This is a genomic window from Clostridium sp. AWRP (genome assembly GCF_004006395.2).
GTDB lineage: Bacteria > Bacillota > Clostridia > Clostridiales > Clostridiaceae > Clostridium_B.
In genome coordinates this window covers 3,402,617-3,517,959 of sequence record NZ_CP029758.2, presented here as the reverse complement: position 1 = coordinate 3,517,959, position 115,343 = coordinate 3,402,617, and the positions used below count along the sequence as shown (strand labels likewise).

Here is a 115,343-nt window from a genome sequence, read left to right as displayed (position 1 = left end):
AAAGAATAGTGATAGCCGATGATGAACCTATTACTAGGATGGACATTAAAGAAATACTCGAATCGTCCGGTTACAATGTTGTAGGTGAGGCGGTAGATGGATTTGATGCAATAGAACTATGCAGAAAAAATTTACCTGACTTAGTAATTATGGATATCAAAATGCCTTTAGTTGATGGACTAGCTGCTGCAAAAATAATTAATGATGAAAATATTGCAGGTGCAGTATTAATTTTAAGTGCATACAGCGGCAGTGAATTTATTGAGAGGGCTAAAGAGGCACAGGTAATAAGTTATGTAGTGAAGCCTGTGGATGAAAAAAATTTAATACCGGCAGTAGAAATAGCTATATCGAAATCAGAAGAAATGATGGATATGAAAAATAATGTAAAAAATGCTGAAGATAAGCTTGAAGCTAGAAAGAGAATTGAAAAGGCAAAGGGATTATTAATGGACAAGTATAAGATCAGTGAAGGTGAGGCTTTTACACGACTTAGAACATTAAGTATGAATAAAAGGTGCTCTATGAAAGATATTGCTTCAACTATAATAGTATCTTTTGATATATGATTGGGTATACATTAATATGAATACGATTTTAAATTTATGCAAAATGTACACAAATCTTTCTGAAACCGATATCAAAAAAATAAGAGAAGTATCAAAGATACTTCCAACAATATCTGATCTTGTCCAAGCAGATGTATTTATAGATTGCCCTACAAAAGATTTGAATAAAGCTATAGTTGTATCTGAAGCAAAACCTGTAAATTGTCAGTCTATGTATAAAAATAGTGTAATTGGTAAACTGGCACTACGTGAGAACGAGCCGGCAGCACTAAGGACACTTGAACTTGGAATTTCAACAAAAGATATGAAGGCTGTTACTCAGGAGAATGAAAATGTAAGCCAAACAGTTGCCCCAATAAGAAATAGAAATAATAATGTCATAGGGGTCATAATAGTGGAGAAAGACATAACAGAAGATATTAATAAAAACAAATATATGGAAATGTTAGCTGAAACTACAGAGGAACTTACCAATAATCTTCTTTCATTAACAGGAAATGAGGGAACTATTACGAATTATTTGGATGATGCTATTATAATCTTTGATGAGTATGGAGTTGTGGAGTTCACTAATTCGGTTGCAGATCGGTTATATAAAGCCCTTGGATATAAAGATAATATAGTGGGTATGCATTTTAATAACGTATGTCTTGATGACAATTCATTTAAAAATGTTATGTCAAAAAAGCAGTTTAGTGTTTCAGAAGTAAACATAAGTAATTACACCTTACAAGTGAAATATGTATTTGAAAATTTAAGGTCAGTTGGGATAGTTATGATGATAAAAGATATAACAAAATTTAAACAGCAGGAAAAAGAATTGATGCTAAAGTCTGTTGCCTTTAAAGAAATACATCATAGAGTTAAGAATAATTTACAGATGATTGCAAGTCTTATTAACTTGCAGGCAAGAAGAATAGAAAATGAACAGACTAAAATTGCACTTAAGCAAAGTATGAATCGCATATTAAGCATAGCTGCAACGCATGAAATCCTATCGCAAAATGGAATGGATGATGTTGATATAAAAGAAGTTATAGGAAAAGTTGTTGAAAAAATAAAAATGTATAGCTGCAGTCCATCAAAAAAAATATATATTGACGTTTCTGGTAATAATTTTAAAGTTAACTCAGATGAGGCAACATCTATATCACTTGTAGTAAATGAACTTATTGAAAATTCTATTGAACATGCTTTTGAGGAAAAAGAGGAGGGAAGCATACATATTAAAATAGACAATGGTAAGATGTATTCAAGTATATCTGTTATTGATGACGGAATAGGATTTGATATAGATAATGTTGACAGGAAAAGTCTTGGACTTAATATAGTAAAAAGCATTGTTAAGGAAAAGCTTTTAGGAGATCTTAATATGAGTTCAAACAATAAAGGTACTAAAGTTGTTTTTGATTTTAAAAATAGCGAAAATTAGATTTTAACACAATGAAGTGTTATGTAAGGCAATGGAGCCCAAAGTTAAAAAACTTTGGACTTTTGTTTTTTGAAAAATTTCATCTAAATATTATATAGAAGGGAAGTGATAAATTGAAGCAGGAAATATTGAGTGTGGGAATTGATATTGGAACATCTACGACGCAGCTTGTTTTCAGCAGGATTACTATTGAAAATATGGCATCTAGTTTTTCAATACCAAAAATAAATATAGTAGATAAAAAGGTTATATACAAAAGTAATATTTATTTTACACCTTTGATATCACAAAATGAAATAGACGGTTTATCAGTAAGAAAAATCGTAGAATCTGAATATAGGAAAGCAGGTATAAAACCTAAAGAAGTTGAAACTGGAGCAATAATAATTACTGGTGAAACTGCAAGAAAAGAAAATGCAAGAGAGATTTTAAGTGAAATGAGTGGATTGGCTGGAGATTTTGTAGTTGCTACGGCAGGACCTGATTTGGAATCTATTATTGCAGGCAAAGGAGCAGGCACAAACATCATATCAAAACAAGAAAATTGTACTGCAGCTAACATGGATATTGGAGGAGGAACTACAAATCTTGCAGTTTTTAAAGAAGGCGAAGTAATTGATACCGGTTGTCTTGATATAGGAGGACGGCTTATAAAAATAGATAAAAACACACATGAGATAACATATATTGCTTCTAAAATTAAAAAACTAGCAGATAAATATGGAATAAAGATAAGAGTTGGTGAAATACCTGATATTTCTGATGTTGAAAATATTGTTAAAAAGATGGTGGAGCTTCTTGAACAATCTGTTGGAATGAGAAACCAAACACATGAATATGAAGAAATAATCACCAATAAAGGTCTTAAATTAAATTACAACATTGATTGTATTACTTTTTCTGGAGGAGTAGCAAATTATATATATGCGGGAGGCGATGAAGAAGATGTTTATAAATATGGAGATATTGGTATACTGCTTGGAAGATGTATAAAGAATTCCATACTTACGCAAAAATTTAATTTGGAAAAATCCAGAGAAACTATAAGAGCTACAGTTGTAGGTGCAGGATCTCATACCACTGACATAAGTGGAAGCACAATAACCTATACAAAGGATGTGTTTCCTATAAAAAATGTTCCTGTAGTTAGAGTTCATCAAAGAAATAATAGTATTGATAGCAGTTATATATCAGAAACTTTAAAGGAAAGGCTTCATTGGTTTAAGGTGGAAAATGAATTTCAGCAAGTTGCAATTGCAATAGATGGTACTAAAAGTCCAAGCTTTAAGGAGGTGCAGCAAATGGCATCTTCTGTAATAAGTGGAGTTTCAGATATCTTAGATGAGGAATATCCTCTATTTGTAATAGTTGAAAATGATATGGGCAAGGTACTTGGACAAACAATATATAAGATGCTTGATTATAAAAAAGATGTAATTTGCATTGACAGTATAAAAGTAGAAGCAGGTGATTACGTAGATGTAGGCAAACCGCTTATGCATGGACGTGTTGTTCCTGTAGTTATTAAAACGTTAGCTTTTAGTTCATAAAAGGGGTGAAGATAAATGATTTTAAAAACCAAATTATTTGGTCAAACGTATGAATTTAAATCAGTTAAAGAGGTGCTTGCAAAAGCCAATGAGGAAAAATCAGGAGATAAACTTGCTGGTATAGCTGCATCTACAGTTTCTGAGAGAATTGCTGCAAAAGTGGTTTTAAGCCATTTAACATTAGCAGATCTTAGAAATAATCCTGTGGTTGACTATGATGAAGATGAAGTAACAAGAATAATACAAGATTCTGTAAATGAAAAAATTTATAATGAAATTAGAAATTGGTCGGTTAGTGAACTTAGAGAATGGATATTAGATATTAAAACAACTGGTGAGCAAATAAAGAGGATAAGCAGAGGACTTACAAGTGAGATGGTTGCTGCAGTTGCAAAACTTATGTCAAACATGGATCTTATCGTTGGAGCAAGAAAAATTAGAAGAACAGCTCACTGCAATACTACTATAGGACTAGAAGGAACTCTTTCATCAAGATTACAGCCAAATCATACCACAGATGATATTGATGGCATAGTAGCATCTCTCATGGAAGGTTTATCCTATGGAATTGGTGATGCTGTAATAGGATTAAATCCTGTTGAAGATACAGTAGATAATGTAACTAAAATTTTAAATAAATTTGATGAAATAAAGAACAAGTGGGAAATACCTACGCAGGCTTGTGTGCTTGCACATGTAACAACACAGATGGAAGCTATTAAAAAGGGTGCTCCTTCAGACTTGATTTTCCAGAGTATTGCTGGTACTCAAAAGGGTAATGAAGCTTTTGGAATAACTGCAAGTATGCTGGATGAAGCAAAGGAAATTGTTACAAAGCTTGGAACATCAACAGGACCTAATGTAATGTATTTTGAAACAGGTCAGGGTTCTGAACTTTCGTCAAATGCACATAATGGTGCAGATCAAGTAACATTGGAAGCTAGGTGTTATGGGCTGGCAAAAAGATATAGCCCATTTCTTGTAAATACAGTTGTTGGATTTATAGGACCTGAATTTTTATATGATAGTAAACAGGTTACAAGAGCTGGACTTGAGGATCATTTTATGGGAAAACTTACTGGAATACCTATGGGATGTGATGCTTGTTATACAAATCATATGAAAGCAGATCAGAATGATATTGAAAATTTGGCTGTACTTCTTGCTACGGCTGGTTGTAATTACTTTATGGGTGTACCTTTTGGGGATGATGTAATGCTTAATTACCAATGTACAAGTTATCACGACACTCCAACACTTAGACAATTACTTGGATTGAAGCCTATAAAGGAATTTGATCAGTGGCTTGAAAAAATGGGAATAACTGAAGATGGCAAATTCACTGAAATTGCTGGAGATGCATCTATATTTCTTAAATAATAAGGGGTGAAAATAATGGTATCAGAAAATGAATTAAAAAAGATGATTGAGCAGGTTCTGTGTGAGGTGGTTTCTGCTGATAAAAAGAATACTGATAAAGTAGATATAAGTAACAGCAGTGTGCAAAATGATATATCTGGCGACATTTTACCTGATATAACAGAAAAAAATTTGAGAGACCTTTTTTATGTGCCCAATCCAGAGAATAGAGAAGCATATATGAAAGCAAAACAAATGACATCTGCAAGGCTTGGTATGTGGAGAACAGGAACAAGGTATAACACAGAATCGCTTTTGAGATTTAGAGCAGATCATGCTGCGGCAATGGATGCCGTATTTACAAGTGTTCCTGAAGAATTTATAAAAAAGATGGATTTGTTTTCAATAAAAACAAAGTGTAAAGATAAAGATGAATATCTTACAAGACCTGATCTTGGAAGACAATTTGAAAAAGAAGAGTTAGACAAAGTAAGAGAAAAATGCATAATGAAACCACAAGTTCAGATTTACGTATCAGATGGACTTAGTTCAACTTCGATTGAATCAAATGTAAGTGATGTTTTGCCTGCAATGATTCAAGGACTTGAAGGCTATGGGATAAAGGTAGGTACACCGTTTTTTGTAAAATATGGTAGAGTACCTGCTATGGATGTTATATCAGAAACACTTGATGCTGAAGTTACGTGTGTACTTATTGGAGAAAGACCGGGACTTGTAACAGCTGAAAGTATGAGTGCCTATATGGCTTATAGAGCAACTGTTAATATGCCTGAAGCTAGAAGAACCGTTGTTTCTAATATTCATAGAGGAGGAACACCTCCGGTAGAAGCAGGAGCTCATATTGCGGATATTATAAAAACTATTTTAGAAGAGAAAAAAAGCGGAGTTGATTTAAAACTTTAATTAGGAGGAAAAGCATATGAAAAATGATCCAATAAAAGCCCGTGTGTTGAGCGTAAAAATAATTCCTAGTGTTGACCCTGATTTGGCACAAGCGTTAAATTTGCAGTCAAATCAAAGAAGTCTTGGACTTATAACTTCCGATATAGATGATGTTTCATATACGGCAATTGATGAAGCTACAAAAAAAGCTGATGTTGAAGTAGTATATGCAAAATCTATGTATGCAGGTTCAGGAAATGCAAGCACAAAACTTGCAGGAGAATTTATAGGAATTCTTGCAGCTCCTAATCCTGCTGAAATTAGAAGTGGATTAGATGCAGCAGTAGAGTTCATAAATAATAAAGCTTGTTTTTATAGTGCAAATGATGATGATGATATTATTTATTATGCACAGTGTATTTCAAGAACAGGTACATATCTTTCAAAAGTAGCTGGTATACCAGAGGGTGAAGCAATAGCTTATCTTATAGCACCACCCCTTGAGGCAATATATGGGCTAGATGCAGCTTTAAAGGCAGCAGATGTAAAGGTTGCAACATTTTATGGACCTCCATCTGAAACTAATTTTGGAGGAGGGCTTTTGACAGGAAGCCAATCTGCTTGTAAAGCCGCTTGTGATGCATTTGCCAATTCAGTAAAATTTGTAGCCGATAATCCGACTCAGTTTTAAAAATGTATAGTCAAGCATTAGGTATGGTTGAAACATTAGGATATATAGCAGCTGTAGAAGCACTGGATGTCTCTCTAAAATCTGCAAATGTTAAATTTGTTGGTTGTGAACTTATAAGGGGGGGACTTGTTACTATCAAGGTTACGGGTGATGTTGGTGCTGTAAATGCATCTATTGAAGCTGCTAAAACAGCAGTAAATAAAGTGGGAAAATTAATTTCGGCATTTGTTATACCACGGCCTGCTGATGATGTATTTAAATTTTTCTGTGAAACAGAAAAGAAAGATATGGTGCTTAAAGAAATACCGGAAAAATCAGAAGAGTTGAAAAAGCTTGAATGTGTAGGAAAACTACAAAAATTGGAAGAACTAGAGAAATCAGAAGAACAAGAAAAATTAGATGATATAGAAGAGAGAGAAGATCAAGAAGAAACGGATATAAAGGAACCAGATCAGGAAGAATCAGAAACAGAAGGTTCAGAAAACCTGGAAAAACTAGATCCAGATGAATCAAATAAGGAACAACCAGAGAGAGTAAAAGTAGATGAGGAAAGAAAGTCAGGGTCACTTCTCGAGATAAAACAAAAACTTGAAAGAATGAAAGTTATTGAACTCAGAAATATGGCTAGAAGAATGAATTTAAGTTCATTGACTAAGAAGGACATTAAATTTGGCAAGAAAAAGCAGCTGATTAAAGCAATTTTAGAATACTATACAAGGAGGCTAAAGTAAATGGAGAATATGGATAGGGATTTGCAATCTATACAAGATGTAAGACGGCTTGTTCAAAAGGCAAGACAAGCTCAACAGGAATATTGTAAATTCAGTCAGGAAAAGATGAATAAAATTATTGAGCATGTAGCAGAATCCGCTGGCTTACAAGCTGAAAGACTGGCAAAACTTGCTGTAGAAGAAACAACTTTTGGAAATTTACCTGATAAGATAATTAAAAACAAATTTGCTAGTGAAATAGTGTATGAAAATATAAAGGACATTAAGTTAGTAGGTATTTTAAAAGATGATAAGGATAGAAAAATATTAGAAATAGGTTCACCTGTAGGTGTTATTGCAGGACTTGTACCTTCAACTAATCCTACTTCTACCGTTATATACAAAAGTCTTATAGCTTTAAAATCAGGAAATGCCATTGTATTCAGTCCTCATCCAAAGGCAAGACATTGTATTGCAGAAGCTATAAAAGTTGTAAGTGATGCAGCTGTTAAGGCAGGAGCACCTTTAGGAATGGTTTCGGGGATGAGCATACTTACTATGGAAGGAACTCATGAACTTATGAAAAACGTTGATCTTATACTAGCAACAGGTGGATCAGCTATGGTAAAGGCGGCATACAGTTCAGGAACTCCTGCTATAGGAGTTGGACCTGGAAATGGACCTGCTTTTATTGAAAAAACAGCAGATATAAAGCTTGCAGTAAAAAGAATAATGGATAGTAAAACTTTTGACAATGGGGTAATATGTGCTTCAGAACAGTCCATAGTAGTTGAAAAATGTATAAAAGATAAAGTTGTAGATGAGCTTAAACGTCAAGGAGCATACTTCTTATCTAAAGAACAATCCGAAAAAGTAGCAAAGTTTATATTGAGAGCAAATGGTACTATGAATCCTCAAATTGTGGGAAAATCAGCTCAGAAAATAGCTGAAATGGCAGGTATAACTGTAGATTTAAATGCAAGGATATTGATTTCAGAGCAGACAACAGTTGGAAAAGATAACCCATTTTCAAGGGAAAAACTTACAACAATTTTAGCATTCTACTGTGAAGAAAATTGGGAAAAAGCTTGCGAGAGATGTATTGAACTTTTAAATAATGAAGGTATAGGACATACTCTCATAATACATTCAAACAATGAAGAAATAGTAAAAGAATTTGGACTTAAAAAACCTGTATCCAGAATACTTGTAAACACGCCGGGATCACTTGGAGGAATAGGAGCTACTACAAATCTAGTGCCTGCACTTACACTTGGATGTGGAGCAGTTGGAGGAAGTGCAACTTCTGATAATGTAGGACCAAGAAATCTTATAAACATAAGAAGAGTTGCCTATGGAGTAAGGGAAATAGAAGATATAAAAAAACTTGTAAATAATTGTAATGACAGAGAAACCTCACATACTGTTTTAGATATTTCTGACCAGTACGTTGAACTTATAACTAAAAAAATAGCTGAAAAGCTTAGTTTGTAAAATATAGGGAGGAATTAATATGACAAATACAAATGCTCTAGGAATGATTGAAACAAAGGGATTGGTAGCAGCAATAGAAGCTTCTGATGCTATGGTAAAAGCAGCCAATGTAACACTTATAGGTAAGGTACATGTAGGTGGAGGGCTTGTAACTGTAATGGTAAGAGGAGATGTTGGAGCTGTAAAAGCTGCAACAGATGCAGGTGCTGCAGCTGCCGAAAGAGTTGGAGAACTTCTTTCAGTACATGTAATACCAAGACCTCATAATGAAGTAGAATACATTTTACCTAAAATAGAGAGAGTAGAAGACTAAAAAAGATAAAAGCCCGGGATAAAAAATACCCGGGTGATATACATTCTTAAAAGGATGTGATGATATGAGTGTATTAACGGAATATGAGCTTAGAACAAGTTTAAGAAATAAAAATATTTCTGAATATGCTATAGCAAAAAATGTTATAGTTACTCCTTCTGCAAGGCAGTACTTAAATGACAAGAATATAAAACTTGTTATTAAAGAAGAAGATAATGAAAAAAAATCTGCTCTGCCCAATAATGTGGCTCCTATAGATAAAACTATAAAACCTGTGTATGTAACACTTCAGGGAGGGTATTATGAAAAAAAACCTGAGTTTATGACCCAGCTTTATGGAAACAAACTTGTTTATAAAGATCACCCAAGAATAATACTTCGAGGTGAACTTGATAACCTTGAATCCAATATACTTGAAGCTGAGGTCAAGGCTGAAAAAAATAAATGTTCGAGCCTTGTAAAAGATCTTGGGGAAGTTCTTAAATTTGTAAGAAATATTTTAAGAGCAGAAGTACTTGAAGAAAAACTTGGAGATTTGGTTTTACTTGGAATGAATGACAGTGAACTTAGGGAAATGTCACATCATCCTAAAAAGTATTTTAATGTGGATCATTTTATAACACAAGCGGATATGGGTGAAATGGTAGTAATGCTCAATTCTTTGAGGAGCTATTCACGAAAAGTTGAAATATGTGCGTTTAAGGCTTTTAAAAATATGGAGGGCGCTCTGACAAGAGAGGATATTGTCATGTATTTGAACAGGCTCAGCAGCTGCTTTTATATAATGATGTGCAAGTATAAAGCAGGAATGTATAAGTAAAGAGGTGAAGTAGTTGAACAATTATGATATTGAAACTGTTGCAAATAAGATAATAGAGATGATTTTAAACCATAGACCCATTCCTATAGAAGTATCGGGAAGGCATGTTCATTTATCACAGGAAGATATGGAAAATCTTTTTGGTAAGGGATATAGTCTTACAAAGAAAAAGGATCTTTCTCAACCTGGACAGTTTCAAAGTAATGAAAAGGTAATGCTTATTGGACCTAAAGGTGTTATAAAAAATGTGTCAGTACTCGGACCTGTTAGAAATGAGACGCAGGTTGAAGTTTCTAAAACAGATGCTGCTGCTCTTGGTATTAATCCTCCAGTTAGAGAATCTGGAAATTTGAAAAAAAGTGAATCACTTATTATTGCTGCAGGAAAATCTGTTATAAAGGCTGAGGAAAAAGTGATTGTGGCCAAAAGACATATCCATATGACTCCATTTGATGCAAGATTATATGGAGTACAAAATGGGGATAACGTAAAAATTCAGACCTTAGGAGAAAGATCTCTTACATTTGGTGATGTAGTTATAAGGGTGAGCAATAAATATAAAACGGCTATGCACATTGACTTTGACGAAGCCAATGCATGTTGTTATCTAAAGGGAATGAATGCAAAGATAGTTAAATAGGAGGTGCCTGTTGTGAACCTTGAAGAGATAAATAACTTTGTAAGTTCAGTAGAAAAAAGTATAAAGTATCCTGCAAAAGTAGATAAAAATGAAAAATATTTGGTGGGAGTTGATCTTGGCACTTCCTATATAGTAATCGTTGTGCTTGATAGTAATAAAAATCCTGTAGCTTGTGAAATGGAATATGCTGAAGTGGTTAAAGATGGATTGGTAGTAGATTTTACTGGAGCAAGTGATATAGTAAGAAGATTAAAAAAGAAAATTCAAGAAAAAACAGGAATAGAACTTGTTAAAGCAGCTATTGCCGTTCCTCCTGGTACGGGAAAAAGGGATGCTGATACTCATAGATATATAGTGGAGGGAGCAGGAATGGATGTTACTGCAATACTTGATGAACCTACTGCAGCAAATTCAGTACTCAATATAAAAGATGGAGTTGTAGTAGATATAGGTGGCGGAACCACAGGACTTTCCATATTTGAAAATGGAAAAACTATATACACAGCTGATGAACCTACAGGTGGTACACATTTATCTCTTGTAATAGCTGGACAGTATGGGATAAGTTTTACTGAAGCAGAAAAAATGAAAAAAACAAGTGAAAAGCAGAATGAAATTTTTAATATTGTAAGGCCTGTGATACAGAAAGTTGCTTCCATAATAAAAAGTCATATAAGGGAATTTAAAGTAAATAATATCTATCTTGTAGGTGGTACATGCTGTTTAAAAGGATTTGAGAGTGTTATTGAGAAAGAAACTGGTATAAAAACGGTTAAGCCGTCAAATCCATTATTAGTAACTCCAATAGGAATTGCTTTAAACTGTTGTAATAAAGAAGGTGATTAAATGGATATTAATGCTATTGTTGATATGGTTACACGGGAGATAATGAAAAGATTGAAAGATGAAAATGGATATCCTCAAAAATCCTTAAAAAGAATTTTAGTGCTTGATAAAAGTAGTGATGAAAGTTTTAAAATTATAGAGCAAAAGTTAAATTTTCTTGGATATGAAATAGACTATATGAAAGATAAAAAGGATACTCTCACATATGAAAAAATTATAATTACATCCTTGAGCAATAAAGAAATTGTAAATATGGCGATAGGATTGGAAAGTGGTATAAAAGAACAAACAGTTCTTGAAGCACTTTTGTTAGGCAAAGAAGTATTTTTACTAGATGATGGCATAGAGTATAGAAAATATGCAGCTACTTCTAACAAGGTTTTGTATAAGCTTTATGAGGAGTATGAAAAAAAGCTTTGTGAGTATGGGATACGTGTAGTGGATAGAGAAAACTTTGTAAATGAATTTAGTGAATCTAAACAGAATAACAGGGATGAGGAGAATATTAAGAACAATGAAATTGATCGTAAAAATGAAGGCGTAGAGAAAAAAAATGCGCTTGAATTTACAGGAAAAAAGTTGATAACTGAATCGGAAATTAGAAAAGCTTGTGAAAAAGGATATGTAGAAATAAGTGTTCCCAAAAAGACCATTATAACTTCTCTTGCTGTTGATTACATAAAGATAAATGGGTTAAAAGTTAATAGAATAGGATAACTTCAAAGGAAAGGATTGCTATATGGAAATAGGTAAAATTGTTGGAAATGTATGGGCTACAAAGAAAGATGATGACCTTAATGGACTTAAGTTCCTTATTGTGAAGCCAATAGATTGTTATTCTCATTACGAAGGCCATACTTTTATAGCGGTAGACAGCATAGGATCTGGTATAGGAGAGATAGTTCTCGTAGTAAAGGGAAGTTCTGCTAGAGTATGTCTTGGTAAAAAATATATACCTGTGGACGCAACTATTGTTGGTATAGTAGATAATGTGGAGGTAGAGAAAGGTGAAAAAGAATAATTTTTAATGTAGTTTAAAGGAGGTTTAATATGGGAATAAATCAGATAATTGTTTATATAATGGTAATATTTATGGTATTTGGAGCTTTGGACAAGTGTATAGGAAATAAATTTGGACTTGGTGAAAAATTTGAAGAAGGTTTCAATGCGATGGGTTCTCTTACAATTTCTATGGTTGGAGTTGTTTCTTTAGCTCCAGTGCTAGCTAAAGTATTGAAACCAGTTGTTGTACCTATTTATACTGCACTTGGTGCAGATCCTTCAATGTTTGCAACGACATTTCTTGCATGTGATATGGGCGGGTATCCTCTTGCACTTAAACTGGCACTTTCACATGATGCAGGGCAATTTGCAGGCTTAATATTAGGTTCAATGATGGGAGCTACTATTGTATTTACTATTCCTGTAGCGCTTGGAATTATAAAAAAAGAAGATAGAAAATTCCTTGCAAAAGGTGTACTTGCAGGTATAATGACAATTCCGGTAGGATGTTTCTTTGGTGGTATTGCAGCTGGATTCAATATAGTTATGATATTAAAAAATCTTGTACCTATAATAATATTTGCAGCATTAATAGCAATAGGCTTGTGGAGAGTACCTAATGGTATGATCAAGGGATTCAACATATTTGGAAATGCTGTTACAGTAATGATAACAGTGGGACTTGCTGCTATAATAATTCAAACTCTTACAGGTATTGTAGTAATACCTGGAATGGCTCCACTTTCAGATGGCATACTAATTGTGGGAAATATTGCAATTATGCTTGCAGGTGCTTTTCCACTTGTATATGTTATTACAAAAGTTTTTAAAAAGCCGCTTATGAAATTAGGTGGACTTCTTGGTATGGGTGATGTTGCAGCAGCTGGAATGGTTGCAACTCTTGCAAATGATATACCTATGATCCAAATGATGAAGGACATGGATGATAGGGGAAAAGTGTTGAATGTCGCATTTGCAGTAAGTGCAGCTTTTGTGTTTGGTGATCATCTTGGATTTGCAGCAGGTGTAAATAAGCAGATGATATTCCCAATGATTGTAGGAAAGCTCATAGGTGGAATAAGTGCTGTGGCAGTTGCTTCACTTATAGCACCAAAAAGTACTATTAAGAAAAATGCTATTGAAGAAAGTGATGTTAAAAATGCTTAAAGAGAGGTGTGTTTGAAATGGCTGAAATTAGTGAAAAGTTTATTGAAGAAATAGTAAGAAAAATTATAGCTGAAAAATTGTCAAATAATAATGACTTTGAAAAAGAAGTTGGTCCTGGAGGAGTTATTCATGTAAAAACTGATACAGTAAAATGTCAAAAGTTTGATACAGGAAAAGAAGGGGACAATGTACTGCTTACAGATGTATTAACTCTTGATGAAAGTCCATATATGGGATGTGGCATTATGGAAATGACTGAAACTACATTTGATTGGACACTTAAGTATGAAGAAATAGATTATATTATAGAAGGCAGGCTTGAGATTGTAATAGGTGATAAAAGGATTGGCGGAAATAAAGGTGATATTTTAATGATACCAAGAAATTCAAAAATTAAATTTTCTGCACCTAAATATGCAAAATTTATGTACTGCACCTATCCTGCTGACTGGGCTGAAGAAAATAAATAAATTAGAATACTAATTAATTATGGAGCTCTTCAGTTATAAATTGAGGTGAAAATTGTTTAGCAAAATCCACTTTAGACCAAAGTATTTTTTGCAATTTATTTAATATGGGCTCGCTGCTGTTCATAACCTTTTCTACAAACATACAGTAATTATCAACGATTTGCTTGATGAGCTCATTTTTTTAGTTGTCTTTGCTGCCAAAATAATTGTATATGGTTTCAAGTGAAACAGGAGTTTGTTTTGAAATCTGTGCAATTGTAACATTTTTATATCCATATTTATTGAAGAGAGAAAGTGATGTATCTAAAATCGCTTTTCTCTTTTTTAATGTTCTTTTTTCAAAGCCATCCAATAGCAGCCGAGTTATACAAACGGCAAGTGCAGGATAAAAGTCCTCATATGAGCGGCGGTACCCCTGATCCTGATTTTTGGGTACCCCAGGGATATGTTGTGATTAGAATAGATGAAATTAAGGTTATATGTTTCTTCCACTATTGATATTGAGATTGCAGACAGTGCAATGATGGTTGAAAAGGGACATACATTATTGCTGGAAATCGGCAGTCAGGAGCAAAGTGGATGCGGAATGTTTTTACATCCTGATGATAAAATCTGGAATGCTGATGTTACAGTTTATATTGGAGGTCAATATAAATCATATTTACTACTACCTTTAATTCTATAATAGTAGTTCCCTTAATTTTTTCCATTTTGATGTGGTAAGGGGTGTTGCACTAAGAAATTAGCACAATACCTCTTTTTATAGATCAATATTTTGAATCCAGTATTTTGGATAATTGGGACTAGGCGATAGATTATTTGTAAAAAGACTCGGGCTAGGAGACAAATAATTGAATTTCAAATTATCAGTTGAGTTGAATAAAATACTATTGTTAACAATTATAAAAAAATGGTTGACAATACTTTTCTGTTCATATATACTTCAATATATAACAAGCATTGTTTTTAATAATTTGTAATTACTATGCAGCGTTCATATAGTTTTAATTAATTTTAAGATGTTTTGTTTACATTTAAGCATTTATATGGAGGAATTTAATATGAAAGGTTTAGCAAAGGAAATTATTGCAGGCAGACGTTTAAAAAGAGGAGAAGATTTTAAATTCTTTTTGACTTCAGATGCTGATAAACTATTTGAAGGTGCCAGTATGATTCGTGAGGCTCTATGTGGCAACAAAGTTGACCTTTGTACCATCATCAACGGTCGCAGCGGTAGCTGTAGTGAAAACTGTAAATTCTGTGCTCAGTCTGCTCATAATCATACTGGAATTAAAGAATATGAATTTTTAGATCCTGATGTAATTCTAGAAGATTGTAAAAAGAATGAAGTAAATGGTGTACACCGCTATTCTATTGTTACCGCTGGAAGAACCTTAACAGGCAAGGATTTTGATAAAGCTATTGAAGCATACAAAAAAATGCATAAAGAATGCAACATTAAACTTTGTGCCTCTCATGGTCTTTTAACTGAAGAAGAATTTATTCGTTTAAAAGAGGCTGGTGTTTCAATGTATCATACAAACATAGAGACATCCAAACGCAATTTCCCTAATGTTTGTACTACTCATACATATGAAGATAAACTTCGTGAAATTAGTTTGGCAAAAAAAGCAGGTCTTAGAGTTTGTTCTGGTGGTATCATTGGTATGGGAGAAACCTGGAATGATCGTATTGATATGGCTGTAAGTCTGTCAGAATTACAAGTAGACTCTATTCCCATCAATGCGCTTAAGCCTATTAAAGGAACACCTTATGAAAATTTGGAGCCTCTTTCTGAAAGTGATATTTTAAGAACAATTGCTACCTTTCGTTATATTAATCCTACCGCATATATTCGTATGGCAGCAGGCAGAAACTACTTTAAAGATGGTGGTACAAGGTTATTTTTATCTGGTGCCAATGCTGCAATTACTGGGGATATGTTAACCACTGTAGGTAATAATACTGTACAGGATAAAAAAATGTTAACCAAATTGGGCTTTGATATCTCAAAATAATATTATAGTATTTAGCTATTAACAAGTTTAGAATGGAGGAGAAATCTATGGAAAAAAAGTCTAACATTCATCAAATGGCAATTATCGGAGTTATGGCTGCAGTTATCTGTGTTCTTGGACCTTTATCAATTCCCATTGGTGTAGTACCAATTTCCTTTACAAATTTAGCAATCTATTTTGCACTTTACACACTTGGCATGAAAAAAGGTACTATCAGCTACATAATATATTTATTAATTGGCTTTGTCGGTATTCCAGTATTCTCTAGTTTTACCGGAGGTCCATCTAAACTCTTAGGGCCAACAGGTGGATATCTTATTGGATTTATATTTATGGCATTAATTGCAGGATTTTTCATTGATGCTTTTTTAGATAAATGGTATTTATGCTTTATAGGTATGGTACTAGGAACCGCTGTATGTTACGTTTTTGGTACTATCTGGTTATCATATCAGGCTCATATAGCAATGGGTGCATCACTTGCTGCAGGTGTAATTCCTTTTATACCTGGAGACCTTATTAAAATTTTAATTGCCACTTTTGTGGGTCCTCAAATTCGTAAGCGACTAATTAAAGCTAATTTATTTCTAGCTTAATTAACTTGAAATAAGAGAATCATATAGAAATGTAGTTTTAGGCATGTTAAGAATATCTTTAAAAAGGATATTTTTAACATGCTATTTTTTTATGTATTATAGGAGATAGCCTATAGTTGGTTTTGAAAAAATGAAAAATAAAAATGAAATTAATAGGTGAATATATACATAGTTTTTAATGAACTTCAAAACTGATTTTTAAACCATATGTTCTTTTAATGGGTCAGTAGCATTTGAACCTAGTTTTTTACAGATCTTTTCATAAACTAATAAACCATTTAAAAGAAGTAGTGCGCTGGTAATAAAAAATACATACTTCATACCAAAATATGAAGCTATTTGTCCACCAAGTAAAGAACCGGAAAAGGTACCTAAATAAAATGCGCTCATATTAAAACCAAACATTCTTCCAGTAAGGTTTTCTGGTGTTATTTTCTTTACCAGTGTATTAATTGATGGTGCTAGTCCTGCTGTTACAAAACCTAATGAAAATCTTAATATGATAAGCTGCCAAGAATTTTTTACAAAAGCTTGAGGTATAAATATTAAACTAGCAATAATAAGTGCTGCAAGCATAACCTTTTGAGGCCCAATTTTATCTGATAGTTTTCCAAGCCTTGGAGCGGCAATAATGCTAGCAAGACCAGAAGCAGAAAATGCCATCCCAGAAATTAAGGCAATATGGGTTGAGCTGCGAGACAATTGAGAGATATATACTGTTATTATGGGTTCTATAGAAAAAAAAGCAAGCTGCAAAATAAAAGAAGTGGCAAATAAAACAATAATTAAGTTACAATCAGGCAGCTGCTTCCAAACTTCTTTTGTACTTAGTACTTTTTTATTAGATTTTATAAAGTCTTCTTTTACAAATATTAAGGTTAGAATAAAAACAATTATCATAAGGATACCAGTAAAGAAAAAAGTAAATTGCAATCCAAAAATTTCATCAAGATATCCTCCAATAAGTGGTCCAAGTAGTGAACCAGAAATAGAAGCTGTGGACAGTACACCTAATGCCCAACCAGAATGTTCTTTTTCAGTTTGAGTTGCAATTAATGTCATACAAGCTGTACTATAACCTGCTACAACTCCTTGGAGCATTCTTAAACCAATAAGTTGATATATATTTTGTGCAAGTCCCATAGTTGAAATTACAATAGACATTCCAATACTTGCACGTAATAGCATTGGTTTTCTACCAATTTTATCAGCTGCATATCCCCAAATTGGTGAAAATATTGCTAAAACTACAAAAGTAACTCCAAAAGCAACCCCAGATATTTGTTCAATAGTAGAGATGTCATGAATACCAAGTTGCTTGATGTAAAGGGGCATTATTGGGGCTATTTGGCTTAGTCCCAAGGCAGTTACAAATGCTCCTAACCAACATACAATTAGGTTTTTTTTCCAAATTTTCAATGATGTCAAGCCTTCTTTCACAATTAACAATTATGCATTAAAGACAATATAATCAAAAGCCTAGTAAAAGATTTACTATAATAACCTTCCTAACTTTTCTGCTTTCTCAAGAGCATCTGTTCCCTCAATATCACCTTTTTCTTTAACATTTGGTACTGCAAGTAAACCTTTGTCTTCCCATTTCATATAGTCCGCAATTTCTCTATAGGTTGTTATTATTCCATCGAATATTTTTATTCCTTCGTCTGCGCCACATACAAGCAATACACTCTCTTTGATTTTTAAATGGCGTTTGCAACTTTCTTTCAAATAAGCATTCATCTTATCGATAGCAGCTTTGATATGTGAGGAAAAGCTAAACCAATATAATGGTGTGGAAATTACTATTACATCTGCTGCTTCTAATAAAGGTGAAAGTTCATCAAAGTCATCTTGAAAAGAACAAGGTTTCCCCTTGATCCAGCAAGTCCCACAGGCTTTGCAGCCACTAATTTTTTTACGTGCTGTTTCAAATTTTACAACCTCATGTCCTATTGATAGAGCTCCCTTTATAAAAGCAGCTGCCATTCTGTCACTATTTCCATTCTTTCTTGGGCTTCCAGTTAATACTAATATATTTTTCTTTTTCAATGTGATTACCTCCTCAAAAACAATCAAAATTTGCTATTTGCTCATATTTTACTTTTTACTATTCTCTTTTTCAATAGTGTTATAAGACTTGTAAAAATCATTACCATTATTAATATCATCAATTAACTGTAATAGACCTTTTTGACCTACAATAGATAACCATCTATGTACTTCATGCTTTGCCAAAGTGTAATTTAACACTCTTGTATCTAAATCAGACGCATAAAATTGTGTAGGCGAATTTAAAGTTTTCATATCAGGTATCTTTGTACCATTTTGAGTTTTCTTTATCCATTGTCCTTCACAGTATTTAGGTCTATTATCTACTTGCATTGCCATTCCCTCATCAAACCACACAGGTATTTTTGTACTTTTACTTTTATTAATCCTGTAGGCTAACTCACTGTGAGTGAGTTCGTGAGAAATTACATAAGTATTTAACCCCTCTGGTCCCAGAACTATATAACTACCTAGTATAGTTTTTTGTGTAGCTCCTGTTTTATTTTCAACACCAAATTTTTTTAAGGCTGTTGAATCTTTGCTAATTATAAAGACAGGTTTAGCATTGAAACTTCCATATAAATTGGCCACGATGTTTTTAGATTTGGAAATGGTACTCAATATATTATTTACATCTTTATCAGAAGTATTTGGCTGTACATAAATGTTTTTGGATACCTCTTTAAAATTTGACAAACTTACTGTATAGCAATTTAATGCATGAACAGTTGATTTACTTGATGCTATAAAAAATAAAGCAAAAATCACTATAAATGCTATGGAACTCTTAATAATAGTTTTTTTCATAAAATCCCCTCCAAAGTGATATATTTATAACTTATCTTGTAAATATATCACTTACATTTCTTACTGTCAATAACAATACTCAGTTCATTATTAACTTCAATTGTGATTAAAGAAGTTATAATTGTGCAATCATAAGATAAAAAATATTTTGTATAAGTAATTGAGTTTTCTCCCAAAATATATATAAACGATATATCTAATCAGGAGGTATAGAATGAAAAATTCAAAAATAACTAAAGTAAGAAAAGATAAAAATGGAAAAATTACAGATGTATTGCTTGAAAATGGAGAAGTGATTCCTTTAAATCACGCTATAATGATGGCAAGGGAACACATAATTGAAGGAGTTGGCGTATTTAAAGGTAAAGATGGAGGAGAATATTTAGTAGCTGACCCTGATGTTATGGATGTTGAAAATTTAAAGGATTTACCAAGATTTTAACTTGATTTTCCTTTAAGGATAGTTGATAAATTTTGTATATTCTATAAATAAGATAAACAAACATTAAAATCAGTGCGCTCTCCTTTTATGAAAAAAAGAAGAGTGCATAAGAACTTTTGTTTATTCAATTTGCCATGGATTTTCTTTGCCTTCCATGAATAAAACACAACTTAAAATAGAATGTTCTACCATGTCACTTACAGCTTGGTCTGTATAAAAGGCTGTGTGAGGTGTAACAATTACATTTGGAAAAGACTTTAAAATTGCCATTTCTCTTTTATTTAGTATCTCACATTTTAAATCGTTATAGCAGAGACCGAATTCATTTTCAATAACATCTATAGCTGCACCGCCAATTTTTTTATTTTCAATGGCATCTATAAGATCTTCAGTATTGATAAGCGATCCTCGAGCTATATTAATAATAAAAGTACCATCTTTCATAAGTGCTATGGAATCCTTATTTATCATGTGATAATTGTCATCTGTTGCAGGTGCATGCATCGTAATGATATCACTGTTTTTAAGAAGATTTTCTAGTGTAACATATGTAACATACTTCTTTATTTCTTCATTCTCATATAAATCATAAGCTAATATTTTGCAACCAAATCCACTTAAGCGATTTATAACTGCACGGCCAATTCTTCCTGTACCAATAACACCTACAGTCAAATTGTGCAGCTCTTTACCCTGTACACCCTTTAAAGAATAGTCCTGTACATTACTTCGTTCCATAATAGCTTTCATTTTTCTTATAGCCATAAGAATCATCATGATTGTATAATCTGCTACACTATTTGGTGAATAGTTTACATTGCCTATATGGACACCTAGTTCCTTCGCCTTTTTTATGTCTATATGGTCATACCCTATCGTTCTTGTAGATATAAATTTTACTCCAATTTCATGAAATTTTTCTACTAATTTATCTGAAATTTTAGTTGTGATAATGCTGATGCAGTCAAATCCCTTGGCCAAATCTGCATTTCTCATAGTTGGTGGATCATCACACAATACAACCTCCACGTCGTATTTTTTACTGAATTTTTTGAAATATTCAGTTTCATCTTGTCTATGACTGTATGCTAAAACTTTCATTGTATTCTAGCTCCCCCTTTTTATGAATAATATTTACTATATATAATTTTATAGTAACGTGAGATATAATTCAATGTTACCTTTGTATTTACTATATTTGATTGATATTCAATTTGTTTAGAGATATGATAATTGTAATAATATTAAGTTATTAGTTTGGAGGGACGAACATGATAAAGGAACTAGTTTTAAAAAATAGATCCTGTAGAAGATTTTATCAGGATGAAAAAATAACTGTGGAAACTTTAAAATATTTGGTGAACCTTGCAAGATTATCAGCATCAGGTTCAAATTTGCAGCCACTAAAATACGTTATATCAAATACAGAAGATAATAATGAAAAAATATTTAAGACTTTAGGTTGGGCAGGATACTTAAGGGATTGGAATGGACCTGAAGAAGGAGAAAAACCAAGTGGTTACGTTGTTATACTTGATGACACGTCTATTAGTAAAAGTCCATCATTTGATCCTGGAATAGCAGCTCAAACTATTTTACTTGGAGCTGTAGAAAAAGGATTTGGGGGATGCATGCTGGGAAATGTGAATAAAAAAGAGTTAAAATCAAATCTTAATTTAGATGAAAAGTATGAAATTATATTGGTAGTAGCTCTTGGAAAGCCAAAGGAACAAGTGGTTATAGAACCTATGGATTCAAATAATGATGTGAAGTACTGGAGAGATGAGAATAAAGTTCATCATGTACCAAAAAGAAGTTTAGAAGATATAATCTTAGATATTTAAAGAAGTTTCTAAGCAAAAACTCAACTTATACTCCGGATATCTTTTACAACCTTCAGTTCATTAAATATTTTGATAAGTCTAAGTAAAAATTCTAAAAAAGCTAAGAACTTTTGAAAACTCGTACCTCAGACAATTCAAAAGTTCTAAGTTTTTACGAATTTTTTTCTAAGACTTATATGCAAAATATTTAAAAAAACTTCATTATTGTAAAGATATTCCTGCATATAAGTTGAGTTTTAAGTTAGAAAATATACATTTATTTTTAGAAGTAAAATCGTACGAAACTTTCTAGTAAAAATTTATCATTATGTGTTAAATTTCTATTTACAATGTTTAAAATGGAATATAGGATAAAAAACGATGAAAGTTAGTATAAATTATGTATGCAAAAATTGGCATAAAGACTGAAGGAAGCAAATTTGCTATTTTTATTTTAGTTATGTTAAGCATATTTAGGGCAAGTCCAATAATTAGAAGGCTGCCTATTCCAGTCATATCAGCAATAACTGAGCTCGTCAAAACACTTTTTAAAAATACTGCTCCAAGGGTTATAGCACCCTGGTATATGAGTACACTTACAGATGAAATCATTACACCAATGCCTAGAGAAGAAGAAAAAATAATTGCGGAAACTCCATCTATTACGGATTTTGCAAAAAGTGTTTTGTAATTTCCATCAAGACCTGCTTCTAGAGATCCGACTATTGCCATGGCTCCAACACAAAATAAAAGGCTTGAAGTTACGAACCCTTCTGATATCTTTCCACCTTTAGTTTTAAATTTACTTTCTATTAAGTTTCCTAGATTTGTTATATGTCTATCTATATCTATTAGTTCTCCTAAAATTGTACCTATTACTATGGATATTATAAGAGTAAGTACGTTATTTGTCTTTAAGGAACCTGAAATTCCAATGTATAGAACACATAAAGCAAGTCCACTAAAAACGCTTTCTTTAACTTTTTTTGGTATACCATTTTTTAAAAATATTCCGATTATACTTCCTATTATTATGGAAACAAAGTTTACTATAACTGCTATCATGTTTATCAAACCACCTATTTTTCTTATTTACATAGGGATATTATATACTTTTATGATAGGCATTGTAAACAAAATCTTATAACCATATTTTCATAAAGTGCATTTTAGATGCCCAATCTTTTACGTAAGTTATGTTTAAGGCATTAAAAGTATGCTGGGATATGAGTGGGCGTCCGTTACGAAAAGAAGTAATAATGGCAGAGTGAGCTATTGCACCTTTACCATTTCGATAAAATATTAAGTCACCTATCTGAAGAGAAGAAATAGAAGGCATTTCTCTTCCTTTTATACTGTAGGAATTTTTTTCAGCGTTAACTTTTAAATACCAGTAAAGAGAACCTGCTACAGCCCAGGAAACTGACCATTTATTAGTTCGAATGTTATACCACCAGGTGTTTTTACCTGAAAAGACCATAGGCGCTCCTCCTGCATGCAAGCACTGTGAAGTGAAATTTGTGCAGTCACCACCGATAGTTTGGTATATGGAAAAATATTTATAGCTTGGATTGGGGGTGAGAGCGTACTTTACTGCATAGTTTACAGCTGAAGTTCTAGAGTAGGATGAAGTATCTCTATAACTCATGATTTCTCCTATAAAATTAATCACAGTATATTTTATGTATAAATCTTAAGTAAGTACATAAAATAGCAAATCTAATTTTTACTTTGTAGTTCTATAGGATATAATAATTATAGAGTTATAGAGGCTAAAAAAAGAGAGGTGATAGACGAACATGAACATTTCATTTTTAGGAGGAGCTAGAGAAGTAGGGGGAAGTTGTATCCTTTTGCACATATATAATAAAAATATACTTCTTGATTGCGGCATAAGACAAAGTTCCTCTAAAGACACCCTGCCGGATTTTAAATCAATTCAAGATCAGGGAGGAGTAGATGTTATAATTGTAAGTCATGCCCATATGGATCACATAGGTTCTCTGCCTATAATAAGTAAGGAATATCCAGGGGCTAGAATATATACAACTAGAATGACAAAGGATTTAATGAAAGTACTTTTGTATGATAGTTTAAAAATAATGAAGAATAGGGAAGGAGAAATTCCGCTTTACGCGGAAGGCGATGTTATAAGCATGCTAAATCGTGTGTTCCCAATAAACTATATGGTGGAATTTTCTATATTTGAAAATATAAAACTCACTTTTTATACAGCAGGTCATATAGCGGGAGCTGCTTGTATTTATATTACAACTCCAGAGGGATCATTATTTTATTCTGGAGATTTTTCAATATTTTCACAAAAAACTGTGGAAGGGTTGAAAGTTCCAAAATTAAGGCCAGATGCAGCAATCTTTGAATCCACTTATGGAGATAGACTTCATTCAAATAGAGAAGTGGAAGAGGAAAAACTCATTAATATAATAAATGACTGCATAGAAAAAAAGGGAAAAATGCTTATTCCTGCTTTCGCCCTTGGAAGGGCTCAAGAAGTGCTCCTTATTATAAAAAAAGCAGTAAATAAAAAGATATTAAAAGATACTAAAGTTTATGTAGACGGTATGATAAAGGATATAAACAGAACCTACAAATTAAATCCGCTGTATCTTAAAAATTCTTTAGGAAAAAAGATACTTAGGGGAATTGAACCTTTTTATGATGACAATATAATTGCAGTAGATAATAATAAACTTAGAGAAGATATACTAAAAGACGACAAGCCTTGTGTAATAGTGTCAAGTTCGGGAATGCTTACTGGAGGGTACAGCCAATATTATGCAGAAAAAATAGCTCCTATGGAAAATGGGTACATAGTTATAACAGGATATCAGGATGAGGAATCCCCTGGAAGAAAGCTGCTAAATCTTTTAGATGAAGAAGAGGACAAAAAACTTTACATAAATGAAAAAACTGTTCCTGTAAATTGCAAGGTAGAAAAAGTAGGACTTTCCGCCCACAGTGATAAATATGAAATAAAATCTCTTATAGATTTTTTAACACCTAAAAACATATTTTTAGTTCACGGGAATGAAGAGGTAGTGGAAAACTTGTCAAAAGAGCTTTCAAAAGATGTAAGAGGAAGGGTATATGCACCTAAGTGCAGTGAAATCTATGAGATAAATATAAAAAATCCAAGAAAACAGTGGAAAAAAAGTATTGATAAAGTTATGAACTGTTGTGAAGAAATGGATGAAAATAATGTAAAAAGGTTATGGGAGTTTGTGCTTTATAATTACGGTGAAAGACTTTTTACATTAGAAGAACTTATATTTATATGGAAGGGAAATAACAAGGTAAAAAATGCTTTAGAAGATTTTCAAAGAATTATAGTAGAATGTCCTTATTTTGAAAGTGATACAAGAAGATTGTTTTTATTTAAAACCAATCCTGAGGATAAGGTCTCTCAGAGTTTAAAAAATAGTGGGATTAAATTAAATGAATTAAAAGAGACTGCAGACAAATACTTTAATAAATTTAATACAAAAAAAATTAGCTTTATATGTGACGAGAAAAAGGTGATTCTAAATTTTGATTTTCCAGCTGTAGTAGATAAGGATATATATGAAGAGATAAAAAAATTTGAAGAAGAGGTTAAGTGGAAGGTAGAAATAAATAATGCTGTAAATATAAATGCAGTTTCCGAAGTTGTAAGGATAAATTTACAGGATGCATCTATTAAAAAAATCTCTTATAGGTTAGCAGAAAATCAGGTTGTAGTTATGTTAAATTCTAAATGTAAGGTGGAAAAAGAAAAATTAGATAAAATTGAAAACATTACAGGACTTCAGGTATTAGTACAATCTCCAGGAATAGCTCTAAAAGATAGTACGATTATTAAAGCTGAAGATGAGTGTAAAATGATGGAACAAAATAAAGCTTTAAATACAATAGATGAAACTTTTGAAAGAGAACAGTTTAGGCCTTACAAAAAAAGTATAAAGTCAAATTCTAAGGGAAGATATATAGAACTTACATTTATAAGTCCTGTAATTGGTAAGAAATATGAAAAAAATATAGAGGAATTAGTTCATCTTACAGGGTGGAATATGAAAGTAGCAAATAGTGCAAATCAAAATGAGATATTGCAAATTGCATCTATACTTTGTAAAAGTAAAGGCATAGATTTGAAGAAAAATCCGTCTTTTAATAGCAGCGATTTAAGTGTGGAATTAAAATTGGAAGATGGGAATGTAGAAAATATGGAGAATGTAAAGAAAGAATTTGAGTATAAAACTGGATGCACGTTAAGATGGTAGAGACTAGGCCCCATAAGGGGCTTGTTTTTTATATACTATTTACAATAAAAGTATGATGTATTATAATTAAAATAACCCCTATAGGGGGATAAGGAGATGTTTATATGGAAAAAAATAACCATCCAAATAATAAAGCAGTTGTAAATAGGCTGTCTAGGATAATTGGACATCTGGAGGCCGTAAAGCGTATGGTGGAAGAAGGAAGAGACTGTAGTGAAGTTATTATTCAAATATCTGCGGTGAGATCTGCACTTAATAACACAGGAAAAATAATACTGAAAGATCATATCAATCATTGTGTGAAAGATGCAGTTGAAAAAAATGATACACAGGTCTTAGATAATTTGAATAATGCCATTGATAAATTTTGGGAATAATTTTTAAATTAGGGGTGTTATAAATGAGGAATACTAAATTATATCCAATATTTCAAGCTCTTTTTTCTGCACTACTTTTTGGAGCCAGTGCACCTATTTCAAAAATCCTTCTTGGACAAATAGATCCAGTTCTTCTGGCTGCTCTCTTATATATTGGAAGCGGTGCAGGGCTTTTAACATTTCAAACATTAGAAAAAATTTTATACAAAAAAAATATAGACGAAGCAGGGTTAACTAGAAGAGACTTTCCATGGCTTTTAGGAGCTGTTATTTTTGGAGGAATTTTAGGACCTATAATTCAAATGATAAGTTTAAAAGTAACTCCAGCATCTACTGCATCGTTGCTTTTGAATTTTGAAGGTGCAGCTACCACAATTATTGCAGCACTATTTTTTAAAGAGAACATTGGCAAGAAAATTGGTACCGCTATAGTATGTATACTCTCTGCCAGTATAATTTTATCCTGGAATTTTGCCGGTCAGTGGGGAATATCTTTAGGGGCCTTGGGAATAATACTTGCCTGCGTATGTTGGGGGATAGATAATAATTTTACAAGAAACATATCTGCTAAAAATCCATATACAATAGTTATAGTAAAAGGATTGGGAGCAGGGACATTTTCATTAATTTTGTCAATGATTTTAGGAAATTATTTGCCGGATTTTAAAATAGTTCTTATGGCACTGCTGCTTGGATTTTTAAGCTATGGATTTAGTACAGTTTTGTTTGTATTTGCAATGAGAAATTTAGGTAGTGCTAGAACTAGTGCTTTTTTTAGTGCAGCACCTTTTATAAGTACTATTTTGTCTTTTATTTTGTTAGGAGAAGTTCCAGGTGTTACCTTTGCATTTGCACTTCCTCTTATGATTGCAGGAACGGTTCTTATTATAAGGGAAAATCACAGTCACATGCATGTCCATTTGTATATGGCTCATGAACACAGGCATTGTCATACAGATGGACATCACAATCATCATCATCCTGGTATACCTGATAGTGTGTATCACACTCACTATCACGTTCATGAGAGAATGGAACATTGTCATCCACATACTCCAGACTTGCATCATAGACATGCCCACTAAAGAATAGAGTTTCTAGACGAAAAATCAATGTATACTCCGAATATTTTTACAACCTTCAGCTCGTTAAATGTTTTGATAAGGCTAAGAAAAAAATTTAAAAGAGCTTCATTGTTGTAAAAATATGCCTGCGTATAAGTTAATTTTTAAGTTAGAAACTCTATATTTATTTCAGGTAATTTCTAATTTTGATTATTTTTCCGTCTTTTATATATACCCTTGGAACTCTTCTGCTTATGGAACAGAGTATTTCATAACTTATAGTTCCAATTATTTTAGCTATATCTTCTGCATCAAATTTCAATCCATTTTTTTCACCCATGAGTATTACCTCATCGCCTACATTTACTTCACCTACATCTGTAACATCTATCATGCATTGATCCATACAGATGCTACCAACTATTGGTGCAAATTTACCATTGACTATTACTTTTGCTTTACCTGAAAGCATTCTAGTATAGCCATCTGCATATCCTATTGGAAGTGTAGCTATTATACTTTTTCTTTCAGATTTGAACTTTCTTCCATAGCCAACGTATTTTCCGGCTTCTAATGTCTTTACGTAAGCTACTTTAGCTTTCAAACTCATTACGGGTTTTATACTTAGGTCATTTCTATCTACGTCATCTGAAGGGTAGTATCCATAAATTATTATTCCTGGCCTAACTGAATCACAATAGGTATCAGGCAATTCCATTATAGCTGCACTATTTGCGATATTTCTTAGGTCTATTTTTATTTTTTTATTTATGAGCTCATTGTAAAATGTTTTGTATTTTTCAAATTGTTCATGTGAATATGTTTTGTCTTTTTCATCTGAAGTGGAAAAATGAGAAAATAAGCTTTGTATTTCTATATTTGGAAGCTTACTTATGTTGCATATTTCTTTTATACTATTTTCATTTGGCTGAAATCCTATTCTTCCCATTCCAGTGTCTACTGCAATGTGTATTTTTGCAGTTTTCCATTTACTTTTAGCTACCTTTGATAATTTACTTGCATATTCATAAGAAGGCACTACTGGCTCTACGTCATAATCTATTATGTCATTCAAAAAAGTATCTGGGACTATGCCAAGTATCATTATGGGAGCTTTAATTCCATTTTCTCTAAGTTCTATTGCTTCATCTAATTCAGATACGGCCAATCTATTTACTCCATTTTCTAATAAAACCTGTGATACTTCCAAAGCTCCATGACCATAGGCATTAGCTTTAACAACACCTATCAGTCCTTTATTGTTACCAACTTTCAGTTTTATTTGACGTATATTATATACAAGATTGTCTAAATTAATTTCTTCCCATACAGGTCTGTAATCTTTAAACAAAACACATTCTCCTTTCGATATTGATAGATATTATCCAATCAATAATAATCTTAACCTTCGCACATATAAAATTTTGACTTAATATAAAAATATTGCGGCCTAAATGAATTCACAATTCACAGTTCACAATGCACAATTTCGGTAGATTTTTCTCCGCTGTGCTGCGAAAAATTTTAAATTTAAAGCTTATTGAAGCTTTGCTTCAATGGTGCTATATTTTAGATTTTCTGAAGTTTTAACGGAAGAAAATCATCCTTAATTGTGAACTGTGCATCGTGCATTGTGAATTAATTGCGTCGCAATATTTTTAAATTGCGAAAGTTGAGTAATAATCTATTGATGTCTATGAATGTAATTCAAATTAGAGTGAATATTGAATTATTTTATCTAGTAGTTGGGAAAAGGATATATCAACTCCACCTGCACTCTTAGGAAATAGACTATTTTTTGTAAGGCCTGGTAAAGTGTTTAGTTCAAGCACATAAGGAACACCATTTTCAACTATCATATCTACCCTTGCATAGCTTTTACATTTGAGAACTTTCCAGCATTGAACACATATTTTTTCAACTTTTTCTTGAAGAGATTTTTCAAGTTCTACAACTATTTCATCAGAACCACCGTCTGCATATTTTGCAGTGTAGTCAAAGAATTCTGCATTGGGCTTTATTGCAATTACAGGAAGAGTTTTACCTTTTAACATACAGCATGTTATCTCATCTCCCTGTATATATTTTTCAATGACAATTTCAGTATCGTAATCTAGGGCTAACTTTACATTGCTTTCAATATCTTCTTTCCTTTTAACTATATTAGTAGCAACACTTGAACCACCACAGTTAGGTTTTACAACTACAGGATAGCCTATCTCATCCAATTTATCGTAATCAATTTCTTCTATAGATTTAATACAAATCCATTTGGCGGTATTTATGTCTGCGGATTTTAAGACTTTTTTACTCATGTCTTTGTCCATGCAAATGGCACTTGTCAAAGGTCCGCAGCCTGAATAAGGTATATCCATGGTTTCAAGTACTGATTGTATAGTACCATCTTCACCAAATTTACCATGAAGTGCAATAAATGCAAAATCTATATCTTTTACTTTTTCAAGTACATCTCTCTTTTTATCTATAACAATAGGTACAACTTCATATTTGTTTTTATCTAAGCAGTTTACTATTTCTTTACCTGAATTTAATGAAACTTCTCTTTCAGAAGATATTCCACCCATTATAACTCCTATTTTCATATTAATTCCTCCACTGAACTTGCTATTTAATATTTTTCAATTACTATGTCTAATATTTATTTTATACATTTCCCATATAAAATAAAGAACCACAGGATAACTAGTTTATCCTAAATGTGGCTTTAATGAATTATAATTTTTTATGGATTTGTTCTGTGAAAATAGTGTAAAAATATAGACATAAAAAATTCGACAATATAAAATAAAGGTGGAAAATAATTATAAAATGTAAAAAATTGATATTAATCTTAATATGATAAGATATTTAAAATATAAAAAAGGATGATATTATGAAAAAGATAAAGACTGTTTTTATTATTGCTGCATGCATTGCTCTTAGTTCACAGGTGTATTTCAATTTATTTGCACCTGGTTTTACAATAACATTATCTGTAATTATGCTGCCTATTCTTTTCTATTTTAATAGGGAAATTAATCCTCTTTATTTAACAGCTGTAGTTGGAATAGCTTCACCACTTTATAGAGGACTTATTATGTACATAAGCAATACTAGTTTACATCAAATAGTAAGTCCAGTTTTTACTGATATCTTATTTTATTTTACATATGGAATGGTATATTATTTTCTATATTGGAAGAAAATAGAGGCAAATTTGACTAATTTTTTTGTTTCAACTGTTTTAAGTGATTTTATTGGTAATGTTTTAGAACTAAGTTCACTTATGGCTTTCAAAGGGTATAAGTATAGTATGTTTCAAGACTTGGTAATTATAGCTTTTATAAGATCTACAATAGCAGTAGGTGTAATACTGTTGTTTAGATATTATAATTTTTTACTTGTAAGGGAGGAACACGAGAAGAGATATAGAAAGTTGATACTTATTACTTCAAAAATTAAAAGTGAAGTATATTTTATGAATAAAAATAAAACAGATATTGAGAGGGTTATGAAAAAGGCTTACTATCTTTATAAGACATTATCTGAAAATAATTATCCAATTGAATTTCAAAATGCATCTCTGGATGTGGCAAAGGATGTCCATGAAATAAAAAAAGATTATGCAAGTGTCATAAAAGGGTTAGAAGAAATATTTGATAAAAAATATGATAATGTTAAGATGAACATTAAGGACATTATGAATATTGTTGAAGCCGATGTAAAAGAACATATAAGAAGAAATAAGTTAAATGTATACTTGGATTTTAAGATATATGATAATTTTAGTGTAGAGAAACATTATTACTTGGTTTCAATTATAAGAAACTTAATTTACAATAGCATTGAATCTATGGAAAAGAGAAAAAATGGCTATATAAGAATTGTTATTAGTAAAAGACAAGGCGAATGTATTTTTGTAGTGTCAGATAATGGATCAGGAATAAAAAATAAGAATTTAGATTATGTTTTTAATCCTGGATTTTCAACAAAATTTAATAAAGAAACAGGAGATATATGCAGAGGAATAGGTCTTACTCATGTAAAGGGCATTGTAAATGATGTTTTTCAAGGTTCAATATCAGTTGTTTCAGAAGAAAAAAAAGGCACAGAGTTTACTATAAAAATAAAAGAAGATAAGATAGAGGGTGATCAGAATTAGATTTTATGTTATAGATGATGATATAAGCATAGTTAGAATATTAATTATGATAATAGAAGAAGATGTTAATTTTGAAGTAGTAGGAAGTTCATGCAATAGTGAAGATACTTTTAGTGACATACTTTTACTTAAACCTGATATTGTACTTGTAGATCTTCTTATGCCTGAAATAGATTATATAAATCATAAAAGAAAAATAGGAGGAAAAGTTTCTGTAAATAAATTTTTTGAAGGGCTCGTACTTAAATGCTAGGATGAATAAAAAATAGCATAGTATTAAATTAAAAGTTCTTAAAATTTTATTTTGAGAACTTTTTTGAATTATCTTGATTTATTTTGAAGCTTACATTTTATAATAAAATATGATTAATTGTGAAATTTGAGGAAATGATTTATTTTTGATGTTTTATAAATTAAATCAGGGAGGAAATAATATGGATGCAAATGAAAACGATATAGAAGAGAGATACTTGATAAATCAAAAGGACTTGAAAGAAGTATGGTGAGTAGACATATTCAGATGTATACAGTTGGTGCAATAATAGGAACGGGTATTTTTTTAGCTTTTGGAAACGTTATCAATAAAGCCGGCCCGGGGGGTGCTGTAGCGGCATATATAATTGGAGCATTCATAATGTATTTAATGATGTCTTGTCTTGGAGAGCTTGCAGTAGCAATGCCTGTTTCAGGAAATGTACAAGCATATGAAGCAGAATTTATTAGTCCTGCAATGGGATTTACGGCTGGTTTTATGAAATTTGAGAGGGCAAGTTAATTTATATTAATTGTTTCAAAAGAAAAAGGACACAGAGTTTACTATAAAAATAAAAGAACATGGGATAGAAGGTGATCAGGATGAGATTTTATGTTGTAGATGATGATATAAGCATAGTTAGAATATTAACTATGATAATAGAAGAAGATGTTAATTTTGAAGTTATAGGAAGTTCATGCAATAGTGAAGATGCTTTTAATGACATACTTTTACTTAAACCTGATATTGTACTTGCAGATCTTCTTATGCCTGAAATGGATGGAAATGTTCTTGTAAGAAAACTTAAAAGCTTGGATTCAAGCATTTGTTTTATTATGATATCTCAAGTATTAGATAGTGATTTAAGAGCAGAGTCTTATGAAGCAGGAATAGAATTTTTTATAAATAAGCCAATAAATAAGATTGAGGTTAAAAAAGTAATTTCAAAAGTAGCAGAAAGGGTAGAAATGGAGAATATGCTGTCTAATATAAAGAAAATGCTTAAAACTTCAAATAAAAGTAAAAATGTTGACAAAACTGAAAATGAGAATCTGGTCAAAGTAAAGCATATTCTAGGTATGCTTGGTATGCTCGGAGAAAAAGGTACAAATGATATAGTCAAGATAAGTTTATATCTTATGAAGAATAATAGAAATTTTGTAGAATGCAATTTAGATGATTTGAAAAACTATTTGGGAGATAATGCCCAGGTTGTAAAGCAAAGGATAAGAAGGGCAATAAAAGTAGGACTTACTAATACAGCCAATATGGGTATAGAAGATTATGCTGATGATACTTTTCATACATATGCAAATGCACTTTTTGATTTTACCAATGTAAAAGCTGAAATGGATTATATAAATCATAAAAGGAAAATAGGAGGAAAGGTTTCTATAAATAAGTTTTTTGAAGGCCTTATATTTAAATGTCAGGATAAATAAATTATTCTTATAAATAAATCTTGCTTGTTGGAAGAATCACCACTAGAAAAATAAAATAGATTCTTTAATCTATATGGAAATATAAAAAATAAATAAGTCTATAATAGTTCTTTAATTAGTTATAAACTTATTATACGAGGAGTGCAATTTATGAGAAGTATCAAACACAATATAATATTAGTTATTTTATTTCTTATGATTTAATAATGAAGGAATCCAAAACCAAAATTATCGCAGAATCAGATAAAATTCTGAAATAACTAACGAATGGATTGGCGAGCAGGGAAAAGTAATCAAAGAAATTGGAGATTGTATTGTATTAGATGAAGTAATTAAAGCAAGTGATTGTGCTAATAAATTGAAAGCTCAAATTTCTAAGGTTAAAATTTAGGGAACATCTATAGGTTTGTGTAAAATAGAATAGATGGGATAAAATTTATTTGGAAATTACTATAGGATTAAGTTCCTATAGTAATTTCTATTTTTCTATGCGTAAATCATTCTGTGCAAGTACTGTATTGAAGATAGTAAATTTAAAAAAATTATTTTAAGAACTTTTTGAATTATCTTGATTTATTTTGAAACTTACATTCTAGAATAAATCATAATCAATATAGGAGGTAGTTAAATGTACAATTTAAGAAACAGAAATTTTTTAACACTAATGGATTTTACAACAAAGGAAATAAATTTTATGCTTGATCTTGCAGCAGATCTCAAGAGGGCAAAGTATGCTGGAACGGAGCAAAAAAAACTTAAAGGAAAGAATATAGTTCTATTGTTTGAAAAGGATTCAACTAGGACAAGATGTGCATTTGAAGTTGGAGCAAAGGATCAAGGAGCAAATGTAACATATTTAGGACCAACTGGAAGCCAAATGGGCAAGAAAGAGTCAGCAGCAGATACTGCAAGAGTACTTGGAAGAATGTTTGATGGCATAGAATATAGAGGATTTGCACAGGAAACAGTTGAAGATTTGGCTAAATATTCAGGAGTCCCAGTATGGAATGGCCTTACAGATGCTGACCATCCTACTCAAGTATTGGCAGATTTCCTTACTGCAAAAGAACATTTGAATAAACCATATAACAAGATGGTGTTTGTATATTCTGGAGATGGAAGAAACAATGTAGCAAATGCACTTATGATTGGTGCATCAAAAATGGGTATGGATTTTAGAATAGTTAGTCCTAAAGAATTATTTCCATCAGAAGAATTGTTAACTAAATGCAAAAATGTAGCAAAGGAAACAGGAGCAAAGATCACAATAACTGATAATATTGATGAAGGTGTAAAAGATGCAGATGTTCTTTATACGGATGTATGGGTATCTATGGGAGAACCTGATGAAGTATGGGAAAAGAGAATAAAGCTTTTGAAACCATATCAGATAAATAAAGAAATGATAGAGAAGACAGGAAATGAAAAGGTAATATTTGAACATTGTCTCCCTTCTTTCCATGATTTAAAAACTAAAGTGGGGAAACAGATACATGATAAATTTGGCTTAAATGAAATGGAAGTTACAGATGAAGTATTTGAAGGAAAGCATTCAGTAGTATTTGATGAAGCAGAAAACAGAATGCATACTATAAAAGCAGTTATGGTTGCTACACTTGGAGATTAGTTAGAAAGGAGAAGTAAAATATGTCAAAAATAGTAGTAGCATTAGGTGGAAATGCACTGCAGGCTAATCCTAATGACAAATCAGCTGAAACACAACTAAAAACATGTATAGAAACGGCAAAACCAATTGTTGACCTTATTGAAGAAGGTCATGAAGTAGTAATAGCACACGGAAATGGACCTCAGGTTGGGCAGTTAGTTGCTGCATATGAAACAGCTGCAGCAGTAAATGAAAAAAATCCAATTATGCCTTTCCCAGAATGCGGCGCAATGAGTCAGGGATATATAGGATATCAACTTCAGCAGGCAATAAAAGAAGAAATGAAAAAAAGAGGATTAAGTAAGGAAATTGCTACAGTAATTACTCAAGTTGTAGTAGATGAAAACGATCCAGCTTTCAGAAATCCAACTAAACCTGTAGGGTCATTTTTTACAGAAGAACAAGCGAAAAAACTTATGGATGAAAAAGGATATGTTATGAAAGAAGATGCAAACAGAGGATGGAGGAGAGTAGTTCCTTCACCACTTCCTAAAACTGTGATCGAAGAACCTGTAATTAAAACTCTAGTTAATGCTGGACATGTTGTTATCACGGTAGGCGGTGGCGGCATTCCTGTAGTTGATAAGGGAAATGGAAACCTTGAAGGAGTTCCTGCAGTAATTGATAAAGATTTTGCTTCAGAAAAAATCGCAGAATTGCTCAATGCAGATAAATTAGTTATTTTAACTGCAGTAGAACAAGTATCAATTAATTTTGGTAAACCAAATCAGAAAAATATTTTAAAAATGACAGTAGATGAAGCTGAAAAATACATTGAGGAAGGACATTTTGCACCAGGTTCCATGCTTCCAAAAGTTAAAGCTGCATTATCTTTTGTACAATCAAAACTAGGGAGAATAGCAGTCATTACTTCACTTGAAAAAGCTAAAGAATCCATAATGGGTTTGACTGGTACAACCATAACAGTATAATTTTAACGAACAAATGCAATCTAATTAAAAATATATTATATGCTGTAGTGTTTGTATAGCATAATGAATATTTAACAAAAGTATATTTATTATCTTACTTAGTAAATATCTATATAGCATAGGGAATTTACTAATAAAGTAAAGTTGAGATAAGGAAATGTTAGATTATAAAATTACTGCCATATATAATTTATCTGGCAGTAATTTTATAAATAAAAATGATTTCTAGACATAAAGTTACCGCATATTTTATTCAAAAATAAGTATCAAATTTAGAAATTTTTATATGAAAGTCACAAAGTTAACGCTTACTTAGTTTTACAAAAGATTATTGATGTTTATAAGGAGGAGTGTTAGTATGCAAAGTAGTATAGAAGGTAGTGTACAAAACCAAGGAGAAGGAAAATTGGGACTTGTACCTTTAATTGGATTAGTAATTGGTTCTATAATTGGTGGTGGGGCTTTTTCTTTTCCAGCAGATATGGCAAAGGTAGCAAGTCCAGGTGCAATTATTATAGCATGGATTATTACTGGAGTTGGAATGTTTACACTTGGTTATGTATTTCAAAATTTATCTCAGCGGAAACCAGATTTGGACTGCGGTATATATAGCTATGCTAAAGAAGGTTTCGGAGAATATACAGGATTTAATTGTGCTTGGGGACACTGGGTTAGCTCGATGTTAGGCGATGTTTCATATTTGGTTATGCTTTTTTGTACAATAGGATATTTCTTTCCTGTATTTGGAAATGGAAACAATTTATCTGCGCTAATAGGTGAATCTATATTAATATGGGGTGTTAATGCACTTATATTAAAAGGTGTAAAAACAGCTGCATGGGTAAACGTTTTAACTACTATTGGAAAACTTATACCTATATTTGTATTTATAATAGTATCAATAATTATGTTTAAAGTTAATATATTCAACTTGGATTTTTGGGGAAATATGAGCACTAATCTTGGAAGCGTATTGACACAGGTAAAGGGTACAATGCTTATAACCTTGTGGGCATTTATTGGTATAGAAAGTGCAGTTGTATTTTCAAAGCAAGCAAAAGTAAGAAAGGATATCAGTAAAGCCACTATAGTAGGATTACTAGGAGTACTTATTATTTATGTTTTAGTATCATTATTGGCACTTGGTACAATGGAACAAGCTCAATTGGCTGGATTAAAGAGCCCTTCTATGGCATATGCACTAGAATATATGGTTGGTAAATCGGGTGCTGTAGTAGTAAATGTAGGTTTAATAATATCATTATTAGGTGCATTTCTTGGATGGACTTTGATATGTTCAGAATTGTCATATTCTGCAGGCAAAGGTAAAGCATTTCCAAAGTTTTTTACAGAAGAAAATGCAAATGGAGCACCTAAAAATGCGCTTTTGGTTACAAATATAGTAACTCAAGTTTTCTTAATATGGGCTTTCTTTTCTAAAAGTTCGTATCAGATACTATACGCTATTGCAAGTTCTGCCGTATTAGTACCATATTTTTTTAGTGCATTGTATGCTCTAAAATTAACTATTACTAAGGAGACATATATTGCAGGTGATAATACAAGAATTAGAGATATGGCTATATCGGGATTGTCAGTTATATATGCAGTTTGGCTTATATATGCAGCAGGCTTAAGTTATATGCTTCTTCTTACTATATTATTTTCAGGTGGAATTTTAGTTTTTTATAAAGCTAGAAAAGAGGGAAATACAACTGCTTTTACAAATATAGAAAAAGGTGTAGTAACAATTTTAGTAATTCTTGCAGTTATAAGTATATATATGATAGTTGCAGGGAAAATTGCGATAAAATAGCAATAATGTTGTTGACATCTTTAAATTTCGCTGTTATAATGTAAATCACAAGTTAACAAAATTTAATATTAACTTATCAAGAGAGGTGGAGGGACTGGCCCTATGAAGCCCGGCAACCAATACTATTTTTAATAGTATAGTGGTGCTAATTCCTGCAGCATAAGCTGGAAGATGAGAGGATCATTGAGATTTTTAGCTCGAGGTTGTTCCTCGAGCTTTATTTGGTTTTAAATTGAAAATATGATATGAAAATTTTATATTTCAGCTTAATGCTTAGAAATTGTCTATTATTTTATAATTGGAGGGAAGCAAAATGAAAAAATTAATTACAGTTATTTTATCACTAACATTGATCTTGGCATTAGCTGGATGTGGTGCTCAAAACAGTACAAGTTCTTCAAGCAGTAGTAAAGGTGACGACAAAAAAGTAATAAAAGTAGGAGCATCTCCACAGCCTCATGCTGAAATATTAGAAAAGGTAAAACCTATACTGAAGAAACAAGGGTACGATTTACAAATAGTTCAGTTTACAGATTATGTAACTCCTAATAAGGCTTTGGATTCAGGAGATATAGATGCAAACTTCTTTCAGCATATTCCATATTTAAATGAATTCAATAAAAAGAACAATACAAATTTAGATTATGTAGCAAAAGTACATCTTGAACCTATGGGAGTTTATTCTAATAAAATCAAGAGTTTAAAAGATTTGAAAAATGGTGCTGAAATTGCAATACCAAATGATCCTACAAATGGTGCAAGAGCATTAAAGTTATTGGCTCATGAAGGAATTATAAAAGTAAAGAGCGGAGATCTTATTTCAAAATTGGATATAACTGAAAATAAGAAAAACTTAAAATTCCAGGAACTTGATGCACCACAACTTCCAAGAACTTTAACAGAAGTAGATGCAGCAGTTATAAATACAAACTATGCACTTCAAGCAAAGTTAAATCCACTTAAAGATGCTATTGCCATAGAATCTAAGGATTCACCTTATGCCAATATAATTGCTGTTAAAAAAGAAAATAAAGACAAACCTTATATTAAGGCATTAGCAAAGGCTGTTAACGATCCATCAATTAAGAAGTTTATACAGGAAAAATATAATGGAAGCATAATTCCAGCATTTTAGAAAATAGAGTTGTAAGTAAAAAGTTTACATATACAGCGGAGTATGCTGCCAAATTTCACTACTATAAAAAAATTTTAAATGTGGCTTCAATTTTGGCAGCATATTCACCTTGTATAAGTTCAAATTTTACTTAAAAGTACTATATATAGTAATCTAACTTGAAATAAGCTTATACGTATAGATATTTTTACAATAAATAGGCGCATTTAAATATTTTCTACTAAGACTTGTCAAAATATTTAATCGTGCTTGTGGTTGTAAAAATGTCAGAAGTATAAGTTTATTTTTTAGTTATAAATAATACATATTTTAAATTTTTATATAATAATTAATATTTGATTAATAAATATGTCTTTATACCCAGTAATAGAAAACATTAATTCCATAATAAAATTATAAAATTGGTAGAAATAATTAAGAACAATATGAGTTAATATCATACAATATAATGTGAAGAACTTTTATGGAGAATTATATATGGAACAAAATAAGATAATTTGAAATAACTCCACAAATTACAATTTAGTTGTGGATAGTTTTAAACATAACCGTTATGGCTGGTATGCTTATTTGTATAAATATTTGTATCTTTGTTGTTATTTACATTGTTGCCCATATAAAGTACCTGCTTATTGGCATCCATTTTTTTATAAATATGGCTTGCATATGAATGATGGAATGATACAAGAACGCTATTACGAACCCTCAAATAATGATATGCACCTTGTTATAAATTCTAATAATATAAAAAAGTTATCTAAACACTTTCGCAAAACTACTGAGCATCTTATTAAACAAACCACTATATATTGGCAATAAAATATTAACACCGAAGAAGGTTGAAGATGAAATTGGATTGCCTGCTGATGATAGACAAAATAAGAATATTGTGAAATATTATTGTCACTTTTGTGTTAGTTAAATTTATACTTCTGTACCTTTAATCCACACTTCAGGATGATTCATTGTCCATTGTAATTCATCTAAAAGCATCTTTATATGATAACCATCTACTGCAGCATGATTAACTGTAATAGATAAAGGCATCATAATTATACCATTTGTTTCAGTAAATCCACCAGATTCAAAAATTGGTGCATAATAATTTTTTGCATTTTGCAATTGCATTGATAAACTATTAAAACTAAACCACGGAATACAAGATATGATATAGTTGTTAGAAGGTGGTGCTTCCTTTGATAACATAATACCATGACTCTTCCCATACTGTTTCATGTCTGAAATATAATTTTTATAAAACACCTCAAAATCCTCATCATATTCCGTCCAAAGAAATGTTATTGTTTTATCATCTTTGTGAAATATTGGATAAAAAGGAGTTCGACAATCCCAATATCCTAACATATCATCTTGAATTGCCATAAGAAATTCCTGGTGTTTTCCAATAGCTCTGGTTACCAAATAAAGATATGTAGGAAAGAATTTTAAGCCTTTACTTTTTAATGTATCTTTAAGGATTGTAACATCAACCTTTACGTTAATAGAATAAATAAGTGTTGATACCGTTTTTGTAAAATAATTATATGTGTGTGCTCTTGGCCATGTCTCCATGTCAATAGTATGAAAACTTGTATTCATATGATTATACCTCTATTTGATTTCAATTAATTTATAATCAAATTATAACCTCATCTCTCATAATTTATCTAGCTCATAAATAATTCTGTAATAAAGTTGTCCATATTACATTTTTATCTTTTGCCATATATGAAGCTTTCTTATAAAAATCTCCATTAAAAGCTTCCAATTTAACTGCATTATCATATAAACATATTATACTATAATTATTTGTTATCAAGTTAATTATATAATTGTTGGTATTACTATAAGCCTGATTCTTTGAATTCACCCTCTGCTTTATCAGTTAATTTGTGAAGAGGCTTTTTTAAGACAGCAATAATCAAAAATGCACCTGCAAAAGCCATTAAAGTGAGAAAATCCTTATACACATTACTCCAAATAGGTCCTGCTATAGCTTCCCTGAATCCATTTATAGCATATGTAAAAGGCCAAAGTGGTTCTAGTACTCCAAATATCTGAGGTAAGGTTTTTACAGGATAAAGTCCTCCTGCCCCTGCAATTTGAAAGACCATTATTACAACTGCAGCGGCTTTCCCAATGTTACCCATAATAGATACCAATGTAACTACAATAATAGTGAAAGTAAAGCTGCAGGTAAATGCAAATCCCATCATAAGCCATGAATTTTCAGGCTTTATTCCTACTATATATATGTCTCCTAAAGTTATAATGGTAGTTTGTATAATTGATATTATTAAAAACAGAAGCAATTTCGAAAAATATTTATGTGACAATTTAACTTTTTCTCCACTTTCGAGATCTTTACATTTTAGTGTTAGTATGGAGCATAGTAGCAAAACTCCCACCCATATTGCAAGAGTAGTGTAAAAAGGCGTTATTCCATATCCAAAAAGACCTGAATTGTATAGTTCGATACTTTTTACCTCAATAGGTGATGATATAAAATCTGATATTTTATTAGGATCCTTTTCCATTATATTTATTATTGAAGTTAAGTTTTCATCGTTTAAATCCTTCAGTTTATTGCTTAATTTGTTCAAGTTATTTTGGATGTCTATTAATTTCTTATTTAACCTGTTCCTTTGATTGACTAAATTTTTACTGCTTGATATTCCTGAGTTTGCCACAAGATTTAATTCAGGTAGCAATTGTCCAGTTGCACTAAGTACTGAATCAATACTATCTAAATTGGCTGTCAATGCGTCTGATAATAAATTCATGGATTCATATGTTCCTGAATAAAACATATCTGATATATTGCTTATATCTTCCGATAATTCACTACTTAATGATGAAGATTCATATATAACTTGATTAATACTATCTTGTGAAGAATTGCTATTTATTAAATCTTTTAACTCCACTAAATAATGGTTTTCAGTATTTAATGAATTTCTTAGTGATTTCAATGAATTTGTAAGATTATTTGTTATATTAGTATTTGTAATTTCATTTATCTCATTTAGAATTTTAATATCCATATCTACTTTGTCCATTAAAGAATTATTTAAATTAGTCATATTTCCTATAATGCTTGTGGATGAACTTTTACCAGCATCGGTATTATTTATATTTTGTAGGTTGTTAAACAAAAGTTGAACTTGATTTTCTTTTGATTCAATTTCATTTATATCTTTATTCAAATCATTTTGCATAGAATTTAAAGATTGTTTGGTAGATAAAGTTAGTGTTCTGCTCTGTGCTACAATATTATGGAGATTGGTTATCTCTTTGGACAACTTTGGCAAATCTGTTTGAACTCCACTTAGATATTGCTGAAGACTTTTCGAGTTAGAGTTTTCTTGTGATATATGATTTTTTATATCATTTACAGTGGATACGGCTTCAGGTAATGTATCCTTTAACTGTAAAATTTCAGGCTTGTCCGTTTCAAGCTTTTTACCTGTAGAGTTTAGTAGTTTGAGAGCTTCTTTGTTTACTGATTTTGCAAGAGAGCTTTTTATATTATCTGATAGAGAAGTTTTAGCTGAATCCGTAATTTTAGTGGCTATTCCATTTAGCTTTTCATTGGATTTATATATTATATTAGGCTTTTCAGGAGATGCTGTAATTAAAGTGGAAAGTTTACTGGAAAAGTCAGCAGGTATCTCTATAAGTGAATAATATTTACCTGAATTAAGGTTATAATTTCCCTGCCAGTCATCTACAAAAATCCAATTTATGGAATTGTTTTTCTTTAAGCTCTTAACTATTTCATTTCCAACATTTATATTTTTCCCATTAAAAGTTGTACCACCGTCATTATTTACTACGCCTATAGGCATTCTATTTGTATTGGCATAAGGATTCCATGAGGCTTTAATGCTAATCCAGGCATAGGGAGATGGCAGGATACACAATAATAAAATTAAGGCAAGTACTGATGGAGTTTTTATTATATTTTTAAAATCCCTTTTTAATAATTTGAATACTACCTTCAATATATTCCCTCCTTGTATAAAATTAATATTGTTTAATCTCCCATACCAGATTGTGTAAGCTTGGCTCTAAATTTATAGATTTTATCTTGCAAATGTTTCTTTAAAAATATACCAAATAGTATAAAGCACATTGAAATTAAAAGCATAAATGTAAAATCCATAGCTACAGTACTTATAAGAGGCCCTGCTATGGCTTCTCTGAATCCGTTTACTGAATAGGTAAATGGAAACAAAGGCTGTATTATTCTAAAAATAAGTGGATCAAGTTGTATAGGATAAGTAGCCCCACTTCCTGATATTTGAGTTATAAGCAAAACAATGGATATAGCCTTCCCTAAGTTTCCAAACATGGAAACAAGAGTGTAAGTTATTACAGTAAAAGTAAAAGATGAAACTAGTGCTACCATTATCATTAAAAATACATTTACCATTTGGACATTTAGCAAAAGTTTGTCCCCAACAGCAACTATAAATCCCTGTACTAATGCAAAAGCTATAAAAGTACTCATTTTACCAAGATATCTTTCTTTTGTGCTAAAACCTTCATCGCCTTTAAATCTGTCTGCATCTGTTTTAAAAATGGATACAAGAATAATAGAACCAATCCAGATTGAAAGTGTAGTATAAGCTGGAGCCATGGAGGAGCCAAAGTTTGAAATAGTGTATATATTCTGTTCCTTGATATTAAAGGGACTTGACGCTGCGTTTCCCATAAAGTCAGGATTATTTTGCAATATGGTTATTATCTGTATTATGTCATTATTAGTTACCAGTTTGAGTTTATCTGCCAACTTGTTAACAATACCCTTGAATTCCAGTAATCTATTGTTTAGTTTACTGGATGAATTTGCTGTCAGATTACTTCCGTTTATTAACATATCTATAGAACTATCTCCATAGGAAGTAAGATTCTGTACGGATTTTAAAACAGAAGAAGCTTTATTTGTGGATTCAATAAGTTCAGCTGCTGTAGAATTCAAGTTTTTTCTTACCTGTCCGTTGTATTCATTGCTTTCATCTATTAATTGCTGATTTAAATTTGCAGTGTCATTTGTTACTGAATTAATCAAATCTTTATTTATTTCATTTGAACTTTCAAACTGGCTTTCAATATTGCTTATTTTGCTTTTCTCTGTATTTAGTGAATTTCTAGTATTTTTTAATAAATTTATAAGGCTTGATATATTGTCATCGTTCTTAAAATTATTAAATTTTTCAAGAATGTTAATGGTGGAGTTGATTTTATTGTATAAGATATTTATCTCATAATTAATTTTAGTTACAGTGGTATTTATATTTGAGTACTTCGAATTTGAGGCTGCTGAATTAAGATTTAATATCAAATTTTGAATTCTATACATATCAGTTTTTGAGGTATTTAAATTAATTTCAATGTCATCAAAGGTATTATTCATAGAAGACTGAAGGAATAGTACAGATGAGCTGTTGGTTTCATTACTATTTTCTAAAGTAGATATTCTTGAATTTATCATAGGAATACCTGATTTAATCTCAGAAAGCGTCGAATTCAAATCATTTGAATCATCGCTTATGCCTTCAAGGACATCTGTTATAATATTCATATTGTCACTTAATTTTATTATTTCATCCTTCAAATTTATAATGTTTTGTTCATCATTTTCTGCATTTTTACCAAGAACGTTCAAAGAAGAAAATATAGTTTGATTTACTGTATATATAAAGCTTGATTTTATCTGTTCTGCCAGTGTGTTTCTAGCTGCATCAGTTATTTTAAGAGCTACAGGACTATTCTTTGTATTCACTTTATAAATGATTTGAGTTTTTTTAGGAGCATCTGATGTTATGCTTGTAATATTTTTTGAAAAATCTTCTGGAATTTTTATCATGGCATAGTATGTACCATCTATAATACCCATATCCGCATTTTTAGCATTTACAAACTTCCACCCTATTTTATGGTTATTTTTTAATTTTTCTACAATCTTATTTCCTGCATTTAAATTTTTCCATTTCAAGTTCGTACCCTTGTCCTCGTTAACTATGGCAACAGGAATGCTGCTTGTATTTCCATAAGGATCCCAACATGCTTTTATATTGACCCATGCATAGAGAGAGGGAAGAATACATACACCTGCAACAATCAACATTGTCATTTTATTTTTAAAAATACTTCTCATATCTGTTTTAAAAATTTTTATAATAGTTCTTATCATATATGAATCCTCCTATTGTAAATATATATACTAAACACATGGAAAAATTATTTTAAGTAATGAAATTACATAGTAGTTAAATATTAACTGACCAGTCAGCATTATTGAAACATTTTTTTTAATATATGTCAATAACTTATTTATATGTTATTCTTTATTTATTAGTAAAATTGTGCAAGAATATATTTGAGGTGAAACGTGTCATGTTTTCGGAACTGAAGATAAATAAAGAGAGGCTTGTATATATACAGCTAAAAGATTATATTAAAGATATGATACTGAAAGGTATGCTTAGAAGTGGAGAAAAACTTCCTTCCACAAGAGAGATGGCTTCAATGTTAAAAATAAGTAGAAATAGTGTAATGTATGCTTATGAATTTTTGCAAGATGAAGGATTTGTATACATGAAAAAAGGAAGGGGTACCTTTGTATCGGATGTAAAAGTAGATTTTCAGGAAAAGTGGAGTATAGATTGGGAAGACAAAGTAAATCAATATGGCAAACTTTCTGAAAGATTAGATATAGTAAAACATGAAGCAAAATGGGAAAAAGGAATGATATCCTTTAAAAGTATAGCCCCTGATGAAAAACTTTTTAATGTAGATGAATTTAAAAAAGCTTTTTTAAATCGTATGTCTATAGAAGGAGAAAAAGTGTTGAATTATGGATATGCTAAAGGTTATAGACCCCTTATTCAATATTTGCTTAAATATATGGAAAGTAAAGGAGTTTGTACAAAGGAAAAGGATATACTCATAACAAATGGATTTACAGAAGGATTTGATTTAATATTATCTTGCCTTACAGACAGGGGAGACAAGATACTGTGTGAAAATCCAACTCATAATACTGCAATTAAAATTATGAAACTACATGGACTCAATATAACTGGAGTAAAAGTTGAAAAAGATGGAGTATGTTTAAAAGATCTTAGTAAAGAGCTGAAAAAAAATAAATTTAGAATATCATATTTTATTCCATCCTATCAAAATCCTACAGGTATTGTCATGCCTCCTGAAAATAGGGTGAAATTATATAATATACTTAAAAGTTATAATGTTCCTATAATTGAAGATGGATTTAATGAAGAACTTAGGTATTCAGGAACACATGTAGCACCTATAGCTGCGTTTAGCGGCAGTGGAAATAGTATCCTATATATAGGAAGCTTTTCAAAGGTGTTGTTTCCTGGAATAAGGATAGGATGGATACTTGCGGATAAAGTGCTTATAAACTATTTAGAGAGTTGTAAAAGAGCTAGAAATATTCACACTTCTTCTTTAGATCAGGCAATTTTTTATGATTACTTAAATCAGGGAAATTTTGAAAAGTACATAAAGAAAGCTCGAAGAGTATATAAGGAAAAATATGAATTCACCTTAAAATGTGCAAGAGAGTATATTCCTTGTGAAGATATATTTGGTGAGGGTGGAATGCATATATTTATAAAGCTAAAGAATATAAGTTCCAGAAAGCTTTTAGAAAGATGCTGTAAGAGAGGAGTAATATTTACTCCTGGTGATGTATTTTATGTAAATGATGAGGGATATGATACCTTTAGGCTTGGATTTTCAAGAGTAAGTGAAGAAGATATTAAAAAGGGAATTATGATAATAGGTCAGGAGACCAAAAAAATAGGAGGATGGGATTGATGAAAAAAATATCGGAAAAAACACTGTATAAAGGAAAGTGGATTCAATTACAGGAAATAACTTATAAGGGAAAAAATAATGAGGACTTAAAGTGGGAAAGAATAAAAAGAACCAATACTACAAATACAGTAGTAATAATTAGCAAGCTTGTACCATCTAATAAGTATATATTTATCAAACAATATAGACCTGCTATAGATAAATACGTTATTGGATTTCCAGCAGGCCTTGTTGAAGGGGATAATATAGTCGAAAATGCACTACGAGAGTTGGAGGAGGAAACTGGATATAAGGGAGAAGTAAAATCAATGAGTCCTTTGCTTTATTCAAATCCTGCACTTTTAACAGATAAAGTTACATTAGCAAGGGTTGATATATATGAAGATTTAATTGAAAATCAAATTCCTATACAGAAATTGGAGCCAGAGGAAGATATACAGGTAATTGCACTTCACAGAGAACAACTTAAAGATTTTTTAATTAAGGAACAGAAAAGTGGAACTGCCATAGGAATGGGTGTATGGTATGTTTTTTATGGATTAAGCTAACAAGAATATTTTTTATTTAATTGAATAATAATCGTTAGTATGATATATTTTTAACAAGGAAGTGAGAAAATTAAAAAATTAGAATTGAAGGTGTAATTTATGGAGGATTGGCTTTTTAAAAAAGATGAATACGTTCCCGAAGAGGATAAAGATAAATTTATAGATAAAAGTATATTTTCTATATTACATCTATTATCCCTTATTAAAAGAAACAATAAAGTAAATAATAGCTTTATGTACAATTTAAATCCTATGTTAAAACTTTCCTTTACTATTTTAAATATATTATTTTTATCATTGTCTAAAAATTTTACTTATGTAATGCTTGTAGATGTTTATTTTCTACTAATTTTAAGTTTTTTGGATGTTCAAGATATAAAAAAAATACTCCTTTTAAGCATTTCTATTCCATTTTTTACATTTATAATGCTCATACCTTCTATATTTATGGGGAACATTAGAAATAGTGAAATGCTTTTACTAAAAGTAGTTGGTACTATAATTTCAATAAATGTTTTATCTTATACAACTAAATGGCATGACATAACTAAGGCGCTAAAGATGTTTTTTATACCGGACATATTTATTTTGGTATTTGACATAACTTTAAAATACATTTATATATTAGGTGAATTTTCTTTGGACATGTTTTATGCACTAAAGCTTAGATCTATAGGAAAAAATAGTAAAAAATATTCTTCTATTTCAAAGATAATTGGAAGTTTATTTTTAAAATCAAAAGAAATGGGAGATGAAATGTATTGTGCTATGGAATGCAGGGGATTTACAGGAGAGTATGTGTCTCACAAAAAATTTAAATTTAAGTTTTTTGATCTAATATATTTAATAGTTAATGTACTTATCATAACTATGTATTTTTACATATCTAGGGTGGGATTAAGATGATAAAAATTGAGGACGCTTTTTTTAAATATAAAGATAATGAAGTATTAAAAGATATAAATGTAACTATAGAACGAGGAGAATCCATAGCACTTATAGGTGCAAATGGAAGCGGTAAGTCTACCTTCTTAAAATTATTAAATGGAGTGGTATTTCCCACAAAGGGAAATTACTATTTTGATGATGTGAAAATATGCAAAAATGAATTGGAAAAAGGTAATTTCTCAAAGAAGTTTCATAAAAAAGTTGGATTTGTATTCCAAAACTCCGATGCACAACTTTTTTGCTCTAGCGTATACGAGGAAATTGCTTTTGGACCAAGGCAAATGGGAATGGATGAAGATGAAGTAAATAAAAGGGTAAATGACTGTCTAGAACTTTTAAATGTGAAAGATTTAGAAAACAGGGAGCCCTATAACATAAGTGGCGGAGAAAAGAAGAGAGTGGCTATAGCTGCTGTACTTGCTCTCAATCCTGAAGTCCTGGTTTTAGATGAACCTATGAGTGGGATAGACCCTAAGGGAAAGAAATTCTTAAATGATCTTTTTATCAAATTAAATAAAGCAGGGAAAACCATAATATGTTCAACACATGATTTTGAATATGTTAATGGACTTTTTAAACGAGTTCTCGTATTTTCTGAAGATCATAATATAATAAGGGACGACTCTTACAACAACGTAATGGAAGATAGTGAGTTTTTAGTAAAATATAATATCAAATAATGTTATTAACTGTAATACTTTAGAATTACATGAAATTTTTATTTATTTTATGTAATATATTGGATATTTAAAGTTGACATAAAACTATAATTATAATAAACTTAGAGTATAAATTGAATAGAAGACTCAGGTGCCTTTATAGGTGAAAAGGGAATGCGGTTAAACTCCGCAGCAGCCCCCGCTACTGTATTTGATGATGAACTTTAGTTACCACTCTTAAAAGAGGAAGGTTAAAGTAAATATGAATCATAAGCCAGGAGACCTGCCTGATTGTCATTATGCTTTCGGAGGGAGAGAAACTTTTAGTGTGGTTAACCTCAGCTTAAGTTGAGGTTTTTATGTTAAAGGCAGTTAGCTTTCTAAGGCTTACTGCCTTTTGGCTTTGATATAGATATGTGTGTATTAATTAAAAGTAAACTTTTTATTATATTTAGGAAGTTTTGGAAGGAGTATTTGTTATGGCAAAAATTATGATTCAGGGAACAGGTTCTTCTGTAGGAAAAAGTATAATTGTTTCAGCCCTTTGTAGAATATTTAAACAAGATGGTTATTCAGTATGTCCTTTTAAATCTCAAAATATGTCATTAAATTCTTATATAACATTAGATGGCAAAGAAATGGGACGGGCTCAGGTACTTCAGGCTTATGCAGCTGGATTGCAGCCGGAAGCATATATGAACCCTATATTGTTAAAACCAACTTCAGATAAAAAATGTCAAATTATAGTTAACGGAAAAGTGTATGGCAACAGCACTGCTATGCAGTATCATAATTTGAAGCTGGAATTTAGGGATATGCTTAAAGAACACTTTGAAAAGATGGAGAAGAAATTTGACATAATAGTAATGGAAGGTGCAGGAAGTCCTGCAGAAATAAATTTAAGAGATAGAGACATTGTGAATATGGGTATGGCAGAATCAGTAGATGCACCAGTACTTTTAGCAGGAGACATAGACAAAGGAGGAGTATTTGCATCCATTGCAGGAACAATGCTGCTTTTTACAGAAGATGAGAAAAAAAGAGTAAAGGGTACTATAATAAATAAATTTAGAGGAGACAAAGATATACTGGAGCCCGGACTTAAGATGCTTGAGGATATAGTAAAGGTACCTTGCCTTGGTGTTATACCTCATTTTAGATTGGCTCTTGAGGATGAAGATGGAGCTGTAGAATTTAATAAAAAAGTTACAGCACCTATTGACATAGCTGTAATAAAGCTGCCTCATATATCTAATTTTACAGATTTAGATGCACTTAAAAGTGAAGAAGACGTTTCCGTAAGATTTATAACATCTGTAGAAGAGTTTGGAAATCCGGACTTAGTAATTATTCCAGGAAGTAAAAATACTATAGAAGATTTACTTAAAATTAGACAGTGCGGCCTTGAAAAACGTATAAAAGAATATAGTAAAACTGGACTTGTCATAGGACTGTGCGGTGGATATCAAATGCTTGGTAAAGTTATAGAAGATCCTTATGGAGTGGAGACAGATGTAGGAAAAGTAGAAGGCATAGGGCTTTTAGACATAGAAACTATATTTGAAAAAGAAAAAGTTACAACCAGAGTAAATGCAAAAAGCGAAATTGACTTCCCAATGAAAAGGGATAGTGAATCATTAACTAATAGAAGATTGGATGTATATGGATATGAAATACATATGGGAATATGTAAGTATGGAAAAGATGCAAGACCATTATTTAATATAACTGATAAAAATGGTGAAAAGGTTGACACAGAAGATGGTGCCATAAATATGTCAGGGAATGTAATTGGATCTTATATACATGGAGTTTTTGATGGAATTGACTTTAGGGAATTCATTGTAAATAAGATAAGAGAAAATAAAGGATTAGGATATAAAAAATCAAAAGCATATGAAAATCTCAGAGAAGGGGAATTGGATAAGTTAGCAAGCATAGTGAGAAAGAATTTAGATATAGACAAGATATATAGTATTATGGGCATTAAAAGATAATAATTAATATTAGAAAAGAGGGGTTAAATTTGTCCAGTTCTTTTGTATTTATGAATTTAATAGATATTGTGATAGCAGTTGTAATTGATTGGATAATTGGAGATCCCTATTGGTTTCCCCATCCCGTTATATATATAGGAAAACTTATATCTTATTTAGATAAAAAGGGAAGAAAACTTTGTAAAAAGAATGAGAGCTTAAGGGCCTTTGGTGGTTTGATAGTTTTTCTAGTAGCAATGGTTAGTTTTATTGTGCCTTTTGCAGTGCTAATGCTTTTTAGAAAAAATTTTATTTTATACAACATATTAAATATACTTATTATTTGGACGACTATTTCTGCTAAATGCCTTGCTATAGAGGCAAAGAAAGTATACTATGCCCTTAAAAAAGGCGATATTGCAGATGCAAGGACAAAGCTTTCCTATATAGTTGGAAGAGATACGTCTGCTTTAACCAGTCAGGAAATAATAAGGGCAGATGTGGAAACTGTGGCGGAAAATACCTCCGATGGAGTAATAGCACCACTTATATATGCAGCTATTTTTGGAGCACCACTTGCTATGCTCTATAAGGGGATAAATACCATGGACTCCATGCTTGGGTATATGAATGAAAAGTATAGGTACATAGGATTTTTTCCTGCAAAGGTAGATGACGTATTTAATTTTATACCTTCTAGAATTACAGGGGGACTTATGTGTATATCAGCTTTTGTAGTAAAGGGAAATCCTTTTAAGTGTTTTAAAATAATGATAAGGGACAGGAAAAACCACAAGAGTCCAAATTGTGCTTATCCTGAGGCAGCAGCAGCTGGGGCTATGAGAATACAGCTTGGTGGTACAAATGTTTATTTTGGCCAAGTAGTTTATAAGCCTACTATAGGGGATAAACTTATGGAACTAAGTTTCAAACATATAGGACAGTGCATAATAATTATGTATTTTACGGAAATACTTTTTATGATTTTATGTGGAATAGTTATAATTGGATTACCCAGAGCGTAATTTAGAAAATCAATTATATAGGGATGTGTTATTATGGAACATGGTGGAGATATATATACAGAGGGACTTTTAAAGGGAAGAAAGCTTTTGGATTTCAGTTCAAATATAAATCCACTAGGAGTACCTTTAAGTTTCAAAGAAAATATAGATAAAGCATTAAAAGATGTAGAAAAGTATCCTGATGTGGAGTATAGACAACTTAAAAATTCAATAAAAGAGTATATAAATTTCTCTTTAAATTACTTCTATATTGAAGAAGAAAAAATATCAAGCAGCATTGAAGATACAAACATTGTATTAGGTAATGGAGCTGCAGAAATAATAGATCTTGTAATCAGTTCTTTTAAAAGCATTTGCATTGTAGTACCTTCTTTTATAGAATATGAAAAAAATGCAGCAAAATGGAACTGCCAAATAATACATTCACATTTAAAAGAAAATATGGAGTATGATTATAAAGATATCAGACAAAAAATAACAAAGTCAGAAGCATTAATTATTGGTAATCCAAATAATCCAAATGGCGGCGTAATAGATAAAGAGAAGTTTAAAGAAATACTTGATTACTGTGAGGAAAATCATAAAACTATAATTATAGATGAAGCTTTTGTGGAGTTTACAGGAAAAAGAGGATGTTCTTTTTTAAGGGAAGCCCACAAATATAAATGTATATTTTTAATCAGAGCTCTTACGAAATTTTTTGCACTGCCGGGAATAAGAATGGGATATGGACTTTGTAAAAATCAAAATTTAATAAAAAGTATAAAATCAAAACAAAATCCATGGAACATAAACTCTTTTGCAGAAACAGCAGCTGAGAATGTTTTTAAAGATAAGAAATACATAGAAGAGTCCATTTGTTGGATAGAAAAAGAGAGAAGATTTATGTTAGATGAGTTAAAAGAAATACCTTTGTTTGAAAAAGTGTATGATAGTTACAGTAATTTTGTATTATGTAAAATGAAATATGAAGATTGTCAGAAGCTATATGATAGGTGTTTAAAAGAAGATGTTCTCATAAGAAGATGCAGTAATTTTAAGGAACTTGATAGTAAATTTATAAGATTAGCGGTAAAAGATAGGTGCAGAAATGAAAGAATACTACAAGTGTTAAAAAAAATAAGTAAAGATGTAACTACTTAAGCTTTAAGGGGAGAAGGAGAGATGAAGGTAAACAATTTAGAAAATAATAATATGCTTGTGTCGCTGCTATCTCCTAAAATAAAAGTAATTATATTAGGTGGAGGACATGCAGCTTACATTAAATCAAAAACCTTTTCAAAAAAAGGATGTCAGGTTTATATATTGTCTAAAAAGTTTATGGATGATTTTGAAAATATAGTTGGCCTCTCTAATGTAAATATAATTAATGCAGAGTATGAAAAGAAGTATATAGAAGACAAGCACCTTGTAGTAATAGCTACAGATGATGTGAAAGTAAACTACAGTATAGCAGAGGATTGCAGAAAGTTATGTAAGATATATATAGATGCAACTAAGCCTGAAAATGGAAATTGCATTACACCCTGCCAGAGAAATACTAAAAATATTTCAATTGGGATAAATACAAAAGGAGTATCACCTGTAACTTCTGTATTTATTGCAAATAAGCTGGTAGATTATATAAAGGACTATGATGAATTTGTAGAATTTACTTCTCATATAAGAAACAGCATTTGCAGTATAGATGATAAGAAAAAAATTATGAAGTTTATATGTACAGATGATTTTTACTTCTTTTATAAAAAGGGAAAGGCCCTAGATGTAATAAATATGTTTTTTACAATAGCAAATTTAAGGATAACACAGGATGGTGATAACATTTGAATTTTAAAATTGCAACTAGAAAGAGCAAATTAGCCCAGACTCAAACTGAAATAGTAATGGATATACTGGAAAAAGATTATAATGCAAAGTGTGAAAAAGTGCTTATAGAGACAATGGGAGATAAGAGACTTGACATAGCCTTAAATAAAATAGGTGGAAAAGGTCTTTTTTTAAAGGAAATTGAACTGGCACTTCTCAAAGATGAAGCAGATGCAGCAGTTCATAGTATGAAAGATGTACCTTTTGATGTTCCGGAAGATTTTGAAATAGCTGCTATTATGCAGAGAGAAGATGTAAGAGATGCCTTTGTATCTAAAGATAAAGTACCTTTTAATGAACTTCCTAAAGGAGCTAAAATTGGGACAAGCAGCAACAGAAGAGCAGAGCAGTTAAAGATATTAAGGCCGGATATAGAGATAGCTCCTATAAGGGGAAATATACAGACTAGAATAAGTAAAATAGAAAGTCAAAACTTAGATGGCATAGTTTTGGCAGCTGCAGGAATTAAAAGATCCCACTTAGATGAACTAGTTACTGAGTATTTTAAAGTGGAAGATATGGTACCTGCAATTGGACAAGGAGCCCTTGGCATAGAAACAAAAAGAGACAGTAAAAATAGGAGCTTTTTCAGTAAATTAGACGATGAAAATACAAGAATTTGTGTAGAAGCTGAAAGAAGCTTTATGAGGACATTAAATGGAGATTGCCATTCAACTATAGGTGCCTATGCAAAAATAGATAAAGATACTATAAATATTATGGGAATGTTTATGGTAGGAAATAAACTTATAAAAAAGGATGTAACAGGGAACAAGGAAGATTATATGGTTTTAGGTGAAAAACTTGCAAAAATGATATTGAAAGCTTAAGGAGGATACTATGGGTAAAGTTTATCTTATTGGTGCAGGACCTGGAGATGAGGAACTTATAACTTTAAAGGCAGTGAGAAAACTAAGTGAATGTACTGCAGTTATGTATGACAGATTGGCAGGACCTGGAATTCTAAAATATGTAAATGAAGACTGTGAAATATATTACTGTGGTAAGGAACCAGGATGCCATTATAAAAATCAAGATGAAATAAATAACATGTTAGTTGAACTTGCTAAAAAGGGACATGTAGTAGGAAGAATTAAAGGCGGAGATCCCTATGTATTTGGAAGAGGAGGGGAAGAAGCTCTTGCTCTTTTAAAAGAAAATATAGAGTTTGAGGTTATACCTGGAATCACTTCTCCAATTTCAGCCTTAAATTATGCAGGAATACCTGTAACTCATAGAAAGGTAGCTCGAAGCTTTCATATCTTTACAGGAAAGACTGCTGAAAAGCTGGATATAAATTGGAAAGCTGCAGCTAAAATAGGAGGAACACTGATTTTCTTAATGGGATTTAGAAACTTGGAGGTAATATGCAGCAAGCTTAAGGAAAATGGTATGGATGAAAATACTCCTTGTGCAGTAGTTATGAGAGGAACTACTTCAAAGCAGAAAAAAGTTGTAGGAAAAATAAAAGACATAAAAGAAAAAGCTGAAAAAGCAGGACTGACTTCTCCCTGTATAATAGTTATAGGAGATGTTATAAAATTCAATGAGCAGCTTGATTGGTATGAGAAAAAGCCTCTCTTTGGAAAAAATGTATGTATCACAAGGTCAAAGGCCCAGTCTCGTGAAATGAGAGAAAAACTTCTTGATTTAGGAGCTCAGGTTACTGAGATACATTCTATAGAAATAAAATATACTTCAGAAAATATCAAAGAGTATTTAGATAAATTGCCGGAGTATGATTATATTATTTTCACCAGTGTAAATGGGGTGAACAGCTTTTTTGAAAGGCTTCTAACCGAAAATTATGATATTAGAAATATAAAAGGAAAATTTGCAGCTATAGGTCCTGCTACAGAAAGAGCCATAAAAAATAAGGGAATTATACCTGAAATAGTAGCAGAAAAGTTTGTAGCTGAAAGTCTCCATGATAAAATGAAAGGTTTTATAAAAAAAGGAGACAAGGTATTTATTCCAAGATCTAAAAATGCAAGGCCTTATTTGGCAGAAGCCTTGAGAGAAGAAGGTTGCATGGTAGATGAATGCTATACTTATGAGACAATAGCTGGCAGCCTAACTGATAAAAATTGTTTCAATGATGTAGATACAGTTATTTTTACAAGTCCAACTACAGTTAGAAACATGATAGAACTGGTAGGACTTTCTGCTATAAAGGAAAAACAGGTAATTTCTATAGGACCTATAACAGGTAAAGAACTGAAAAAGCATGATATAGATTATGAAATGTCTGAAGAATATACTACAGACGGAGTTATAAAACGACTATTAGAAGGGAAGTAAAAAAACATGTTTAGAAGACACAGAAGACTTAGAAAGAATCCAATTATACGGGATATGGTTAGGGAAACTGTACTCAATCCAAGCGATTTTATTTACCCATTATTTGTGGTAGAAGGAGAAAATATTAAAGAAGAAATATCTTCACTGGATAATAATTACCACTATTCTATTGACAGGCTTCCTGAAGCTGTAAAAGAAATTAAGGATGCGGGAGTAAAGAGTGTAATTTTATTTGGAATTCCAGATCATAAGGATGAGGTGGCAACTTCAGCTTTTGAGGAAAACGGAATAATTCAAAAGGCAGTTAGAAAACTGAGGGAATTAGATCCAGAACTTTATATAATTACAGATGTATGTATGTGTGAGTATACAAGTCACGGCCACTGTGGAATACTCAATGGACATGAAGTAGACAATGATGAAACACTTAAATATATAGCTAAAATAGCACTTTCTCATGCACAAGCTGGAGCAGATATGGTAGCACCGTCTGATATGATGGATGGAAGAGTTGAGGCTATTAGAAACATATTAGATGAAAATGGATTTAAAAATGTAGCTATAATGGCTTACAGTGCCAAATACTGTTCTGCATTTTATGGACCTTTTAGAGATGCAGCGGATTCAGCACCTAAATTTGGTGACAGAAAGGGTTATCAGATGGATCCATCCAATGTAAGAGAAGCTATGCTGGAAATAGAAGATGATATAAAAGAAGGGGCAGACATAATAATGGTAAAACCAGCTCTTCCTTATCTGGATGTAGTGAGACTTGCCAGGGACAAATTTGACTTGCCAGTAGCTGCTTATAATGTAAGTGGAGAATTTGCCATGGTTAAAGCAGCAGCTAAAGCTGGTCTTATAGATGAAAAAGCTATAGTAAAGGAAATGCTAACTTGCATAAAGAGGGCAGGAGCAGGAATGATAATTACTTATTATGCTCTTGACATATGCAGGTGGATTAAAGAAGAGTTCAAGTAAAAAATGAAATAGGGTGATGGGTATTGAAAAGTATTATTGTATCATCAAACAGCAGTGGAGGCGGAAAAACTACAGTAACTATTGGACTTATGAAAGCTCTTATGAAAAAAGGCTATAAAGTTCAAGGCTACAAAGTAGGACCGGATTATATAGATCCTGCATTTCATAGAAGTATAACTGGAACTAGTTCTAGAAATTTGGATTTATACCTTATGGGAGAAGAGGGAGTAAAGGCCTCTTTCAGTAGGGGAAAAGGAGACCTGGGAATAATTGAAGGTGTTATGGGATTATATGATGGCAAGGGAATAGACAGCAGGTATTCTACAGCTAATATATCTGAGGTACTGGACTTGCCTGTGGTACTTGTCATGAGTCCTAAGTCTCAAAGTACTACCTTATGTGCTGAAATAAATGGAATAGTGAACTTTGAAAATTTAAATATAGCAGGAGTGATATTTAATAATATAGGAGATAGCTACTATAAACTTTTGAAAGCTGCTGTAGAAAAAAATTGCAATATAAAGGTATTTGGCTACATTCCAAAGGATGAAAGGCTTTCCCTTAAGAGCAGACATTTAGGACTTGTCCAAAGCAGTGAAGTAGGTGACTTAAATGAAAAGATAGACCTATGCAGTGAACTTATTTTGAAAAATGTGGATGTTGAAATGCTGCTTAGATGTTTTAAGGAAAACAATAACTTTAAGGATGACTACCATATTGAAAATAGGAAGATAAGAACGGCAGTAGCTTACGATAAAGCCTTCAGCTTTTATTACAAGGAAAATATAGAACTTTTAGAGGAACTAGGTGAAACTATATTTTTTAGTCCCCTTGAAGATAAAAAATTACCTTCTAATATAGACTTTTTGTACATAGGAGGCGGATATCCTGAAGTTTTTATAGAGGAGCTTAGCAGCAATAGATCTATGATGGAAAGTATAAAAACAGAATTAAAATCAGGACTTAGATGCTATGCTGAATGCGGAGGACTTATGTATTTGACAGAAGGTATGGAAAATGTAGACAAAAGTGCTGCTTTTGACACAGTTGGATTTTTTAAAGGAAAGGCTCACATGACTTCAAGATTACAAAACTTTGGATATGCCGAGATAGAAGTGGCTAAAGAAAATAACATTTTACCTTTAGGGCTTAAAGTAAATTGTCATGAATTTCATAAATCCTATATTGATTCAGAAGAAGAAAAAATTTATAACGTTACTAAAGATACTTATGATGGAAAAATAAAAAAGTGGAACTGCGGGTACGTTAAGAACAATACTTTGGGAGCTTATGCACACATTCACTTCTTTGGAAACTTAGATATGTTACAAAAGATTTCAGGGACATCAAAAAAATAAAAAAATTTTTTAAAAAGTGCGTTACTATTTTTATGTTTTTAGTGTCTTATATAGTAAAGAGTCAATTTAATAATTTTAAAAGTAAATTTGGAGGGCATGTATTATGGGTTTATTTGAGGAAACTTTAAAGTGCATAGAGGGAAAAGATGAAAAGGCTGTAAAAAAGGCATGGGAAAGAATAGATAAATTGACAAAACCTATAGGAAGCCTTGGAAAACTTGAAGAAATAGCTGCCAAGATGGCAGGAATTACAGGAAAAATACACAATAGAATAAATAAAAAAAATATAGTTATTATGTGTTCTGACAATGGAGTAATAGAAGAAGGTGTAAGTAACTGTCCAAAGGATCTTACAGTAACAGTTACTAAAAATTTTGCAAGAGGAGTAACAGGAGTTTGTGTACTTTCGGACTTTGTAAAGTCGGATATAACTGTGGTGGATGTAGGAGTAGATTATGACTTTGACGATCCTAAAATAATAAATAAAAAAGTGGCCTACGGTACAAAAAACATGGCTAAAGGACCGGCCATGACTAGAGAAGAATGTATAAAGGCCATTGAAGCAGGTATAGAGTCAGTAGATGATCTTGTAAAAAAAGGATATGACCTTTTTGGAACAGGTGAAATGGGTGTAGGTAATACTGCCACTAGTTCTGCAATTTTAAGTGCAATTACAGGTTTACCAGTAGACCTTACAGTTGGAAAAGGTTCTGGAATAACAGATGAACAACTTAAAAGTAAAAAGAAAGCTGTACAAACTGCTATTGATGTAAATAAACCAGATTCAAAAGACATTATTGATGTATTGTCAAAAGTAGGTGGATTTGATATAGCAGGAATGTGCGGATGTTTTTTAGGAGCAGCTAAAAATAGAGTGCCTATTGTAATTGACGGATTTATATCTTCGGCAGCTGCCTTATGTGCTTTTAAATTAAACGAAAAGGTAGGAGATTATTTATTTCCTTCCCATCTTTCTGCAGAACCAGCTATAAGTTATGTGATGAGGGAACTGGGATTAAAGCCTATGCTAAATTTAGATATGAGACTTGGAGAAGGTTCAGGATGTCCTTTAGAGTTTTCAGTAATAGAGGCTGCACTTTATACTATGGATAATATGGCAACTTTTGAAGAAGCTGATGTAAAAAATTCAGAAAAATTTATAGATATAAGAGAAAAGTAGTTTTTAACTTCATATAAGGAAATGGAGAATAGATTATTATGGATTATATAAAATCACCTATGGGAATAGAGAAAAGAAGTTTTGAAATAATAGGAGAAGAAATGGGAGAATGTAATTTTCCCGAAAGAGAACTTTCTATAGTAAAGAGAGTAATACATACTACAGGAGATTTTCAATATAAAGATATACTTTATATAAGAGAAGGAGCTGTAGACAATGCCCTGAAACTTTTAAAAAAAGGTGTTACCATATATACAGATACAAATATGGCTGCAGCAGGAATAAATAAAAAAGTACTTGCAAAGCTGAACTGCAAAGTAGAATGTTTTGTAAGTAGAAGTGAAATAGCAGACATTGCTAAGAAAAAAGAAATAACTCGTTCTATGGCAGCTGTAGAAAAAGCTGTAGAAGAAGGAGTGGAGTTTTTTGTATTTGGAAATGCCCCTACAGCACTTTATAAATTAAAGGAGCTTATTTTAGCCGGAAAGGCAAAGCCTAAATTTATAGTAGGAGCACCAGTAGGATTTGTAGGAGCTGCAGATTCTAAAGAGGAAATAGAAAAACTTGATGTACCTATGATAACTATAAGGGGAAGAAAAGGCGGCAGTAACATAGCAGCTGCTATAGTAAATGCACTTATGTATATGATAACTAGATAATTTAGCACTTTTAGGTGGTGATATTGTGCTTGACATGTATGTAAATTGTGATGGAAAAAGACTTAGATGTGGATATACTACAGGTTCTTGTGCGGCAGCAGCTGCAAAGGCTGCGTCCACTATGCTGTATTTTAAAACTGACTTAAAAGAAGTGAAAATAGATACCCCAAAGGGTATTGAACTTGTGATACCTATTGAAAAAGTAAAGCATGGAAAAGATTTTGTAGAGTGCTGTGTTTTAAAAGATGGTGGAGACGACATAGACATAACAAATGGCATAGAGATATGGGCAAGAGCAAAGAAAATGTCTAAGGGTTATAGATTAAAAGGCGGCATAGGAGTTGGAATAGTTAAAGGTGAAGGACTATATGTGAAAAAAGGTGAAGCTGCTATAAACCCTGTACCTAGAAAGATGATTGAAAAAGAAGTAAAAGAAGTACTTCCTGAAAACTCAGGTGTAGAAATAACTATATTTGTACCTGAAGGTGAAAATATAGCGAAGAAGACATTTAACCCAAGGCTCAATATAGTAGGAGGAATTTCTATACTTGGAACAAGTGGAATTGTAATGCCAATGTCTGAGGAAGCACTTACACAGTCTGTGGAACTTGAGATAAATCAAAAAGTAGCAAAAGGATGCGAAGAGCTTATACTTCTCTTTGGAAACATGGGAGAAAATATGGCAGCTAATTTGAAGCTGGATAAAAACGAGATGGTTATAATGTCTAATTATGTTGGCTTTGCACTGGGATGCTGCATGAACAAAAATATAAAGAAAGTGATTGTAGTTGGACATATAGGTAAGATGAGTAAAATTGCTTCAGGATGTTTTAACACCCACAGCAGGGTGTCAGATGTAAGACTTGAGACCATGGCACTGGAACTTGCTTTAATGGGAGAAAACTTGCAACTTGTAAAAAAAGTGTATAATGAAAAAACTACAGAAGGAGCTGTGGAACTTCTAGGAGATGGATATGATAAGCTTTATGAAAATATAGGTACTAAGGTAAAAAATAGAATAGAACAGTACACCTATAATTCAATCGAAGCAGATGTTATAATGTATTCAATGAAAAGAGGAGTGCTCTACAGCAGTCTTTCTAAGTAAAATTTTAATAGTAGGTGTGGTTATGAATACAAAGGTTTTTATAGTAGGCATAGGACCTGGAAATAAAGATTACATACTTCCAAAGGCTGCAGCTGTAATGAAACAGTCGCAGGCTATATTGGGTTTTGAAAGAGCAGTAGATAGTTTGGATTTTATAGAAGGTAATAAGATAAAGGTAAAAAAATTAAAGGATATACTTGATATTTTGCAATCTGGAAAATATGAAAGCGTATCTGTTACAGCTTCTGGAGATCCACTTTACTATGGTATAACAGAGTATTTAAAAAAGAATTATGACGGTGACATAGAAGTTATTCCAGGTATAAGCTCTTTTCAATATATGATGGCAAAAGTAAAACTTAGCTGGCAGGGAGCTTTTTTAGGAAGTCTCCACGGTAGAGAGGAAGATTTTTTAGGCATAGTAAAGGAAAATCATATTTCTATATGGTTTACGGATAAAAAGCATTCGCCAGATTATCTGTGCAGCATTCTAGAAGAAAATGCCGTAGATGCAGTAGTGCATGTAGGAGAAAATCTTTCTTACGAAGATGAGAAAATCACTTCGGGAAGTGCTGCAGAGCTAAAAAATAAAGACTTTGGAGGTCTTTGTGTAGTTGTAATTGAAAATAAAACTCTATAAAAGTGGGAGAAATTTTTATGAGATATATAAAAGATGATGAATTTATAAGAGGAAACTGTCCCATGACAAAAGAGGAAATTAGAATACTTAGCATTGCAAAACTTGGAATTGAGCCAGATTTTAGAGTGCTGGATGTAGGTGCTGGAACAGGTTCTGTAAGTGTACAGATGGCTAAGATATGTTCTAAGGGACAAGTAGTTGCTATTGAAAAAAATGAAGAAGCACTTTCTGTAATTGAAAAAAATATTGAGAAATTCAATGTAAACAATTTAACAGTTGTAAAAGGAGAAGCACTTGAGGTGGAGGAAAGCATAGAACCTTATTTTGATGCTGTATTTATAGGCGGCAGCGGAGGAAATATAGAGGAAATAATAAAAAGATATGCTGCAAAGCTAAAAGAACATGGAAAGATGGTACTTAATTTTATAACTTTAAATAATTTGTATAAAGCCCTTGATACCCTAAAAGGTATGAAATGTGAAGTAGAATGTATACAAGTATCAATAAACAAGACCAGGGCAAATAGTTATATGATGACTTCTAATAACAGTATATTTATAGTAAGTGCAATTTGTAATTTATAATTTGTTAAAGAACAAATAACAGATAATGATGATTTTCCTCCTAACGTCAGAAAACATTAAAATTATAGATTTGATGAGGTACGAGGGAAGTCATCATTATTTGAACTTTGATATTTGGACTTTAAACTTTATATTATGCAGTGAGGATGTGAAAACTTATGGAAAAGGATACATTAAAGATGGGTACTCTCTATGGTATAGGAGTTGGACCTGGAGATGAAGAATTACTTACGCTAAAAGCTGTAAATGTAATAAAGAAATGCGAGGTAATAGTTGCACCTTCAGCAAAAGATGGAGATAGAAGCATAGCTTTTGATACAGCTAAAAATTTTATAGATGAAAGTAAAGAAGTTATAATAAAACACTTTCCAATGGGCGGAAAAGAGCAGGAAGGAAAGATATTTGAAGCTTTTAAGACTATAGAGGAAAGATTAAATGAAGGTAAAAATGTTGCATTTTTGACTATAGGTGACCCTTTTGTATACAGCACCTATATATACCTTTTGGAGCATATTAAAAACAAAGGGTATAAAACAGAAACTGTGCCGGGAATAACATCTTTTTGTGCGGCTGCAAGTCTGGCAGGACAGAGCATTGTTATAGGCGATGAAAGGGTTTTGATTCTTCCTGCGTCTCAGGTAGATAAGATAACAGATGAGAAGTTTGTAGTAATAATGAAAGTGTATAGAAAAGAAGAAAATGTGTTAAATGTATTAGAAGAAAAAGGATTCAAGTACGTATGTGTAAAGAGAGCTTATAGAGAAGGACAAGAAATACTTAAAAATAGAGAAGATATACTAAAAAGCAGAGATTATATGTCTCTTATAATAGCCCAAAGAGATTAAAGGAGGAAGAACATGGCAAATAAAGTTTACTTTATAGGAGCAGGACCAGGAAATGCTGATTTAATAACAGTTAAGGGAAGAGATATACTAAAAGTTGCAGATGTGGTTATATATGCAGGTTCACTCGTAAGCAAAGATCATTTGGAATACTGTAGAGTTGGAGTAAAAATATATAATTCTGCTTCCATGACCTTAAATGAAGTTATCGATGTTATAAAAAAGTATCATGGAGAAGGAAAGAAAATAGTTAGATTGCATACAGGAGATCCAACCATATATGGAGCTATAAGAGAGCAGATGGATGAACTAGACAAGCTTGGAATAGATTATGAAGTCGTTCCAGGAGTAAGTTCTTTTACGGCTGCAGCAGCTGCTATAAATAGAGAATTTACCCTGCCAAGTATAAGTCAAACTATAATTCTAACAAGAGTAGAGGGAAGAACTCCCGTACCAGAGAAAGAAAATTTGCAAAGATTGGCTTCTGTAGGAGCTTCTATGGCACTGTTTTTGTCTGTGAGCATGATAGACAAGGTAGTGGAAAAATTAAAGAAAGGCTATGGTAGAAATGTACCTATAGCAGTTATTCAAAAAGCTACCTGGGAAGATGAAAAGTGTGTTATAGGAACTTTGGATGATATTGTAGAAAAAGTAAAGAAGGAAAATATAACAAAGACAGCGCAGATACTTGTAGGAGATTTTATCAATTGCAAATACGATAAGAGCCTTTTGTATGATGAAAATTTTACCCATATGTTCAGAAAGGCAAAAAATGAAAATAGCGGTAATTAGCGTTACAACTGCAGGAGATAAAATAAGTGATAGGATAAAAAAGTATTTTCCTATAGATCTTTATTCTAAAAACAATATGGAAGATTTTAAACTTAAAGATGCAGCGGAAAATGCCATGTCAAATTACAAGGCAGTTGTTTTTATAAGTTCTACAGGTATAGCTGTGAGAGCCATAGCAAGTTTTATAAAATCAAAAGATAAAGATCCTGCAGTAGTTGTCATAGACAGTTCCTGTAAATTCGTAATTAGTCTTTTAAGTGGCCATTTAGGTGGTGCAAATGAGCTTACATGTAAATTGGCAAGTATCCTTAAAGCTGTTCCTGTAATAACTACAGCTACAGATAATATTGGGGTAAAAGCACCGGATGTTTTTGCAAAAGAAAATGGACTCATTATAAATGATTTAAAGGATGCTAAATATATAGCTTCTCTTTTGGTGGAAGGCAGAAAAGTAGGATTTATAGATGAGGATAAATTGTTGGATGCTCCTAAAGGTTACATCAGTAATTTAGATAATATACAAGGGCTTTTGTATGTTACAAATAAGTGTAAAGCCTTTGGTGAGGAAAATCTTAAAAATATAAAAACACTAAAACTTATAAGAAAAAATATTGTGCTGGGAGTTGGCTGCAGGAAAAATTTTGATTCTCAGCAGATGATAGAAACAGTTAAAAAGCTGCTTTTAGATTACAATATAGATGAAAGGGCTGTAAGGTGTATTTCTACTGTGGAAATTAAGGCAAAGGAAGAGGCCATATTAAAACTTACAGAATATTTCAAATGTGATTTAAAAATATATTCTATAGAAGATATAAAGAAAGTACATCACAACTATAAAGGCAGTGATTTTGTTGAAAAAACCATAGGCGTAAGGGCAGTGTGTGAGTCTTGCACAGAACTTACGGGAGCATCTTTAATTACGGATAAAATAAAGGCAAATGGAATGACCTTGTGTATAGGTGAAGTACATAAAAAAATTGTGCATTGTAAATTGTGAATTGTGCATTAAATAAAGGATGTGTATAAAATGGGTAAACTTTATGTAGTAGGAATTGGACCAGGTGGATATGAAAATATGACTTTACGTGCTGTAAAGGTAATAGAAAATAGTGAAATGATTGTAGGATATACTAAGTATATAGAGATGATAAAAGACCTAATTAAAAATAAAGAGGTAATTTCAACAGGTATGAGAGCTGAAGTGGAGAGATGTAAAAAAGCACTTGACCTTTCAAAAGACCACATAGTTTCCATAGTGAGTACAGGTGACCCAGGAATATATGGTATGGCAGGGCTCATCTTGGAAATGAGAAAAGATGAAGACGTAGAAGTAATTCCAGGACTTACAGCTTCATCTGCAGCAGCTTCCATAGTTGGAGCACCTCTTATGCATGATAACTGTAACATAAGTTTAAGTGACCTTATGACTCCTTATGAGCTTATAAAAAAGAGAATTGAACTTGCAGCTTCTGGAGATTTTGTAATATCACTTTATAATCCTAAAAGTAAGGGTAGACCTCATTATTTAAAAGAATGTATTGATATTGTGAAAAAATACAGGAAAGGAAATACTCCTGTAGCTGTAGTTAAAAATGCACTTAGAGAAGGTCAGGAGCATAAGCTTTTTACACTTGATTCTTTTGATGACAGCGTAGTTGACATGATGTCTGTAGTTATAATAGGAAACAGTAACAGCTATATAAAAGATGGTATATTTATAACCCCGCGTGGTTACAAAATTCCAGAGTAGAATTAAAAACTATTCTTAAAAGAGGTGATAAAATTTGAGAAAAGCAAAAAGAGGAATACTTGTGGTAAGTTTTGGCACAAGTATATTGGGAACACTTAAAAACTGTATTGAAGACACGGAAGATGAAATTAGAAATGAATTTAAGGAATATGCAGTTAGAAGAGCTTTTACCTCTGGAGTAATAATCAAAAAATTAAAGAGTCAAAATGGAATTTATATAGATACAGTGCCCGAAGCCCTGGATAAAATGAGGAATGAAGGCTTTAGAGAAGTTTATGTTCAGCCCCTACATATAATGCCGGGAGATGAATATGACAAGGTAGTTCGCTGTATAAATGAATATCAAGGCTCTTTTGGTAAACTAGTTCTAGGGCGTCCTGTACTTTATAGGCAAAGCGATTATGTAATAGCCGCTAGGGCATTAGAAAAGCAGCTTCCACCTCTTAGCCAAAATGAAGCCGTAGTGTTAATGGGACATGGTTCTTCACATCATAGTAATTCTAGCTATGCTCTTTTTCAATATGTATTAGATGATTTGAAAATAAGAAATACTTTTGTAGCTACTGTAGAGGGATATCCTGAAATTGATAATGTAATACCTAAGCTGAAAAAAAATAATATTGAGAAAGTAACATTAATGCCTTTTATGTTAGTAGCAGGAGATCATGCCACAAATGACATGGCAGGGAAAGACAAGGATTCATGGAAGCAAATACTTAAATCTAAAGGATTTGAGATAAATACATATCTTCATGGACTTGGAGAAAACAAGGCTTTTCAGAAGATATATGTGCAGCACATTAGAGATTGTATAGACGGCAATCCTCTTATGGATGAAAAGATGAAAGTTAGAATGTAAGGAGATTTTCATATGATAGGATTAATTCTTGGAACTTCTGAAGGTAGAAAAATACTTTCTTTGCTAAATGAATTTACTTCTGATATATTTGTGTCTACAGCTACGGAATATGGTGGAGAGCTTCTTAAAGAATATAAATATGCTTATATGAACAACAAACCACTCGCTCTCCATGAGCTTATAAGTGAATTAAGGGGAAAAGATGTAAAAGTACTAGTGGATGCCTCACATCCTTATGCAGTAGAAGTTACTAAAAATGTAATTAAGGCATGTAATGAGTTAAATATACAGTATATAAGATATGAAAGACCTTCTTGTATAGAAGAATTTAAAAATGAGGCTAAAGTTGTAGAAGTAGAGGATTATAATGAGCTTAAATTGAAGCTTAAAGAGATAAAGGGAACTATATTAAATACTACAGGTAGTAAGAGTTTAGACAAGGTGTTGGGCTTAAACCTCAAAAATAGAATAATTTATAGAGTTTTACCTTCTGTTAAAGTTATAAATGAATGTAATGACAGAAAAATAGACCTAGGGGATATAATTGCAATAAAGGGACCTGTTAGCTATGAATTAAATTGTGCCTTTATAAAAGACTATGAAGCTGAAGCCATGCTGCTTAAAGACAGCGGAAGAGAAGGCGGAACTTATGAAAAAATAAGGGCTTGTCTAGATTGTGGAATATATGCTTTTATAATTGGAAGAAAAAAAATGAATTATAATAATATTAATGTTTTTTACAATGTAAATGAACTTGTGAAATATATAAAGACAATAAAAAATTTGTAAAGGGTGTATTTTATGGAGACTTCAACAATTTATCCTGGAAGTTTTGGAGAGATACTTCAGGGAAAAATAGAAAATAGAGATCTTTTATTGTCTTGTCCCGTAAATATTTATACTAAAGTCAAGCTTATAGAATGTAATAATCCCATAAGGAAAAGGTACCTAAAAAAGTCTTCTAGTTTTTTGTACAATATTCTTAAATCCTGGGGATATGAAAAGTATTTTGATAGTATAGATATAGAAATAAACTCCGAGATTCCATATGGAAAGGGGCTTGCCAGTAGTACGGCAGATCTTTGTGGAGTTTATTATTGTCTTATTAATATGTTTAATAAAAAATTCAATGAGGCAGAACTTGTGAAAAACTGTATAGATATCGAACCTACAGATAGTATAGTATTTAGTAAGATGACTTTATTTGATTATAAAAGTGGTAATTATAAAGTTACCATAGGAGATTATTTATCTTATAATATACTTGCTTTTGAAGGAGATAAAACAGTAGATACCGTTGAATTTAACAATAAAAATTTACCTAATTTATGTGATGTTAAAGACTTACTTCCGATACTTAAAGAAGGAGTGAAAGAAAAAGATTTACATAAGCTAGCCTATGTATCAACTGAAAGTATAGTGAAAAATCAGAAAAGGCTTTATTATGATTTTTTAAACTTGGTGATGGATATAAAAGAAAAAACTTCAGGTCTTGGAATAATAGGAGCACATAGTGGAAATGTTTTAGGAATAATATATGATGATGCAGAAAAGTTTAAATTTGAAGAAAAGTTATTAAAAGGATTAAATTTAAAAAATATAAGACTATACGGAGTAAAGGCTTTAAGTGAAATTTCACTGCCAGTGGAGTGTATTTAGTATAATTTTATATGATGGTAAAAATTCTTTTTACAATAATTATTGACATAATATATGCATAATAATAAACTTAAAGTAAGAGAAAGAATTTAGGCATTTGAAAGAAAATAACTTATTATAAGGAAGAGGGTTATCTTGTTATGGATAAAGGGTATATTCAAGTTTATACTGGAAACGGCAAAGGTAAGACTACAGCTGCACTGGGATTATCTCTTAGAGCTGTATGTGCTGGTAAAAAAGTATTCTTTGGACAGTTTGTTAAAGGCATGGAATACAGCGAGTTAAAGGCAAAAGAATATTTACCTAATTTTACATTAGAACAGTTTGGAAGAAATTGTTTTATATGCGGTAAACCAAGTAAAGCTGATGTAGAAGTAGCTAAAACTGGACTTAAAAAAGTTGAAGAAATAGTTACAAAGGGAGACTATGATGTAGTAGTATTGGACGAAATAAATATAGCTATATTTTATGAGCTATTTACAGTAGATGAAGTTTTGAAAATTTTAGATAAAAAGCAGGAAAAAACTGAAATAATACTAACTGGAAGATATGCAGATAAGAGAATAATAGAAAGAGCAGATTTAGTTACAGAAATGAAGGAAATAAAACATTATTATACTGAAGGTGTTCCAGCAAGAAAAGGAATAGAAAATTAATCTATAAAGTTTTTGGCTTGATATGTGATTTTACTAAATTATATAATGAAAAAATTCATCAATTTAAAAACCTGATTTCAATTTTGTCATTACATTTTATGTATAAGTTGATTTTTAGTAATTTAAAATTAAAAGTTAAGAATTAATAGTTATGGATGATTTTCTTCCGTTAACACTATAGAAAATCTAAAATAAAGTGCTAAAGAGTGCTGTTGAATCAAAGCTTCAATAGCACTCTTTAAATTTAAGATTTTTGATAACATAGTGGAGAAAAATAATATTCACTATTCATTTTTAATTACTAGTTATTAATTTGAAAGCTATTTATTGAATAACTTTTTACCTATAATAACCACTAAAAGCAATACAACTGAAGTAATTGCTATAGTACCACCAGGGGCACTGTTTATATAATAGGACAAGAATAATCCAATCATAATATCTAGAAATCCAAATATTATTGAAAATAAAAATGTAATTTTAAATCCTTTGTGAAGTTGAAGGGCTGCAGCTACGGGCATAGCTATCATGGATGAAATTACAAGAATGCCAAGAATTCGTATAGAAACAGAGATTGTAGCACCTACTAAAAGGGCAAATATGTAATTTATAAGCTTTACTTTTATTTTGCACACTTTTGCTCCGTTTTCATCAAAAGTTATATACAATAATTCGTTATGTAAAAGAGTTAAAGTTATAACAGAAATTATGCTCAATATAACTACTGTGTAAATGTCATTTTCAGATACAGTAAGTATACTTCCAAAAAGAAAGGAGTTTACATCTGCATTGGCTTTTCCAGTACTTATAAGTACAATGGCAATACCAACGGATAATGTAAGGACTATAACAAGTATTAATTCAGCGTATTTCTTATAATAATCTCGTAAAAACTCTATTACGAGTCCTGCAATGGAAGTAAATATAAAAGCAGTTAGTATTGGATTGAATCCAAAAACTAAACCTATTGCAACTCCGGCAAGGGATGAATGAGATAGGGTATCTCCAATCATAGAATATCTTTTTAAGACTAAAAATATGCCTACAGCAGGACAAAGTATAGATATAAATATACCTGCAATAATTGCATTTTGCATAAAACCGTATTGTAACATGATTTTCCTCCAGTAAAATTTAATTAAAATCAGATAGATTATGTACTTGTTTATATTCTTCAACAGTATACATTTTTAAATTGCCACCCTTCATGGTACAAATGTGAGTGGAATTTTCTAGAGCAGCTTTTAAGTTGTGTTCTACAGCTAATACCGTTATGGATTGGTGTCTATTTAAGTGTTTTATTATACTGTATATTTCTTTTTGACTTGGAACGTCTATTCCAGTAGAAGGTTCATCAAATATTAGGAGTTTAGGGTAGCCAATGAGAGCTCTTGCTATGAATATTTTTTGACGCTGGCCTCCAGAAAGATTTCCTATCAGTTTATTTTTAAAATCACTCATTCCAACAGAACCAAGACATATATTTGCAGATTTTTTATTTTTAATTTTTAAAACTTTACTATGACATCTCATTAGCTCTGAAACTGTAATTGGAAATTCAGAATTAAAATTATCTACTATTTGAGGTACATATCCAATTCTTTCAGCTGCTATGTGTATACTGCCGCTTAAAGGACTTAACAGTCCTAAAATCAATTTTACAAGGGTGGTTTTAGCGCTGCCGTTTTCACCTAAAATTGAAACATAGTTTCCGTCTTCAATAGTTAAGTTTATTTTATTTATTAAATAAGGACATTTACCTGTGTAGGAAAATGTCAGATCTTTAATTTCTATCATTAATAATTTCCTCCATTTATATAAGATGTACACGATAGGTGCAGTACATATAAGACCAACATATACTATTATATAACTAGTTGCGAACTAGTTGCAACTAAAAACATTAATTAATTTTTAATGTTTTTAGTTGTGCATTTCAAATGAAGGCTATCTACAGTAAAGCTTTTAGAAAAAATATTGAATAAAAAATGAAAAAAGTGTGTCAACTAATTTTGAAAATGTCCCAAAAAGTTTTAATTATTAGCACCAGCAATAGCTGGTGCTTTGTTACGCTTATAACATTATTTTTAGGTATAGCAAACACATCCATCAACTTAAAGTTTTTTAAGTAAAAGGGCTTTTTAGTTCTTTAAGCTATGTTTTCTTTTTGTCTATGAGCCTGCTTATTGCAATAATGTTCAAATGAAGCCTGCTTCCATGGGTGACTCATCGGCGGTATATAGTGTTTCTTTGGAGTTTTTGAGGTCTTCGCAAGATCAAAATTTTTTGATGAAGGAACATGATCCGGAAGCAATTCAAGTGCATAAACTTTTTCGTTTGCACAAAAATATAGATCATTGTTAAATGCCTTTATTACTATACCGCAGGTACCTTTATGGTAATATACTGGGTGACCATTAGCATCTACTGGAAGATAATATCCTTTATTGTATTTTACACAACTCCCATTGTCTACTTTCCTACTAGCAAGTACACCAAGAATTAAATTGATTTTCTCAATATCAGGTTGCGTTTCGAATACAGATTTGATATTATCAACAGGTAAAGCAAATCGAGCATTGAATTTTTTTATGTAGGAATTTAAAAATTCATTTGCCTGCTCAATCGTGCTTATACCAGCTAAACGCAATTCGATAGGAAGTCGTGATTGCAGTGTTTGAAACATTCGTTCCACACGCCCCTTGGCTTGTGGAATGCTGCTGGTTTTAATCTCAATTCCTAACTGCTTGCAGGCATAACCGAATTGGGTAAAAGTGTCCTCTTCGATAGAAGGGGATTTCTTTTGTTTATACTCAAAAACTGTACGCCTATCGGTGTAAAACATATAAGGAATACCATAGGTTTTCAATATTTGCTCAAGTACATGGTAATATCCATTTAGCGTTTCTTGAACATCGAAATAAGCACCTACAATAGCACCTGTGGCATCATCTACAGCTATATGAAGCTGACTTTTTTCTCCACCAAACCAAGGATGAAGAGAAGCATCCATCTGAAGCATTTCTCCAAAGTAGGCACATCTCGGACGCCTAGGATGAGCATCTTCGATAGCAAGAATAGAACTTTGAATAACACTAGCCTGCTTTTTTGACTTTGTAGATTTTTGCATATCTTTAAGTTTAGTGTATAGAGCCTTCTTAGAAGAACGTTTTGCCTTAGGAGACAGGATGAATTCCTGCAAAAGGATGGAACGTATAGTGTTTGATGAAACTTTGATTCCTTCAAATTCTTTTAAGAGTTCTGAAAAATGAGTTAAATTGGTGCCTTCATATTTTGTTCGATATAAGTCAACAATAGTCTGTTTTGTAGAATTATCTAAAGCATGGACAGGTTTTTTACCACGATTTCCATGTATAAAAAAGGCTTTTCCCTGCTCTTTATACCCTTTAATCATTCTGTTAATGTGCCTAACAGTACAGTTAATCTGTACAGCAGCTCTTTGCTTGTTACCATTGCTCTCTACTAATTTCTTGATTATGTTATATTTTGCATTCTCATTCATTGTTAAAACTACCTTTCTGATTTTGTCCACCTCACTTCTTAGTCATGAGGTTTTATTATACTATAAACTTATTTATTTGGGACATAATCAAATGCGGTATACTAAGACATTATCACAATTCAATCATAAAATATTGAATAAAAAATGAAAAAAGTGTTGACTAATTGTTCAGCAGAATATATAATATTAAATGTTGGTTGCGAAAATTAAATATGGTCCCTTGGTCAAGCGGTTAAGACGTCACCCTCTCACGGTGAAATCAGGAGTTCGATTCTCCTAGGGACTACCAAAGTTGAAAGAATGGCTTAACTACAATGGTTAAGCCATTCTTATTTTTTTATTTAAGGTGTGCTTTTTTAAAATTTTACACCATTTTTACACCATAGTTTTAATATCAGCTAAAATGTCTGCTGATTTCTCTTTTTCTCTTTTTAAAACATGAGTATAAATATTGGAAGTTATTTCAATACTGCTGTGACCTAAGAGCATAGAAATAGTTTTTAAAGGTATATTGTTTTCAAATTGCTTAGTAGCATATGTATGCCTTAAAGCATGAAATTTTTTGTGAGGAATATTTAAGAATCTTAAAAATTTTGCCCATGTCTTGTCCAAATTTCCAGCATTAATTAAGTTACCTTGTTCACTTAGAAATATGTAGTCTAAGTTGTCTTTGCAGTAGCTACACCAGTTTTTAGTTTTTCTGATTTTTTAATTTTAATTGAAGCTTTGATTATTTCTACTAATGATGCTGGGAGTGGAATTGTTCTTTTAGAGTTTTTGCTTTTAGGTTCTTGGATTATAGTTTGTTTACTTCTTTTATTGTTATCATCAAAAATTGTAGTAGTTGCCACAGTTCTTCTAATATGAATTCCTTTTAACTTATAGTCAATGTCTGACCTGTACTCGAATTGATGAACACATATGAGTTAGATATAATAATCATATGGAGGAGATAAGAAATGTCATGTAATGGTAGAAGGCATAATGCAGAATTTAGAACTGATGCTGTAAGACTTGTATTAGAAGAAGGAAGGTCTATAATCAGTGTATCAAAGGATTTAGGAATAAATAATCAGACTTTAAGAAACTGGATAAATAATAGAAAAAGAAGAGAAGATCCAGAAAAGCCCAGGATAGACGAACTTGAACGACAACTTAGAGAAAAACAGAAAAGGATAGATGATCTGGAGGAATCAGTTGATATATTAAAAAAAGCTGCAGCCATCTTTGCCAAGGACAGCCGAAGGTAATTTATAGCTTTATAAAAAGCCAACGTGACGTTCATTCGGTTGCAAAGATGTGCCAGTTATTCAAGGTATCACGCAGTGGATATTATTTATGTAATAAGCCATCAAAAAGCAAAATAAAAGCTGAAAATGAAAAAATACTTAAGATGGCACAGGCCAGTTATTTTAAAAATCATGGAATTTGCGGACTTGATAAACTTCTCTATGATGTAAGAGAAGAGTTTCCACATTGCAGCAGACAGAGACTTTACAGGATACAAAAAGAAAATAAGCTTTATTTCACAAGGAAAAGAAAATATAAAGCAACTACATACTCTGATCATAAACTTCCAGTAGCAGAAAATATCTTGAATCAAAATTTCAAAGTTGAGAGTCCAAATTCTGTTTGGGCAGCTGATAACATAAGACATCATTGTGTATAACTGCACTTAAAAATGCTATAAGAAGGTACAGACCTGAGTCAAGGATTAATACATCACTCAGATAGAGGAATACAGTACTGTAGCAGTGAATATCAGGAATTTTTGAAATCGAACAAAATAATATGCAGTATGAGCCGAAAGGGTAACTGTTATGATAATGCATGTGCTGAAACATTTTTCAGTACTATAAAATGTGAATTGCTTTACCAGAAGGAATATAGGACACGCGAAGAGGCAAGGCGAGATATATTCTGGTACATAGAAATATATTATAACAACCAGAGAAGGAATCAGGTAATTGGTTATAATGTACCATCTCAATTTAGAAAAGAATTTAGAATTTTAATGATATCATAATTAATTTTATATAGAAAATTTTGTTAAATTAGATAGGATAGTAAATATGCAATATTAGGAGAATACTTAACTCTCGAGTGACCACTTTTTCGAGAAAAGTTCATTATACTTAATATACCATAGTTGATACAAAATACAAATAAAGTAAACGCACCTAGTTCAAATATTAAGTTAGCAAAAATAGCGCCTTCTTTTTCAAACAATCTAAGTTTAATAAAGTATGAATTAAACTTAAAAATCATTGTTACAATAAATATTTGAAGTAAAATAAAAATTACTGTAGCAATCAATGAATATGTGTTATTTAAAAAAAATTTGATTTAAATTTGCATTAAATATAATCATTTCAATAATTTCAATAAAAGTTTCCGTAGTTAAAGTTATTGTAGCAAATAAGCAAACTATAACCGTAGAATCAAAAATCTTTATTTTTGTAATATAAGCAAGTAATAAAATATAAAAAATTAAAAGAAAAAGTGTATGATAAATCTTTGAAATGTAAAATGTACTTAAATAAGTTATAAAGACAAACAATATGCAAAATAGTTCTGTTTTAATTTTGTTATGAATTATAAATTTTTTTTTATTATGTAATGGTTCAAAAATACTTAAAAGGAGAAATGCTTTTATAATATCTATTAATATTTCTTGTATAACATTATTCATATAAATATCCCACCTATAATTAGTTTTTACAACATTTGTAAAAACTAATTACTATTTAAGGAGTTCATCGGGGCATTTTGGCTGATGAAAGCCCATAAAACAGGTTGTAACTATAACTATTCCAGCTAAAAACAAAGATAAGTAACCTACAACTTTCATGCTTTTCTTTAAGAGACTCTCTTTTAAATTTTTCATTTTTCTTATACCTCCTATAAATGTTTAAATTTATAAGTTCTACAAAATATTAGATTATACTTCTATATTTTTCAAAAAAATAAAATTTAAAAATTAAGTTTTGTTTTTTTTGTGGTTTTCAGAAAAGTTTAATAGATTAGGTTTATAATAAGAGAGAATTAGCTTGTCCAGTTCTTGGCTTACAGATAATATTTCTTCATCAGTAAATTCACCTGAATCTAACATAGCATACAGCCTATTTCTTACTTTTTCTAACAATGTGTTCATTAATTATACATCCTTACTAATTTGTTACTAATTTTCAACAACTTAGATATTATACTATAAAAATAAAAATTACACAAACCAATTTTTATTTTTAAAATACATCTATTTTAAGTTAAATATATAAAAATGGAGCTATAATTAAATATAGTTCTATTTATGATCTCTGGCCATTATATAACTTTTCTGCCACAATTCCATTCTATACACATATACTGCATATTTATCTCTATGATATAATATATTTTAGACATAATTTATAGTTCGTGATGTTATTTATATAAAGCAATGGATTAAAGAGAAATTTACAGTTGTAAATAAATGCAATTTAAATAGGAGTAAGAGCATGAAAAAAAAGATTAAAGTCACTATTCTTATAATACTAACATTCCTTTGTCTCATTCAAATTATTATAGTTACTAGCAATAAAATAGATATTCATTCAAAAGCTGAGAAGTATTTAATAACTACTAAAGGCTATACTACTAAAGATATTAAACATATAAAAGTAGAGCATACTTACATGGGTAAAATATTAGGCTCTGGTGAGTATAGTCTAAGTGTAATTTTTACTGATGAACCAAAGGCAACATATTGGTATGATTATAAAAATATACATCAAACTGGTATATCAGGTATGCCTTTTGATGGAAGAGTTTATAAACATGCTGAAGATGAAAGCCTAAAATATCTATATGATAAATAGTTCAAAATCTTCTTATTGTACGAAATAAATATAAAAAATGGGGCTATTACCCAACATAGATCCATTTATGATTCCTGATCATTATAAAACTTCTCTGCCACAATATTAGCATCCCGTTTTATATACATATACTGCATGTCCACCCTATAATATAATATATTTTAGGTATAAATTTTACAGCTCATGCTGTTATTTATATAAAGACAATGAGTTAAAGAGGAATTCACAGTTGTAAATTTTTGAGTACTAACAGTTATGAAAATATTATTGATATGAAGGGGATGTAGATATTGGGTAAAGTTACTAAGAAAATAGGATTAAATCCCTGGTCTAATGATAGTCATGGAGGAATTTCATGGGTAAGAATTTAGATTTTATACTAAGAAGCATCATTATTTATATTGTTTTAGGATTTTCATTTTCTACTGCAAATAAAGTGGCTCTAAAGTATGTTTATTGGTGAAATATAATAGTAGTTATCGGTTTTATATGCGTATTGGATAGATTAATTAGGTATGATAAGCAAAAGAATATAAAGCTATTTGGACTTATAAATATAGAGTGGTTACATCTTTTAATAATGGGTATTACAATTTTATGCATAGACCTATTTCATTTAATTTAGTACAAATAATTCTTATTATATGAGCAAAATATAAAAAATGGAGCTATACCAAACATGGCTCCTTTTATGATCCTTGACCATTATATAACTCATCTGCCACAATTCCATTCTTATACATATACTACATGTCCAAGCCCTATGATATAATATATTTTAGACATAATTTATAGTTCATGCTGTTATTTATATAAAGACGATGGATTAAAGAGAAATTCACAGTTGTAATTTATTGAGTTACAATCACAAGATAAAATGAGCAATAAAACTATTTTAATCACGCTTTAGATGGGTTTTTATAATGGAAATAATTGAAGGTGAATACATATTTACAGACGATGCTACTCGGATTAAATTAGGTGAGGTTTGCAGCCTGTTAAGGCAATCTCATTGGGCTAAAAATCGACCTGCTGAAGTCATTGCTAAAACAATTGAAACTTCACTTTGTTTTGCAATTTATCACAATGATATACAAATTGGGTTTGCAAGAGTTATAAGTGATTATGCTGTCTACAGTCTAATATTAGATGTAATTATTGATGAAAAATATAGGGGTAATGGCTTAGGAAAAAAACTAATTGAATTTATAAACAACTATCCAAGTATAAAAGATACAAGTAAAGTTCTTTGGACAAAATATGCTGAAAGATTATATTTGAAATGCGGATTTAAAGAAGAAGATTTTTATAAATTTATGTTTAATAGACCTTAATTAAATACCGTTGTGACGGAATATTCACAATTTATAAAGAAAAAGTTGTGAATAACTTTAGATTTTTAGTGTTATTCACAACTTTTTAGAACATTTATAAATTATACTTAGCTAGTTCCTGCTTAAATTTATTCAAAATATAAAGCTCTTTACTATTAGCAATTCTAGTTTTTTCATCTACGCAAAGTAAATTAGATTGCCTTTTCATTTCATTTACTAACGAGTTTAATAAGTTATTAAAGTTACCATAGCTAAAAGAGTTTACACTTTTTGAATTGAAATTAGGATTAGCCATATTAAGTTCGTTAAGTTTAAACATAGCTATTCCTGCATCAAGCCTGTCTTCTTTAGAAAGGCTATTTACAACATTGTCCCAAGATTTAACTACACTGTCAGGGGCATTTCTTAGTATATCTGAACCAGATAATTTGTTTTTAGCTTCATCCATGCTTGATTTAAAAGTTGATATGTTATTAGTTGTGTTTGTATTAGAAATATAATTAGAATTTTTAGTATAGATATTTTTTGAATTGATTTTCATGTATAATTCTCCTATTCTACATTAATGGTAATTTTGTCAGAAAGTTTATTATAGCTGCCCATTCTACAATCATTTGAACCTCCACATAAATCACCTTCACAAAAAACTTCAATTGTATGCATTTCTTTACTTAAAGTTGAAACAGCTATATAGGTTTTCCAAGATACAGTACTTCCATCAGAATAATTAACTTTGTCAGCATCTTTCTCATCGACGTAGAATACAGGTTTAGCATTAGCATCAGAATAAGCAGTTATATAGAATGATGATACAGCTTTTCCAGGGGAAGCTTGTACTTTATTTCCAAAAGCAAAGCCTGTAACTAGAATACTTGTAATAGAAAGTACAAATGCTAAGTTTTTAATAAATTTTTCATTATAAAACCTCCCCAAGTTTTAATTTTATTTTACAATTTATATATCGTATGTAAATTAGGTGAATTTATAGGACATATTGAATAAAAAACCATATTATGAGATACAATTAGTAATTTCAACTTATTGCCATATGTCTACAATATAAATATATAAGAATACCAATAATGCATGAATATGAAGAATATTAATGATTTATTAAAATAGAAATGAAAAATAACAAAAGGTATAGACGTTAAGTATGTAAATTATTTTATGTATTTTTTTATACAAATAATTCTTATTATACAAAATAAATATAGATCATAAATGGGGCTATGATTAAATATAGATCCATTTATGATCTCTGGCCATTATATAGCTTATCTGCCGTAATTTCATTCTATATGCATATACTGCGTGTCCAATCCCTATGATATAATATATTTTAGGTATAAATTTGTATTTCATGATGTTATGTATATAAAGACAATGGATTAAAAAGAAATTCACAGTTGTACTTTATGACGTAAGATTTTATTGCATTCAATATTAATTGCAATTATGCTGAATTTAATTTTAATGAAAGAAGACATGACATGGGAAATTATGTAAATATTTTAGGGATAGATTTTTCAAAACTAAATCTAAATGAAACAGTTGAATTAATTGATACTAAAATATCAGAAGGTAGCAATGAGACATTTCACCCAATTACTGTAAATCCAGAAATTGCAGTGCAGATTCAAGAAGACCCAGAATTAAAAAAATATCAGGATTTCAAACCCCGATATTCTTATAGTTGCATTAGGGTCACCACTTGCTGATAAATGGATTTATAGACATAAAAATCATATTAATACTAAAGTTGTTTTTGGTGTAGGAGGAAGTCTTGATGTAATCACTGGAAAAGTGAAGCGTACACCAGAAATTTTAAAAAAGTTAAATTTGGAATGGTTATATAGAAGAACAACTCAACCTTCAAGAAAGGAAAGGCAAAAAAAACTAAAAATTTTCGCATATAGAGTTTTTATTGAAGCATTTCATAAGAATACAATCTAAGTAATACATAACTTTCTTATAAAACGTAATAGTAAAAAAATGCGTATTAATATAAATTTATTTTTATAACTAATGCTTTTGTGGAGGGAAATAAATGAATAAGATAGCCACACTTGGTCCAGTAGGTACTTTTAGTGAACTTGCAACAAAGAAATATATTCAAAAAACTAATAAAAATTTAGAAATAACATTCTATCCAACTATAACAAAAGTTTTCAATACAATTGGTGAAGAATGCAAATTAGGAATTATACCCATCGAAAATACTCTTGATGGATATGTACAACTTGTACTTGATTTACTTGCACAAACAGATTTACAGATAATACACGAACTTGTTATCCCGATTCAGTTTTCATTTGCAGCAAATGCTTTAAAGATTTCAGATATTGAAAAGGTATATGCCCAATTTAAAACTCAGGGTCAATGTTATAATTTTTTAGAACAATTTAACAGTATTAAAGTTATAACTACTGAAAGTAATGGGGAATCGTTTGAAAAATTGAAAGAGGGTATTACTGGAGAATCAGCAATAATTCCTCAATACATATTGAATAACGAAAATAAATTTTCTTTTATTATAGAAAATATAACTGATTCGCAGGATAATGAAACAAGATTTATTATACTTTCAAAAAATCCTGAAAGCTATGATGTAAATAAACAGTATAAAACTTCAATAGTTATTATGGATGCTATAAATAATAAACCGGGAGTGCTATCAAAAATTTTAAATGAGTTTTCTTCAAGGAATATTAATTTAACTTCAATAATATCACGCCCAACTAAAAAAGCACTTGGTAAGTACTACTTTTTTATTGATTTAGAAGGTCATTATGCTATAGACAAAAACATAAGTGAGGCAATTGAAGTAATTAGTAAGAATAATATAGTTAAAATTTTAGGTTCTTTCCCATTAGTTTAGCGTTCAATTATAATACTTTTAGTATAATAGAATAATTCTATAATTCGTAAATTTCTTTTAATGTGAATTAATCAATAAATTTAGATATACAGTGTCTAGTAAAACAATGTAGAAGAAACCTTCTGTAACTGCCAATGTTAGTACTAAAAGTACTCCCCCGACAATAAACGCTCGAAACGGATACAGGCTGATTCCTCCCACTAATAATAGTATATTAAATAAAAATACGAATATCAATACTGTTAATCTATCACCAAAATATAAAATAGGTGATAAATTCAATTTGAAAGATGGTGGGAACCTACAAATAACTCATATGTATAGCAATTCAGTTGATGGTATTGGAAAATCTATAACATCATATAAAAAACAAATTGGAAAATTAGAAGATGGCACTTCAACACTTTCTAAATGCTATAAAAGGTTTAGAAAGTGACATAGTTCTGTTTTTAGATATTTAGATATAGAGATAGAAGATAAATGGGATAAACAGATTACGGTTTTTTAAATCAGATTGTTTTTAGTTAATCAAAGTGCACTCAATGGGATGGGTGCATTTTAATTTTTTGAATGATTATTTCTATCATCATCAATAGTAATAGAAAATTCATTATTATTATCTTTAAAGTTATTCTTGTGTTTAAGTATAGCTTTCTCTTTTAAGTATGCAAGTATAGCAAAAATTACTGTTGTTCCTAGTACTATACCTGTTGTTGTTATGCAATACCATGGAAACAATAATAACATAGGCATTCATTTCGTCACCCCCTAGTATGATAAACATGTAAACATTAAATAATAGTTTTCCTGCCTAAAACTTTAATCTATATAACATCTTTATAGTTCTAAAGCTCATTTATATAACTATTGTTTAATAACTCATCTTTTAAGACAATATTCTCGTATAGATATAGGTTTACGCCCACCCCCATGAGGATTTTTGACCTCGGAGCAGAGACTGCTGCCTCTTCTTTGCGAGATGTTGCGTATGAGCTAGATGTCAATTGTATTTTTACAATTTTTCGTATATCGAATTAGGCTGTAACTTGCATAGATGAGAGGATTCTATCTAAATAATCTTTTAAATGAAGGTGACTTTTTATGTATATTGTTGGTGTTGATATTGGTAAAAATAATCATGAAGCTACGGGGCATTATTGGCTCTCATTATATTTATTTTTGCTAACAAAGGGATATGAGATAAACGTTATTAATTATATTCAATCTGATAGTTTTAGAAATTTGTATATTCGTAAAACTAAAAACGATACCAAAGATTCTTTTATAATTGCCGAAGTTATTAGATTTGGTAAATTTACTAATACAAAACTTTGTGATGATAAACTTCTTGCTCTAAGACAACTTTGCAGATATAAACTTTCTTTAACTACTGAAATTTCTGAACTTAAATGCAGAATAATTACAGTACTTGACCAAATTTTTCCTGAATATGATAAATTATTTTCTGATATTTGGGGTGCAAGTTCTAAAGCTGTTCTCGAAAAATGCCAAACTCCAGAAGGAATATTAGAATTGGATATAAATGATTTAACTGAACTATTGAAAACAAAAAGTAAGGGAAAACTTGGTTTTAATAAGGCTGAGGAGATTCAAAATGCAGCTAAAAATACTTTTGGCATTAAGATAGCTAAAAAAGCTTTTAAGTTTCAAATAAAACAACTTATTAGTCAAGTACTATTCCTTGAAAAACAAATGAAATTTCTAGATTCAGAAATTGAGTTTTATTATAGTCAATTTGACTGCCATCTAACAACTATTCCTGGAATTGATCCAACCGTTAAGCAATCAGGACAATTTCTATCTAATAAAAATAAAATATCCAAAAGAGGATCACCGTATCTTAGACGTGCCTTATTTTTATCTGCTTCAACGTGTGTCTTACACGATAGTCCTCTTAATGAATATTATAATAAAAAGTGAAGTGAGGGTAAACATCACTTAGTTGCTATAGGAGCTACAGCCAATAAATTGACACGTATTGTTTTTGCTGTTATGAGAGATAACAAGGATTATACCCCTATTAACTAAATAATATTATAACTAGACTGATAAGCTTATGTAAAATTTTAACTATTAATTATTTTAATAGTTTATTTGCTTTGCTCAAAATACTTCCCTACTATTCGTTTTTAAACTTCCTCTGAAATAAAATGAAAATAATGTGATATTAAAAAATGTTATTCATTTTTTAATAAGCTTGTATTATTAAACTATAGATTAAAATTTGTAATTATATCCAGATAGCAAAATCTTTGTATTTAAAAGTACCACTGCCATGATGCAATTTACCTTCCGATTCCAGCTGTCTAAAAGCATCACGCATTCTAATGAGTATTTCTGGATGTATATCCAAACTATGATGCGCTGGAAAAACCTTTTTTACTGGAAGTGTTGCAACCCTCTCAATTGATTTCAAATAGGCTTTTGGGTCAGTAGAAGGATAATAAGCAAATAAAGTATCTTTATAAACTAAATCACCTGTGAAAAGATAACCACGTTCCTTTTCAAAAAAACACATGTGTCCCGGTGAATGGCCAGGCGTATGCAACACTTGAATAGAACGTCCTCCTATATCAATGATATCATTATCTTTTAGAACCATTGTAGGCGTACCCTGAAAGAATTTGTAATTGTCCACATTATAACCTTCTGGCAAATCGCAACGATCTACTACCATGTCCTTTATTTGCTCTAAAGTCAGAGGAAATTCTCCATTCAGCCAGTTTAATTCATCCTTATGGGCATAAAAGTCAGGAAAAAACTTATGCCCGCCAACATGATCCCAATGAATATGAGTTGCCACAGCAGTTACTGGCTTGTCAGTCAGCTTTATAACTTCATCATAAATATTGCAAATGCCAAGGCCAGTATCAATCAATAGGCTCCTTTCAGTACCATTTAAAAGATAGGCATGCGTTTCCTCCCAATGTCGGTATTCGCTGATGATATGTGTATCCTTATCAATATGATCTATTGTAAACCAATTGTCCATTTAACTTGTCCTTTCCATTTTATTGAATCTGTAAATAAATCACAACGAAATTCAAATTTATTTATTGTTAAATAATAACACATATATGCTAAAATTTCAAAATCCGTAAAAATTATAAATTTGTAAGATATATGTATAAATATTACTAAATGTTTATCAAATTACCTAGAGTAATTTTTATAGTAATGCATAAACTTTAAATATAACCAGTAAAGTTTACTATAAAAAAGGAGTGAGTACTATGTCATATAGTAACAAACCAGTAGTTCCACAATCTAAAGCAGCATTAAATCAATTTAAAATGGAATCAGCTAAAGAAGTTGGAGTAAACTTAAAAAATGGATATAATGGAGATCTAACTTCTAGAGAAGCTGGATCTATAGGTGGAAACATGGTTAAGAAAATGATTCAAGCATATGAGCAAAATTTAAAATAAATATAAAGTAAATATATAGTAAAACCTGTACTCTAAATTAGGGCACAGGTTTTATTATTATTTGTCAAGATATGGATTTATAAATAAAATGATAGCATTAAATAGGAATTTATTCAATAGGTAATATCATATAATTATATATAGAACTTAGATCAATCCTCAGTTAAGCATATCTTTTTCGATATAATTTAATTATTTTTAAAAATTCATCAAATTTACAAATTATTATTTTTTAATTTTCCCATAATTATGGTGTGCTGTGATATAATGTATTTAATAGCAGCAAATCATGTTATGTAACTTACCTTCTCCCGGAAATGCTATATGAGTGGATTGCAGGTATAATGGGTTGACACAATGGGAGGAGGTAATATGAATGAGCTTTTTCTTTTTGTGCATTATAGTGCTTTCCATAACTGAAGTATCAAGTCTATGCATTTTATCAGTATTTTGTTATAAGCAAGATAAAATTAAAATGTTTTTTGAAAGCAAGACAAGTGTTTCAAAAGATAAAGTTTTAAATGATGTTAGGGTCGATGTAGATAAACCTAAAAAAGAAAATAGCAAGTAACTTCGGCTAAAAGCTACTTGCTCATATAAGTTTTTTCATGCATGACATAGTTTTGTGAATGTATACAGCTTCCTGTAATCCACTCAACCTTACATATTTATTATTATATTATAAACTGGACAAAAAATACACTATATAATTTAAATTTATGCTATACTTTTACTATTTTTATGATAGCATTTTAGTGAAATAGATATATATTATCATAATAAAATCATGAAATAAATTATGAATATTTTAAAGTAATATTTAATTATGTTAATTAAAAGGAAAATGAGCCTAGTTTTGATTAGACTCATTTCTTACTTTTACTATCTACTTGTAGTTGATTTTTGTAAGTTTAGTGAAAAATCATTTAGTGATTTTTTTGTATATTTGTATACATCTTCTCCTAATAAACCTCTATTAGAATTATTGCATTGTGACATATATTTAATAAAGTCATTATAAAAAGAAACGCTATTAGAATTTCCTGTTTTATTTTGTGAGCTATACATATCATACTCACATGATAAACTTAAAGCAATATGGGCTCTTTCATTTTCCGGTACATCTAAAAGAGCTTTTCTAAATGCTTGTCTTACACATCCAGGAGCTGATGTTGGAGGGAAGCTTCCTATATAACTTTTTTCTTGTTTCCATGAAGAAGAACTTTTAAAATTTACGCCAGCTTTTTTTAAGTGTGCGTACAAAACTAAATCTTCTTGCTTTTCTATGGGGTCTGTCTCACTGTTTATTTGGTCAAGTATATGTTTATCACCAGTAGATGTAGGTTTAAAATCATAAACTTCTGAGTCTTGTGAGTTAGAGTTGTTTTTCTTACTAATTTTATCATTAAAATTATATTTATTTATACTGATATTATTTAAATTTATCAAGTGGACATCTCCTAATTATTTTAGTAATTTTGAAATATTAGATGGGTTGATTATTGCTTATTTAATATATCGTATGAGGATATAATTAATTTATACCAATTTAATAATTCAATGGAAAAAATTAAAATATATAGTACAAGGAGTGTCTCAGGAAGAGTTGGAGCATTTTAGGGAGACTATTTGTGGAAATATAAATTCGGAGGTTAAGAGAGCTACTATATTGGCTCCTGTTTTTGATATAATTATAATTAAGGATATTGCTGATATAGAGGATGTTGTTAGTTTAAACTAAAAATGCACTTAGTCGAATGGGTGCATTTTTAATTTTTTGAATGATTATTTTTATAGAATTAGTAATATTTCAATTTATTTATATAATGTCATTTAACTTTTCTGCAGCACTGATTTTTTGCTTTGGCATTACATGAGTATAAATATCAGCTGTTGTTTCTATTAAAACCGGTATTAGTTTAGATGGAATAGGTACAATTCTATTATTGGATTTTGTCTTAGGGATTTGTATTAAAGTTTTAGTTTGTCTTATGATATCAGATTCTATTACTTTTACTCTCTTTGCCTTAACCTGTAGTTAGTGCCGTTAAAATTAAACATTTTAATGCAATTTGCTTTTGTTGCCATTTAAATACCTCCTTCTTTGCGTCTTTTGCCATTTGTTGAAATTTAGGCCTGTCTATATTTCCACCACTAAAACTTTCGTCCTCATATATAATAAACTCAATATTAGTGGTAAGATAATTAATACAGAATAGTAAATAAAGATGTCATAAACAACTGTAAGAATCTAAAAGAAAATGGGGGTGATTAAGATAAATGATGAAATAGTAATTCGTGAAATGAAAAAGTGTGATTTAGAAGAAGCACTTAAATTATGGAGAATATCTTTTAATGCAGGGTTTTCAACAAACTTTGATACTAAAGAAATTCTAATAAAATACTTAAATAGAAATCCTAAATTAAGTTCTGTAGCATGTACGAAAGATGAGAAAATAGTTGGTGCTTTAATATGTGGACATGATGGTAGAAGAGGATCCATTTATCATACAGCAGTTTATAATGAATATAGAAATAAAGGTATTGGAAGAAGGATGGAACAACGTTCCTTAGCAGAACTAAAAAAAGTTGGCATTACTACAGGATTTCTATTTATTAACATTAATAATCCTGGTTCAGAAGAATTTTGGAATTCTATTGGGTGGACTGTTATTCCAGATATAAAATACTTATATAAAGAGTTTTAGTTTAGGATACAATCTTCTTTTTAGGTGAATTAATTTACAAATTTGAATATACTGATGTTTTTTGAAAATTGAATACTGTGGTGATAAAATATAAAAATAATAATCACATTTTACAAAAGTACTATGTTCCCAATATGAAGAAATGCTATAATTATACGAGGAGTGATTCTATGAAGAAATGTATTGTAATAATGGGATAGTCAGAAAATTAGCATAATACAAAGGAGAGAGTTAAACATGACTATTCCAAATACAGATAAAGTATATCCAAGAAGTAACGATTACCAAACAATATATCTTAAAAATGTAATTACAAGAGATAATATAAAAGTTGGAGATTATACAATATATAATGATTATTATAATGATCCAAGGAATTTTGAAAAAAATAATGTATTATATCAGTATCCTGTAAACAATGATAAATTAATAATAGGGAAGTTTTGTTCAATTGCATGTAAAACAAAGTTTCTCATGACAAGTGGAAATCACACAATGAAATCACTATCTACTTATACATTTCCAATATTTTATGAGGAATGGGATTTAGACGTCAGACATATAACAGATGCTTGGGATAATAAGGGAGATATTGTAATTGGAAATGATGTATGGATAGGCTATGACGCTATAATTATGTCAGGTGTAAAAATTGGTGATGGTGCAATTATTGGAACCAGAGCAATAGTTACTAATGATGTTCCACCTTATACTATTGTTGGAGGCATACCTGCAAAATTTATAAAGAAAAGGTTTAGTGATGATATAATTTTTAAATTATTGAAAATTAAATGGTGGGATTGGTCATATGAAAAAATCCAAGCAAATATTAAACACATTCAATCAGGAAATATTGATAAATTACTTTAATTGTGGCTAATTATTCTTATTTTAATGAATCAACAATAAAAAACGAATAATAGATATAAATGCCATAATATTCAACAATGAATGTTATGGTGTTTTTAGTTCACAATACAAATAAATTGCATCCATGGTGGCATTTGTAGAACTTATTTATATAAAAGTTAAGGGTGGATTTATTTATCCACCCTGTTTAATACATCTTCTTTAAGGAATAATCTATCACGTGGAAAAACTTTAATAGGAACTAACTTACCACGTTTTACTAGATCATCAATATTTTGTCTTGTGCAACCTAAAATCTGCTTTGCTTCGTTGGTATTTATTATGTTACCAGAGAGAAATTTAAATAGTTCATTTTTAGAATTAAATTGATACATTAAATCACCTACTTAACAATATTATTAGAGTTATACAACTGATAATTAAACTTATGATACTTATTACTAGAGTTAACTTATTAATGTTTTTCATGATAAATAAACCTCCTTTTGTTTAAATTTTTTATATGATATTATTAACTTAGAAGAAGTTTTAAAGGGAGTGGAAGACTTATGTCTTCCACAGGATGATTAAAAGATTTATTAAGATTATAATCAAGTTTGTTATTGCTGTGATCAACTGGATTATTTCTTTTTTATCCGACCATTCTGACTTCTTCTTTTTACTCATCCTTATCACCTCCCTGCAATTATATTATAGAGAACTACTATGCGAACGTCAAGTAAACTATAATAAATAATAGTAAAAATATAAAATGATTACACAAAATGTAACAAGCTTAGCTTGTGATATACTTGTTATAATTTTTATAAAGTGCTATATAATAGCATTAGTGAGCAGTAGGGATTATATGATAACTGCTTGAATAAACGAAAATAAGCACTGGCTAAAGCTGGTGCTTATCTTAATATTATTTACAAAATATTAAAAAAATAGACAATTAGTTTATTTATAGTACATTAAATTGTAACAAATATTTTGTATAATTATAATATCATAAAAAAGTAAAAAGCTATCTGTGTCTGTGGTTGCAAGGCACATTAAATTTAAATGCAACCACCACAAAAAGCATATAGATTAGATCCCCTTTATTATAGTGTGAAATAGGTATCCGTCATTTAGGATACCTATTTTGCTTTGAGGAGATTCAGTGTCTATAAAGTTTCTTTTAGTATGATAAGAGTAACATATTATAAAAAATTAAAATTGCCTTTAGACTTTCATATAAGTTTATTGAAAAATAAGAAGGATTAACACATAAGTTATATATGTCAGCGGCTATTATATTTTATAGTGGAGAAAATGTGTTAAATTGAGTGTTATTAACAGATATGGATAGATATCTAAACTTATCTTTGGAAAAATTCGAATCCAGAGTTCTACATTTAAAAGAAGTACTAATTTATCTTTTAAATATGTTCCTATAATCACCATAGCTGTTACGCATAGTGCTGTAATACATATAGATGACATTTAAAAAGCTTATAACCTTTTTAGTATGAAATATTTAGAAAATATGATAATATTAACTCATAGGATTGGTATATGAAAGATTTTATGGGGGTGTAGAATGAAAAAGATAGTATTGGTAATCTTATCTTTGTTTATTATACTTACTGGCTGCTCTACAACAAAAACACAACAGACTAGTTCGCAAAAACAAGCGTCAGATTCACAGAGGTTATTGCAACCTAAGCAAGTAGTGGAAAATTATTTTAAGTATCTTAATGAGAAGAATAAAAAGGCTTTGTTTACAACAATAACTGAATGGCAGAAGGCGCCAAATGTGGAATGGGGATTTGATGTTCGCGAATATATTAAGCTTATTTCTGTTAAAGAAGAAACGAATCCTGCCTTTAAAGATGGTTATATATCTAATGGTAGAGGAAGTATTAATGGTGTCAAGAAAGAAAATGTAAAAGTATATAAAATCGAATATAATGTGAAATATAAAAAAGGAGCAGTTGCAGCTGAAGAAAGTGGAACTCAGCAAAAATGGTGTACACTTATTAGGAAAGATAAGAATTCACCATGGTTAATTGATGAAATTGGAGAATGATAAGGAAGATGAAAAGTTATACAAATTGCAAGTAGATAATTATAAATAATATGTTTGATGTGTATGAGGAAAGGAGAGTTATAATGAGTGATATATGTAATTGGATTTTGATTGGATATGAAATGCTTTCTGTTTTAATTCCGTTTTTTATCACATATGTGATTCTACAGTCAGTATTTAGAAAAGATGAAATGAGAAATAAAAAAAGAAATTTAATTTGGAATTTTATTTTTGCAGTTTATATTTTTGGAGTTCTACATTTTACGGGTGCTGGAACATTATATAATATTAAAATGTATGGATTGAAAATAAACCCAAATGAAGTTAACCTAATACCTTTTTCTGGAAATACAGATGTAGTAGAATATGTTTTAAATATTATATTGTTTATTCCTCTTGGATTTTTAATTCCACTAATTTGGACAAGTTGGAACAAATGGAAGTCAGTAATTATTGGAAGTTCTTTTTCTATACTAATAGAATTAAGTCAACTTTTCAATACTCGACGTACAGATATTGATGATTTCATACTGAATACTTTGGGAGCAATAGTAGGTTATTGTTTGTATAAGATGATTAATAGAGTGAAAAAGAAAGATATACAGACAAGTTATTTGGAGATAGAACCTTTTATATTTATTTGTGCTATGTTTTTAGGACGTTTCTTTATATTTAATGAATTTGGTTTGGCTAAAATTCTTTATAAATTTTAATGTTACTATCTTGTATAAAAAAATAGGGTGCCTATTTTGCATAATAAATTTGTGTAATAAAAATGAGATAATAATTCAAGGGAAGCTGAGCCTCCCTTTTTCGCAGCTATACTTTAAATGCTTATTTTCAAAAAATGCATTTTATATGCTGGCCATGAACTTTGGTATGGTATGTTCAAAGCCTCAAAAGAATGGTGAGATATTAGTGGTTTATTGTGTAAGAGTGATGTAACTATTGTAGAATGGAAAATAAAGCCTTTGTTATCTTCAAAAAATATAAGATCGCCTGGCTTAAGTAAAGAAACATTTTGAACTTCTAAACCTTTGGCACCGGGCAAATGTGACGCCTGATTTATTTTCAAGTACCAGTAAAGAGAATTTGCTACTGTCCAAGATATAGACCAAGTATCTCTATTTATATTTATGCTACTATGTTTATACCACCATGGGTTTCTAGTGCTATAATTCATAGGTGCACCACCGGCGTGTAAACATTGAGAAACAAAGTTAGCACAGTCACCACTAGTGTTATTATTTGTTAGAGGAAAATATCTATAAGTAGGGTTAGGTTTAAGCGCATATATAATGGCGTATTTTACAGCATTAGCCCTGGAATATTGGTTTTGTCTAAATGACTTCATATTAATCTCCATAAAAATATTCATAATTACATTTTATGTATCAATGAATATTTTTGCGTACTAAGACGTTAAGAATTTGGGATATATCGAAGGCTTTTTAGTACGAAATATTTCAAAAATATGATAATATTAACTTATGGAATTGGTATATGGAAGATTTTATGGGGGTGGAAAATGAAAATAGCAAAACTTATGTTAATTTCGTTAGCTGGTGTGCTAGATGTGCTTTTAATTGCTGCTCAAATATTAATAACAACCACTAACTTTAAATGGTCACCTTGGTATGACCCCGAAAACGGTATGGGAATATTTATATTGACATTTCAACTAAAAACAATTGTAATTGTTTTATCAATTTTGTGTATAAACCTTCTTATAAAGGAGACAAGATTAAATGTTAAAATGCTTTTGATAAGCGTAGTAAACCATATTGTATTACTTTTTAGTTTTAGTTTATTAGATGTAAGCTGGCTACTATTTAATATGGTTCTTATAGGAATTATAGTAGTATCTATTGCACTTATAATTAAAATACTCTGTAATACTATAAGAGGTTTTTACGTTTGTAAATCAGTATTTTATGGAAGGTGGAATTTTCCGTGGAAAAAGTAAGTGATTTGTCAAACAATAGTTTTAATTTAGAAAGAAACTTAAGGCAGCAGGGAAATACAAAGTATGATTATATCTTATATAACGCAAAATAAGCACTGGTTAAAGCTGGTGCTTATTCTTATATTATTTACAGTATATTCAAAAAATAAATAAATAATTTACTTGTATGACATTAAATCGTAACAAATACCGTATATACTTATAAGTGTCCTAAGGAAATAGCCTTAGCGAAAATGAAAATAATGTATTTACATATTATGAAAGAAAAGTAAAGGTAATTATCATCCTTGTGTCTGTAGTTGCAGGGCACGTTAAACTTAAGTGCAACTGCCACAAGAAAGTATATCAATGAATCTTATTTAGTGGGAGTGTTACAGTAGTAGCCATCAGATAAAATTAGATCCCCAATTATTATTGTAGAATATGCATCCGTCATCTAGGATGCATATTTTGCGTAATAGAAAAGATTTTTTAAATGATATCCTAAAAAGTGATGCGCGTGTTTCGTATATATATGAAAATACGTAAGAAATAATCTTAGAAAAAATAAAACTGGAACATATAATATATGTTTCGAATATATAATTAGGGGTGATAAAATGAGAGTGTATCCAATTATTAAATCTAATGATGAATTTTGTAGAAATTTAAATAATGAATATGAAAATAGACATAAAAGAAATAATGGGATGGGTATGTTGTTTTATGAAATGCTAGAAAAACATATATTAGAAAATACATATGAAAAAATGGAAAATGCGAAAAAAGTAATAGAAAGTTTATATTAAAATTTTTGACCGAATTCGCGCTAATCTATATTGAGTGTTTTATAGATATTTTTGTACTAAAAATAGAAAAACTACATGAACAAATTAGATGTTTGGTGAATACTCTAAATTGAGGCATTGGTATACTAAAAGTCGGATATTTAGAGCAAGTAGTCATCGGATAAATTTAAAGTGGAGGAAAATGATATGATTAGCGTAAATGATATTGTAGCCATAGGTGGAGTATTAGTTGGTGTAATTGGAGGTATATTTGGGTTAGCACCTTATTTGAACAAAAGGAACATTAATGTAGACAAGGTATTAAACACAACAGAACAAGTTTTAACTGCAACAGAACCACTTATAAAAATTTCAGAGACATTCCCTGCTTTAAAACCTGCTGGAAGTTTAATAGATTGGATGGAACAAAAAGCAAAAGCAGGTGTAAAAGCAGCTGAACAACTATATCATTCAGGAATATTAAAAACTGATGAAGACAGATTTAAGGCAGCTCAGAACACGGTATATGCTGCACTTAAGGAAATTAATGTGGAACCTACAATGAATCAAAAAAAGCTTATTAGTGATTTTATCCAAGAGGCAGTAAATGACATAGGACATGCTATTCCTACAGAAGCTGAAAAAAATGCACAAATTCAAAAGGTTCAGCAAGATTTAGCTGAAGTACAGAAAGAAAATGAAAAGTTAAAGCAAAAACTAGTTAATATGCAGAATACTGTAACTCCTGTACAAAAGGATGATACAGCAGCTGAAGGTAACGTATCGTAACCAGGGTTCAATAAGAAATAAAATCTAGAGTAGTGTAAAAGCTATTTTAGGTTTTATTTTTTATATTAACTGTAATGATTTCTTTGCAAGAGATAGATTTTAGAAAAGGAATTTTTAATTCAATATAGAATACTACTTAATACAAATAACAGATAAGTGACAGTAACATAAGGGTAATACTTAGTATAGTAATATACATTAAATATATTAAGGGGATGAATAATATGATTTTAGGAATTAGTGCAAGCGGCAGAAAAGATGGAATTACCAGCAAGACAGTGAAAGCTATATTGGAAGCAAGTAATTCAGAGTATGAATACATTTCATTGTCAGGTAAGAAAATTAATGGTTGTATTGGATGCACACTCTGTGCCGCTGATAATCAGTGCAAAGTTAAAGATGATTGGAATGAAATAGCAGAAAAAATGTTAATAGCAGATGCAATTGTTTTTGGAGCACCTAATTATGGAGGGACTATAAATGCTCTTGGCCATGCATGCTTGGAAAGAACTTTTTGCTTTCGACACAGAGAAGCTTTTAGTTTATCTGGTAAGATTGGTATAGCAGTTAGTGCTAGTTATAGTGAGCAAGGGGCAAGTTTAGTCAATATGATTATAAAAAAATCTATGATGGTTAATAAGATGTCAGTAGTTGGTGCTGTATCCGCTCATGGATATTCCCAATGTTACACATGTGGATTTGGTCACAAATGTAATGCAGGGAATGTGGTTAAGAAATATGGTCCTTTGGATAAAATTGAAAAGAAACATCTTCCACCTAGTTTTGAAGAGCAGGAAGATACAATCCTTAAAGCTAATAGTATGGGGAAATTATTGGAGTCTTTAGGAGTCTAAATAAGGAATATAAGAAAAGTTATTAATTTTGATTAGTAATGCAATTCAAGTATGCAAAATAAGCACTGGTTAAAACGGGTGCTTATTTTGTATTAGAAGATTCTAAATTTATTCATAAGTTTTTTTTAGCTGTTCAAGCATGTCCATAATAAGAAATGATAATTGTAATTGAAATATAGTCTGATAGTCTGTAAAGTCTAGTCCTGTTAGTTCCACAATTCGATTAAGTCTATATTTTATTGTATTATAGTGAGTAAATAATGATTTAGCGGTTGGTACAATTTCTAATCTATTGGTAATATATGCTTTTATGGTTTCTAGTAACATGTGGTATTTATCTGATTCTAGTTCTTGCAAAGTCTTTATAGCTGGATGGATCAAAGGTGACAAATCCTTCTGATTGGCGTAAGTTAAGAAAACATGCTGAAGAATAATATCTGAATATTTAATAATGGGTTTGGAAAAATGTAATTTCCAACCGGTATGCAGAGCTTCACAAGCAGAACGGTAACATTCAGGCAATGAATAAAGATTGTTAAATAGTAAGCTAATACCAGCACGACAATTAAAAGAATTTAATAAGTTTTCAAAATTAGTCCATTCAAATTCTGTGAATGGTTCTTTTGATTTATAATCATAAAGAGCTACAAGGTGATTATCGTAATATACAATGTTATCCCGCCCCAAGAAGTTTTGAAGCTTTCGTTTAAATAGAAAGGCTTTATCTTTGTCTTGCAAAAGGTCATTTTTTAGTTGAATAACTATCAATATCAAATTATCATATAATTTTAGATTAAATTGGTGTATGCGCTCATTAATTGCATTATGATCATATAATTTTTCATTTAATAGAGATATTAAAAATGATTCTATTAGGGGAGAACAAGAAGCCTGTTCTGCATGATTATTAGTTAAAAACTGGCAAAGACAATTTCCTATGAGTGTAATAATTTGTTGATCAGTTTCAGATATTGGCTTATTATATGCTAATGTTTTAAGATATCCTACAGGAGTATTATTGTATAAAATACGAAAAACTAATTGGTCATGATTTAAAATGCCTTTTTCCCATATTAAAAGAGGTTTTTGAGGATAAGTTCTTTCATCAGCTAATCCATCCATTATTACAGAGTTAACATATTCTTCAGTTACATATCCTTTAGATAATGTCCATTCCCATAGAGGTTCATTAATAACGGTATTACCACCAGCATGAGCGATAAAACAAAGTGAAACATCTACTAGCAAGAGAGGATTTCCTAATAGCTCCAGGCCTAAATCAAGTACTTCCTGCAAAGTAGAAGTATTCTTATTTAATTGCATAATTTTGAGGGCACATTCAGATACATACATAGCATTATCAAAATAATCCTGTACTGAGTTAAATAGCATATTTAGATCTGTACTAGGTTTAACGTAGATATAGTCACATTTAGGGACTAAAGAATCATACGCAAAAGTGTCACTATCCTTTATCAGCAAAAATGTTGTTGGTACAGTTGGTTGAATAGATGCTAGTTGAGAAGTTTTACCTATGTAGATACAGTCTGAATGTAGGTTACTTAAATTGTTATTTAACAAACGAAAAGTACGCACCTCATGATAACATTTACATGTAGAAGTTGGTTTAAATTCTGAAAGAAATTCTAATAAGCTGTTAATTTTTACTGCCATAATAATTCCTCCATAATATAGTCTTTATTAAATTATATAGTAAGTAGTGTAAACAAGCAAGATGATAGGTGTCTAAACATGCGACATTATGAAGTATATTGCAATTTATTGCAAACTAGAGTTAATAAATTATCAATAAATTATAAAAATAAAATGCAATATATTTAATGATAATAATTTAACAATTTCACTTTTAGACGATGCATTGAAAGGCAGGTACGTGATAAAATTAGTTTAAGAAATAACCCTATATATGAAAGGAGAGAAATGTTTATGGAAAATGCAAAAAGTAAAATCAAGTTAGGAATCTACGGCATTGGATTATTAATGATGGGTGTTATCGGTATTTCTAGTTCTTTATCGACAATAGGAGCTAAATTTCCTGAAGCGTCACAAACGATGATTCAGAATCTAATTTCAATACCATGTATTGTAATTATACCTACAACTATTGTAGTCGGCAAGCTTATGCAAACGATTTCCAAAAAGAATATTGCATTGGCAGGCATTATAATTTTCCTTATAGGTGGAGCAGCACCTGCATTTATGACATCTTTTACAACTATTTTGATTATGAGAGGGATACTTGGTGTTGGTATAGGCATATGTCAAGTTGTTAGCACTGCCATTGTTGCTGATAATTTTAGCGGAGTTGAACAACAAAAAGTACAGGGTACGTTACAAGCAAGTCAAATGGCAGGAGCGGCTGTTATGGTATTTGCAGGTGGGTGGCTAACAGAAGTGAAATGGAATTATGTATTTTATATACATCTACTTGCAATCATATCACTAATTTTAGTAGCAGTTATGGTGCCAAATACAAAACCAGAAAAAATGACAACAACAGGTGATGTGCAAAAAACAAAACTTACAAGTGCTACATGGGGATGGGCTATATTCATGTTTATATTATTTATAAGTGTACAAGTATATTCTATTTCATTGTCGTTTCTTGTAACAGAAAAAAATCTTGGAACTGCTGCAGATTCAGGGTTAGGGTTAGCATTCTTTGCAATTGGCGGTATTATTATGGGATTGTTATATGGCAGTCTGGCAAAGATAACTAAAAACTGTGCAATTGCAGTTGGATGTTTGATGCTGGTGGTAGCTTATGTAGTCATAGCATTTGCTAACAGTATGGTTATGTGTCATATTGGCAGCATACTTGTTGGTATGGCCGTTTCTGCTGCTTTGCCTGGTATTTTTATCAATACAGGTATGTCTGTAGATGGATTTTCAGCAGGTATGGCAATTTCTGTTGTAACCTGTGCACAAAATTTTGGCCAATTTTGTTGCCCGTATATTATTAATCCAATTTCCGCATCAATTAGCAGTGGCCGCGGTGTAAACTTTATGTGTTTCATCATAGGAGCAGTTGTGGCAGCTGTATTGACTATACTGATGTTGGCTTGGGGTATTAAAAAAAATAGGCAAGTAATTTAAAAATATACAGCTTGGAGGGGGAAAAAATATGTATCAAAAATTATTTTCGTCAAAAAATATTGGTTCAATGACTGTGCGAAATAGAATAGTTATGACTGCAATGGGTAACCATTTGGCAGAACCAGATGGAAGTGTTTCAGAATCAGATATAGCATTTTATGGAGAACGAGCAAAAGGTGGAGTAGGGCTTGTAATTACAGAGTGTGCTTGCATCAATTTAGAAATTGGAAAAGGAAATTGCAGGCAGATAGCAGTAGATGATGATAAATACATTGAGGGATTGAAAAGAATGGCAGATGAAATTCATAAATATGGTTCAGTTATAGCTGTTCAACTCTATCATCCAGGCCGCCAGGGTATAGCAGTAATCAATGGAAATACAAGCATGCAAGCACCTAGTGCTACAGAATGCCAGGTGGTTCATCAACCAACTCATGAGATGACAAAAGAAGAAATTAAAGATACAATCGATAGATTTATTCAAGGAGCTAAAAGGCTGCAGAAAGCTGGAATTGACGCAGTTGAACTTCATGGAGCACATGGTTATATGATTGGTCAATTTTTAAGTCCGTATACGAATAAAAGAACTGATGAATATGGTGGAAGTTTTGAAAACCGTATGAGATTTTTAGATGAAATTATTGCAGGAGTTCGTAAGGAATGTGGAGCAAGTTATCCTATTATTGTAAGATATTCTGCAGATGAATGTATGGGTTATGCAGGATATCCGGAATTGGGAATAAATTTAGATGAAGGAGTAAAGATTGCAAAGCATTTAGAGGCACAAGGAGTTGATGCACTTGATGTAAGCTGTGGTATTTATGAAACAATGAATACATCCTGGGAACCAGTTGGCTTTGATCAAGGATGGAAAATTAATATTCCAGCTAAGATTAAAGAGTCAGTTTCTATCCCGGTAATTGGTGTATCTGTAATTCGTGAGCCAGAATTTGCAGAAAAGATTCTTCAAGAAGAAAAAGTAGATTTTATAGGATCAGCTAGGCAGTTCTTTGCTGACCCAGAATGGGGAAATAAAGCACAGGAGGGAAAAGAAAAAAGTATTAGAAAATGTATCTCTTGCTTGTATTGCATGGAAACGTTAATGTCTGCAGATATGGGACAAGCACCTATGGCATGTGCAATTAATTATCAGGGAGGCAGAGAAAATCAATATGGAGACCATTTATTAAAGAAAGATGGTAAGGGACGTGTAGTTGTAGTTATTGGTGCCGGACCATCAGGAATGGAAGCAGCTCGCATATTAGCAAAACGTGAATTCAAGCCAATTGTTTTTGAAAAGAATTCTAAGGTTGGTGGACAAATTGTATATGCTTCTAAGCCTCCTAAAAAGGAAAAAACAGCATGGTTAATTGATTACCAAAAAGGGAAATTGGATGAACTTGGTGTTGAGGTAAAAACAAATCATGCACCAACAATAGATGAAATAAAAGCATTAAATCCCTATGCAGTATTTGTTTCACAAGGATCTAATCCTATAATGCCAAAATCTATTCCAGGACTTGATGGAGAAAAGGTTTATACACCAGTGGATATTTTGAGTGGAAAAGTAACACTTAAAGGTAAAAAGGTTGGTGTTATTGGTTCAGGCATGACAGGAATTGAGACTGCAGAATTATTGGGATCACAAGGCAATAAGGTAACAGTATTTGAAATGGCAGATGAAATAGGACCTGGAATATTTTTTCAAAACCTGATTGATGTTATGGGAAGAATAGCAGAACATGAAATTAAACTATATCCAAAACATAAGTTGGTAAAAATTGATGGAACTACTGTGACAGTAGAAACGACAAATACTAAGGAAACCAAAAATTTTGATTTTGATGCAGTAGTAGTTTCTTTGGGAACAGCATCTAATAAAGAATTGGTAGAAGAAATAAGGGAAGTATTTGACAAGGTTGTATTACTTGGCGATGCGGCAAAGGCAGGGCGTATTGAGGCAGCTGTTGGCAGTGGATATAAAGCAGCATTTGAATTATAAAATAATAAGTTGAAAAAGGGGGAAATAATAAATGTTAAAATCAGGAATTTACACACAACTATCACCAGTACTTTTTGGAAATGGAACTTTACAGCAAGTAGGTAAAAAGGCAAAAGAATTGGGTATGAACAAAATATTATTAGTAACAGATAAGAAAATTTCAGAAATTGGTTATGCGGAAAAAGTAGCTAATATTATAAGAGAGGAGGATGTGCAAGTCGTTATATGGGATGGCGTAGAAACAGATTGCCCGGATTATACAGTAGCAGCGGCAGCAGCTATAGGTAGAGAAAAATCAGTTGATGGCATTGTAGGAGTTGGCGGAGGTAGTACGCTTGACAGTGCAAAAGCTATTGCAGCAGTAATTCCAAATGGTGATGAAGTATTACAGGAAATTGTACTTTATTTAACCGGTCAAAAGAATTATGCTATAAAGCCGCTTACAATGCTATTAATTCCTACAACTTCAGGAACAGGTTCAGAGAGTACCTTTGTATCAGTTATTTCTTCGGAAACAATGCAGTGCAAAATTGGACTTCCGTGTCCCCCTGATTATGCAATTGTAGATCCAGAACTTACAGTTGGATGTCCGGCATTTATTACAGCATTTACAGGAATGGATGCATTTTCACATGCCAACGAAGCATTAACGGAAGGAAAAAATACACCACATTCTGATTTGCTAGCTTACGAAGCTATTAAATTAATAACAAAATGGCTGCCAATTGCAGTAAAAGATATAAACAATGCAGAAGCAAGAGAAAATTTAGCTTTAGCAAGTAATTTTGCAGGTATCGCATTTAATGAGTCAGGAGTGCATATGGGACATTCAACAGCACACGCCTTGGGGCATATATACCATATTCCTCATGGTATATGCTGTGCGTTAGTAACTCCAGCTATTATAGAATTTGCTGCTAAAACATATCCTGAGAAAATGAAAAAAATTGGAGAAATTATGGAAGTTACTTTTTGGTCAGAAGAACCAGAAGCAATTGGAAAGGCAGTAGGTGATGCAGTTAGAAAGTTGTGCAAAGAAATCCAAATTCCTTCTTTTAAAGAGCAGGGATTTACAAAGGAACAGATATTAGCTGCAAAACCTATGATTTATAAAGAACCACTATGTATGTCATTTGGAGGAACGATTACGGAACAAGATGTAGTTACAACATTAGAAACTTTATATGACGGTTATCAATAAAGTTTATAGTTTTCTTTAGATTTTACAAGTATAGTAAAAAAATATATGCTAAAACTTATTGATGAAAGTAATATTATATTGCAAAACAACAAAAAATAGAGCGGATGTACGCATCCGCTCTATTTACTGCTATATTATAATTTATTTAAATATGAAGTATCTGGAATATAGCTAAAATTACTATTTTTCTTATACAAATCTGAATTTAGAAGTAATTCAGGATTTTTTGTTAGTATAGGATTTTGTAATATTGATTGGGCTTGTTTCTGTAACTTTTTAGTATAAGAAGATTTTTTTGCGGATATGAAAGCTTCTTTTATGGAATTTTCTTGATCTTTAGTGATAGTGCCCTTTGATACTAGAGCATCTAAAGGAAATAGAGAATTATTTTTTGAAGTACCCGAGTACGATAAAGAAGAATTTCTTGCGGATATAAAAGCACTTTTAATAGAATTTTCCTGTGCTGATGTAATAGTACCGTTTGATACTAGGGTATCTAATGCAGAACTAAATGTATTGGTGTTAGAATTTTGTAAAGAGCTTAAAACACTTAGTGCTTTAGGGCTAAGTTTAACTGAGTCCGAACCTAAGCTGGAAATTAAGCTATCTGAATTATCAGAAGAATTATTTGAATCTGAAATTGAATTTTGCGAAACTTGCTTACTTGTATTTATATTATTCAAGTAAGAAAGCAAAGAATTAATAGTATTAGACATAGTTAGTACACTCCTTTATAAAATATTTCATTAATTTATCGAATTAATATTGTAAAACATAATATATTTTACAATATATTTTTCATTTGTTAATATGAACTAAATTTATTAAAATATTTTTACAATAAACAATGTTGGTTCAAAATAGATAATATAATTATCTATTTCATAACGTGTACCATATTTTTCTCTATAATGTTGAATAGCTTGTCCTAAAAATTTTTCTGTAACGTCTAAATATTCGGCTAATTCTTGTTTGCTTTTAATACCTCTTTCAAAGGCATTTATTAATTGGATAATGCCTATAAGCTTTTCATATCCCCAATTTCTAGCTATCTTTTCTTGCTTCATTTTACTTGTGTTTTTTTTATCTATTATTTCTCCATAAGTTTTATGATAGTGACCTAGTTCTTCAGCAAGAATACATGCTTTCTCTTTTGTCGTTTCTATGTTTTTAGATAATGCTATAATATTATCTGCATATAATCCTTTATGTTTTCCTATATCCATTTCGATTACATCTATACCTTGCGATTGTACTTCTTTAAGAAGTTCGTCATATGTCATAGAATCCCCCCATATTAAAAGTAGATTAGTCGTTTTTCCCCCTTTTCTTTCTTTTCTCAACAACAAATTCTATAAAATTTTTTATATCTTCAACATCATCATCTGTTATATCTTTGCCATCAAAATGTGCTGCTAATGTTCTTATGTTATTTTCTTTTATTAATTTTGATATTTTTTCAGATGGTGTGTCATTTTTATAATTAGGGACAACTTTGTCATTTGAATTTCTAAGTAAATAATCAACTGATACATTGAAATAGTTAGCTAATGATTTTAGCGTTTTTATATCGGGGGCTATTGTACCCTTTTCATAATGGGTATAAGTTGTTTTGTCTATATTCAAATATTTACTTAATTCAATTTGGGTTAATCCCTTTTCTAGTCTTAACTCTTTTAATCGATTAGGAAAATTTATATCTTCTAAATCTTTTTCTTTATCAAGCAGATAATCAGTAGAACATTGAAAATAATCAGCTATTATCTTTAATGTCTCTATGTCTGGCGACCTTCTATTTTGTTCATACATACCGATAGTGCTAGAAGAAATTCTTAAAATTTTTGCAAGCTCTTGTTGTGTCATGTGTTTGCTGGTTCTTAATTTTCTTAATTTTTCTCCAAACATGTGATTCACCTCATATTTATATTTTAACACTAAATGTGTTATTTAAAACTAATTTGCACAAATAGTGTGCAAAAACATTTACAAAACACATTTAGTGTGATAATATAAAACAAACAGAACACGATAAGTGTATAAAAAGAGTAAACAAGGAGGAGAAAATATGAATTTTAAATTAATAAAGTTTAGACAATCTTTAAGTATGAGTCAAAAAGATATGGCTCTTGCACTAGGAATATCAGTGTCTTTCTATATTAAAATTGAATCAGGTGAGAGAAATCCAAGCTTTAATTTTATTAAAAAATTAAAGAGAAGGTTTAACGTAAATATAGATAGGATATTTTTTGAAAATAATACACACGAAAAGTGTAGTGAAAAAACAGTGAAACCTATAAGTTCAAATGATGTAGCAAGTTAATATAGGTAAATATTACGTTGAAACATAGAAATAGGGGGGAATAGAAATTGAGTAAATCAATATTTTTAGAAAGATTAATTCTTAAGAATTTTAAAGGCCTTAAGAATTTGGATATAAAGTTTTCAGATACAACTAATATTTATGGGGATAATGGAACAGGCAAGACTAGCGTATTTGATGCATTTACTTGGCTCTTATTTGATAAAGACAGCAGGGATATGAGTAAATTTGATGTACAGCCGCTAGATAAAAGTAATAATGCAATTCATATGCTTGAAACGGAAGTTGAGGCAGTACTTAAGATAGATGGAGAAAAAACAGTTTTTAAAAAGGTATTGAAGGAAAAGTGGATTAAGCCAAAGGGAAAATCCGAATCGGAACTAAAAGGTGTAACTACGGCTTATTATATTGATGGTGTACCTAAAAAGCAAGGTCAATATAAAAAGAAAATAAGCAGCATTATTCCTGAAGATATATTCAAATTAGTAACTAATCCTTTATATTTTAGTACAAGCATGAAATGGCAGGAGAGGAAAAAGGTTTTAATGGATATTTTAGGAGAAGTTACAGATGAAAATGTTATTGATTTTAAAGAAAATCTAAAACCGTTAAAAAATCTATTGATAAATAAAAGTATAGATGAATTGAAAGAAAGTATAAATGCGTCAAGAAAAAAGTTAATTAAAGACAAAGAGTCAATACCTGCAAGAGTTGATGAATTAAGTATGACAATAAAAGAAGATATTGACTTTGAAACACTAGAGGATGCAAAACAAAAAATAGATTTAAAAATAAAAAGTGTAGAAAAGCAGATTATGGATAAATCAGAAGTAAATGTTGAAATATTCAAGAAAAAGGAAGATATGTATGGACTTAAATCCAGACTCAAAGATATTCAATATGAAGAAATTAAAAAAGCTGAAAGTAGCAAAGATGGGATTGAAGAAGAATTATGTAGTGTTAATGATGAAATAACTCATATTAAATTTGATATTAAATTATTTGAAACTGAGAAATATAATGATTTGAAGGCAATAAAAGAAATAGAAAATGATGTAGATAATTTAAGAGGTAAGTGGTATGAGGAAAATAATAAGATATTTGAATTTCCTAAAAATGCACGCATATGTCCTCTTTGTAAAAGAGCATTTTCTGATGAGGATGTTGAAAAACATAGAAATGAGTTAGAAGAAAACTTTAATAAAAGTAAAGCAAAAGTCCTTGAAGATATAACTAGGGAAGGTACCAATAAGGCTTATGATCTTAAAAAATATAGAAATAGGATGTCTGAAAATGATATTGCATTAAAAAATGCAAAGGAAAAGTTAGAAAACCTAAGTAATAAAAAGATTGACTTACAAAGCAATATTAGTAGCTTCAAGGTGAATATTGACCTTGATAGCAATAAAGAATACAGGAATATACAAAACCAGATAAAAATGCTTGAAGCTGAGTTATGTAAGCCAATAGAAAAAAGCTTACAGATTGATGAATTGAAAGAAAAAAGAAAGTCCCTTGAAAGTGAACTTGAACAAATTAATCATGAACTGGGATATAAAGAGATCAATATTAAAATTAGATCAAGAATTGGAGAACTTATGGATCAAGAAAAAATTTTAACTCAACAAATTGTAGAGTTAGAAAAACAGGAATTTATGTGTAATGAATTTATAAAAACTAAAGTTCAACTTATGGAATCTGGTATTAATTCTAAATTCAAGTATGTAAAGTTTAGATTCTTTAAAACTCAGGTTAATGGAGGAATTGATGAAGATTGTGAGCCTCTCGTGGAAGGTGTGCCATTTTCAACAAATTTGAATTTCGGTGCAAGGATTAATGCTGGAATTGACATTATAAATACATTATCAAATCATTATAAAATTAAAGCTCCAATCTTTATAGATAATAGGGAGAGTACTACAAAGCTTATAGAGACTGATTTGCAAATAGTTAACCTTTTTGTAAGTGTTGCAGATAAGAACTTACGAGTTGAAAATACATCACTTAAACAAGTAGAAGGACCAGGCTTTTGACATAAGGATAGATTAAATGGCAGCCAGATTACTGAAGTTATGTTTCATTTTAAAAATGCTAAGGTTTTTCTGAAAGCTGTAGATTTGGAAGAGGGTGATTACATTAGCTAGACCTCAAAAAGAAGGATTGGAATATTTTCCTTTAGATGTTGACATGGATCAAGACGATAAAGTTGCACTAATAGAAGCACAACATGGAATAGTTGGTTTTGGCATAGTAATTAAGCTATTAATGAAAATTTATAAACATGGATATTTCTACGAGTGGGTGGAAAAACAACAGTTATTGTTTTCAAAGAGAGTTAATGTAGACATTAATTTAATTAATGAAATCATTAATGATTGTGTTAAGTGGGGGTTGTTTGATAAAAAGGTTTTTGAAACCTATAAAGTACTTACTTCAAAAGGAATCCAAAAGCGTTATATAGAAGCAGCAGGTAGAAGACAGAAGGTAAAATTATTCAAAGAATATTTGCTTTTGGATGATGAAACCATTAGTGTATACAAAAATTTAGTTATTGTATACATTATCCCCAACCACGAGGTAGTTAATGTAAGCATTAATCTTCAAAATAAAGAAGAGAAAAGTACAGAAAAAGAAAGAAAAGAACAGAAAAGAAAATATAAAAATGAAAATTCTCTTTATGAAAAAACATTAGAACTCTGTAAGTATTATGAAAATTTAAAGCCCGGTGAGAGTATAAAAAAATATTTTGATGTTTTAAAAATTTTTGTAGAAACTTATGGATATGGCTGGGTTAAAGAAGCACTAAAAATAACGGTAAGTAACAAGAAGAGATTTATTAAGGGGTACATGGAAAAAATATTAAAAAATTGGATTATGGAAGGAAAGGAGGAGAAAGGTGGAGGCATTGAAAAGAATATTAAGTCAGGTGCATATGACTTCTCTAAATACAGTGGAAGCTAAATATAAATGTAAAATATGCTGTGATACCGGTTGGATTGAAACAAAGGAAGGCTATAAGAGATGTAGTTGTTATGAAAAAGAACGTAGTGCTAGATTATGGAAGAAATTTGGGGTGAATCCTGTTGAAGCTAAAAGGTTAAGTGATTATGTTCCATATGATTGCTTAACCTTACGGGTTAAAAAAAGGGCTATAGAGTATATAAAAAACTTTAATAATATAAGTTTTAAGAAGGAAAACAACTTTGGATTATTTGGACAGTCTGGTGCTGGAAAAAGTCACATAGTAATTGCTATAGGAGCGGCACTTTTGAATTGTAAAAATCCAGTACAAGTTATTTATATGCCATATCTTGAGGCTATGAGGCAGTTAAAAGCTAATGTAAATGATGATGAATTTTACCTAAAACTTTTAAGCAGATACAATAAAGCTAAGCTGTTGATAATAGATGACTTACTTAAGGACAAGGTTAGAAATGGGCAGCTTATAAAAGACAAGTATGGAAATAAAGTAGGACTTAATGAAGCGGATATAAAACATATAATTCCAATTATAAATTATAGGTATTTTAATCATTTGCCAACAATTATAAGCACAGAATGTGCTCCTGATATGCTTATAGAACTTGATGAAGCACTTGCAGGAAGAATACTTGAACCTTGTGGTGATAATATAATGTTTTTTAAAGGTGTACAGTATAATTACAGAATGAAGAAATTTATTAAGAAGGATAGGATGTAGATAGAGCATCAGATTATAATACTAGATAGCTATATATTGAAACTTAAGGAGAGATGCAGTGAAATTATTAATAGAGTTTGTAATATTATATGTTCTATTTATGTCTATGTTTGTAGGAATATTAATTGTAATTTTATATGGGTTTAGAATTGTGCATAGACAGTAAATGGCGTTATAGGGAGGAAATGTTTAATGGATGATGAAGTATTTAAAAATATGGAACAGAGGATTTTTAATTATTTTAATAGGGATAAAAGAATTAGTATTTTGAATAAAAGATTAGAAGTTTTCAAAAAGCAAATAGCTGAGATAGAGTATAAGTTGAAAAATATTGATGTAGACATCCCGGAAGAGTTAAGAGCTGTGGCTTATGAAGAGAGAGTACAGACAAGTCCTACAGGAGAAAGCTATGCAGAAAAAGCTTTGATGAATATAACGGACAGGTTACTTAAGGAACAGACATGGAAGAAAGAACAAGTAGAAGACATAGAGGAAACGTTAAGAAATATGGAAATAGATAATGCTGTAATTGAAACCAATATAAAAGATTTGGAAATTGAGGATCAGGAATTTTTAAAAGAAAAGTATAAGTATAATAAAAAAGATTGGCAATTGGGGATGAAATTCAATATGTCTTCGGGAGGAGCTACAAAAAGAAGACACAGGCTAATTCGAAATATAATCGATTGTTATATGTAGTTTAACAATTAAATACTGTAAATTAAGTGACAGAACTAGGAAGTAATGGGGAAGTAAGTAGGAAGCAAAATGGAACTGTAAAGGAATTAAAATATTGATAAAATGTAATATAATAATATTGTAGACAGTTGGAAGTAGATAGCTGCATAAAAAACGATAACTGGGAAGCCTTGAATAAGGCTTCTTTTTAATATAAATAAGGTAAATTGAGAGGGGGTGGCAACGTAGATATGCCTAGACAAAGGAGTCCAAACAGGGGTAAGGCTTTTGAAATTTATAAAGAACATAATGGAAATATTAGAAATAGACAAATTGCTAATATTTTAAATATATCTGAAAAAACAGTGGGATGGTGGAAAAATAAAGATAAATGGAACTATAAGCTGAATGAAATGTTACAAAAGGGAAGTAAAAAAGGTGATCAGTTTAAAAATAAAAATCTTGAAGCACAAGGTTTTTTTTCTAAGATTTTTCCACCTGAGACTATAGGTATAGTAGAGGATATTATGGCTAAGGATACACTGGATATGCTTTGGGAAAACATAATAATTCAGTATACAGCTATAGCAAGATCACAAAAAATTATGAATGTTAAGAATAAAAAAGATTTCACTAAAGTACTTAAAAAAGAAAAAAGTACTGTGGGAGAAAATTCAGAAAGATTGGAAAGAGATTATGAATTGCAGTTTGCTTGGGATAAGCAGGCAGCATTTTTACAGGCTCAATCAAAGGCAATGAAAACTCTGGAGAGTATGATCAAGCAGTATGAAGAATTATTGAAAGGTAATCTGGCTACAGAGGAACAAAAATTGAGAATTGAGAAATTAAAGATAGATATTAAAAATTCAAATGACATTGGTAATTATGATAAAGAAGGAATTAATGAATTTATTAAGGCTACTACATTAAGTGAGGATGAAGTAAAAGAATTATTTAAGGATGATGAAAATGAGGAAGAAAAAACAAAGTAGGGGCTTTAAATTCCAGCCATTTTCAATGAAACAAAAGAAACTATTATTTTTTTGGGAAAAGGGTTCCCCATTTGCTGATAGAGATATGGTAATAGCTGATGGAGCTATAAGATCAGGTAAAACTATTGCTATGATATGCAGCTTTTTAAGGTGGTCCCTAAAACATTTTAGTGGTGAAAATTTTATTCTTACGGGTAAAACTATAGGGGCACTAAAAAGGAATGTTATAGAACCCATGCAGCAGATATTAAATTCCTGGGGAATTAAATATGAATTTAATAGGTCAGAAAATTATATTGTTGTTGGTGATAATACTTATTATATGTATGGTGCTAATAATGAAAAATCACAGGACAGGCTTCAAGGTTTAACGGCTGCAGGAGTATTTGCTGATGAAGTAGCATTGTTTCCTCAAAATTTTGTTGACCAGATGATAGGACGATGCTCAGTTGAAGGTGCTAAAATCTTTATGAATTGTAACCCGGGTTCACCTTATCATTTTATAAAAACTGAATTTATAGATAAAGCCGAAGAGAAAAATATACTTTATATGCATTTTACTATGGATGATAACTTAAGTCTTTCAGAAAGAGTCAAGGAAAGGTTTAGAAGTATGTTTACAGGGGTATTTTTTAAGCGTTATATATTAGGCTTATGGATACAAGCTGAAGGGTTGATATATGACATGTTTGATGAGGTTAAACATAAAGTTCATACAGTGTTTAGAGATTATAAGGAATACTATATTAGTTGTGATTATGGTACACAGAATGCAACTACTTTTCTTTTATGGGGTAAGTGTTTAGAGAAATGGTACTTGATAAATGAATATTATTACTCAGGAAGAGATAAAGAAAAGCAAAAAGCAGATGATGAATATTATGAAGATTTAGTTGATTTTGCAGGAGATAGAAAAATAGAAGCTGTAGTAATAGATCCTAGTGCAGCCAGCTTTATAGCCTTAATAAAGAAAAAAGGAAAATTTAAAGTTAAAAGGGCTAAGAATGATGTACTAGAAGGAATAAGAAATGTAGCAAGTGCGTTAAATGGAAACTTGCTGCAGTTTAATGATTGCTGTAAAAATACTTTTATGGAATTCTTATCCTATATTTGGGATGAAAAAGCTGTTGAACGTGGAGAGGATAAACCGTTAAAAATTATGGATCATACAATGGATGCTGTAAGATATTTTGTTAATACAATATTATATAAAGATTCTGGTGTGTCAGTATTTAAGTAAAGTGGGGTGGATTATGATATTTAATTTTAAACCTAAAGTTCCAGCAATGAATCAGGAAGAAATTATAAAAGAATTCATTGCCGAATTTGATAAATCAGATAAAAGAAAAAACATGCTTATAGGTCAGGCTTACTATGAAAATAGAAATGATATAAATAATAGAGACAAGTTTTGTTATGTGAACAAACAAAAGGTAGTAGATGAAACTAAAGTAAATAATAAATTAAGTCATGCATTTATGAAACTGATGGTAGACGAAAAGGTTGGATATCTTTTAGGCAAACCGCCAAGATATACTTCTTTAAATGATAAATTTCAACAAAAAATAGATGAAATATTGGATGAAAACTTTGATGATATCCTGAATGAGTCCGGAGTTGAGGCAAGTAACAAGGGAATTTCATGGTTGCAAGTATATATTGATGATGACGAAAAATTAAGTTTTAAGCTAATTCCAAGCGAACAAGTTGTTCCTTTGTGGAAAGATACAGCACATTCCAAACTGCAAGCTGTAATTAGATATTACTATGTTACTGTGTATGAAGGTAAAAATAAAAAAGATGTACTTAAGGTAGAATATTGGGATGATAAAACTGTTATGTATTACACAGATTATAATGGAAAACTTATTCCTGATGTAGAAGCCAATGAAACGACGGAGCCTATAGGGCATTATCTAAAGGATGGTGAATATTATGGATGGGGCAAAATACCATTTATAGTAATTAAGAATAATAGTGAAGAACTTAATGATTTAACCTTTGTTAAATATCTAATTGATGATTATGATTTAAATACCAGTGATACAAGTAACAATCTTGCTGAAATACAATCACTTATATATGTATTAAAAAATTATGGAGGACAGGATATTGGAGAATTTATACAGGATTTAAGATATTACAAGGCAATAAAAGTTGAAGGTGATGGAGGAGTAGATTCTCTTAATTCTAATTTAAATATTGATGCAGTAGAAAAACATTTAGATAGGCTTAAAAAAGATATTTATCAATTTGGACAATGCGTTAACATGGATACAGATAAATTTGGAGCTAATCCGTCAGGAGTAGCCCTTAAATTTTTATATACTGGACTGGATCTTAAGTGCAATAATTTTGAAAGAAAACTTAAGTCCGCATTTAAAAGTATATTTTGGTTCATATCAGAGTATTTAAAACTGAAAAAGGAAGGGGACTTTGATTGTACTTCAGCAAGAGTGAATTTTAACAGAAGCATAATTGCTAATGAAACAGAAACAATACAAAATTGTCAGAAATCAAAAGGCATAGTAAGTGATAAAACTATAATTGAACATCATCCTTGGGTAAACAATGTGACAGAAGAGGAACAAAGGTTATCAAATAATATGTCTAAAAATTAAGAGAGGAGTAATTATAAATGCCGAAGTTGAGTGAAATACTTGGAGAAACATATTTTCAAATACCAGATGGAATAAAGAATAAGTATAAAGACATAGATTTAGTGGATAGTTCAAGCTGCATAGACAAAGAAGAATACAATAGTTTAGAAACAACAAAAATAGATATAGAAAATCAACTTAAAACTGCTAATAAGACTATTGAAGAACTAAAAAAAGATAATAGAGATAATAAAAAACTTCAAAATATAATTGATCAATATGAAAAAAGTTACAAAAAATTGAAAGAAGATAGTGAAAAGAAGATAGCTGAAATGCAATTTAACTATGCTTTAGAAAAAGCTTTAAATAAATCTGGGGCAAAGAATAGTAGAGCTGTTAAAGCTTTGTTAGATGTTGAAAAAATTAAATTAGAAGGAGAATCTCTTATAGGATTAGATAAGCAATTAAAGAATTTAAAAGTATCTGATCCTTATTTATTTGCAGAAAATAAAATAGTTACACCTAAGCCAGGGGATGGAACAAGTACACCAGGAGAAAAATATTTGGCTTCTCAAATAGCTAAAGAAAGAAATAAGAAAGTCAAAAATCCATATGAAAATATGTGGAAATAAAAGGAGGTATAAGATATGTATGTAAAAACAATGACTCTTAATAATGAACTGGAGTTCTTAGCTAGTGGGAAATATGTTAATTTTACTACTACGGTAAGTGATGAAGGTATAACAGCTGATGAATTTGGGAAAAAAATAGTTTCTGCAGGTAGCATATTGGATGTAAATGGGAAAGTAGTTAATGATGCTACTGCTGCAGGAATATTGTTTTCTAGTGTGGATGTTACACAAGGTCCTCAAGTGGGATCATTGATGGTTGAAGGTTATGTATTAGAAGATAGGCTTCCTGTTAAGCCTGTTGATGCAGCAAAAACAGCATTAAAAGAAATAAAATTTAGATAGGAGTGAATATGAATGACTAGAGTAGAAGAGTTGTTTTCACCACAGGCAATTTTAAATTATGTAAAAACAAGAGAACAAATACCAATGTTAGGGGACATATTGTTTCCTGAAACAAAGATAGAGGGATTGGATTTTAAAATGATAAAGGGAGCTAATAACTTGCCTGTAAGCGCTAGTATACATGGATTTGATACTGAAACTGAAATAGGTTCAAGGGATGGGGCTTCTTATAGTGTAGAAGAATTGGCATTAATCAAAAGAAAAATTAAAATGGATGAAAAATTAATAATACAATTAAATTTTCCAAGAAGCCCTCAAGAAGAAACGCAAGCTGTTAACCAGATTTATAATGATGTAGATAATATGATAAATAGTGTTAAAACTAGAATAGAAGCTATGAGAATGGAAGTTATAACTACTGGAAAGCTCAATATAAATGAAAATGGGGTTAAAATTTCCATAGATTACGGAACTCCTGCAGCACAACAAGGCACAACTGATTGGACATCTGCAGATGCAAAAATATTAGAAGATATTTATAATTGGACTGATAAAGTAGTACAAAATGTAGGTTATACTCCTACTAGAGCTGTAACTTCTAAGTCAGTATTAAATCTGCTTTTAACTGATGTGTCAATAAGAAAAGCTATATTTGGAATTAATGCAGACAGGCTAGTAACTAAAGATATGCTTAATCAATTATTATCCTCTATGGATTTGCCTCAAATAGCAACTTATGATTCACAGTATAGGACACAAGGTAATGATGGAAAGTATATAGTTAAGAGATATTTTGAGGATGGCAAATTTGTATTACTTCCAGATAGTAAATTGGGAGATACTGTTTATGGATTAACTGCAGAAGAAATAGAATTAAGAGGTAGAAATGATACGAAAATAGAATCTTTTGGAAACATCGTAGCTGAAATATACAGCACTAAAGATCCCGTAGCTAGGTGGACAAAAGCAGTTGCTACTTGCTTGCCATCATTTCCTTATGCTGATCAGATATACATTGCTAAAGTTAAATAAGAAAATTTAACCTTTTCTTTTTGAGGAGAATAGATTATGTTGGAAAATATAAAAGATATTTTAGAAATACAAGATGATTCCAAAGATAAAATCATTAGTGAATATATAGAAAAAGTTACTCAAAAGGTGCTTAATTATTGCAATATTAAAAGTTTACCTAAAAAATTAGAAGAATTTGTAGAGGATAAGGTTATATCCATAATACAGTATAAACTGAAAAATAGTAACAATAAAGAAGTTAAGTCTATTCAAAGAGGTGATACCAGGATAGAATATGAAGCTTCTAGTGAAAAGGATGAAAGAATACTGCTAAGTTTTGAAGCTGATGAGATGAGAGAATTGAATAATTTTAGAAAGGTTGTCTGGTAATATGGCAGAAGCAGATATACTAAGCCTGACTTATTTTGATAGAGCAACTGTCAAGGGAGAAGTAAAGTATAAAAAAGAAAATGGTGCTTTAGCATTTAAATTGGAGACAAAAGTAGAAAATATGAAATGTGCAGTATCTAGAAAGGACGCTGCAAATGTAAATCAAACAAATACAATAAATAATATACAGTATAATTCTATCATGTTTTGTGCTCCGGATAGTCCTATTGTCTCAGGAGACTACGTACAAGTCATGCTTGAAAATGGAGTTATGAGGGAATATGAAGCCGGAGAACCTTTTTACTATAAAAGTCATCTTGAAGTACCACTTTTTAGAAAGGAGAAATCATAATGGGCCTGGATATAAAGGGATTGGATGAATATAAAGATAGCATGAACAAGCTTATCAAAGGTAAGCTTGATGAAGAACTTGAAAAGCAAATTTTAATAGTTGCAAATAAAGCTCTCACAGAAATCAAGAATAAAATTATGGATACAGCGGATGGAAAAGGTTGTGAAGATTTAATAAAAAGCTTGAAAGTAGGAAACTTGGTTAGGGAAGGTAATAAGTATTATATAGAAATATTTAGTACATTAGATTCTATAAGCTATGTTGAATACGGCCATAAAACTAGACTTGGAAAAGCACCCCATCCGGATACCTATAAAGAACATGGCAAAATTGCGTTTGTTCCAGGCAAGCATATGTTTAAAATCAGTTCGGAAAAATTGGAAAAAGATTTACCCGAATATATTTCAAACTGGTTTAACAGTAAAATTAAGGAGTATATATCATGATTGAATTAAGAGATATAAAGGATGCTGTAAGCTTGAAACTAAGCAGTGAATTTAAAGAATATGAAATATACGATGAAGAGATAAGACAGGGGTTTGATCCGCCTGCTTTTTTTATACAAGTAATTCCTATAAGTACAGTGAGATCAAATATGTTTACTAAAAATCCATCTCTGACTGTAGACATTCATTTCTTCCCAAAGACGGAATGTAATGATGACTTATATGATATGGAAAACAAATTAGAACAAAGTTTTGTAAATGGAATTAAGGTTAAGGATAGATATATTGATATTTTAAAGACAGAATGCCAAATAGTTGATTTTGTATTACATTTTCAAATAAGTTTGGATTATCTGGTTTCAATAAGAGATCAAATCAATAAAGATACTCAAAATTATGAACTCATGAAAGAAGTTCAATTTAATAAGGAGGTAATAAAATAATGGGTTTACCAAGTATAAATATTATGTTTAGACATGCCGGCCAAACGGCTGTACAAAGGGGCGAGAGAGGAATAGTTGCATTGATATTGGAGGATAAAGTTCCTGATATCAATCCAATAGTTATGAGTGGCGTGGATGATATCCCCAATATATTAACTGAAGAAAACAAAGAACAAATTAGTCTTGCTTTCGTTGGATATATAAATCCACCTAAGAAGGTTATAGCTTATATAGTTGCAAAACCAGTGGCAGTAGAAGGAGGGGCTGCTCCAGCAGTGGATTATGCAGAAGCTCAGCATTATCTTGAAACTATTAAGTGGGATTATATAGCTGTTCCAGAAATTGATGATTCAGCTGTAACGAATTTTGCTTCATGGATAAAAGGATTGAGAAGCAATAAAGGAAAAAACGTTAAGGCTGTACTCCCAAATTGTGCTGGGGATAGTGTTGGAATAATAAATTACTGCAATAAAAGTAATAAACAAACTGGCAAGGAGTATACAGCAAAGGAATATTGCAGTAGAATAGCAGGACTTTTAGCAGGTACTCCACTAAATTCATCAGCAACATATGCAGCTTTACCTGAACTCATAGATTGTGACCACCTGACTAAGGATGAAGCAGATACAGCTGTAGATGCTGGAAAACTTATTCTTATAAACGATGGTGAAAAGGTAAAAGTAGCAAGAGCAGTGAATAGTTTGGCAACACTTACTAGTGATGAAGATGAAAGTTATAAAAAGATCAAGGTAATAGATATTATGGATCAAGAAAACCAGGATATAAAAAAGGTTGCTGAAGATAGTTATATAGGTAAGGTAAGTAATGATTATGACCATAAAATACTTTTAATAAGTGCAATTGGAATTTATTTTGAGCAGTTGGAATCCCAGGGACTTTTGGACAAGGGTAAAAGCAGTATAAATATAGATATTCAATCACAAATGGAATATCTAAAGAGTGTGAACTATAAAATGTCTGATGGTAGAACTGTAG

General features: G+C 30.8%; 126 protein-coding genes, 1 tRNA gene, 2 pseudogenes and 2 riboswitches (2 of these 131 running past the window's edge). Of the genes and pseudogenes, 96 read left to right on the top strand and 33 right to left on the bottom strand.

The genetic code is table 11. The features are described from left to right. From DMR38_RS16255 to DMR38_RS16180, 16 genes are all read left to right on the top strand, one after another. A protein-coding gene (locus tag DMR38_RS16255) for a response regulator (protein ID WP_063600110.1) crosses the window boundary here: on the top strand, positions 1-569 show its 3' portion. It extends 4 nt beyond the left edge of the window; 569 of the gene's 573 nt are visible here — the last part of the coding sequence; its start codon lies off the left edge, out of view; the stop codon is at positions 567-569. A gap of 16 nt (positions 570-585) precedes the next feature. Continuing rightward, positions 586-2,001 (top strand): histidine kinase N-terminal domain-containing protein, encoded by a 1,416-nt coding sequence (locus DMR38_RS16250; RefSeq protein WP_127722320.1) that lies wholly within the window; start codon positions 586-588, stop codon positions 1,999-2,001. Positions 2,002-2,114: 113 nt separating this feature from the next. Continuing rightward, positions 2,115-3,551, top strand: a complete 1,437-nt coding sequence (eutA, locus tag DMR38_RS16245) for an ethanolamine ammonia-lyase reactivating factor EutA (RefSeq protein WP_127722319.1) — start codon at positions 2,115-2,117, stop codon at positions 3,549-3,551. A gap of 15 nt (positions 3,552-3,566) precedes the next feature. Next, complete coding sequence (locus DMR38_RS16240; protein ID WP_127722318.1) at positions 3,567-4,931, top strand: ethanolamine ammonia-lyase subunit EutB; 1,365 nt, start codon at positions 3,567-3,569, stop codon at positions 4,929-4,931. A gap of 15 nt (positions 4,932-4,946) precedes the next feature. Continuing rightward, a complete protein-coding gene (gene eutC, locus DMR38_RS16235) occupies positions 4,947-5,834 on the top strand; it encodes an ethanolamine ammonia-lyase subunit EutC (protein WP_127722317.1) in 888 nt (295 codons plus the stop codon). 16 nt (positions 5,835-5,850) lie between these two features. Then, positions 5,851-6,504 (top strand): ethanolamine utilization microcompartment protein EutL, encoded by a 654-nt coding sequence (gene eutL / locus DMR38_RS16230; protein WP_127722316.1) that lies wholly within the window; start codon positions 5,851-5,853, stop codon positions 6,502-6,504. Between the two features lie 2 nt (positions 6,505-6,506). Further along, complete coding sequence (locus DMR38_RS22585; protein WP_127722315.1) at positions 6,507-7,235, top strand: BMC domain-containing protein; 729 nt, start codon at positions 6,507-6,509, stop codon at positions 7,233-7,235. Next, a complete protein-coding gene (locus DMR38_RS16220) occupies positions 7,236-8,708 on the top strand; it encodes an acetaldehyde dehydrogenase (acetylating) (RefSeq protein ID WP_127722314.1) in 1,473 nt (490 codons plus the stop codon). 19 nt (positions 8,709-8,727) lie between these two features. After that, positions 8,728-9,021 (top strand): ethanolamine utilization microcompartment protein EutM, encoded by a 294-nt coding sequence (gene eutM / locus DMR38_RS16215; protein ID WP_063600118.1) that lies wholly within the window; start codon positions 8,728-8,730, stop codon positions 9,019-9,021. A gap of 64 nt (positions 9,022-9,085) precedes the next feature. Next, positions 9,086-9,841, top strand: a complete 756-nt coding sequence (locus tag DMR38_RS16210) for a cobalamin adenosyltransferase (protein ID WP_127722313.1) — start codon at positions 9,086-9,088, stop codon at positions 9,839-9,841. Positions 9,842-9,854: 13 nt separating this feature from the next. Continuing rightward, positions 9,855-10,481: a phosphate propanoyltransferase gene (locus DMR38_RS16205; protein WP_127722312.1), complete on the top strand. Its 627-nt coding sequence runs from the start codon at positions 9,855-9,857 to the stop codon at positions 10,479-10,481. A gap of 12 nt (positions 10,482-10,493) precedes the next feature. Beyond that, on the top strand, positions 10,494-11,327 hold the full coding sequence (gene eutJ / locus DMR38_RS16200) for an ethanolamine utilization protein EutJ (RefSeq protein WP_127722311.1): 834 nt from the start codon (positions 10,494-10,496) through the stop codon (positions 11,325-11,327). Then, complete coding sequence (locus DMR38_RS16195) at positions 11,328-12,044, top strand: hypothetical protein (RefSeq protein ID WP_127722310.1); 717 nt, start codon at positions 11,328-11,330, stop codon at positions 12,042-12,044. 22 nt (positions 12,045-12,066) lie between these two features. After that, positions 12,067-12,348: a EutN/CcmL family microcompartment protein gene (locus DMR38_RS16190; protein WP_122058610.1), complete on the top strand. Its 282-nt coding sequence runs from the start codon at positions 12,067-12,069 to the stop codon at positions 12,346-12,348. 29 nt (positions 12,349-12,377) lie between these two features. Further along, a complete protein-coding gene (eutH, locus tag DMR38_RS16185) occupies positions 12,378-13,496 on the top strand; it encodes an ethanolamine utilization protein EutH (protein ID WP_127722309.1) in 1,119 nt (372 codons plus the stop codon). A 17-nt stretch (positions 13,497-13,513) separates the two neighbouring features. Further along, entirely contained in the window at positions 13,514-13,966 is a 453-nt protein-coding gene (locus DMR38_RS16180; RefSeq protein ID WP_127722308.1) for a cupin domain-containing protein, read from the top strand. Between the two features lie 13 nt (positions 13,967-13,979). Here the strand turns inward: DMR38_RS16180 and DMR38_RS22580 are convergent, their stop codons facing one another. Together DMR38_RS22580 and DMR38_RS21955 are read right to left on the bottom strand one after the other, a co-directional pair. Next, positions 13,980-14,108, bottom strand: a complete 129-nt coding sequence (locus DMR38_RS22580; RefSeq protein WP_279230789.1) for a hypothetical protein — start codon at positions 14,106-14,108, stop codon at positions 13,980-13,982. Between the two features lie 39 nt (positions 14,109-14,147). Continuing rightward, positions 14,148-14,318, bottom strand: a complete 171-nt coding sequence (locus tag DMR38_RS21955) for a TetR/AcrR family transcriptional regulator (RefSeq protein WP_175413037.1) — start codon at positions 14,316-14,318, stop codon at positions 14,148-14,150. 111 nt (positions 14,319-14,429) lie between these two features. On the opposite strand from DMR38_RS21955, the gene DMR38_RS16170 reads away from it, so the two are divergent. From DMR38_RS16170 to DMR38_RS16160, 3 genes are all read left to right on the top strand, one after another. After that, positions 14,430-14,651 (top strand): CocE/NonD family hydrolase C-terminal non-catalytic domain-containing protein, encoded by a 222-nt coding sequence (locus DMR38_RS16170; RefSeq protein WP_127722306.1) that lies wholly within the window; start codon positions 14,430-14,432, stop codon positions 14,649-14,651. A gap of 376 nt (positions 14,652-15,027) precedes the next feature. Continuing rightward, positions 15,028-15,984 carry a biotin synthase BioB gene (gene bioB, locus DMR38_RS16165; protein ID WP_127722305.1) on the top strand — a complete coding sequence of 319 codons (957 nt, stop codon included), beginning with the start codon at positions 15,028-15,030 and terminating at the stop codon, positions 15,982-15,984. A 47-nt stretch (positions 15,985-16,031) separates the two neighbouring features. Further along, positions 16,032-16,580 carry a biotin transporter BioY gene (locus tag DMR38_RS16160; RefSeq protein WP_127722304.1) on the top strand — a complete coding sequence of 183 codons (549 nt, stop codon included), beginning with the start codon at positions 16,032-16,034 and terminating at the stop codon, positions 16,578-16,580. Between the two features lie 198 nt (positions 16,581-16,778). Here DMR38_RS16160 and DMR38_RS16155 read toward each other — a convergent pair whose 3' ends face one another. The 3 genes from DMR38_RS16155 to DMR38_RS16145 form a co-directional block, all read right to left on the bottom strand. Continuing rightward, a complete protein-coding gene (locus DMR38_RS16155) occupies positions 16,779-17,999 on the bottom strand; it encodes a multidrug efflux MFS transporter (RefSeq protein WP_127722303.1) in 1,221 nt (406 codons plus the stop codon). Positions 18,000-18,074: 75 nt separating this feature from the next. Then, positions 18,075-18,629 carry a flavodoxin family protein gene (locus tag DMR38_RS16150; RefSeq protein WP_127722302.1) on the bottom strand — a complete coding sequence of 185 codons (555 nt, stop codon included), beginning with the start codon at positions 18,627-18,629 and terminating at the stop codon, positions 18,075-18,077. Positions 18,630-18,677: 48 nt separating this feature from the next. After that, positions 18,678-19,436: a hypothetical protein gene (locus tag DMR38_RS16145; RefSeq protein ID WP_127722301.1), complete on the bottom strand. Its 759-nt coding sequence runs from the start codon at positions 19,434-19,436 to the stop codon at positions 18,678-18,680. A 214-nt stretch (positions 19,437-19,650) separates the two neighbouring features. Here DMR38_RS16145 and DMR38_RS16140 point away from each other — a divergent pair, with 214 nt between their 5' ends. After that, positions 19,651-19,878, top strand: a complete 228-nt coding sequence (locus DMR38_RS16140; RefSeq protein WP_127722300.1) for a DUF3892 domain-containing protein — start codon at positions 19,651-19,653, stop codon at positions 19,876-19,878. Between the two features lie 120 nt (positions 19,879-19,998). Here DMR38_RS16140 and DMR38_RS16135 read toward each other — a convergent pair whose 3' ends face one another. Then, positions 19,999-20,979, bottom strand: a complete 981-nt coding sequence (locus tag DMR38_RS16135) for a D-isomer specific 2-hydroxyacid dehydrogenase family protein (RefSeq protein WP_127722299.1) — start codon at positions 20,977-20,979, stop codon at positions 19,999-20,001. A gap of 170 nt (positions 20,980-21,149) precedes the next feature. Here DMR38_RS16135 and DMR38_RS16130 point away from each other — a divergent pair, with 170 nt between their 5' ends. Beyond that, complete coding sequence (locus tag DMR38_RS16130) at positions 21,150-21,722, top strand: nitroreductase family protein (protein ID WP_127722298.1); 573 nt, start codon at positions 21,150-21,152, stop codon at positions 21,720-21,722. A 333-nt stretch (positions 21,723-22,055) separates the two neighbouring features. Here DMR38_RS16130 and DMR38_RS16125 read toward each other — a convergent pair whose 3' ends face one another. Together DMR38_RS16125 and DMR38_RS16120 are read right to left on the bottom strand one after the other, a co-directional pair. Further along, complete coding sequence (locus DMR38_RS16125) at positions 22,056-22,766, bottom strand: DUF554 domain-containing protein (RefSeq protein WP_127722297.1); 711 nt, start codon at positions 22,764-22,766, stop codon at positions 22,056-22,058. Positions 22,767-22,842: 76 nt separating this feature from the next. Beyond that, positions 22,843-23,349: an amidase domain-containing protein gene (locus DMR38_RS16120; RefSeq protein WP_127722296.1), complete on the bottom strand. Its 507-nt coding sequence runs from the start codon at positions 23,347-23,349 to the stop codon at positions 22,843-22,845. 151 nt (positions 23,350-23,500) lie between these two features. Between DMR38_RS16120 and DMR38_RS16115 the strand changes: the two genes are divergently transcribed. The 3 genes from DMR38_RS16115 (at position 23,501) to DMR38_RS16105 (ending at position 27,440) form a co-directional block, all read left to right on the top strand. Beyond that, a complete protein-coding gene (locus DMR38_RS16115; RefSeq protein WP_127722295.1) occupies positions 23,501-25,978 on the top strand; it encodes an MBL fold metallo-hydrolase in 2,478 nt (825 codons plus the stop codon). A gap of 104 nt (positions 25,979-26,082) precedes the next feature. Continuing rightward, entirely contained in the window at positions 26,083-26,355 is a 273-nt protein-coding gene (locus DMR38_RS16110; RefSeq protein ID WP_127722294.1) for a metal-sensing transcriptional repressor, read from the top strand. A gap of 23 nt (positions 26,356-26,378) precedes the next feature. After that, positions 26,379-27,440, top strand: a complete 1,062-nt coding sequence (locus DMR38_RS16105) for a DMT family transporter (RefSeq protein WP_127722293.1) — start codon at positions 26,379-26,381, stop codon at positions 27,438-27,440. 163 nt (positions 27,441-27,603) lie between these two features. On the opposite strand, the gene alr is transcribed toward DMR38_RS16105, so the two are convergent. Together alr and DMR38_RS16095 are read right to left on the bottom strand one after the other, a co-directional pair. Further along, positions 27,604-28,770, bottom strand: a complete 1,167-nt coding sequence (alr, locus tag DMR38_RS16100; RefSeq protein WP_127722292.1) for an alanine racemase — start codon at positions 28,768-28,770, stop codon at positions 27,604-27,606. A gap of 361 nt (positions 28,771-29,131) precedes the next feature. Then, positions 29,132-30,022 carry a D-alanine--D-alanine ligase gene (locus tag DMR38_RS16095; RefSeq protein WP_127722291.1) on the bottom strand — a complete coding sequence of 297 codons (891 nt, stop codon included), beginning with the start codon at positions 30,020-30,022 and terminating at the stop codon, positions 29,132-29,134. A 290-nt stretch (positions 30,023-30,312) separates the two neighbouring features. Between DMR38_RS16095 and DMR38_RS16090 the strand changes: the two genes are divergently transcribed. The 8 genes from DMR38_RS16090 (at position 30,313) to DMR38_RS16055 (ending at position 38,825) form a co-directional block, all read left to right on the top strand. Then, a complete protein-coding gene (locus DMR38_RS16090; RefSeq protein ID WP_127722290.1) occupies positions 30,313-31,581 on the top strand; it encodes an ATP-binding protein in 1,269 nt (422 codons plus the stop codon). Then, positions 31,568-31,834: a hypothetical protein gene (locus DMR38_RS16085; protein WP_243124327.1), complete on the top strand. Its 267-nt coding sequence runs from the start codon at positions 31,568-31,570 to the stop codon at positions 31,832-31,834. Before DMR38_RS16090 ends, DMR38_RS16085 begins: the two co-directional genes overlap by 14 nt. Before the next feature lie 246 nt (positions 31,835-32,080). After that, positions 32,081-32,356 (top strand): hypothetical protein, encoded by a 276-nt coding sequence (locus tag DMR38_RS16080; protein ID WP_127722289.1) that lies wholly within the window; start codon positions 32,081-32,083, stop codon positions 32,354-32,356. Positions 32,357-32,436: 80 nt separating this feature from the next. Further along, entirely contained in the window at positions 32,437-33,276 is an 840-nt protein-coding gene (locus DMR38_RS16075; protein ID WP_127722288.1) for a DNA-binding domain-containing protein, read from the top strand. Between the two features lie 628 nt (positions 33,277-33,904). After that, positions 33,905-34,903 (top strand): ornithine carbamoyltransferase, encoded by a 999-nt coding sequence (gene argF, locus DMR38_RS16070; RefSeq protein ID WP_127722287.1) that lies wholly within the window; start codon positions 33,905-33,907, stop codon positions 34,901-34,903. A 20-nt stretch (positions 34,904-34,923) separates the two neighbouring features. Continuing rightward, complete coding sequence (gene arcC, locus DMR38_RS16065; RefSeq protein WP_127722286.1) at positions 34,924-35,874, top strand: carbamate kinase; 951 nt, start codon at positions 34,924-34,926, stop codon at positions 35,872-35,874. Positions 35,875-36,232: 358 nt separating this feature from the next. Continuing rightward, the gene (locus DMR38_RS16060) at positions 36,233-37,690 is read left to right on the top strand and encodes a basic amino acid/polyamine antiporter (RefSeq protein ID WP_127722285.1); all 1,458 of its coding nucleotides are present in this window, start codon (positions 36,233-36,235) and stop codon (positions 37,688-37,690) included. 70 nt (positions 37,691-37,760) lie between these two features. Next, positions 37,761-37,868: riboswitch (SAM riboswitch) on the top strand. Between the two features lie 135 nt (positions 37,869-38,003). Continuing rightward, complete coding sequence (locus DMR38_RS16055; protein WP_127722284.1) at positions 38,004-38,825, top strand: MetQ/NlpA family ABC transporter substrate-binding protein; 822 nt, start codon at positions 38,004-38,006, stop codon at positions 38,823-38,825. Between the two features lie 924 nt (positions 38,826-39,749). On the opposite strand, the gene DMR38_RS16050 is transcribed toward DMR38_RS16055, so the two are convergent. The 3 genes from DMR38_RS16050 to DMR38_RS16035 form a co-directional block, all read right to left on the bottom strand. Beyond that, complete coding sequence (locus tag DMR38_RS16050) at positions 39,750-40,424, bottom strand: CatA-like O-acetyltransferase (RefSeq protein ID WP_127722283.1); 675 nt, start codon at positions 40,422-40,424, stop codon at positions 39,750-39,752. Between the two features lie 245 nt (positions 40,425-40,669). Continuing rightward, positions 40,670-42,829 carry a YhgE/Pip domain-containing protein gene (locus DMR38_RS16040; RefSeq protein WP_127722282.1) on the bottom strand — a complete coding sequence of 720 codons (2,160 nt, stop codon included), beginning with the start codon at positions 42,827-42,829 and terminating at the stop codon, positions 40,670-40,672. A 32-nt stretch (positions 42,830-42,861) separates the two neighbouring features. Next, complete coding sequence (locus DMR38_RS16035) at positions 42,862-45,024, bottom strand: YhgE/Pip domain-containing protein (RefSeq protein WP_127722281.1); 2,163 nt, start codon at positions 45,022-45,024, stop codon at positions 42,862-42,864. Positions 45,025-45,227: 203 nt separating this feature from the next. Here DMR38_RS16035 and DMR38_RS16030 point away from each other — a divergent pair, with 203 nt between their 5' ends. From DMR38_RS16030 to cobO, 25 genes are all read left to right on the top strand, one after another. Continuing rightward, the gene (locus tag DMR38_RS16030) at positions 45,228-46,676 is read left to right on the top strand and encodes a PLP-dependent aminotransferase family protein (protein ID WP_127722280.1); all 1,449 of its coding nucleotides are present in this window, start codon (positions 45,228-45,230) and stop codon (positions 46,674-46,676) included. Then, positions 46,676-47,224 (top strand): NUDIX hydrolase, encoded by a 549-nt coding sequence (locus tag DMR38_RS16025; RefSeq protein WP_127722279.1) that lies wholly within the window; start codon positions 46,676-46,678, stop codon positions 47,222-47,224. The genes DMR38_RS16030 and DMR38_RS16025 overlap by 1 nt, the downstream gene beginning before the upstream one ends. Positions 47,225-47,323: 99 nt before the next feature. Beyond that, complete coding sequence (locus DMR38_RS16020; RefSeq protein WP_127722278.1) at positions 47,324-48,130, top strand: energy-coupling factor transporter transmembrane component T; 807 nt, start codon at positions 47,324-47,326, stop codon at positions 48,128-48,130. Further along, complete coding sequence (locus tag DMR38_RS16015; RefSeq protein ID WP_127722277.1) at positions 48,127-48,852, top strand: ABC transporter ATP-binding protein; 726 nt, start codon at positions 48,127-48,129, stop codon at positions 48,850-48,852. The genes DMR38_RS16020 and DMR38_RS16015 overlap by 4 nt, the downstream gene beginning before the upstream one ends. A 111-nt stretch (positions 48,853-48,963) precedes the next feature. Beyond that, a riboswitch (cobalamin riboswitch) is annotated at positions 48,964-49,137 on the top strand. Between the two features lie 173 nt (positions 49,138-49,310). Further along, the gene (locus tag DMR38_RS16010; RefSeq protein WP_127722276.1) at positions 49,311-50,828 is read left to right on the top strand and encodes a cobyric acid synthase; all 1,518 of its coding nucleotides are present in this window, start codon (positions 49,311-49,313) and stop codon (positions 50,826-50,828) included. Positions 50,829-50,878: 50 nt separating this feature from the next. Further along, the gene (cbiB, locus tag DMR38_RS16005) at positions 50,879-51,832 is read left to right on the top strand and encodes an adenosylcobinamide-phosphate synthase CbiB (RefSeq protein ID WP_175413035.1); all 954 of its coding nucleotides are present in this window, start codon (positions 50,879-50,881) and stop codon (positions 51,830-51,832) included. Between the two features lie 33 nt (positions 51,833-51,865). After that, positions 51,866-52,975, top strand: a complete 1,110-nt coding sequence (locus tag DMR38_RS16000) for a histidinol-phosphate transaminase (RefSeq protein WP_127722274.1) — start codon at positions 51,866-51,868, stop codon at positions 52,973-52,975. A gap of 21 nt (positions 52,976-52,996) precedes the next feature. Next, positions 52,997-53,659 (top strand): NAD(P)-dependent oxidoreductase, encoded by a 663-nt coding sequence (locus DMR38_RS15995; RefSeq protein ID WP_127722273.1) that lies wholly within the window; start codon positions 52,997-52,999, stop codon positions 53,657-53,659. Beyond that, complete coding sequence (gene hemC, locus DMR38_RS15990; RefSeq protein WP_127722272.1) at positions 53,656-54,528, top strand: hydroxymethylbilane synthase; 873 nt, start codon at positions 53,656-53,658, stop codon at positions 54,526-54,528. Before DMR38_RS15995 ends, hemC begins: the two co-directional genes overlap by 4 nt. A gap of 10 nt (positions 54,529-54,538) precedes the next feature. Further along, on the top strand, positions 54,539-55,999 hold the full coding sequence (gene cobA / locus DMR38_RS15985) for a uroporphyrinogen-III C-methyltransferase (protein ID WP_127722271.1): 1,461 nt from the start codon (positions 54,539-54,541) through the stop codon (positions 55,997-55,999). Between the two features lie 6 nt (positions 56,000-56,005). After that, a complete protein-coding gene (gene hemB, locus DMR38_RS15980; protein WP_127722270.1) occupies positions 56,006-56,980 on the top strand; it encodes a porphobilinogen synthase in 975 nt (324 codons plus the stop codon). A 23-nt stretch (positions 56,981-57,003) separates the two neighbouring features. Then, positions 57,004-58,338, top strand: coding sequence for a cobyrinate a,c-diamide synthase (locus tag DMR38_RS15975; RefSeq protein WP_127722269.1), 1,335 nt, complete (start codon positions 57,004-57,006; stop codon positions 58,336-58,338). 103 nt (positions 58,339-58,441) lie between these two features. Then, positions 58,442-59,518 (top strand): nicotinate-nucleotide--dimethylbenzimidazole phosphoribosyltransferase, encoded by a 1,077-nt coding sequence (cobT, locus tag DMR38_RS15970; RefSeq protein ID WP_127722268.1) that lies wholly within the window; start codon positions 58,442-58,444, stop codon positions 59,516-59,518. Positions 59,519-59,556: 38 nt separating this feature from the next. Next, positions 59,557-60,177: a precorrin-8X methylmutase gene (locus DMR38_RS15965; RefSeq protein WP_127722267.1), complete on the top strand. Its 621-nt coding sequence runs from the start codon at positions 59,557-59,559 to the stop codon at positions 60,175-60,177. Between the two features lie 25 nt (positions 60,178-60,202). Then, complete coding sequence (cbiD, locus tag DMR38_RS15960) at positions 60,203-61,285, top strand: cobalt-precorrin-5B (C(1))-methyltransferase CbiD (protein WP_127722266.1); 1,083 nt, start codon at positions 60,203-60,205, stop codon at positions 61,283-61,285. Between the two features lie 22 nt (positions 61,286-61,307). Further along, a complete protein-coding gene (cbiE, locus tag DMR38_RS15955; protein WP_127722265.1) occupies positions 61,308-61,925 on the top strand; it encodes a precorrin-6y C5,15-methyltransferase (decarboxylating) subunit CbiE in 618 nt (205 codons plus the stop codon). A 17-nt stretch (positions 61,926-61,942) separates the two neighbouring features. Then, positions 61,943-62,509 carry a precorrin-6Y C5,15-methyltransferase (decarboxylating) subunit CbiT gene (cbiT, locus tag DMR38_RS15950; RefSeq protein ID WP_127722264.1) on the top strand — a complete coding sequence of 189 codons (567 nt, stop codon included), beginning with the start codon at positions 61,943-61,945 and terminating at the stop codon, positions 62,507-62,509. Between the two features lie 158 nt (positions 62,510-62,667). Next, positions 62,668-63,354 carry a cobalt-factor II C(20)-methyltransferase gene (locus DMR38_RS15945; RefSeq protein ID WP_127722263.1) on the top strand — a complete coding sequence of 229 codons (687 nt, stop codon included), beginning with the start codon at positions 62,668-62,670 and terminating at the stop codon, positions 63,352-63,354. 12 nt (positions 63,355-63,366) lie between these two features. Further along, positions 63,367-64,143 (top strand): precorrin-4 C(11)-methyltransferase, encoded by a 777-nt coding sequence (gene cobM / locus DMR38_RS15940; protein ID WP_127722262.1) that lies wholly within the window; start codon positions 63,367-63,369, stop codon positions 64,141-64,143. Further along, positions 64,124-65,140 carry a cobalt-precorrin 5A hydrolase gene (cbiG, locus tag DMR38_RS15935; RefSeq protein ID WP_127722261.1) on the top strand — a complete coding sequence of 339 codons (1,017 nt, stop codon included), beginning with the start codon at positions 64,124-64,126 and terminating at the stop codon, positions 65,138-65,140. Before cobM ends, cbiG begins: the two co-directional genes overlap by 20 nt. 30 nt (positions 65,141-65,170) lie before the next feature. Further along, on the top strand, positions 65,171-65,893 hold the full coding sequence (gene cobJ / locus DMR38_RS15930) for a precorrin-3B C(17)-methyltransferase (protein WP_127722260.1): 723 nt from the start codon (positions 65,171-65,173) through the stop codon (positions 65,891-65,893). A gap of 34 nt (positions 65,894-65,927) precedes the next feature. After that, the gene (locus DMR38_RS15925) at positions 65,928-66,752 is read left to right on the top strand and encodes a sirohydrochlorin cobaltochelatase (protein ID WP_127722259.1); all 825 of its coding nucleotides are present in this window, start codon (positions 65,928-65,930) and stop codon (positions 66,750-66,752) included. Positions 66,753-66,764: 12 nt separating this feature from the next. Next, on the top strand, positions 66,765-67,541 hold the full coding sequence (locus tag DMR38_RS15920; protein WP_127722258.1) for a cobalt-precorrin-6A reductase: 777 nt from the start codon (positions 66,765-66,767) through the stop codon (positions 67,539-67,541). Between the two features lie 12 nt (positions 67,542-67,553). Continuing rightward, on the top strand, positions 67,554-68,411 hold the full coding sequence (locus DMR38_RS15915) for a kinase (RefSeq protein ID WP_127722257.1): 858 nt from the start codon (positions 67,554-67,556) through the stop codon (positions 68,409-68,411). A gap of 140 nt (positions 68,412-68,551) precedes the next feature. Then, positions 68,552-69,067 carry a cob(I)yrinic acid a,c-diamide adenosyltransferase gene (gene cobO, locus DMR38_RS15910; protein ID WP_127722256.1) on the top strand — a complete coding sequence of 172 codons (516 nt, stop codon included), beginning with the start codon at positions 68,552-68,554 and terminating at the stop codon, positions 69,065-69,067. 320 nt (positions 69,068-69,387) lie between these two features. Here cobO and DMR38_RS15905 read toward each other — a convergent pair whose 3' ends face one another. The 3 genes from DMR38_RS15905 to DMR38_RS15895 all read right to left on the bottom strand — a co-directional run bounded on the left by DMR38_RS15905 (position 69,388) and on the right by DMR38_RS15895 (position 72,590). Continuing rightward, the gene (locus DMR38_RS15905; RefSeq protein ID WP_023162132.1) at positions 69,388-70,182 is read right to left on the bottom strand and encodes a metal ABC transporter permease; all 795 of its coding nucleotides are present in this window, start codon (positions 70,180-70,182) and stop codon (positions 69,388-69,390) included. A 19-nt stretch (positions 70,183-70,201) separates the two neighbouring features. Beyond that, the gene (locus tag DMR38_RS15900; RefSeq protein WP_127722255.1) at positions 70,202-70,864 is read right to left on the bottom strand and encodes a metal ABC transporter ATP-binding protein; all 663 of its coding nucleotides are present in this window, start codon (positions 70,862-70,864) and stop codon (positions 70,202-70,204) included. Between the two features lie 352 nt (positions 70,865-71,216). Then, positions 71,217-72,590 (bottom strand): ISNCY family transposase, encoded by a 1,374-nt coding sequence (locus tag DMR38_RS15895; RefSeq protein ID WP_127720638.1) that lies wholly within the window; start codon positions 72,588-72,590, stop codon positions 71,217-71,219. Between the two features lie 214 nt (positions 72,591-72,804). Between DMR38_RS15895 and DMR38_RS15890 the strand changes: the two genes are divergently transcribed. Then, positions 72,805-72,879, top strand: a tRNA-Glu gene (locus DMR38_RS15890). An 86-nt stretch (positions 72,880-72,965) separates the two neighbouring features. On the opposite strand, the gene DMR38_RS15885 is transcribed toward DMR38_RS15890, so the two are convergent. Then, positions 72,966-73,244, bottom strand: a complete 279-nt coding sequence (locus DMR38_RS15885) for a tyrosine-type recombinase/integrase (RefSeq protein WP_243124600.1) — start codon at positions 73,242-73,244, stop codon at positions 72,966-72,968. Between the two features lie 5 nt (positions 73,245-73,249). Next, complete coding sequence (locus tag DMR38_RS15880) at positions 73,250-73,441, bottom strand: hypothetical protein (RefSeq protein ID WP_127722252.1); 192 nt, start codon at positions 73,439-73,441, stop codon at positions 73,250-73,252. Between the two features lie 108 nt (positions 73,442-73,549). Between DMR38_RS15880 and DMR38_RS15875 the strand changes: the two are divergent. Beyond that, a pseudogene (locus DMR38_RS15875) lies at positions 73,550-74,616 on the top strand (IS3 family transposase). 300 nt (positions 74,617-74,916) lie between these two features. Here the strand turns inward: DMR38_RS15875 and DMR38_RS15870 are convergent. The 3 genes from DMR38_RS15870 to DMR38_RS15860 all read right to left on the bottom strand — a co-directional run bounded on the left by DMR38_RS15870 (position 74,917) and on the right by DMR38_RS15860 (position 75,744). After that, the gene (locus DMR38_RS15870; RefSeq protein ID WP_127722250.1) at positions 74,917-75,282 is read right to left on the bottom strand and encodes a hypothetical protein; all 366 of its coding nucleotides are present in this window, start codon (positions 75,280-75,282) and stop codon (positions 74,917-74,919) included. 51 nt (positions 75,283-75,333) lie between these two features. After that, entirely contained in the window at positions 75,334-75,477 is a 144-nt protein-coding gene (locus DMR38_RS15865; RefSeq protein ID WP_127722248.1) for a cyclic lactone autoinducer peptide, read from the bottom strand. 93 nt (positions 75,478-75,570) lie between these two features. Continuing rightward, positions 75,571-75,744, bottom strand: a complete 174-nt coding sequence (locus tag DMR38_RS15860; protein ID WP_127722246.1) for an aspartyl-phosphate phosphatase Spo0E family protein — start codon at positions 75,742-75,744, stop codon at positions 75,571-75,573. A 343-nt stretch (positions 75,745-76,087) separates the two neighbouring features. Between DMR38_RS15860 and DMR38_RS15855 the strand changes: the two genes are divergently transcribed. Both DMR38_RS15855 and DMR38_RS15850 read left to right on the top strand, forming a co-directional pair. Further along, a complete protein-coding gene (locus DMR38_RS15855) occupies positions 76,088-76,447 on the top strand; it encodes a DUF3139 domain-containing protein (RefSeq protein WP_127722245.1) in 360 nt (119 codons plus the stop codon). Positions 76,448-77,370: 923 nt separating this feature from the next. Next, positions 77,371-77,781, top strand: coding sequence for a GNAT family N-acetyltransferase (locus DMR38_RS15850; protein ID WP_127722243.1), 411 nt, complete (start codon positions 77,371-77,373; stop codon positions 77,779-77,781). A gap of 94 nt (positions 77,782-77,875) precedes the next feature. Here DMR38_RS15850 and DMR38_RS15845 read toward each other — a convergent pair whose 3' ends face one another. Beyond that, positions 77,876-78,322 (bottom strand): hypothetical protein, encoded by a 447-nt coding sequence (locus tag DMR38_RS15845; RefSeq protein ID WP_127722242.1) that lies wholly within the window; start codon positions 78,320-78,322, stop codon positions 77,876-77,878. 11 nt (positions 78,323-78,333) lie between these two features. After that, the gene (locus DMR38_RS15840) at positions 78,334-78,714 is read right to left on the bottom strand and encodes a hypothetical protein (protein ID WP_127722240.1); all 381 of its coding nucleotides are present in this window, start codon (positions 78,712-78,714) and stop codon (positions 78,334-78,336) included. A 560-nt stretch (positions 78,715-79,274) separates the two neighbouring features. Here DMR38_RS15840 and DMR38_RS22365 point away from each other — a divergent pair. From DMR38_RS22365 to DMR38_RS21945, 4 genes are all read left to right on the top strand, one after another. After that, positions 79,275-79,502, top strand: a complete 228-nt coding sequence (locus tag DMR38_RS22365) for a hypothetical protein (protein WP_243124326.1) — start codon at positions 79,275-79,277, stop codon at positions 79,500-79,502. Continuing rightward, entirely contained in the window at positions 79,447-79,737 is a 291-nt protein-coding gene (locus tag DMR38_RS22360; RefSeq protein ID WP_347562553.1) for a WecB/TagA/CpsF family glycosyltransferase, read from the top strand. Before DMR38_RS22365 ends, DMR38_RS22360 begins: the two co-directional genes overlap by 56 nt. A gap of 94 nt (positions 79,738-79,831) precedes the next feature. Next, positions 79,832-80,662 carry a prephenate dehydratase domain-containing protein gene (locus DMR38_RS15830; protein ID WP_127722238.1) on the top strand — a complete coding sequence of 277 codons (831 nt, stop codon included), beginning with the start codon at positions 79,832-79,834 and terminating at the stop codon, positions 80,660-80,662. Positions 80,663-80,945: 283 nt separating this feature from the next. Then, the gene (locus tag DMR38_RS21945; protein WP_175413034.1) at positions 80,946-81,098 is read left to right on the top strand and encodes a hypothetical protein; all 153 of its coding nucleotides are present in this window, start codon (positions 80,946-80,948) and stop codon (positions 81,096-81,098) included. Positions 81,099-81,220: 122 nt separating this feature from the next. Here DMR38_RS21945 and DMR38_RS15825 read toward each other — a convergent pair whose 3' ends face one another. After that, positions 81,221-81,415, bottom strand: coding sequence for a hypothetical protein (locus tag DMR38_RS15825; protein ID WP_243124325.1), 195 nt, complete (start codon positions 81,413-81,415; stop codon positions 81,221-81,223). A gap of 348 nt (positions 81,416-81,763) precedes the next feature. On the opposite strand from DMR38_RS15825, the gene DMR38_RS15820 reads away from it, so the two are divergent. Next, complete coding sequence (locus DMR38_RS15820; protein WP_243124324.1) at positions 81,764-82,603, top strand: IS110 family transposase; 840 nt, start codon at positions 81,764-81,766, stop codon at positions 82,601-82,603. Between the two features lie 310 nt (positions 82,604-82,913). Here DMR38_RS15820 and DMR38_RS15815 read toward each other — a convergent pair whose 3' ends face one another. Then, the gene (locus DMR38_RS15815) at positions 82,914-83,675 is read right to left on the bottom strand and encodes an MBL fold metallo-hydrolase (RefSeq protein ID WP_127722236.1); all 762 of its coding nucleotides are present in this window, start codon (positions 83,673-83,675) and stop codon (positions 82,914-82,916) included. Positions 83,676-83,916: 241 nt separating this feature from the next. On the opposite strand from DMR38_RS15815, the gene DMR38_RS15810 reads away from it, so the two are divergent. Both DMR38_RS15810 and DMR38_RS15805 read left to right on the top strand, forming a co-directional pair. Then, the gene (locus DMR38_RS15810) at positions 83,917-84,111 is read left to right on the top strand and encodes an alpha/beta-type small acid-soluble spore protein (protein WP_127722235.1); all 195 of its coding nucleotides are present in this window, start codon (positions 83,917-83,919) and stop codon (positions 84,109-84,111) included. A gap of 376 nt (positions 84,112-84,487) precedes the next feature. After that, positions 84,488-84,682, top strand: coding sequence for a hypothetical protein (locus DMR38_RS15805; protein WP_013239402.1), 195 nt, complete (start codon positions 84,488-84,490; stop codon positions 84,680-84,682). Between the two features lie 311 nt (positions 84,683-84,993). Here DMR38_RS15805 and DMR38_RS15800 read toward each other — a convergent pair whose 3' ends face one another. Next, complete coding sequence (locus DMR38_RS15800; protein WP_127722233.1) at positions 84,994-85,560, bottom strand: hypothetical protein; 567 nt, start codon at positions 85,558-85,560, stop codon at positions 84,994-84,996. Positions 85,561-85,717: 157 nt separating this feature from the next. Here DMR38_RS15800 and DMR38_RS22575 point away from each other — a divergent pair, with 157 nt between their 5' ends. Continuing rightward, positions 85,718-85,852, top strand: coding sequence for a hypothetical protein (locus tag DMR38_RS22575; RefSeq protein ID WP_279230788.1), 135 nt, complete (start codon positions 85,718-85,720; stop codon positions 85,850-85,852). 358 nt (positions 85,853-86,210) lie between these two features. On the opposite strand, the pseudogene DMR38_RS15795 reads toward DMR38_RS22575, so the two are convergent. Further along, positions 86,211-86,297 (bottom strand): annotated as a pseudogene (locus DMR38_RS15795) (recombinase family protein); the annotation flags it as partial. 117 nt (positions 86,298-86,414) lie between these two features. On the opposite strand from DMR38_RS15795, the gene DMR38_RS15790 reads away from it, so the two are divergent. Together DMR38_RS15790 and DMR38_RS15785 are read left to right on the top strand one after the other, a co-directional pair. Continuing rightward, positions 86,415-86,819: a GNAT family N-acetyltransferase gene (locus DMR38_RS15790; protein WP_243124323.1), complete on the top strand. Its 405-nt coding sequence runs from the start codon at positions 86,415-86,417 to the stop codon at positions 86,817-86,819. A 237-nt stretch (positions 86,820-87,056) separates the two neighbouring features. Further along, a complete protein-coding gene (locus DMR38_RS15785) occupies positions 87,057-87,689 on the top strand; it encodes a CatB-related O-acetyltransferase (protein WP_127722231.1) in 633 nt (210 codons plus the stop codon). Between the two features lie 170 nt (positions 87,690-87,859). Here the strand turns inward: DMR38_RS15785 and DMR38_RS15780 are convergent, their stop codons facing one another. Further along, positions 87,860-88,063, bottom strand: coding sequence for a helix-turn-helix domain-containing protein (locus tag DMR38_RS15780; protein WP_127722229.1), 204 nt, complete (start codon positions 88,061-88,063; stop codon positions 87,860-87,862). Between the two features lie 1,193 nt (positions 88,064-89,256). Here DMR38_RS15780 and DMR38_RS15775 point away from each other — a divergent pair. Further along, the gene (locus DMR38_RS15775; RefSeq protein WP_127722227.1) at positions 89,257-89,745 is read left to right on the top strand and encodes a DUF4829 domain-containing protein; all 489 of its coding nucleotides are present in this window, start codon (positions 89,257-89,259) and stop codon (positions 89,743-89,745) included. An 83-nt stretch (positions 89,746-89,828) separates the two neighbouring features. Continuing rightward, complete coding sequence (locus DMR38_RS15770; protein WP_175413032.1) at positions 89,829-90,458, top strand: VanZ family protein; 630 nt, start codon at positions 89,829-89,831, stop codon at positions 90,456-90,458. Positions 90,459-90,571: 113 nt separating this feature from the next. Here DMR38_RS15770 and DMR38_RS15765 read toward each other — a convergent pair whose 3' ends face one another. After that, positions 90,572-91,099: an amidase domain-containing protein gene (locus tag DMR38_RS15765; protein WP_127722224.1), complete on the bottom strand. Its 528-nt coding sequence runs from the start codon at positions 91,097-91,099 to the stop codon at positions 90,572-90,574. Positions 91,100-91,273: 174 nt separating this feature from the next. Between DMR38_RS15765 and DMR38_RS15760 the strand changes: the two genes are divergently transcribed. The 4 genes from DMR38_RS15760 to DMR38_RS15745 all read left to right on the top strand — a co-directional run bounded on the left by DMR38_RS15760 (position 91,274) and on the right by DMR38_RS15745 (position 94,121). Next, entirely contained in the window at positions 91,274-91,711 is a 438-nt protein-coding gene (locus DMR38_RS15760; protein ID WP_127722223.1) for a hypothetical protein, read from the top strand. Between the two features lie 599 nt (positions 91,712-92,310). Next, the gene (locus tag DMR38_RS15755; RefSeq protein WP_127722221.1) at positions 92,311-92,499 is read left to right on the top strand and encodes a hypothetical protein; all 189 of its coding nucleotides are present in this window, start codon (positions 92,311-92,313) and stop codon (positions 92,497-92,499) included. A 186-nt stretch (positions 92,500-92,685) separates the two neighbouring features. Further along, positions 92,686-93,267 (top strand): hypothetical protein, encoded by a 582-nt coding sequence (locus DMR38_RS15750; RefSeq protein ID WP_127722220.1) that lies wholly within the window; start codon positions 92,686-92,688, stop codon positions 93,265-93,267. Between the two features lie 224 nt (positions 93,268-93,491). Then, positions 93,492-94,121, top strand: a complete 630-nt coding sequence (locus DMR38_RS15745; protein ID WP_127722218.1) for a flavodoxin family protein — start codon at positions 93,492-93,494, stop codon at positions 94,119-94,121. Between the two features lie 108 nt (positions 94,122-94,229). On the opposite strand, the gene DMR38_RS15740 is transcribed toward DMR38_RS15745, so the two are convergent. Next, on the bottom strand, positions 94,230-95,795 hold the full coding sequence (locus DMR38_RS15740) for a helix-turn-helix domain-containing protein (RefSeq protein ID WP_127722217.1): 1,566 nt from the start codon (positions 95,793-95,795) through the stop codon (positions 94,230-94,232). Positions 95,796-96,068: 273 nt separating this feature from the next. Between DMR38_RS15740 and DMR38_RS15735 the strand changes: the two genes are divergently transcribed. The 3 genes from DMR38_RS15735 to DMR38_RS15725 are packed head-to-tail and all read left to right on the top strand — an operon-like array spanning position 96,069 to position 100,441. Continuing rightward, positions 96,069-97,238: an MFS transporter gene (locus tag DMR38_RS15735; RefSeq protein ID WP_243124322.1), complete on the top strand. Its 1,170-nt coding sequence runs from the start codon at positions 96,069-96,071 to the stop codon at positions 97,236-97,238. Between the two features lie 28 nt (positions 97,239-97,266). Then, positions 97,267-99,240, top strand: coding sequence for an FAD-dependent oxidoreductase (locus DMR38_RS15730; RefSeq protein WP_127722214.1), 1,974 nt, complete (start codon positions 97,267-97,269; stop codon positions 99,238-99,240). A 31-nt stretch (positions 99,241-99,271) separates the two neighbouring features. After that, positions 99,272-100,441: an iron-containing alcohol dehydrogenase gene (locus tag DMR38_RS15725; protein ID WP_127722212.1), complete on the top strand. Its 1,170-nt coding sequence runs from the start codon at positions 99,272-99,274 to the stop codon at positions 100,439-100,441. 134 nt (positions 100,442-100,575) lie between these two features. Here DMR38_RS15725 and DMR38_RS15720 read toward each other — a convergent pair whose 3' ends face one another. The 3 genes from DMR38_RS15720 to DMR38_RS15710 all read right to left on the bottom strand — a co-directional run bounded on the left by DMR38_RS15720 (position 100,576) and on the right by DMR38_RS15710 (position 102,346). Further along, on the bottom strand, positions 100,576-101,157 hold the full coding sequence (locus tag DMR38_RS15720; protein WP_127722211.1) for a hypothetical protein: 582 nt from the start codon (positions 101,155-101,157) through the stop codon (positions 100,576-100,578). Positions 101,158-101,265: 108 nt separating this feature from the next. Further along, positions 101,266-101,724, bottom strand: coding sequence for an ImmA/IrrE family metallo-endopeptidase (locus tag DMR38_RS15715; RefSeq protein WP_127722209.1), 459 nt, complete (start codon positions 101,722-101,724; stop codon positions 101,266-101,268). A 25-nt stretch (positions 101,725-101,749) separates the two neighbouring features. Next, positions 101,750-102,346: a helix-turn-helix domain-containing protein gene (locus tag DMR38_RS15710; protein ID WP_127722208.1), complete on the bottom strand. Its 597-nt coding sequence runs from the start codon at positions 102,344-102,346 to the stop codon at positions 101,750-101,752. A gap of 160 nt (positions 102,347-102,506) precedes the next feature. On the opposite strand from DMR38_RS15710, the gene DMR38_RS15705 reads away from it, so the two are divergent. The 16 genes from DMR38_RS15705 to DMR38_RS15635 all read left to right on the top strand — a co-directional run. Beyond that, on the top strand, positions 102,507-102,761 hold the full coding sequence (locus tag DMR38_RS15705) for a helix-turn-helix transcriptional regulator (protein ID WP_127722207.1): 255 nt from the start codon (positions 102,507-102,509) through the stop codon (positions 102,759-102,761). A gap of 47 nt (positions 102,762-102,808) precedes the next feature. Then, a complete protein-coding gene (locus tag DMR38_RS15700) occupies positions 102,809-104,794 on the top strand; it encodes an AAA family ATPase (protein ID WP_127722206.1) in 1,986 nt (661 codons plus the stop codon). A 127-nt stretch (positions 104,795-104,921) separates the two neighbouring features. Next, positions 104,922-105,722 (top strand): DUF4373 domain-containing protein, encoded by an 801-nt coding sequence (locus DMR38_RS15695; protein WP_243124321.1) that lies wholly within the window; start codon positions 104,922-104,924, stop codon positions 105,720-105,722. After that, positions 105,658-106,461 carry an ATP-binding protein gene (locus DMR38_RS15690; RefSeq protein WP_347562532.1) on the top strand — a complete coding sequence of 268 codons (804 nt, stop codon included), beginning with the start codon at positions 105,658-105,660 and terminating at the stop codon, positions 106,459-106,461. Before DMR38_RS15695 ends, DMR38_RS15690 begins: the two co-directional genes overlap by 65 nt. Positions 106,462-106,653: 192 nt before the next feature. Further along, positions 106,654-107,160, top strand: coding sequence for a hypothetical protein (locus DMR38_RS21935; protein ID WP_175412883.1), 507 nt, complete (start codon positions 106,654-106,656; stop codon positions 107,158-107,160). 230 nt (positions 107,161-107,390) lie between these two features. After that, a complete protein-coding gene (terS, locus tag DMR38_RS15685) occupies positions 107,391-108,131 on the top strand; it encodes a phage terminase small subunit (protein WP_127722204.1) in 741 nt (246 codons plus the stop codon). Further along, on the top strand, positions 108,109-109,371 hold the full coding sequence (locus tag DMR38_RS15680) for a PBSX family phage terminase large subunit (protein ID WP_127722203.1): 1,263 nt from the start codon (positions 108,109-108,111) through the stop codon (positions 109,369-109,371). Before terS ends, DMR38_RS15680 begins: the two co-directional genes overlap by 23 nt. A 13-nt stretch (positions 109,372-109,384) precedes the next feature. After that, the gene (locus DMR38_RS15675) at positions 109,385-110,752 is read left to right on the top strand and encodes a phage portal protein (RefSeq protein WP_127722202.1); all 1,368 of its coding nucleotides are present in this window, start codon (positions 109,385-109,387) and stop codon (positions 110,750-110,752) included. A gap of 17 nt (positions 110,753-110,769) precedes the next feature. Beyond that, positions 110,770-111,363 carry a phage scaffolding protein gene (locus DMR38_RS15670; RefSeq protein WP_127722200.1) on the top strand — a complete coding sequence of 198 codons (594 nt, stop codon included), beginning with the start codon at positions 110,770-110,772 and terminating at the stop codon, positions 111,361-111,363. Between the two features lie 15 nt (positions 111,364-111,378). Next, positions 111,379-111,705 (top strand): hypothetical protein, encoded by a 327-nt coding sequence (locus DMR38_RS15665; protein ID WP_127722199.1) that lies wholly within the window; start codon positions 111,379-111,381, stop codon positions 111,703-111,705. 12 nt (positions 111,706-111,717) lie between these two features. Beyond that, positions 111,718-112,737, top strand: a complete 1,020-nt coding sequence (locus DMR38_RS15660) for a major capsid protein (protein WP_127722197.1) — start codon at positions 111,718-111,720, stop codon at positions 112,735-112,737. Positions 112,738-112,773: 36 nt separating this feature from the next. Further along, on the top strand, positions 112,774-113,106 hold the full coding sequence (locus DMR38_RS15655; RefSeq protein WP_127722196.1) for a phage head-tail connector protein: 333 nt from the start codon (positions 112,774-112,776) through the stop codon (positions 113,104-113,106). A gap of 1 nt (position 113,107) precedes the next feature. Then, positions 113,108-113,458, top strand: coding sequence for a hypothetical protein (locus DMR38_RS15650; protein WP_127722194.1), 351 nt, complete (start codon positions 113,108-113,110; stop codon positions 113,456-113,458). Beyond that, positions 113,458-113,904 carry an HK97 gp10 family phage protein gene (locus DMR38_RS15645; RefSeq protein ID WP_127722193.1) on the top strand — a complete coding sequence of 149 codons (447 nt, stop codon included), beginning with the start codon at positions 113,458-113,460 and terminating at the stop codon, positions 113,902-113,904. The genes DMR38_RS15650 and DMR38_RS15645 overlap by 1 nt, the downstream gene beginning before the upstream one ends. Beyond that, on the top strand, positions 113,901-114,347 hold the full coding sequence (locus tag DMR38_RS15640; protein WP_127722191.1) for a DUF6838 family protein: 447 nt from the start codon (positions 113,901-113,903) through the stop codon (positions 114,345-114,347). Before DMR38_RS15645 ends, DMR38_RS15640 begins: the two co-directional genes overlap by 4 nt. Then, positions 114,347-115,343 carry the 5' portion of a phage tail sheath subtilisin-like domain-containing protein gene (locus DMR38_RS15635; RefSeq protein ID WP_127722190.1) on the top strand. 116 nt of this gene lie beyond the right edge of the window, so only the first 997 of its 1,113 coding nucleotides appear in the window; it begins with the start codon at positions 114,347-114,349; its stop codon lies off the right edge, out of view. The genes DMR38_RS15640 and DMR38_RS15635 overlap by 1 nt, the downstream gene beginning before the upstream one ends.

Bases quoted from the DNA above. Each gene is read 5' to 3' on its own strand.
- DMR38_RS16250 (WP_127722320.1), top strand. From the start codon at position 586: ATGAATACGATTTTAAATTTATGCAAAATGTACACAAATCTTTCTGAA.
- DMR38_RS16240 (WP_127722318.1), top strand. From the start codon at position 3,567: ATGATTTTAAAAACCAAATTATTTGGTCAAACGTATGAATTTAAATCA.
- eutC (WP_127722317.1), top strand. From the start codon at position 4,947: ATGGTATCAGAAAATGAATTAAAAAAGATGATTGAGCAGGTTCTGTGT.
- eutL (WP_127722316.1), top strand. From the start codon at position 5,851: ATGAAAAATGATCCAATAAAAGCCCGTGTGTTGAGCGTAAAAATAATT.
- DMR38_RS22585 (WP_127722315.1), top strand. From the start codon at position 6,507: ATGTATAGTCAAGCATTAGGTATGGTTGAAACATTAGGATATATAGCA.
- DMR38_RS16220 (WP_127722314.1), top strand. From the start codon at position 7,236: ATGGAGAATATGGATAGGGATTTGCAATCTATACAAGATGTAAGACGG.
- eutM (WP_063600118.1), top strand. From the start codon at position 8,728: ATGACAAATACAAATGCTCTAGGAATGATTGAAACAAAGGGATTGGTA.
- DMR38_RS16210 (WP_127722313.1), top strand. From the start codon at position 9,086: ATGAGTGTATTAACGGAATATGAGCTTAGAACAAGTTTAAGAAATAAA.
- DMR38_RS16195 (WP_127722310.1), top strand. From the start codon at position 11,328: ATGGATATTAATGCTATTGTTGATATGGTTACACGGGAGATAATGAAA.
- DMR38_RS16190 (WP_122058610.1), top strand. From the start codon at position 12,067: ATGGAAATAGGTAAAATTGTTGGAAATGTATGGGCTACAAAGAAAGAT.
- eutH (WP_127722309.1), top strand. From the start codon at position 12,378: ATGGGAATAAATCAGATAATTGTTTATATAATGGTAATATTTATGGTA.
- DMR38_RS16180 (WP_127722308.1), top strand. From the start codon at position 13,514: ATGGCTGAAATTAGTGAAAAGTTTATTGAAGAAATAGTAAGAAAAATT.
- DMR38_RS22580 (WP_279230789.1), bottom strand. From the start codon at position 14,108: ATGTTTGTAGAAAAGGTTATGAACAGCAGCGAGCCCATATTAAATAAA.
- DMR38_RS16170 (WP_127722306.1), top strand. From the start codon at position 14,430: ATGAAATTAAGGTTATATGTTTCTTCCACTATTGATATTGAGATTGCA.
- bioB (WP_127722305.1), top strand. From the start codon at position 15,028: ATGAAAGGTTTAGCAAAGGAAATTATTGCAGGCAGACGTTTAAAAAGA.
- DMR38_RS16160 (WP_127722304.1), top strand. From the start codon at position 16,032: ATGGAAAAAAAGTCTAACATTCATCAAATGGCAATTATCGGAGTTATG.
- DMR38_RS16145 (WP_127722301.1), bottom strand. From the start codon at position 19,436: ATGAAAAAAACTATTATTAAGAGTTCCATAGCATTTATAGTGATTTTT.
- DMR38_RS16140 (WP_127722300.1), top strand. From the start codon at position 19,651: ATGAAAAATTCAAAAATAACTAAAGTAAGAAAAGATAAAAATGGAAAA.
- DMR38_RS16135 (WP_127722299.1), bottom strand. From the start codon at position 20,979: ATGAAAGTTTTAGCATACAGTCATAGACAAGATGAAACTGAATATTTC.
- DMR38_RS16130 (WP_127722298.1), top strand. From the start codon at position 21,150: ATGATAAAGGAACTAGTTTTAAAAAATAGATCCTGTAGAAGATTTTAT.
- DMR38_RS16125 (WP_127722297.1), bottom strand. From the start codon at position 22,766: ATGATAGCAGTTATAGTAAACTTTGTTTCCATAATAATAGGAAGTATA.
- DMR38_RS16120 (WP_127722296.1), bottom strand. From the start codon at position 23,349: ATGAGTTATAGAGATACTTCATCCTACTCTAGAACTTCAGCTGTAAAC.
- DMR38_RS16115 (WP_127722295.1), top strand. From the start codon at position 23,501: ATGAACATTTCATTTTTAGGAGGAGCTAGAGAAGTAGGGGGAAGTTGT.
- DMR38_RS16110 (WP_127722294.1), top strand. From the start codon at position 26,083: ATGGAAAAAAATAACCATCCAAATAATAAAGCAGTTGTAAATAGGCTG.
- DMR38_RS16105 (WP_127722293.1), top strand. From the start codon at position 26,379: ATGAGGAATACTAAATTATATCCAATATTTCAAGCTCTTTTTTCTGCA.
- DMR38_RS16095 (WP_127722291.1), bottom strand. From the start codon at position 30,022: ATGAAAATAGGAGTTATAATGGGTGGAATATCTTCTGAAAGAGAAGTT.
- DMR38_RS16090 (WP_127722290.1), top strand. From the start codon at position 30,313: ATGAAAAAGATAAAGACTGTTTTTATTATTGCTGCATGCATTGCTCTT.
- DMR38_RS16080 (WP_127722289.1), top strand. From the start codon at position 32,081: ATGGTGAGTAGACATATTCAGATGTATACAGTTGGTGCAATAATAGGA.
- DMR38_RS16075 (WP_127722288.1), top strand. From the start codon at position 32,437: ATGAGATTTTATGTTGTAGATGATGATATAAGCATAGTTAGAATATTA.
- argF (WP_127722287.1), top strand. From the start codon at position 33,905: ATGTACAATTTAAGAAACAGAAATTTTTTAACACTAATGGATTTTACA.
- arcC (WP_127722286.1), top strand. From the start codon at position 34,924: ATGTCAAAAATAGTAGTAGCATTAGGTGGAAATGCACTGCAGGCTAAT.
- DMR38_RS16060 (WP_127722285.1), top strand. From the start codon at position 36,233: ATGCAAAGTAGTATAGAAGGTAGTGTACAAAACCAAGGAGAAGGAAAA.
- DMR38_RS16055 (WP_127722284.1), top strand. From the start codon at position 38,004: ATGAAAAAATTAATTACAGTTATTTTATCACTAACATTGATCTTGGCA.
- DMR38_RS16050 (WP_127722283.1), bottom strand. From the start codon at position 40,424: ATGAATACAAGTTTTCATACTATTGACATGGAGACATGGCCAAGAGCA.
- DMR38_RS16035 (WP_127722281.1), bottom strand. From the start codon at position 45,024: ATGATAAGAACTATTATAAAAATTTTTAAAACAGATATGAGAAGTATT.
- DMR38_RS16030 (WP_127722280.1), top strand. From the start codon at position 45,228: ATGTTTTCGGAACTGAAGATAAATAAAGAGAGGCTTGTATATATACAG.
- DMR38_RS16025 (WP_127722279.1), top strand. From the start codon at position 46,676: ATGAAAAAAATATCGGAAAAAACACTGTATAAAGGAAAGTGGATTCAA.
- DMR38_RS16020 (WP_127722278.1), top strand. From the start codon at position 47,324: ATGGAGGATTGGCTTTTTAAAAAAGATGAATACGTTCCCGAAGAGGAT.
- DMR38_RS16015 (WP_127722277.1), top strand. From the start codon at position 48,127: ATGATAAAAATTGAGGACGCTTTTTTTAAATATAAAGATAATGAAGTA.
- DMR38_RS16010 (WP_127722276.1), top strand. From the start codon at position 49,311: ATGGCAAAAATTATGATTCAGGGAACAGGTTCTTCTGTAGGAAAAAGT.
- cbiB (WP_175413035.1), top strand. From the start codon at position 50,879: ATGAATTTAATAGATATTGTGATAGCAGTTGTAATTGATTGGATAATT.
- DMR38_RS16000 (WP_127722274.1), top strand. From the start codon at position 51,866: ATGGAACATGGTGGAGATATATATACAGAGGGACTTTTAAAGGGAAGA.
- DMR38_RS15995 (WP_127722273.1), top strand. From the start codon at position 52,997: ATGAAGGTAAACAATTTAGAAAATAATAATATGCTTGTGTCGCTGCTA.
- cobA (WP_127722271.1), top strand. From the start codon at position 54,539: ATGGGTAAAGTTTATCTTATTGGTGCAGGACCTGGAGATGAGGAACTT.
- hemB (WP_127722270.1), top strand. From the start codon at position 56,006: ATGTTTAGAAGACACAGAAGACTTAGAAAGAATCCAATTATACGGGAT.
- cobT (WP_127722268.1), top strand. From the start codon at position 58,442: ATGGGTTTATTTGAGGAAACTTTAAAGTGCATAGAGGGAAAAGATGAA.
- DMR38_RS15965 (WP_127722267.1), top strand. From the start codon at position 59,557: ATGGATTATATAAAATCACCTATGGGAATAGAGAAAAGAAGTTTTGAA.
- cbiE (WP_127722265.1), top strand. From the start codon at position 61,308: ATGAATACAAAGGTTTTTATAGTAGGCATAGGACCTGGAAATAAAGAT.
- cbiT (WP_127722264.1), top strand. From the start codon at position 61,943: ATGAGATATATAAAAGATGATGAATTTATAAGAGGAAACTGTCCCATG.
- DMR38_RS15945 (WP_127722263.1), top strand. From the start codon at position 62,668: ATGGAAAAGGATACATTAAAGATGGGTACTCTCTATGGTATAGGAGTT.
- cobM (WP_127722262.1), top strand. From the start codon at position 63,367: ATGGCAAATAAAGTTTACTTTATAGGAGCAGGACCAGGAAATGCTGAT.
- cbiG (WP_127722261.1), top strand. From the start codon at position 64,124: ATGAAAATAGCGGTAATTAGCGTTACAACTGCAGGAGATAAAATAAGT.
- cobJ (WP_127722260.1), top strand. From the start codon at position 65,171: ATGGGTAAACTTTATGTAGTAGGAATTGGACCAGGTGGATATGAAAAT.
- DMR38_RS15920 (WP_127722258.1), top strand. From the start codon at position 66,765: ATGATAGGATTAATTCTTGGAACTTCTGAAGGTAGAAAAATACTTTCT.
- DMR38_RS15915 (WP_127722257.1), top strand. From the start codon at position 67,554: ATGGAGACTTCAACAATTTATCCTGGAAGTTTTGGAGAGATACTTCAG.
- cobO (WP_127722256.1), top strand. From the start codon at position 68,552: ATGGATAAAGGGTATATTCAAGTTTATACTGGAAACGGCAAAGGTAAG.
- DMR38_RS15905 (WP_023162132.1), bottom strand. From the start codon at position 70,182: ATGTTACAATACGGTTTTATGCAAAATGCAATTATTGCAGGTATATTT.
- DMR38_RS15900 (WP_127722255.1), bottom strand. From the start codon at position 70,864: ATGATAGAAATTAAAGATCTGACATTTTCCTACACAGGTAAATGTCCT.
- DMR38_RS15895 (WP_127720638.1), bottom strand. From the start codon at position 72,590: ATGAATGAGAATGCAAAATATAACATAATCAAGAAATTAGTAGAGAGC.
- DMR38_RS15870 (WP_127722250.1), bottom strand. From the start codon at position 75,282: ATGAATAATGTTATACAAGAAATATTAATAGATATTATAAAAGCATTT.
- DMR38_RS15865 (WP_127722248.1), bottom strand. From the start codon at position 75,477: ATGAAAAATTTAAAAGAGAGTCTCTTAAAGAAAAGCATGAAAGTTGTA.
- DMR38_RS15860 (WP_127722246.1), bottom strand. From the start codon at position 75,744: ATGAACACATTGTTAGAAAAAGTAAGAAATAGGCTGTATGCTATGTTA.
- DMR38_RS15855 (WP_127722245.1), top strand. From the start codon at position 76,088: ATGAAAAAAAAGATTAAAGTCACTATTCTTATAATACTAACATTCCTT.
- DMR38_RS15850 (WP_127722243.1), top strand. From the start codon at position 77,371: ATGGAAATAATTGAAGGTGAATACATATTTACAGACGATGCTACTCGG.
- DMR38_RS15845 (WP_127722242.1), bottom strand. From the start codon at position 78,322: ATGAAAATCAATTCAAAAAATATCTATACTAAAAATTCTAATTATATT.
- DMR38_RS22365 (WP_243124326.1), top strand. From the start codon at position 79,275: ATGGGAAATTATGTAAATATTTTAGGGATAGATTTTTCAAAACTAAAT.
- DMR38_RS15830 (WP_127722238.1), top strand. From the start codon at position 79,832: ATGAATAAGATAGCCACACTTGGTCCAGTAGGTACTTTTAGTGAACTT.
- DMR38_RS15825 (WP_243124325.1), bottom strand. From the start codon at position 81,415: ATGCCTATGTTATTATTGTTTCCATGGTATTGCATAACAACAACAGGT.
- DMR38_RS15820 (WP_243124324.1), top strand. From the start codon at position 81,764: ATGTATATTGTTGGTGTTGATATTGGTAAAAATAATCATGAAGCTACG.
- DMR38_RS15815 (WP_127722236.1), bottom strand. From the start codon at position 83,675: ATGGACAATTGGTTTACAATAGATCATATTGATAAGGATACACATATC.
- DMR38_RS15810 (WP_127722235.1), top strand. From the start codon at position 83,917: ATGTCATATAGTAACAAACCAGTAGTTCCACAATCTAAAGCAGCATTA.
- DMR38_RS15805 (WP_013239402.1), top strand. From the start codon at position 84,488: ATGAGCTTTTTCTTTTTGTGCATTATAGTGCTTTCCATAACTGAAGTA.
- DMR38_RS15790 (WP_243124323.1), top strand. From the start codon at position 86,415: ATGAAAAAGTGTGATTTAGAAGAAGCACTTAAATTATGGAGAATATCT.
- DMR38_RS15785 (WP_127722231.1), top strand. From the start codon at position 87,057: ATGACTATTCCAAATACAGATAAAGTATATCCAAGAAGTAACGATTAC.
- DMR38_RS15780 (WP_127722229.1), bottom strand. From the start codon at position 88,063: ATGTATCAATTTAATTCTAAAAATGAACTATTTAAATTTCTCTCTGGT.
- DMR38_RS15775 (WP_127722227.1), top strand. From the start codon at position 89,257: ATGAAAAAGATAGTATTGGTAATCTTATCTTTGTTTATTATACTTACT.
- DMR38_RS15770 (WP_175413032.1), top strand. From the start codon at position 89,829: ATGAGTGATATATGTAATTGGATTTTGATTGGATATGAAATGCTTTCT.
- DMR38_RS15765 (WP_127722224.1), bottom strand. From the start codon at position 91,099: ATGAAGTCATTTAGACAAAACCAATATTCCAGGGCTAATGCTGTAAAA.
- DMR38_RS15760 (WP_127722223.1), top strand. From the start codon at position 91,274: ATGAAAATAGCAAAACTTATGTTAATTTCGTTAGCTGGTGTGCTAGAT.
- DMR38_RS15755 (WP_127722221.1), top strand. From the start codon at position 92,311: ATGAGAGTGTATCCAATTATTAAATCTAATGATGAATTTTGTAGAAAT.
- DMR38_RS15750 (WP_127722220.1), top strand. From the start codon at position 92,686: ATGATTAGCGTAAATGATATTGTAGCCATAGGTGGAGTATTAGTTGGT.
- DMR38_RS15745 (WP_127722218.1), top strand. From the start codon at position 93,492: ATGATTTTAGGAATTAGTGCAAGCGGCAGAAAAGATGGAATTACCAGC.
- DMR38_RS15740 (WP_127722217.1), bottom strand. From the start codon at position 95,795: ATGGCAGTAAAAATTAACAGCTTATTAGAATTTCTTTCAGAATTTAAA.
- DMR38_RS15735 (WP_243124322.1), top strand. From the start codon at position 96,069: ATGGAAAATGCAAAAAGTAAAATCAAGTTAGGAATCTACGGCATTGGA.
- DMR38_RS15730 (WP_127722214.1), top strand. From the start codon at position 97,267: ATGTATCAAAAATTATTTTCGTCAAAAAATATTGGTTCAATGACTGTG.
- DMR38_RS15725 (WP_127722212.1), top strand. From the start codon at position 99,272: ATGTTAAAATCAGGAATTTACACACAACTATCACCAGTACTTTTTGGA.
- DMR38_RS15720 (WP_127722211.1), bottom strand. From the start codon at position 101,157: ATGTCTAATACTATTAATTCTTTGCTTTCTTACTTGAATAATATAAAT.
- DMR38_RS15715 (WP_127722209.1), bottom strand. From the start codon at position 101,724: ATGACATATGACGAACTTCTTAAAGAAGTACAATCGCAAGGTATAGAT.
- DMR38_RS15710 (WP_127722208.1), bottom strand. From the start codon at position 102,346: ATGTTTGGAGAAAAATTAAGAAAATTAAGAACCAGCAAACACATGACA.
- DMR38_RS15705 (WP_127722207.1), top strand. From the start codon at position 102,507: ATGAATTTTAAATTAATAAAGTTTAGACAATCTTTAAGTATGAGTCAA.
- DMR38_RS21935 (WP_175412883.1), top strand. From the start codon at position 106,654: ATGGATGATGAAGTATTTAAAAATATGGAACAGAGGATTTTTAATTAT.
- terS (WP_127722204.1), top strand. From the start codon at position 107,391: ATGCCTAGACAAAGGAGTCCAAACAGGGGTAAGGCTTTTGAAATTTAT.
- DMR38_RS15680 (WP_127722203.1), top strand. From the start codon at position 108,109: ATGAGGAAGAAAAAACAAAGTAGGGGCTTTAAATTCCAGCCATTTTCA.
- DMR38_RS15675 (WP_127722202.1), top strand. From the start codon at position 109,385: ATGATATTTAATTTTAAACCTAAAGTTCCAGCAATGAATCAGGAAGAA.
- DMR38_RS15670 (WP_127722200.1), top strand. From the start codon at position 110,770: ATGCCGAAGTTGAGTGAAATACTTGGAGAAACATATTTTCAAATACCA.
- DMR38_RS15665 (WP_127722199.1), top strand. From the start codon at position 111,379: ATGTATGTAAAAACAATGACTCTTAATAATGAACTGGAGTTCTTAGCT.
- DMR38_RS15660 (WP_127722197.1), top strand. From the start codon at position 111,718: ATGACTAGAGTAGAAGAGTTGTTTTCACCACAGGCAATTTTAAATTAT.
- DMR38_RS15655 (WP_127722196.1), top strand. From the start codon at position 112,774: ATGTTGGAAAATATAAAAGATATTTTAGAAATACAAGATGATTCCAAA.
- DMR38_RS15650 (WP_127722194.1), top strand. From the start codon at position 113,108: ATGGCAGAAGCAGATATACTAAGCCTGACTTATTTTGATAGAGCAACT.
- DMR38_RS15645 (WP_127722193.1), top strand. From the start codon at position 113,458: ATGGGCCTGGATATAAAGGGATTGGATGAATATAAAGATAGCATGAAC.
- DMR38_RS15640 (WP_127722191.1), top strand. From the start codon at position 113,901: ATGATTGAATTAAGAGATATAAAGGATGCTGTAAGCTTGAAACTAAGC.